This window comes from Prauserella rugosa, from assembly GCF_000719975.1.
Classification (GTDB): domain Bacteria; phylum Actinomycetota; class Actinomycetes; order Mycobacteriales; family Pseudonocardiaceae; genus Prauserella; species Prauserella rugosa.
This window is the reverse complement of sequence record NZ_JOIJ01000001.1, coordinates 340,630-455,972: the sequence shown is the minus strand read 5'-3', so window position 1 is coordinate 455,972 and position 115,343 is coordinate 340,630. Positions and strand designations below refer to the sequence as shown.

Annotated in this window: 101 protein-coding genes, 2 tRNA genes and 1 pseudogene (2 of these 104 only partly in view); 62 read left to right on the top strand and 42 right to left on the bottom strand. The window is 69.6% G+C overall.

Translation table 11 applies throughout. The features are described from left to right. The 7 genes from IF64_RS0102200 to IF64_RS0102170 all read right to left on the bottom strand — a co-directional run. Positions 1 to 273, bottom strand: the 5' portion of a protein-coding gene (locus IF64_RS0102200; RefSeq protein ID WP_145600534.1) for a hypothetical protein. Its footprint begins 702 nt before the window's first position; only the first 273 of its 975 coding nucleotides appear in the window; the start codon lies at positions 271 to 273; its stop codon lies beyond the left edge, outside the window. Between the two features lie 363 nt (positions 274 to 636). Further along, the gene (locus tag IF64_RS0102195) at positions 637 to 1,338 is read right to left on the bottom strand and encodes a hypothetical protein (protein WP_030530276.1); all 702 of its coding nucleotides are present in this window, start codon (positions 1,336 to 1,338) and stop codon (positions 637 to 639) included. Further along, positions 1,335 to 2,231, bottom strand: coding sequence for an ABC transporter ATP-binding protein (locus IF64_RS0102190; RefSeq protein WP_030530275.1), 897 nt, complete (start codon positions 2,229 to 2,231; stop codon positions 1,335 to 1,337). Before IF64_RS0102190 ends, IF64_RS0102195 begins: the two co-directional genes overlap by 4 nt. Continuing rightward, a complete protein-coding gene (locus tag IF64_RS0102185; RefSeq protein WP_030530274.1) occupies positions 2,228 to 2,587 on the bottom strand; it encodes a GntR family transcriptional regulator in 360 nt (119 codons plus the stop codon). Before IF64_RS0102185 ends, IF64_RS0102190 begins: the two co-directional genes overlap by 4 nt. Positions 2,588 to 2,742: 155 nt before the next feature. After that, positions 2,743 to 3,435: an SDR family oxidoreductase gene (locus tag IF64_RS0102180; RefSeq protein ID WP_030530273.1), complete on the bottom strand. Its 693-nt coding sequence runs from the start codon at positions 3,433 to 3,435 to the stop codon at positions 2,743 to 2,745. 79 nt (positions 3,436 to 3,514) lie between these two features. Continuing rightward, a complete protein-coding gene (locus IF64_RS0102175; protein WP_030530272.1) occupies positions 3,515 to 5,560 on the bottom strand; it encodes a PhoX family protein in 2,046 nt (681 codons plus the stop codon). Between the two features lie 156 nt (positions 5,561 to 5,716). Then, complete coding sequence (locus tag IF64_RS0102170; protein ID WP_036875531.1) at positions 5,717 to 6,928, bottom strand: MFS transporter; 1,212 nt, start codon at positions 6,926 to 6,928, stop codon at positions 5,717 to 5,719. 113 nt (positions 6,929 to 7,041) lie between these two features. Between IF64_RS0102170 and IF64_RS0102165 the strand changes: the two genes are divergently transcribed. After that, positions 7,042 to 7,683 (top strand): HAD family hydrolase, encoded by a 642-nt coding sequence (locus tag IF64_RS0102165; protein ID WP_030530270.1) that lies wholly within the window; start codon positions 7,042 to 7,044, stop codon positions 7,681 to 7,683. Between the two features lie 129 nt (positions 7,684 to 7,812). Here IF64_RS0102165 and IF64_RS0102160 read toward each other — a convergent pair whose 3' ends face one another. Together IF64_RS0102160 and IF64_RS0102155 are read right to left on the bottom strand one after the other, a co-directional pair. Then, entirely contained in the window at positions 7,813 to 8,901 is a 1,089-nt protein-coding gene (locus IF64_RS0102160) for an inositol-3-phosphate synthase (RefSeq protein ID WP_030530269.1), read from the bottom strand. Between the two features lie 14 nt (positions 8,902 to 8,915). Then, positions 8,916 to 9,515: a PadR family transcriptional regulator gene (locus IF64_RS0102155; RefSeq protein WP_030530268.1), complete on the bottom strand. Its 600-nt coding sequence runs from the start codon at positions 9,513 to 9,515 to the stop codon at positions 8,916 to 8,918. 251 nt (positions 9,516 to 9,766) lie between these two features. Here IF64_RS0102155 and IF64_RS0102150 point away from each other — a divergent pair, with 251 nt between their 5' ends. From IF64_RS0102150 to IF64_RS26405, 3 genes are all read left to right on the top strand, one after another. Continuing rightward, positions 9,767 to 10,186 carry a DUF5318 family protein gene (locus tag IF64_RS0102150; protein ID WP_030530267.1) on the top strand — a complete coding sequence of 140 codons (420 nt, stop codon included), beginning with the start codon at positions 9,767 to 9,769 and terminating at the stop codon, positions 10,184 to 10,186. A gap of 537 nt (positions 10,187 to 10,723) precedes the next feature. Further along, entirely contained in the window at positions 10,724 to 13,405 is a 2,682-nt protein-coding gene (locus IF64_RS25120; RefSeq protein ID WP_246134810.1) for a transglycosylase domain-containing protein, read from the top strand. Positions 13,406 to 13,526: 121 nt separating this feature from the next. Then, positions 13,527 to 15,227, top strand: a complete 1,701-nt coding sequence (locus IF64_RS26405) for a glycosyltransferase family 87 protein (RefSeq protein ID WP_084705586.1) — start codon at positions 13,527 to 13,529, stop codon at positions 15,225 to 15,227. A 284-nt stretch (positions 15,228 to 15,511) separates the two neighbouring features. Here the strand turns inward: IF64_RS26405 and IF64_RS27845 are convergent. Both IF64_RS27845 and IF64_RS0102120 read right to left on the bottom strand, forming a co-directional pair. Further along, positions 15,512 to 16,567 (bottom strand): annotated as a pseudogene (locus IF64_RS27845) (glycosyltransferase 87 family protein); the annotation flags it as partial. Further along, positions 16,530 to 17,282: a deoxyribonuclease IV gene (locus IF64_RS0102120; protein ID WP_030530261.1), complete on the bottom strand. Its 753-nt coding sequence runs from the start codon at positions 17,280 to 17,282 to the stop codon at positions 16,530 to 16,532. The gene IF64_RS0102120 and the pseudogene IF64_RS27845, both read right to left, overlap by 38 nt. A 207-nt stretch (positions 17,283 to 17,489) precedes the next feature. Here IF64_RS0102120 and IF64_RS0102115 point away from each other — a divergent pair, with 207 nt between their 5' ends. The 15 genes from IF64_RS0102115 to IF64_RS25110 all read left to right on the top strand — a co-directional run bounded on the left by IF64_RS0102115 (position 17,490) and on the right by IF64_RS25110 (position 33,551). Then, positions 17,490 to 18,359 carry a hypothetical protein gene (locus IF64_RS0102115; protein WP_145600536.1) on the top strand — a complete coding sequence of 290 codons (870 nt, stop codon included), beginning with the start codon at positions 17,490 to 17,492 and terminating at the stop codon, positions 18,357 to 18,359. A 69-nt stretch (positions 18,360 to 18,428) separates the two neighbouring features. Then, the gene (locus tag IF64_RS0102110) at positions 18,429 to 19,457 is read left to right on the top strand and encodes a hypothetical protein (RefSeq protein ID WP_051757385.1); all 1,029 of its coding nucleotides are present in this window, start codon (positions 18,429 to 18,431) and stop codon (positions 19,455 to 19,457) included. A 219-nt stretch (positions 19,458 to 19,676) separates the two neighbouring features. After that, positions 19,677 to 20,609 (top strand): hypothetical protein, encoded by a 933-nt coding sequence (locus IF64_RS0102105; RefSeq protein WP_030530258.1) that lies wholly within the window; start codon positions 19,677 to 19,679, stop codon positions 20,607 to 20,609. Between the two features lie 192 nt (positions 20,610 to 20,801). After that, positions 20,802 to 21,134: a 30S ribosomal protein S6 gene (rpsF, locus tag IF64_RS0102100; protein ID WP_030530257.1), complete on the top strand. Its 333-nt coding sequence runs from the start codon at positions 20,802 to 20,804 to the stop codon at positions 21,132 to 21,134. A 10-nt stretch (positions 21,135 to 21,144) separates the two neighbouring features. After that, a complete protein-coding gene (locus IF64_RS0102095) occupies positions 21,145 to 21,648 on the top strand; it encodes a single-stranded DNA-binding protein (protein WP_030530256.1) in 504 nt (167 codons plus the stop codon). Positions 21,649 to 21,713: 65 nt separating this feature from the next. Further along, the gene (gene rpsR / locus IF64_RS0102090; RefSeq protein WP_030530255.1) at positions 21,714 to 21,962 is read left to right on the top strand and encodes a 30S ribosomal protein S18; all 249 of its coding nucleotides are present in this window, start codon (positions 21,714 to 21,716) and stop codon (positions 21,960 to 21,962) included. A gap of 14 nt (positions 21,963 to 21,976) precedes the next feature. Beyond that, complete coding sequence (rplI, locus tag IF64_RS0102085) at positions 21,977 to 22,432, top strand: 50S ribosomal protein L9 (RefSeq protein WP_030530254.1); 456 nt, start codon at positions 21,977 to 21,979, stop codon at positions 22,430 to 22,432. A gap of 311 nt (positions 22,433 to 22,743) precedes the next feature. Then, positions 22,744 to 23,187, top strand: coding sequence for a PE domain-containing protein (locus tag IF64_RS0102080; protein ID WP_051757384.1), 444 nt, complete (start codon positions 22,744 to 22,746; stop codon positions 23,185 to 23,187). A 1-nt stretch (position 23,188) separates the two neighbouring features. Next, positions 23,189 to 24,694 (top strand): PPE domain-containing protein, encoded by a 1,506-nt coding sequence (locus tag IF64_RS28045; protein WP_051757383.1) that lies wholly within the window; start codon positions 23,189 to 23,191, stop codon positions 24,692 to 24,694. A gap of 162 nt (positions 24,695 to 24,856) precedes the next feature. Continuing rightward, positions 24,857 to 25,648, top strand: a complete 792-nt coding sequence (locus IF64_RS0102070; RefSeq protein ID WP_030530251.1) for an ESX secretion-associated protein EspG — start codon at positions 24,857 to 24,859, stop codon at positions 25,646 to 25,648. Between the two features lie 610 nt (positions 25,649 to 26,258). Further along, the gene (gene dnaB / locus IF64_RS0102065) at positions 26,259 to 28,844 is read left to right on the top strand and encodes a replicative DNA helicase (protein ID WP_030530250.1); all 2,586 of its coding nucleotides are present in this window, start codon (positions 26,259 to 26,261) and stop codon (positions 28,842 to 28,844) included. A 795-nt stretch (positions 28,845 to 29,639) separates the two neighbouring features. Continuing rightward, entirely contained in the window at positions 29,640 to 30,050 is a 411-nt protein-coding gene (locus tag IF64_RS26975; RefSeq protein WP_145600538.1) for a hypothetical protein, read from the top strand. Between the two features lie 54 nt (positions 30,051 to 30,104). Further along, complete coding sequence (locus tag IF64_RS26970) at positions 30,105 to 31,343, top strand: WXG100 family type VII secretion target (RefSeq protein ID WP_145600540.1); 1,239 nt, start codon at positions 30,105 to 30,107, stop codon at positions 31,341 to 31,343. Next, entirely contained in the window at positions 31,340 to 32,263 is a 924-nt protein-coding gene (locus IF64_RS25865) for a hypothetical protein (protein ID WP_030530249.1), read from the top strand. The genes IF64_RS26970 and IF64_RS25865 overlap by 4 nt, the downstream gene beginning before the upstream one ends. Before the next feature lie 10 nt (positions 32,264 to 32,273). Then, complete coding sequence (locus tag IF64_RS25110; RefSeq protein ID WP_145600542.1) at positions 32,274 to 33,551, top strand: hypothetical protein; 1,278 nt, start codon at positions 32,274 to 32,276, stop codon at positions 33,549 to 33,551. A 30-nt stretch (positions 33,552 to 33,581) separates the two neighbouring features. Here IF64_RS25110 and IF64_RS0102045 read toward each other — a convergent pair whose 3' ends face one another. Continuing rightward, positions 33,582 to 34,175: a helix-turn-helix domain-containing protein gene (locus IF64_RS0102045; protein ID WP_030530247.1), complete on the bottom strand. Its 594-nt coding sequence runs from the start codon at positions 34,173 to 34,175 to the stop codon at positions 33,582 to 33,584. Positions 34,176 to 34,285: 110 nt separating this feature from the next. On the opposite strand from IF64_RS0102045, the gene IF64_RS0102040 reads away from it, so the two are divergent. Together IF64_RS0102040 and IF64_RS0102035 are read left to right on the top strand one after the other, a co-directional pair. Beyond that, complete coding sequence (locus IF64_RS0102040; RefSeq protein ID WP_036875529.1) at positions 34,286 to 34,912, top strand: class I SAM-dependent methyltransferase; 627 nt, start codon at positions 34,286 to 34,288, stop codon at positions 34,910 to 34,912. 103 nt (positions 34,913 to 35,015) lie between these two features. Continuing rightward, positions 35,016 to 35,783, top strand: coding sequence for a dioxygenase family protein (locus IF64_RS0102035; protein WP_030530245.1), 768 nt, complete (start codon positions 35,016 to 35,018; stop codon positions 35,781 to 35,783). A gap of 134 nt (positions 35,784 to 35,917) precedes the next feature. Here the strand turns inward: IF64_RS0102035 and IF64_RS0102030 are convergent, their stop codons facing one another. Together IF64_RS0102030 and IF64_RS0102025 are read right to left on the bottom strand one after the other, a co-directional pair. After that, positions 35,918 to 39,010, bottom strand: a complete 3,093-nt coding sequence (locus tag IF64_RS0102030) for a beta strand repeat-containing protein (protein ID WP_211252501.1) — start codon at positions 39,008 to 39,010, stop codon at positions 35,918 to 35,920. Positions 39,011 to 39,213: 203 nt separating this feature from the next. Then, positions 39,214 to 40,419, bottom strand: a complete 1,206-nt coding sequence (locus IF64_RS0102025) for a hypothetical protein (protein ID WP_030530243.1) — start codon at positions 40,417 to 40,419, stop codon at positions 39,214 to 39,216. A 323-nt stretch (positions 40,420 to 40,742) separates the two neighbouring features. On the opposite strand from IF64_RS0102025, the gene IF64_RS0102020 reads away from it, so the two are divergent. The 4 genes from IF64_RS0102020 to IF64_RS0102005 all read left to right on the top strand — a co-directional run bounded on the left by IF64_RS0102020 (position 40,743) and on the right by IF64_RS0102005 (position 44,601). Next, positions 40,743 to 42,056, top strand: coding sequence for an AI-2E family transporter (locus IF64_RS0102020; RefSeq protein ID WP_051757418.1), 1,314 nt, complete (start codon positions 40,743 to 40,745; stop codon positions 42,054 to 42,056). Further along, positions 42,053 to 43,207 carry a MacS family sensor histidine kinase gene (gene macS, locus IF64_RS0102015; protein WP_030530241.1) on the top strand — a complete coding sequence of 385 codons (1,155 nt, stop codon included), beginning with the start codon at positions 42,053 to 42,055 and terminating at the stop codon, positions 43,205 to 43,207. Before IF64_RS0102020 ends, macS begins: the two co-directional genes overlap by 4 nt. Next, positions 43,204 to 43,857: a response regulator gene (locus IF64_RS0102010; protein WP_030530240.1), complete on the top strand. Its 654-nt coding sequence runs from the start codon at positions 43,204 to 43,206 to the stop codon at positions 43,855 to 43,857. The genes macS and IF64_RS0102010 overlap by 4 nt, the downstream gene beginning before the upstream one ends. A gap of 69 nt (positions 43,858 to 43,926) precedes the next feature. Next, positions 43,927 to 44,601, top strand: coding sequence for a DUF1707 SHOCT-like domain-containing protein (locus IF64_RS0102005; RefSeq protein ID WP_048807370.1), 675 nt, complete (start codon positions 43,927 to 43,929; stop codon positions 44,599 to 44,601). Between the two features lie 202 nt (positions 44,602 to 44,803). On the opposite strand, the gene ptsP is transcribed toward IF64_RS0102005, so the two are convergent. Together ptsP and IF64_RS0101995 are read right to left on the bottom strand one after the other, a co-directional pair. Continuing rightward, positions 44,804 to 46,432: a phosphoenolpyruvate--protein phosphotransferase gene (ptsP, locus tag IF64_RS0102000; protein WP_030530238.1), complete on the bottom strand. Its 1,629-nt coding sequence runs from the start codon at positions 46,430 to 46,432 to the stop codon at positions 44,804 to 44,806. A gap of 31 nt (positions 46,433 to 46,463) precedes the next feature. After that, complete coding sequence (locus tag IF64_RS0101995; RefSeq protein WP_048807371.1) at positions 46,464 to 47,444, bottom strand: ribokinase; 981 nt, start codon at positions 47,442 to 47,444, stop codon at positions 46,464 to 46,466. Positions 47,445 to 47,850: 406 nt separating this feature from the next. Between IF64_RS0101995 and IF64_RS0101990 the strand changes: the two genes are divergently transcribed. Beyond that, on the top strand, positions 47,851 to 48,597 hold the full coding sequence (locus IF64_RS0101990) for a TetR/AcrR family transcriptional regulator (RefSeq protein ID WP_030530236.1): 747 nt from the start codon (positions 47,851 to 47,853) through the stop codon (positions 48,595 to 48,597). Between the two features lie 15 nt (positions 48,598 to 48,612). On the opposite strand, the gene IF64_RS0101985 is transcribed toward IF64_RS0101990, so the two are convergent. Together IF64_RS0101985 and leuS are read right to left on the bottom strand one after the other, a co-directional pair. Continuing rightward, on the bottom strand, positions 48,613 to 49,608 hold the full coding sequence (locus IF64_RS0101985; RefSeq protein ID WP_084705585.1) for a hypothetical protein: 996 nt from the start codon (positions 49,606 to 49,608) through the stop codon (positions 48,613 to 48,615). Between the two features lie 285 nt (positions 49,609 to 49,893). Beyond that, a complete protein-coding gene (gene leuS, locus IF64_RS0101980) occupies positions 49,894 to 52,746 on the bottom strand; it encodes a leucine--tRNA ligase (protein ID WP_030530234.1) in 2,853 nt (950 codons plus the stop codon). A 327-nt stretch (positions 52,747 to 53,073) separates the two neighbouring features. Between leuS and IF64_RS0101975 the strand changes: the two genes are divergently transcribed. Further along, the gene (locus IF64_RS0101975) at positions 53,074 to 53,487 is read left to right on the top strand and encodes an SdpI family protein (RefSeq protein ID WP_030530233.1); all 414 of its coding nucleotides are present in this window, start codon (positions 53,074 to 53,076) and stop codon (positions 53,485 to 53,487) included. Positions 53,488 to 53,559: 72 nt separating this feature from the next. On the opposite strand, the gene IF64_RS0101970 is transcribed toward IF64_RS0101975, so the two are convergent. The 4 genes from IF64_RS0101970 to IF64_RS0101955 form a co-directional block, all read right to left on the bottom strand. Continuing rightward, a complete protein-coding gene (locus IF64_RS0101970; RefSeq protein ID WP_030530232.1) occupies positions 53,560 to 54,783 on the bottom strand; it encodes an MFS transporter in 1,224 nt (407 codons plus the stop codon). After that, on the bottom strand, positions 54,780 to 55,274 hold the full coding sequence (locus IF64_RS0101965) for a MarR family winged helix-turn-helix transcriptional regulator (protein WP_030530231.1): 495 nt from the start codon (positions 55,272 to 55,274) through the stop codon (positions 54,780 to 54,782). The genes IF64_RS0101970 and IF64_RS0101965 overlap by 4 nt, the downstream gene beginning before the upstream one ends. A gap of 33 nt (positions 55,275 to 55,307) precedes the next feature. Further along, positions 55,308 to 55,784 carry a nitroreductase family deazaflavin-dependent oxidoreductase gene (locus tag IF64_RS0101960; RefSeq protein ID WP_048807375.1) on the bottom strand — a complete coding sequence of 159 codons (477 nt, stop codon included), beginning with the start codon at positions 55,782 to 55,784 and terminating at the stop codon, positions 55,308 to 55,310. Positions 55,785 to 55,863: 79 nt separating this feature from the next. After that, positions 55,864 to 56,331: a DUF6194 family protein gene (locus tag IF64_RS0101955; protein WP_030530229.1), complete on the bottom strand. Its 468-nt coding sequence runs from the start codon at positions 56,329 to 56,331 to the stop codon at positions 55,864 to 55,866. A gap of 26 nt (positions 56,332 to 56,357) precedes the next feature. Between IF64_RS0101955 and IF64_RS0101950 the strand changes: the two genes are divergently transcribed. Further along, complete coding sequence (locus IF64_RS0101950) at positions 56,358 to 57,119, top strand: MerR family transcriptional regulator (protein WP_030530228.1); 762 nt, start codon at positions 56,358 to 56,360, stop codon at positions 57,117 to 57,119. 102 nt (positions 57,120 to 57,221) lie between these two features. Here the strand turns inward: IF64_RS0101950 and IF64_RS0101945 are convergent, their stop codons facing one another. Then, positions 57,222 to 57,803: a YqgE/AlgH family protein gene (locus IF64_RS0101945; protein ID WP_030530227.1), complete on the bottom strand. Its 582-nt coding sequence runs from the start codon at positions 57,801 to 57,803 to the stop codon at positions 57,222 to 57,224. 250 nt (positions 57,804 to 58,053) lie between these two features. On the opposite strand from IF64_RS0101945, the gene IF64_RS0101940 reads away from it, so the two are divergent. Continuing rightward, complete coding sequence (locus IF64_RS0101940) at positions 58,054 to 59,961, top strand: TNT domain-containing protein (RefSeq protein WP_030530226.1); 1,908 nt, start codon at positions 58,054 to 58,056, stop codon at positions 59,959 to 59,961. Positions 59,962 to 59,965: 4 nt separating this feature from the next. Here IF64_RS0101940 and IF64_RS0101935 read toward each other — a convergent pair whose 3' ends face one another. Then, on the bottom strand, positions 59,966 to 61,453 hold the full coding sequence (locus tag IF64_RS0101935; protein ID WP_030530225.1) for a CCA tRNA nucleotidyltransferase: 1,488 nt from the start codon (positions 61,451 to 61,453) through the stop codon (positions 59,966 to 59,968). A 101-nt stretch (positions 61,454 to 61,554) separates the two neighbouring features. On the opposite strand from IF64_RS0101935, the gene IF64_RS0101930 reads away from it, so the two are divergent. The 9 genes from IF64_RS0101930 (at position 61,555) to IF64_RS0101885 (ending at position 73,282) form a co-directional block, all read left to right on the top strand. Continuing rightward, positions 61,555 to 62,046 (top strand): NUDIX hydrolase, encoded by a 492-nt coding sequence (locus IF64_RS0101930; protein WP_030530224.1) that lies wholly within the window; start codon positions 61,555 to 61,557, stop codon positions 62,044 to 62,046. Between the two features lie 34 nt (positions 62,047 to 62,080). Then, positions 62,081 to 64,228, top strand: coding sequence for a DUF6049 family protein (locus IF64_RS0101925; protein ID WP_030530223.1), 2,148 nt, complete (start codon positions 62,081 to 62,083; stop codon positions 64,226 to 64,228). A gap of 937 nt (positions 64,229 to 65,165) precedes the next feature. Beyond that, a complete protein-coding gene (murJ, locus tag IF64_RS0101915; protein ID WP_030530222.1) occupies positions 65,166 to 67,037 on the top strand; it encodes a murein biosynthesis integral membrane protein MurJ in 1,872 nt (623 codons plus the stop codon). An 81-nt stretch (positions 67,038 to 67,118) separates the two neighbouring features. Then, on the top strand, positions 67,119 to 68,654 hold the full coding sequence (locus IF64_RS0101910; RefSeq protein WP_030530221.1) for a protein kinase family protein: 1,536 nt from the start codon (positions 67,119 to 67,121) through the stop codon (positions 68,652 to 68,654). Between the two features lie 103 nt (positions 68,655 to 68,757). After that, positions 68,758 to 69,369 carry an RNA polymerase sigma factor SigM gene (gene sigM, locus IF64_RS0101905; RefSeq protein WP_030530220.1) on the top strand — a complete coding sequence of 204 codons (612 nt, stop codon included), beginning with the start codon at positions 68,758 to 68,760 and terminating at the stop codon, positions 69,367 to 69,369. Beyond that, on the top strand, positions 69,366 to 70,157 hold the full coding sequence (locus tag IF64_RS0101900) for a hypothetical protein (RefSeq protein WP_051757382.1): 792 nt from the start codon (positions 69,366 to 69,368) through the stop codon (positions 70,155 to 70,157). The genes sigM and IF64_RS0101900 overlap by 4 nt, the downstream gene beginning before the upstream one ends. A gap of 251 nt (positions 70,158 to 70,408) precedes the next feature. Then, complete coding sequence (trxB, locus tag IF64_RS0101895; RefSeq protein WP_030530218.1) at positions 70,409 to 71,407, top strand: thioredoxin-disulfide reductase; 999 nt, start codon at positions 70,409 to 70,411, stop codon at positions 71,405 to 71,407. Between the two features lie 49 nt (positions 71,408 to 71,456). After that, a complete protein-coding gene (gene trxA / locus IF64_RS0101890; RefSeq protein ID WP_030530217.1) occupies positions 71,457 to 71,780 on the top strand; it encodes a thioredoxin in 324 nt (107 codons plus the stop codon). A gap of 305 nt (positions 71,781 to 72,085) precedes the next feature. Further along, positions 72,086 to 73,282: an N-acetylmuramoyl-L-alanine amidase gene (locus IF64_RS0101885; RefSeq protein ID WP_030530216.1), complete on the top strand. Its 1,197-nt coding sequence runs from the start codon at positions 72,086 to 72,088 to the stop codon at positions 73,280 to 73,282. Between the two features lie 124 nt (positions 73,283 to 73,406). Here the strand turns inward: IF64_RS0101885 and IF64_RS0101880 are convergent, their stop codons facing one another. Next, positions 73,407 to 74,048: a GNAT family N-acetyltransferase gene (locus IF64_RS0101880; protein ID WP_030530215.1), complete on the bottom strand. Its 642-nt coding sequence runs from the start codon at positions 74,046 to 74,048 to the stop codon at positions 73,407 to 73,409. A 187-nt stretch (positions 74,049 to 74,235) separates the two neighbouring features. On the opposite strand from IF64_RS0101880, the gene IF64_RS0101875 reads away from it, so the two are divergent. Both IF64_RS0101875 and IF64_RS0101870 read left to right on the top strand, forming a co-directional pair. Beyond that, entirely contained in the window at positions 74,236 to 75,570 is a 1,335-nt protein-coding gene (locus IF64_RS0101875) for an aminotransferase-like domain-containing protein (protein WP_030530214.1), read from the top strand. A gap of 35 nt (positions 75,571 to 75,605) precedes the next feature. Continuing rightward, positions 75,606 to 76,568: a D-alanine--D-alanine ligase family protein gene (locus IF64_RS0101870; protein WP_030530213.1), complete on the top strand. Its 963-nt coding sequence runs from the start codon at positions 75,606 to 75,608 to the stop codon at positions 76,566 to 76,568. A 141-nt stretch (positions 76,569 to 76,709) separates the two neighbouring features. Here IF64_RS0101870 and IF64_RS0101865 read toward each other — a convergent pair whose 3' ends face one another. From IF64_RS0101865 to rpmH, 8 genes are all read right to left on the bottom strand, one after another. After that, positions 76,710 to 77,720, bottom strand: coding sequence for a ParB/RepB/Spo0J family partition protein (locus IF64_RS0101865; protein WP_030530212.1), 1,011 nt, complete (start codon positions 77,718 to 77,720; stop codon positions 76,710 to 76,712). Continuing rightward, a complete protein-coding gene (locus IF64_RS0101860; RefSeq protein ID WP_030530211.1) occupies positions 77,717 to 78,622 on the bottom strand; it encodes a ParA family protein in 906 nt (301 codons plus the stop codon). Before IF64_RS0101860 ends, IF64_RS0101865 begins: the two co-directional genes overlap by 4 nt. A 76-nt stretch (positions 78,623 to 78,698) precedes the next feature. Further along, a complete protein-coding gene (gene rsmG / locus IF64_RS0101855) occupies positions 78,699 to 79,406 on the bottom strand; it encodes a 16S rRNA (guanine(527)-N(7))-methyltransferase RsmG (RefSeq protein WP_030530210.1) in 708 nt (235 codons plus the stop codon). 241 nt (positions 79,407 to 79,647) lie between these two features. Continuing rightward, entirely contained in the window at positions 79,648 to 80,250 is a 603-nt protein-coding gene (locus tag IF64_RS0101850; RefSeq protein WP_030530209.1) for a Jag family protein, read from the bottom strand. A 59-nt stretch (positions 80,251 to 80,309) separates the two neighbouring features. Continuing rightward, a complete protein-coding gene (yidC, locus tag IF64_RS0101845) occupies positions 80,310 to 81,398 on the bottom strand; it encodes a membrane protein insertase YidC (protein WP_030530208.1) in 1,089 nt (362 codons plus the stop codon). Positions 81,399 to 81,402: 4 nt separating this feature from the next. Next, positions 81,403 to 81,651, bottom strand: coding sequence for a membrane protein insertion efficiency factor YidD (gene yidD, locus IF64_RS0101840; RefSeq protein WP_211252509.1), 249 nt, complete (start codon positions 81,649 to 81,651; stop codon positions 81,403 to 81,405). Positions 81,652 to 81,755: 104 nt separating this feature from the next. Next, complete coding sequence (gene rnpA, locus IF64_RS0101835) at positions 81,756 to 82,136, bottom strand: ribonuclease P protein component (RefSeq protein WP_030530206.1); 381 nt, start codon at positions 82,134 to 82,136, stop codon at positions 81,756 to 81,758. A 29-nt stretch (positions 82,137 to 82,165) separates the two neighbouring features. Then, positions 82,166 to 82,309 (bottom strand): 50S ribosomal protein L34, encoded by a 144-nt coding sequence (gene rpmH / locus IF64_RS26400; protein WP_048807381.1) that lies wholly within the window; start codon positions 82,307 to 82,309, stop codon positions 82,166 to 82,168. Positions 82,310 to 82,890: 581 nt separating this feature from the next. Here rpmH and dnaA point away from each other — a divergent pair. The 9 genes from dnaA to IF64_RS0101790 all read left to right on the top strand — a co-directional run bounded on the left by dnaA (position 82,891) and on the right by IF64_RS0101790 (position 96,092). Next, positions 82,891 to 85,011 carry a chromosomal replication initiator protein DnaA gene (gene dnaA / locus IF64_RS26395; RefSeq protein WP_030530205.1) on the top strand — a complete coding sequence of 707 codons (2,121 nt, stop codon included), beginning with the start codon at positions 82,891 to 82,893 and terminating at the stop codon, positions 85,009 to 85,011. A gap of 1,045 nt (positions 85,012 to 86,056) precedes the next feature. After that, entirely contained in the window at positions 86,057 to 87,199 is a 1,143-nt protein-coding gene (gene dnaN, locus IF64_RS0101825) for a DNA polymerase III subunit beta (protein ID WP_030530204.1), read from the top strand. Next, positions 87,196 to 88,173, top strand: coding sequence for a phosphogluconate dehydrogenase (NAD(+)-dependent, decarboxylating) (gnd, locus tag IF64_RS0101820; RefSeq protein WP_084705584.1), 978 nt, complete (start codon positions 87,196 to 87,198; stop codon positions 88,171 to 88,173). Before dnaN ends, gnd begins: the two co-directional genes overlap by 4 nt. Before the next feature lie 16 nt (positions 88,174 to 88,189). Then, on the top strand, positions 88,190 to 89,341 hold the full coding sequence (gene recF / locus IF64_RS0101815; protein ID WP_030530202.1) for a DNA replication/repair protein RecF: 1,152 nt from the start codon (positions 88,190 to 88,192) through the stop codon (positions 89,339 to 89,341). A 160-nt stretch (positions 89,342 to 89,501) separates the two neighbouring features. Then, positions 89,502 to 90,143 carry a DciA family protein gene (locus tag IF64_RS0101810; protein WP_425468454.1) on the top strand — a complete coding sequence of 214 codons (642 nt, stop codon included), beginning with the start codon at positions 89,502 to 89,504 and terminating at the stop codon, positions 90,141 to 90,143. 265 nt (positions 90,144 to 90,408) lie between these two features. Continuing rightward, on the top strand, positions 90,409 to 92,379 hold the full coding sequence (gene gyrB / locus IF64_RS0101805; protein WP_030530200.1) for a DNA topoisomerase (ATP-hydrolyzing) subunit B: 1,971 nt from the start codon (positions 90,409 to 90,411) through the stop codon (positions 92,377 to 92,379). Between the two features lie 73 nt (positions 92,380 to 92,452). Next, positions 92,453 to 95,068, top strand: a complete 2,616-nt coding sequence (gyrA, locus tag IF64_RS0101800) for a DNA gyrase subunit A (protein ID WP_030530199.1) — start codon at positions 92,453 to 92,455, stop codon at positions 95,066 to 95,068. A 57-nt stretch (positions 95,069 to 95,125) separates the two neighbouring features. Continuing rightward, positions 95,126 to 95,968 (top strand): DUF3566 domain-containing protein, encoded by an 843-nt coding sequence (locus tag IF64_RS26390; protein ID WP_030530198.1) that lies wholly within the window; start codon positions 95,126 to 95,128, stop codon positions 95,966 to 95,968. A gap of 50 nt (positions 95,969 to 96,018) precedes the next feature. After that, positions 96,019 to 96,092 (top strand) — tRNA-Ile (locus tag IF64_RS0101790). Positions 96,093 to 96,196: 104 nt separating this feature from the next. On the opposite strand, the gene IF64_RS0101785 is transcribed toward IF64_RS0101790, so the two are convergent. The 3 genes from IF64_RS0101785 to IF64_RS0101775 form a co-directional block, all read right to left on the bottom strand. Beyond that, the gene (locus tag IF64_RS0101785; RefSeq protein ID WP_030530197.1) at positions 96,197 to 96,547 is read right to left on the bottom strand and encodes a hypothetical protein; all 351 of its coding nucleotides are present in this window, start codon (positions 96,545 to 96,547) and stop codon (positions 96,197 to 96,199) included. Further along, on the bottom strand, positions 96,544 to 96,882 hold the full coding sequence (locus IF64_RS0101780; protein WP_030530196.1) for a methyltransferase domain-containing protein: 339 nt from the start codon (positions 96,880 to 96,882) through the stop codon (positions 96,544 to 96,546). The genes IF64_RS0101785 and IF64_RS0101780 overlap by 4 nt, the downstream gene beginning before the upstream one ends. A gap of 80 nt (positions 96,883 to 96,962) precedes the next feature. Then, positions 96,963 to 97,808, bottom strand: coding sequence for a helix-turn-helix domain-containing protein (locus IF64_RS0101775; protein ID WP_036875524.1), 846 nt, complete (start codon positions 97,806 to 97,808; stop codon positions 96,963 to 96,965). Positions 97,809 to 97,922: 114 nt separating this feature from the next. Between IF64_RS0101775 and IF64_RS0101770 the strand changes: the two genes are divergently transcribed. From IF64_RS0101770 to IF64_RS0101750, 5 genes are all read left to right on the top strand, one after another. Beyond that, a complete protein-coding gene (locus IF64_RS0101770) occupies positions 97,923 to 98,774 on the top strand; it encodes an alpha/beta fold hydrolase (RefSeq protein WP_030530195.1) in 852 nt (283 codons plus the stop codon). A 31-nt stretch (positions 98,775 to 98,805) separates the two neighbouring features. Beyond that, positions 98,806 to 99,633: an SDR family oxidoreductase gene (locus tag IF64_RS0101765; protein ID WP_030530194.1), complete on the top strand. Its 828-nt coding sequence runs from the start codon at positions 98,806 to 98,808 to the stop codon at positions 99,631 to 99,633. A 26-nt stretch (positions 99,634 to 99,659) separates the two neighbouring features. Next, the gene (locus IF64_RS0101760) at positions 99,660 to 100,196 is read left to right on the top strand and encodes a GNAT family N-acetyltransferase (RefSeq protein WP_051757381.1); all 537 of its coding nucleotides are present in this window, start codon (positions 99,660 to 99,662) and stop codon (positions 100,194 to 100,196) included. 101 nt (positions 100,197 to 100,297) lie between these two features. Then, positions 100,298 to 101,371, top strand: coding sequence for an alpha/beta hydrolase (locus tag IF64_RS0101755; RefSeq protein WP_051757380.1), 1,074 nt, complete (start codon positions 100,298 to 100,300; stop codon positions 101,369 to 101,371). A gap of 29 nt (positions 101,372 to 101,400) precedes the next feature. Beyond that, on the top strand, positions 101,401 to 101,817 hold the full coding sequence (locus IF64_RS0101750) for a hypothetical protein (RefSeq protein ID WP_030530191.1): 417 nt from the start codon (positions 101,401 to 101,403) through the stop codon (positions 101,815 to 101,817). Positions 101,818 to 101,871: 54 nt separating this feature from the next. On the opposite strand, the gene IF64_RS26965 is transcribed toward IF64_RS0101750, so the two are convergent. The 3 genes from IF64_RS26965 to mbp1 all read right to left on the bottom strand — a co-directional run bounded on the left by IF64_RS26965 (position 101,872) and on the right by mbp1 (position 102,905). After that, complete coding sequence (locus IF64_RS26965; RefSeq protein ID WP_157575498.1) at positions 101,872 to 102,015, bottom strand: carboxymuconolactone decarboxylase family protein; 144 nt, start codon at positions 102,013 to 102,015, stop codon at positions 101,872 to 101,874. Positions 102,016 to 102,068: 53 nt separating this feature from the next. Further along, complete coding sequence (locus IF64_RS0101740; RefSeq protein WP_145600546.1) at positions 102,069 to 102,551, bottom strand: RrF2 family transcriptional regulator; 483 nt, start codon at positions 102,549 to 102,551, stop codon at positions 102,069 to 102,071. Between the two features lie 117 nt (positions 102,552 to 102,668). Next, the gene (gene mbp1 / locus IF64_RS0101735; RefSeq protein ID WP_030530189.1) at positions 102,669 to 102,905 is read right to left on the bottom strand and encodes a microaggregate-binding protein 1; all 237 of its coding nucleotides are present in this window, start codon (positions 102,903 to 102,905) and stop codon (positions 102,669 to 102,671) included. Between the two features lie 136 nt (positions 102,906 to 103,041). On the opposite strand from mbp1, the gene IF64_RS0101730 reads away from it, so the two are divergent. The 4 genes from IF64_RS0101730 (at position 103,042) to IF64_RS0101715 (ending at position 105,552) form a co-directional block, all read left to right on the top strand. Continuing rightward, positions 103,042 to 103,224, top strand: a complete 183-nt coding sequence (locus tag IF64_RS0101730) for a DLW-39 family protein (RefSeq protein ID WP_030530188.1) — start codon at positions 103,042 to 103,044, stop codon at positions 103,222 to 103,224. A 31-nt stretch (positions 103,225 to 103,255) separates the two neighbouring features. Next, positions 103,256 to 103,328, top strand: a tRNA-Ala gene (locus IF64_RS0101725). Between the two features lie 205 nt (positions 103,329 to 103,533). After that, entirely contained in the window at positions 103,534 to 104,769 is a 1,236-nt protein-coding gene (locus IF64_RS0101720; RefSeq protein ID WP_246134811.1) for a hypothetical protein, read from the top strand. Positions 104,770 to 104,889: 120 nt separating this feature from the next. Beyond that, entirely contained in the window at positions 104,890 to 105,552 is a 663-nt protein-coding gene (locus IF64_RS0101715; RefSeq protein ID WP_051757379.1) for a poly-gamma-glutamate hydrolase family protein, read from the top strand. Between the two features lie 4 nt (positions 105,553 to 105,556). On the opposite strand, the gene IF64_RS0101710 is transcribed toward IF64_RS0101715, so the two are convergent. After that, entirely contained in the window at positions 105,557 to 105,919 is a 363-nt protein-coding gene (locus tag IF64_RS0101710; RefSeq protein ID WP_030530185.1) for a VOC family protein, read from the bottom strand. 315 nt (positions 105,920 to 106,234) lie between these two features. Between IF64_RS0101710 and IF64_RS0101705 the strand changes: the two genes are divergently transcribed. The 3 genes from IF64_RS0101705 (at position 106,235) to IF64_RS0101695 (ending at position 112,777) form a co-directional block, all read left to right on the top strand. Continuing rightward, complete coding sequence (locus IF64_RS0101705; RefSeq protein ID WP_051757378.1) at positions 106,235 to 107,131, top strand: PHP domain-containing protein; 897 nt, start codon at positions 106,235 to 106,237, stop codon at positions 107,129 to 107,131. 406 nt (positions 107,132 to 107,537) lie between these two features. After that, positions 107,538 to 111,473, top strand: coding sequence for a Pls/PosA family non-ribosomal peptide synthetase (locus tag IF64_RS0101700; RefSeq protein ID WP_051757377.1), 3,936 nt, complete (start codon positions 107,538 to 107,540; stop codon positions 111,471 to 111,473). Next, positions 111,470 to 112,777: a M1 family metallopeptidase gene (locus IF64_RS0101695; RefSeq protein WP_030530182.1), complete on the top strand. Its 1,308-nt coding sequence runs from the start codon at positions 111,470 to 111,472 to the stop codon at positions 112,775 to 112,777. The genes IF64_RS0101700 and IF64_RS0101695 overlap by 4 nt, the downstream gene beginning before the upstream one ends. Positions 112,778 to 112,780: 3 nt before the next feature. On the opposite strand, the gene IF64_RS0101690 is transcribed toward IF64_RS0101695, so the two are convergent. Beyond that, positions 112,781 to 113,674 (bottom strand): SMP-30/gluconolactonase/LRE family protein, encoded by an 894-nt coding sequence (locus IF64_RS0101690; protein ID WP_030530181.1) that lies wholly within the window; start codon positions 113,672 to 113,674, stop codon positions 112,781 to 112,783. 22 nt (positions 113,675 to 113,696) lie between these two features. After that, positions 113,697 to 114,686: an LLM class flavin-dependent oxidoreductase gene (locus IF64_RS0101685; RefSeq protein WP_030530180.1), complete on the bottom strand. Its 990-nt coding sequence runs from the start codon at positions 114,684 to 114,686 to the stop codon at positions 113,697 to 113,699. A 178-nt stretch (positions 114,687 to 114,864) separates the two neighbouring features. Between IF64_RS0101685 and IF64_RS0101680 the strand changes: the two genes are divergently transcribed. Continuing rightward, on the top strand, positions 114,865 to 115,343 hold the 5' portion of the coding sequence (locus IF64_RS0101680) for a TetR/AcrR family transcriptional regulator (protein WP_030530179.1). The gene runs 157 nt beyond the window's last position; only the first 479 of its 636 coding nucleotides appear in the window; the start codon lies at positions 114,865 to 114,867; its stop codon lies off the right edge, out of view.

Here is a 115,343-nt window from a genome sequence, read left to right as displayed (position 1 = left end):
CTCGCCGGACGTCTCGACGTCCATCTCCCGCACCGGCGCGGTGTCCGCACCGCGCGCGGCGGTGTCGTACACGCGCAAGCGCGACCCGCCTGCCAGGTACACGACGTGCTCACGTCCGTCGATCATCGTGATGTGGACGTCGCCGCCCTTGACGTCCGGAACCGTCTTCGACGACCACGTCACCTCGCCGGTGGCAACGTCGCGCGCGTACATCTTCAGCGCGCCGTCCGAACCGCTCAGGTACACGACCCGGCCCGACCGTTCGGCGATCACCGGCTCCGAGACGACCTCGCCACGTTTCGCGGCGACCTCCCAACGACTGCCGGCGTCGAACCCCTCCGGTACCGAATTCGAGGAAGCGCTGTTCGAGGAAGCGGTGGCCGGGGATTCCGGCCGGCCGGAATCCTGCTCCGCCTCGCCACAGCTGGCGACCAATGCCGCGGTCAGCGCCAGGACGCCGGCCGATCTCGCTCGCGCGCGCACCACCCGGACCCCTTCCGTTCACGGACTCGGACGTCGCGGCGTGGCCATGCGTTCCCACACACGCCAAATCGCGCCGGGTCCGCGAACTGCGAGACCCGGCGCGATCCACCCCCGATCCGGTGCCGCCCCCGTGCCCGGCACCGAATTCCCCGGCTACGCGGTGGCCCTGCGCGTGGTGAAGTACGTCGAACCGGCGAACACGGCCGCCAGCACGACGGGATAGACGAACAACAGCACGGGGGTCGGCGTGTCCGCGAAGAACGAACCCACCTCGGGCCACCAGTTCCGCCACCCGACGAGCGCAGCCGCGCCGATCAGCAGGGCCGCGAGGCTGAGCGAGAGGATCCACACGCCGAGCTGGCCCCAACGCTGGTAGACCACACCTGCCCACAGGCCCGCGAACGACAGCAGCAGGAACGGACCGGCGTACACGAGCACCTGCATGACCGGGTTCGACACCTCCAGGAACGGAAGGTCGAACATCGCCACGCCGACCCCCCAGCCGTTCGTGGCGGTCTCGATCAGGCGCAGTACCGACAACGCCACGCCGTACAGCAACGCCTGGCCGACCACGACCAGCCCGGCCGCGGCGAGGAAATCCCTTCTGGTGATGCTCATGCCCAGCGCATACGGGAACATCTGCGTCATCGTCTGGACGTGCAGGATCATCGTGGCGATGTAGATCGACATCAGCGCACCGGTCGGCGAGCTGCCCTGCTCCGGCTCGGGAAACGGCGCGGCCAGGAACAACACGATGTTCGCCGCCAGTACGAACAGCAGGATGAACAGTGGGAACCCGATCACCATCTTCGCGTTCACGAGCTGGATCCGGGCCACATGGATGATGCGGTTCACGACAGTTCCCCCTTACCGTTCGCCGCACCGGCAAGCACGGAGTCGGACAGTTGTGCGGTGCGCACGACGAGCTGCTGCAACGACACCGGTTCCACCTGCAGGCTCGTGGTATCGCGGCCCTCCGGGATCCCGGAGACCAGCAACCTGGCGTACCCGCCGACGTCCTCGCGGTGCAGCACCGTGTGGCCCGCGGCGAACCGCTCGACGGCCTTGGTCGGCCCGCTGACCGTCACGGCCTGGCTGCGCAGGTTGTCGGCCGAGTCGTTCATGACGATGCGGCCACGGTCGATCACGACGACGTGCTCGATCATGTCGGCGACCTCGTCGATCAGGTGTGTGGACAGCACGACCGTGCGCGGATGCTCGGCGTAGTCGGCCAGCAGGTGGTCGTAGAACAGCTGGCGGGCGACCGCGTCGAGCCCGAGGTACGGCTCGTCGAACAACGTCACCGGTGCCCGCGAGGCGAGACCGACGATCACGCCCACGGCCGACAACTGACCACGGGACAGTTTCTTCGTGCGCGTCTTCAGCGGCAGCCGGAATTCGTCGACCAGCTGCTCGGCGAATTCGGCGTCCCAGTTGGGAAAGATCATCTCCGCCGATTTCAGCGCGTGCCGGGCGAGGAAGATGTCCGGGTATTTCTGCGCCTCCTTGATGAAGCACACCTGACGCAGCACACCGGCGTTCTCAAAGGGGTTCTCGCCAACCACCCGGATCTGGCCGGAGGTGGGCAGGTCCTGGCCGGTGAGCATCCGCATCACGGTGCTCTTGCCCGCGCCGTTGCGGCCGAGCAGTCCGTGGATCCGGTTCTCGTGCAGGTCGAACGACACGTCATCGACGGCGGTCGTGTCCCCGTAGCGCTTCGTCACCCCCCGAAGGCTCACCACGCTCATTCCTCGTCCCTCCAGTTGTCGATCATCTTCTTGACGTCGTCGGCATCCATTTCGAGTCGCTTCGCCTCGGCGAGCAACGGAGCGATGTAGGACTCCCCGAACGCGTCCCGTCGGCGCTGCACGAGCTTGTCCCTCGCCCCGGCGGTGACGAACATTCCGACCCCCCGTTTCTTGTAGAGAAGTCCGTCGGCGACGAGCTTGTTGATGCCGTTCGCCGCGGTCGCCTGGTTGATCCGGTGGAACGCGGCGAGTTCGTTCGTCGACGGTGCCCTGGTCTCCCCGGGCAGCGATCCGTCGATGATCGAGTCCTCGATCTGTTCCGCGATCTGCTGGAACAGCGGCCGGGTGTCGTCCATCAGCCGCTCACCCCACGAACCACATTGGTTCCTTAGTCATGTGGGTAACCATGTCACCAGGCGACTCATGGTGTCAACTCGGAACACGAAAAAGCCCCCGAGGCGGCCGCGGAACGGTCACCTCGGGGGCGTGCGTGACGGGGGAAGAGCGCGACCTAGCGGTGGGGACGGGGCCGCACGGTGATGTCGGTCAGGTGGGCGTCGGGCCCAGCCAGCACGGCAGCCGCCACCGCGCCCGCCACCGACTCGGGACGCAGGTACTTCGCGGGGTCGTACTCGCCACCCTCCCCAGCGACGACGGCCTGCTGCATCTCGGTGTCGGTGCGGCCCGGGTACACGGACGTGACCCGCAGGCCGTTGCCTTCCTCCTCGGCCCGCAGCACGTCGGCGAAGGCACGCACGCCGAACTTGCTCGCCGCGTACGGCCCCCAGCCCTCCCGGGCGGAAAGGCCCTGACCGGAGTTGATCACCACGACGTGGCCGTTCGCGGAGCGCAGTGCGGGCAGCAGCAGCCGCGTGAGCTCCGCGACGGCCACCACGTTCACCTCGAAGTTCGCCCGCCACGACTCGGCGGGGGAGCCGGCGACCTCGCCCAGCCGCGCGACACCCGCGGAGTGGACGAGCACGTCGAGCCGGTCGATTCCCGCCGCGGCCTCGGCGACGGCGGCCTCGTCGGACAGGTCGACGGGCCACGGTTCGGCGTCGGGAAGGCGTGCGGCGAGCGCGGCGAGGGACTCGGCGTCCCTGCCGCCGAGGAGGATCCGGTGCGTGTCGGACAGCGCCTCGGCCACGGCCGCTCCGATGCCGCGGGACGCTCCGGTGACGAGTGCAAGTGGACGGTCAGTCATACCGCCACCGTAAATCCCGTGGGCCCCATAGTTGCGTTGAACGCAACTATGGGGCCCACGGGGGCTTGACCGCAGGGCGTCAGGCGCCGATGCGGCCTCCGCCTGTCTTGTGGACCGCGACGATGGCCGGACGGGGGTGGCCGCCGTCGGGCCACGACGACCCGGGGTCACCGCCCTCGCCCGGGTGCTGCACGGCCACGAGCACGAGGTCGTCCCGCACCACGGGGCCACACGTCTCGGCGCCCACCGGCACGGTCAGGAACTGCTTGACCTCACCACGGTTGGGCCCGTCCACCGGCACCGAGAACAGCCCGTCGTTCGAGCCGAGCTCGTTGCCGTCGGTGGAGATCCACAGGTTGCCGTAGCCGTCGAACGCCACGTTGTCCGGACACGAGATCGGGCTGACCTTGCTCTTGTCGAACCCGCCGAAGTAGGTGTCCGCCGCGGCGGGGTCGCCGCAGACGAGCAGCAGCCGCCACACGAACTTCGTGCCCGTGCCGTCCTCGTCCCACTCGAGCACGTGGCCGTTCTTGTTGCCGTTGCGCGGGTTCGGCTCGTCGGCGCGGGCCTCGCCGCTCGCGCCGCGGTCGGTGTTGTTGGTCAGCGCCGCGTAGATCCGGCCGTTGACCGGGTTCGGCTCGATGTCCTCGGGACGGTCCATCTTGGTCGCGCCCACCTTGTCGGCGGCCAGACGCGTGTAGACGTAGACCTCCTCGGCGGTGAATCCGTCCACGAAGGACTCGTCCCCGCTGGCCAACGGCAGCCACTCGCCCGTGCCGTCGAACTCGCCGTCCGAGGGCAGCGTGCCGGAGCCGTCGATCTCCTCGGCGGGGCTGTTGCCGGTGAACTTCGCGACGTACAGCGTGCCCTCGTCGAGCAGCGCCATGTTGTGCCTGCGGGCGTGTGCGCTGCGGCCCGGCTTGTACTTGCCCTTGGAGACGAACTTGTAGATGTAGTCGAACCGCTCGTCGTCACCGGAGTAGACGACGACCCGGCCGTCGCGGGCGATCTTGACGTTCGCGGCCTCGTGCTTGAACCGGCCGAGCGCCGTGTGCTTGATCGGCTTGGCGTGCGGATCGTTCGGGTCGATCTCGACGACCCAGCCGAACCGGTGCGCCTCGTTCGGCTCCTGGCCCAGGTCCCAGCGCTTGTCGAAGCGTTCCCACTTGCGGGTGCTCGCGCCGCCCTCGAAGCCGTACCGGTCCAGGCCCGCCTTCACCTTGGGGTCGGTCACCTTGTCGGCATTGGCGAAGTACTGGTGGAAGTTCTCCTCGCCCGACAGCACCGTGCCCCACGGTGTGACGCCGCCCGCGCAGTTGTTCTGCGTGCCGCGCACGACGGTGCCGGTCGGGTCTGCGGACGTCTTCAACAGGTCCGAACCCGCCACCGGGCCACGCACCTCGAACTCGGTGTCGAGCGTGATGCGGCGGTTGTACTTGCTCGGCACCACCTTCAACCCGCCCTCGGGCGTGCGGTCGGCCTGGACGACCGTCAGACCGTGTGCCGCCCACGCGATGCGGGCGTGCTCCTCGGTCGGGTTCTCCTCGTCGTAGGTGCCCTCGGGGAACATCTCCGTCTCGGTGGTGTACTCGTGGTTCACCACCAGGAAGTTCCGCTTGCCCGAGCCGTCCTGCGGGATGAGGCCCACGAAGTCGTTGTTGTAGCCGAACTGCTTGGCCTGCGCCTCGGCGGTCTGCTTGGTGACGTCGAACTCGGGAGCGCCGGGCACCACCGGGTCGCCCCAGCGGATGACGACCTGCTGCTCGTAGCCCTCGGGCACCACGACGGCGTCCTCGGTGTTGGGGGCGACCGGCTCGAAGTCCGTGCCCGCGGCCGGACGGCCGGAGCCGCGACGGCCCGCAGGCTGCGCCGCGAGCGCGGGAACCTCGGCCGCGGCCGTGCCCGACAGCGCGGCGAAGCTCGCCGCCGTCGCGGCCATCACGCCACCGGCACGCAACGCACCGCGGCGCGACATGACGCCACGCACCACGTCGCCGAAGTACTCGTTGTCGGACGTGTTCGGGGCGGGGTGGGAACACTGATTGCCGCACCGGTACTCACACGTCACCGGCGAGCGGCCGGAACGATGGGTGGTCAGCAGCGGGAGAAGTCGCTTGGCGGACACACGGCCTCCAGTCACTCAGTCAGGGGAACGACGGTGACTGTACGTCCGGGAATCGAGTCCGAACGGACGGAAAGGTGAACGCCGCACGAACGCGTACCGACGTCAACCGTGAACGATCACCGAACAAATCGCCCGAACGAGCACGAACGCCGTGAATCAGACCTCTTCGCCGACGAGCGCGGCCTCCGCGGGAACCTCGGTGGAGTCCTTGACCTCGTTGCGGATCATCAGCAGGCCGGCCGCGACGACCGACAACACGGCCGCCACGAGGAACGGGGCGCGATCGAAGCCGAACCACTCGGCGATGTGGCCCACGAGCGTCGCGGCGGCAGCACCGCCGAGCCAGCGGCAGAAGTTGTAGCCCGCGCTCGCCACCGGCCGCGGCGCGTCGCTGACCGACATCGCCGTGCCCGTGAACAGGGTGTTGAGCAGTCCGGAGATCAGACCGCTGACGACGATCGCCACCACCAGAACCGGCTTGCTCGGCACGGTCATCACCAGCAGCAACACCGCATAGCCCAACACCGACAGTGCCGTCGCGTGCCGCTCCCCGAGCGCGGCGGCCAACCGCGGCGCCAGCAGCACACCCGCGATCGCCACGCACAGACCCCAGCCGAAGAACACGAGGCCGATCTCGATGGCACCCCACTCCAGCACGAACGGAGACCACGCGAGGACGGCGAAGAACCCGGCTGTGTAGAGCGCCGAACCGATCGACGTGCGCAGCAGACCGCCGTGCCCGAGCGCGCGCAACGGGTCGAGCAGCCGCACCTTCGGGCGGCTCTGCCCGGCGTCGCTCTTCAGGAAAACCGCGCAGAGCACGAGTGCGGCCGCCATCAGCACGGCCGTGCCGGCGAACGGGCCCCGCCAGGACAGGTGGCCGAGCAGCGCGCCCAGCAGCGGTCCGACCGACAGGCCGAGTCCGAGCGCGGCCTCGTACAGCAGGATCGCACCCGCCTGACCACCGGTCGCGGCGCCGACGATGACCGACAGTGCGGTCGCGATGAAGAACGCGTTGCCCAGACCCCAGAGTGCGCGCAGGCCGATGAGCGTCTCGATCGACCCGGCCATCGCACACAGCGCGGTCGCGACGACGATCAGCGTCAGGCCGATGACGACCGTGCGCTTGGCGCCGAATCGGGCACTCGCCGCGCTCGTGACGAGCATCGCGACGACCTGGATCGCCAGGTACGAGGAGAACAGCAGCGTCGTCTGCTGGGGCGTGGCATCCAGCCCCTCCGCGATCGACAACAGGATGGGGTCGACGAGGCCGATCCCCATGAAGGCGATGACGGCGGCGAAGGCCGTGATCCACACCTGCTTCGGTTGCCCTTTGACGGCGGAGAGCAGCGAATGGTGCTCGCTCAACGTCGCATGCCTCCTTCCGATGTCGACAGCTCGCGCACGCGCGCGTAACTTAGCCATGCTAACAAAAACGGTTAGCTACGCGAAGTAACGTCGGTCACGGGTACCGTCTGGGTATGCGAGCTGTCGTGTTCGACATGGACGGAGTACTCGTCGACTCCGAGCAACTGTGGGACGAGGTGCGCCGCGGCGTCGTCACCGAACACGGCGGCACCTGGGCCGAAGGCGCCACCCGCACACTGCAGGGCATGAGCACGCCCGAGTGGTCCGAGTACCTCGTGCGTGAACTCGGTGCCCAGCTCACGCCCGAGGAGGCCGCTGCGCGGGTGATCGACGAGATGCGCAGGCGTTACGAGGGCGGGCCACCCGTGATCGAGGGGGCGGCCGAGACCCTGCGCGCGGTGTCCGGCCGGTGGCCGGCGGCCATCGCCAGCTCGGCACCGCCGGTGCTGATCGATTCGCTGCTGAGCGCGACCGGACTGACCGAACGCATCCCGGTGGTGGTCTCCAGCGAGGAAGTGGCCGCGGGCAAGCCGGCGCCCGACGTCTACCACGAGGCCGCGCGACGTCTCGGCGTTCCGGCGGGCGAATGTGCCGCGGTCGAGGACTCGACCAGCGGACTGCGTGCCGCGCTCGCGGCGGGCATGACCGTGTACGCGGTGCCGAATCCGCACTTTCCACCCGACGACGAGGTGCTCGGCAGGACCCACCACGTCCTCGGGGCGATCGGCGACCTACCCGCCACCCTCGGCCTCTGACACCCGTCCCACGCGACGACTCCCACACGACGACGCGGGCGGGGCGGTGATGTGCTCACCGCCCCGCCCGCGTGGCGTCCGTGCTGCCGAGCGGGTCGACGTGTCGACCCGCGGGCACGGGCATCTGCGTTACTTGTCGCCGATGCCCTCGATGAACTTCTCCACCGCGTCGCGGGCCGTGGAGTCGTCGTACTGCACCGGCGGGGACTTCATGAAGTAGGACGAGGCCGACAGGATCGGACCACCGATGCCGCGGTCCTTGGCGATCTTCGCCGCGCGCAGCGCGTCGATGATGATGCCTGCCGAGTTCGGGGAGTCCCACACCTCGAGCTTGTACTCCAGGTTCAGCGGCACGTCGCCGAACGCGCGGCCCTCGAGGCGCACGTAGGCCCACTTGCGGTCGGACAGCCACGCGACGTGGTCCGAAGGACCGACGTGCACGTTGGACTTGCCCATGTCGCGCTCGACCTGCGACGTGACGGCCTGCGTCTTCGAGATCTTCTTGGACTCGAGACGCTCGGTCTCCTTCATGTTGAGGAAGTCCATGTTGCCGCCGACGTTCAGCTGCATCGTGCGGTCGAGCTGCACGCCGCGGTCCTCGAACAGCTTCGCGAGCACGCGGTGCGTGATCGTGGCGCCGACCTGCGACTTGATGTCGTCACCGACGATCGGCACACCGGCCTTCTCGAACTTCTCGGCCCACTCCGGGTCGGAGGCGATGAACACCGGGATCGCGTTGACGAACGCGACACCCGCGTCGATCGCGGCCTGTGCGTAGAACCGCGTGGCCTCCGTCGAGCCCACCGGCAGGTAGGACACGAGCACGTCGACCTCGGCGGCCTTCAGCGCGGCGGCCACGTCGACGGGAGCGTCGTCGGACTCCTCGATGGTCTCCCGGTAGTACTTGCCGAGACCGTCGAGCGTGTGCCCGCGCTGCACCGGAACGCCCAGCGGCGGCACGTCGCAGATCTTGATGGTGTTGTTCTCGCTCGCGAGAATGGCCTCGGAAAGGTCCTGGCCGACCTTCTTGGCGTCCACGTCGAACGCGGCGACGAAGTCGATGTCGCTGATGTGGTAGTCGCCGAACTGGACGTGCATCAAGCCAGGAACGCGCGCACCCCGGTCGGCGTCGCGGTAGTAGTGCACACCCTGAACCAGCGAGGCCGCACAGTTGCCAACGCCCACGATGGCCACCCTCACGCGGCGGTTCTCGCCCATGCCGGTATCTCCCTTTACTCGTGTTCCGTACTACCTGGGTCACGCCGAGTCGTGGTCGAGTCGGACCCCTGCTGCTCGGCCTGTTCATGCGCGATGAGCTCGTTGAGCCAGCGCACCTCCCGCTCACTGGTCTCGAGACCCAGCTCGTGCAGTTCGCGGGTGTAGCGGTCGATCTTCTCCTCGGCCCTGGCCAACGCTGCCCGAAGACCTTCCCGACGTTCCTCGACCCGCCTGCGCCTGCCCTCCAGAATCCGCATGCGGACGTCCGCGGGCGTGCGCGAGAAGAACGTCAGGTGGACACCGAAACCCTCGTCGTCCCACGTCTGCGGCCCCGCATCGGCGAGCAGCTCGTCGAACCGCTCCTTGCCCTCCGCTGTGAGCTTGTACACGCGTTTCGACTTGCTCGCCCTGCGGTTCCACGGTGTAGCCGGGTCGGCCGAATCGGCCGTCTCCTCGGCGATCCAGCCCGCCCGCTGCATCCGGCGCAAGGTCGGGTACAGCGAGCCGTAGCTGAACGTGCGGAACATACCTAGCGACTCATAGAGCCGTTTCCGCAGGACATAACCGTGCATGGGGGCCTCGTGCAGCAGCCCGAGAATCGCGAACTCCAGCACACGTGCACCCCCTAACCGGGAACGAATCGGCGTCGTCCGGCGTTTCCGCCGGTCGAGTGACACAGTGCAATGTACCGACCAACTATATCGGTTCGATACATCGGAGTGGCGCAGCTAACCGTGACGCCACCCGCACGAGGGGTAAACGTCACCGGACCGTTATCCGCGAACACGGCGTGTCGCATCGCAGAGCGCCGGGATGCGGCTGAACGGGCCGTGGCCTTCCGGCGCGGACCACGTACTCTGTTGAGGTGCAGAACCAGCGGCAAGTCGTCGACTACGCGCTCCGGCGCCGTGCGCTGCTGGCCGAGTTCCGGACGGGACGGGTCAGCACCATGGACGTCTGCGACGCCACCCCGCAGTTGCTCCAGGCTGCCAAGTTCCACGGCACGCCTGACACCTCTCCGTGCCCCGTGTGCGGCAAGCATGCCCTTTCGCAGGTCAGCTGGGTGTACGGCGACGAACTGAAGCACGTGGCCGGTTCGGCGAGGAAGCCGGAGGAACTCGAGCGCATGGCCTCGCGGTTCGCCGAGTTCACCGTCTACGTCGTCGAGGTCTGCCGGGCCTGCGCATGGAACCACCTGGTGCTCTCGTACGTCCTGGGAACGGCCGGCTCACCGGAGACGGCTCCCCGCACAACGCGGACCACACGGAGGACTGCGGGACAGTGACGACGTGAGCACCGCGACCATGTGGCGGGGGGTGCGACACTCCCTGCCACGAACACGAGAGGGTTGGGTCCGCAGAACGGCGTTCCCCGACGCGCCATTCTGGGAGGGTCTTGAGTGAACGACCAGGGAAATCACGGCTGGCCGGAGCAGGAACCCGGTCCCGCACAGAGGCCGCAATGGCCCTCCGGCGGTGACGCTCCGCAGTGGCCCGGTGACAGCGGCGACGAACCGCCGAGACGGCCTCCGCGCCAGCCCGGCGGTGAGCGGCGTCAGCCACCTCCGCCGCCACGCGGCCAGCACGGCCAGCAGCCCCGCCGCCCCGACCAGCCGCCCCGTCAGCAGGGTGGGCCGCCCCAGCAACCGGGCGGGCAGCAGCCCGGCCGGCCGCCGCGGCGTCCCCAGCAGCCCGAGCGCGGCCAGAATCCGCCACCCGCTTCGCCTCCGCGGCGTTCGCCGGAGGGCGAGGCGCCCCGTCGCGGAGCGCAGGGCCGTCCCGAACGTCCCGGACAGCCCCCTCGTGACCCACAGGGGCGGCCGATGCCGCCCGCCGGCGCTCCGCAGGACCCCACGCAGGCCAGGCGGCAGCCGCCGCCCCGTCGCCCCGAGGACCCGCGCCGCGCCGGTGGTCCGGACGACGCGCGCAGGCAGCCACCCCGCAGGCCCGAGGACCGCAGGCCGGAAGGCAGGCCGGGGGACCGCACGCAGCAACGGCCCGGCGCGGGCGGTGCCGCCGCGGCGGGCGGCGTCGCGGGTGCGGCAGGCGGATACGCCGCGGGCCGCATGGACGAGCCGCGGGAACCCGAGCTGATCACGCACCAGTCGATGACGGGCACGGGCCGTGGCTACGACCCGTACGACGACCGGTATGACTCCGACCCCTACGGCTACGACCCGGACGGCTTCACCGCAGGCGGCGCCGCGGCCGACGGCGCCACGGTCGCCGCGGCCCACGCCGAGGGCGGATACGACGACGCCGACCCCGACGAGGGTGCGGGCAAGCGCGGCAAGAAGGACAAGGCACTGCTGACGCCCGCCCAGCGCAAGAAGCGCCGCTGGCGCCGCGTGCGCCGCACGCTGTACGCCTGTGTCGGCGTGTTCGTGGTGCTCCCGGCCCTGGCCTTCGTCGTGACGTACTTCTTCGTCGACGTGCCGACCCCGGAGGAAGTGGCAGCCCAGCAGGGCAAGATCGTCAGCTACTACTACGCGGGCGGCGAGAAGATGGCCGAGGACGCGCCACCCGAGGGGCGCCGCGTGATCCTCAAGCCCGACGACATCCCGCCGGTCATGCGCTACGCGGCCTACGCGGCCGAGGACGCCACGTTCGAGAGCAACTCCGGCTTCGACATCACCGGCATCGTCCGCGCCGCCTGGAACCAGGTGAAGGGCGGCGCCGGCGGTGGTTCGACCATCAGCCAGCAGTACATCAAGGTCGCCACCGAGAACGACGACTACTCGCTGACCAGGAAATGGACCGAGATCGTCAAGTCGTTCAAGATGAACAACGAGCAGTCCAAGGACGAGATCATCACCGCGTACCTGAACACGATCTACTTCGGGCGCGGTGCCTACGGTGTCGAGACGGCGGCCCAGTCGTACTTCGGCAAGAGCGCCAAGGACCTCAACGCCTCCCAGGCCGCGCTGCTGGCCGGCATGATCCAGCAGCCGGGCCGCAGCGAGGACGAGCAGGTGCGTAACCAGCGGTGGGCATACGTGGCCGACCAGATGGTCGCCAACGGCTGGCTGAACAAGTCCGAGCGCGAGAGCATGCAGCCGCCCAAGCTGATCAAGGAGGGTGCGTCCCGGCCGGAGGCACTCGACGGGCCGGACGCGTTCATCAAGAACCGCGTGATGGCCGAACTCGCCGCGAAGGGCTACTCCGAGGAGAAGATCCAGACCGGCGGGTACAAGATCTACACCACGATCGACAAGCGGGCGCAGAACGCGGCGAAGAAGTCGGTCAACGACGTGATGCAGGGCGAGCCCGGCGAACTGCGCAAGTCGCTCGTGGCCGTCGATCCCAAGAGTGGTTCGGTCCGCGCCTACTACGGTGGTCCGAACGAGGCGGGGGTCGACGAGATGGACTGGGGCAACGTGCAGCGCAACCCCGGTTCGTCGTTCAAACCGTTCGACTTCGTGGCCCTGCTCCAGCAGGGCAAGGGCGGTCTGTACTCCACGTACGACGGCACCTCGCCCCGTCAGTTCGGCCGCGTGACCATCGCCAACGCCGAAGGCACCGAATGCGGTGAGGAGTGCACGGTCGAGCAGGCCATGGCGCGCTCGATCAACACCGTGTTCTACGACATGGTCACCAACACCACCGGGCCGAAGGCCGTGATGGAAGCGGCCATGGCCGCGGGCATCCCGGAGAAGCACGGCGACAAGCCCACGATGGGCAGCCTCGACGGCAACATCTCCATCGGCGGTGGTCAGACCCAGGTCACGCCGACGGACATGGCTGGCGCCTACGCCACGTTCGCCGCCGACGGCATCCAGCGCGACACCCACTTCGTGGCGAAGCTCGAGACATCCGACGGCGAGGTGCTGTTCGACGAGACGACGCCGGCCGCGAAGAAGGGCGAACCCGCGTTCGACCCCGACGAGGAGACCAACCGCACCATCGCGCGCAACGTCACCGAGTCGCTGAAGGGCGTGCTGCCGGAGGCCGACCTGTCCTGCCCGTCGTCGCACGAGTGCGCGGGCAAGACCGGTACGCACCAGTACGACCAGGGTGATCCGGAGTCGAGCGAGAACTCGCAGGCCTGGATGGTCGGCTACTCGCCGCAGATCTCGGCGGCCGCGTGGGTCGGCACCGGCGGTGGTGAGCCGATCCGGGACGCCACCGGCAGCCCGATCTACGGCAGCGGCCTCCCCGCGGAGATCTGGCAGGAGTTCATGGCGAACTACCTGGAGCCGCTCGAGCCCGAACCGTTCAGCGAGCTCGAGGAGGTGCTGGGCCCGCAGCCGCCGGTCGTGGACGACGCCCCGGAGGAGACCACCGAGGAGACCACGACCGAGGAAACGACCACCGAGGAGTCGACCACCGAGGAGTCGTCGCGGCCGGAGACCACCCAGCCGTCGTCCCCGCCGCCGGGTCCGCCCTCGCGGCCGTCGGAGCCGTCCGAACCGACCGACACCGAGGAAGAGGACGACGACGGAGGCGGTCCCATCTGGGGCAGGCCGCCCGAGGAACCTCAGGGCAACGGCAACTCCGAGGGCTGAACCTCAGGTAACGACAACGCCCGTGCGGCGGCCCCGATGAGGGGACTGCCACACGGGCGTTGTCGTGTCCGCACCCGCTCATCACAGGAGTGTCACGGCCACCGCTTGTAACATCCCGTTCGTGTCCGGCGATACCTCTTCTTCTCGCTCGCGCCCTTCTCGCTCGCGTGGCACCACCGAGGAGACCGCGTCGCTGGACCCGTCGCGCCGAGCGATCCCCAGCTGGGACGAACCGCTCGTGGCGAAGGCGACCGCCCCGGTCGGTGGCCCGCTCGGACGGCACGCGGCCGTCGGCAGGCACTGGTTCTGGTCGCCGCTGCGCGTCTGCCTGCTACTGGGCGTGATCGCGCTCGCGTTGTCGTGGTTCGGCAAGGCCGCCTGCATCCAGCAGTACGAGGACGGCAACGGCCGGCTCCACCTGGACTGGCAGTCCGGCCGCCAGTACGTGGCGATGTGCTATTCGGACATCGTCCCGCTGTACTCGGCGGAACGTCTCGACCAACCGGACACGTTCCCCTACGCCACGCACTGGACCGAGGAGACCGACGGCGGCGAGCACGAGCGCCGGTACATGGAGTACCCGGTACTGACCGGCCTGTTCCAGTGGGTCAACGCCAAGCTGACACACGGCTGGATGAACGTCGCCGACTCCGGCCTGCTGCCAGGGGCGCTTCCGGTTGCCGTGTACTTCAACATCACCGCGCTGCTGCTGGCCGCGGCCTGGCTGACGGCGATCTGGGCGACCGCGCGCATCTCCGCGCGCAGGCCGTGGGACGCCGCGCTCGTGGCGATCTCGCCGCTGGTGATCGTGCACGCGTTCACCAACTTCGACACCGTCGCCGTGGCACTGGCGATGTGCGGACTGCTGGCCTGGTCCAGACGCAGACCCGCGCTGGCAGGTGTACTCATCGGACTCGGTGCCGCGGCCAAGCTGTATCCGCTGTTCCTGCTCGGACCCCTGCTCGTGCTGTGCCTCAGGGTGGGCAGGGTCGCCGAGTGGGGACGCACGACGATGACCGCGCTCGTCACGTGGTTCGCCGTGAACCTGCCGTTCCTGCTGATGTTCACCGAGGGCTGGCGCGAGTTCTTCCGGCTCAACACCGAACGCGGGATGGATCCCGACTCGATCTACAACGTCGTCTCGTACTTCACCGGATGGGCCGGTTTCGACGGCGCGCTGCGGTCGGGGGAGACACCCAGCGTGCTCAACACGGTCAGCGGCGCGCTGTTCCTGCTGTGCTGTGCCGCCGTGGCGTACGTGGCCTTGACGGCGCCGAGACGGCCGCGCGTGGCGCAGTTGTGCTTCCTCGTCGTGGCCGCGTTCCTGCTGACCAACAAGGTGTGGAGCCCGCAGTACTCGCTGTGGCTCGTGCCGTTGGCCGTGCTCGCGATCCCGCGGTGGCGACTGTTGCTGACGTGGATGCTGATCGACGCGCTCGTCTGGGCGCCGCGCATGTTCTCCTACCTCGGCGTCGAGAACAAGGGACTGCCCGACGGCTGGTTCCTCGGCACGGTCGTCGTCCGCGACATCGCCGTGGCGCTGCTGTGCGTGCTGATCCTGCGGGAGATCTACCGGCCGTCGGCCGATCCGGTGCGATCCGGCCCTTCGGCGTCGGACGATCCGCTCGGCGGCGTGCTGTCGGGGCAGCGCGACGCCGTCGTGCTGCCCGGACTGTCGACGTTGCTCCCCGCGAGGCTCGCGCCATCGAAACTGGTGCGGTCACGGTCACGGCCCTCGCCCGAACCGACCGGCTCGCCCGAACCGACCGGCTCCGGCGGGTCGTCGGGGCGCGGGTCGTCGAGGCGCGGGTCGTCGGAGTAGCGGGGTTCGCCGGGGACCTGCCTGCTCGCGAGGAAGGCCACGAACAGGCCCGCGAGCAGCGCAGCCTGCCCCCACACGCCGATCACGACGGCCTGCGGGGCGAATCCGTCCGCGATGCCGCGGCCCGCGTCGCCGTACCAGCGGAAGACGCCGACGCCCAGTGCGACGTCGGCGAGCAGGTACGCCGCGATCCAGCCCCACCGGATCCGCAGCAGGACGAACATCGGCAGCAGCCACAGCGTGTACTGCGGCGAGTGGACCTTGTGCAACAGCAGGAACGCGCACAACACGGCGGCGCACACGGGCAGCAGCGGATAGCGGCCCTCGCGCACGGCGCGATCCCACCCGACCCCGCACGCCACGACCACCGCGGCCAGCACGGCCACCGGCGAGGTGACGTCGGTGAACTGCTGGAACGTCAGGTCGCTGTCGAACAGGTGCCGCACGCCCCAGTACCAGATCGAGTTGGTCGTGGCGTCGGCCTTGCGCTGGCCCTGGAAGTCGATCGAGGCCCACCAGCCGTCGAACCCGGCGATCAGGAACGGCAGGTTCGCCGCGGCCACGACAGCTCCCGACAGCAGCGGAACGCGCAGCCCCGCTCGCAGGGCCGCCGTGCCGGACTGCCCGCGCCGCCGGTGCTCGACGACGACGTACAGCATGAGCGGCACGACGAACAGCGCCGGATACAGCTTCAGCGCCGTACCGACCCCGAGCAGCACCGCGGCCCACCCGGACCGCCGGCCGAGCGAACCCCGCCCGCGGTACAGCACGGCGAATGCGGCCACCGACGCGGCGACCACCGGCAGATCCCAGTTGTGGAAGGCGTAGAGCACCACCGGCGGGCCCAGTGCCCACAGCAGCGCACGCCACCGCGCGAGCCCGCCGAGCAGCCATGCCGTCAGCAGGCCGAACGGCGCCATCAGCAGCGCCGACTGCACCAGGAACTCGGCGTCGTTGTCGGCGAACGCCGCGCCCGCCCAAATGAGCACGCCGGTCAGTACCGGGTACTCCACGGCACCGCCGACGAGCTGACCCTCCGGCGTGATGTCGCCGTGGACGTAGGGGAAGACGTGCTGGTCGACGTCCCTGCCGAGCCACAGGAACTGGATGTCGGAGTAGCACGCCAGCTCGTAGTTGCGTTCGGCGTACCCGGGAGTGCTGCGGCCGTGCTCGTCGAAGTCCGGACCGGTGCAGCGGTGCTTGTTCAGCAGCCCCAGCACCAACGTGAAGCCGCACAACAGGATCGCGAGCGCGGCGACGGCCCGGGTCGACGTCGAAGGGCCGATCCGGTGTGCGCCCCCCTCAGCCCCTGAGGTGTTCGATGTCGTCGCGCTGGCCATCGGGCGGAGTCTCCACGATCACGGGTGCGTTTGCCGCGACCGCCACGGCCCGCAACACGTCGGGATCAATCGTGCCGTCACCCCCGACGACGTTCGCGTGCCGGTCCCGCTGCGACCCGGCCGGGTCCCGCGAGTTGTTCAGGTGCACCAGATCGATGCGTCCGGTGATCGCCAGTACGTCGTCGACGACCGTCTCGAGGTCCCAGCCGGCCGCGTAGGCGTGACAGGTGTCCAGGCAGAAGCCGGCTCCGAGCTCGCCGACCGCGTCCCACAGGCGCGCGAGCATGTCGAGGTCGCGGGTCATCGCGTTGTCCCCGCCGGCGGTGTTCTCGACGAGGATCGGCACGTCGAAGGAGCTGCGTTCGAACAGCTTGCGCCAGTTCGCCACGCCCTCGGCCGGATCCTCTCCCTTGCGCACGTGCCCGCCGTGCACCACGAGACCCCGCGCGCCGACCGCCGCGGCCGCCTCCGCGTGCTGGGTCACGCCCTTGCGCGACGGGATGCGGATGCGGTTGTTCAACGACGCCACGTTCAGCACGTACGGCGAGTGGATGAACACCGCGACGTCCGAGGACAGCAGGTCGTCGGTCTTCGGATGCGGCTGCGGTTTCTTCCAGCCCTGCGGGTCGGAGAGGAAGAACTGGACCGCCTCGGCACCGACCTCACCGGCCGCCGCGAGCGGATCGTCGTCACCGACATGCGCACCGATCAGCATTTGCCGAGGGTATCGACCATCGAAGACGATCATCGAGTACCTTCACCCCTGCAACGGAGATCACTCGCAGTCCTACGCAGCGTGACGCACGGGCGGCGGGGGTCACCGGCGCCGAGAGCGGCACACATCGAACAACCACACATTGAACAACCACACATCGAACAACCACACAGCGAACAACGAAGCGTCGAACGAGGGGTGGGGCTCGTGAGGATCGGCCGGTACGTCGTGCGCACCGGGGTGGCGACCGCCGCGGCAGGTGCCGTCGCGATGGGGTCCGTGGGATTCGGGGGCATTGCGCACGCGCAGGAGGCCGAACCGTCCGCGGAATCCGAGCCGAAGGTCATCGAGGGTGAGTGCGCGTCCCTGCTCAAGGGCAAGGAGGGCGAGCCACTCACCGTCGACGCCCTCGCCGCCGTGAACGCCGAAGGCGTGGCCGGCATCGGTACCGGCGAGGAGAGTTCCGAACGCGGTGCGCTCCTGTCGTTGCCGCTGAAGGAGACGCTCGACGGACTCGGCATCAGCCGGGCCAAGGTCGTGGTGAACCCGTTGGGTCAGATCTGCGACACCGCACAGAGCACGGTCAACGCGGTCGCCTCGGTCCCCCGCGAGCTCACCAAACCGACTCCCGAAGAGCCGGAAGAGCCCGAGCAGCCCGCACCCGAGGACCCCGAGCCGGAACCGGAACCCGCTCCCGAACCGGAGCAGCCGGACGAGCCGGAGACCCCTGGCAACGGTGACTCCGCTCCCGGCGCGCCCGACCACCTCGACGACCTCGACCTCGCCGCCGAGCCCGTGCCCGGGCCCGGTGCGGTCGCCGCACCGCTCGACCCGGTGTCGCTGCCGCCCGCCGCGGGCATCACGGTGCCGAAGGCGCCGGTCGGCCCCGGCATGGGTGTGCCGGAGAAGGGCAGCAAGCCCGGCGAGCAGGAGAACGCCGCACGCAAGTCCGGCACCGCTCAGGCCCTTCCGCAGGCCTCCGAACACGACCGCACCCCGCTGGTGCTGTCCGTGGCCGCATTGCTCGTCGTCATCGCCGCGCTGAGCCGCTCGTGGATCGCGAGGAAGAACGCCTGATCGCAGGCATGCGTGACGTCTTCCCCTGTGGTTCGTTGTATCTGATGAACCGATCGGGGAGGTTCCGCGATGCGCATCGCCGATGACGACCGCAGGCGCTCGATGCGGCGCAGGGCGGCCAGGCCGGCTGCCGTGACCACCGCTGGGGTGCTGCTCGCGGTGACCGCGGGCGTCGTGGCACCCGGACAGGCCGCCGCCGAGAGCGACACGAAACAGGTGCGCTGCGGCGGCACCGTGACCGCCGAACCGGGCGACCGCATCCAGGGCGTGACCGCGCTCGGCGTCCCGATCGACCTCGGCGTCGTCACCGACACGCTCGGCACGTTGCTCAGCGGCGTCTGCAAGGTGACGGTCAACGTCGTGGACACCGCCGTACGTCCGCTGCCCGGCGCGGGCGAACCGCTCGCCGACGGCGTGAACGGCACGGTCGACGACGTCACCGGCGGAGCGAAGAAACTGACCGACACGCTCGGCGGCAAACAGGCCCTGCCCAGGCCGGACGACGACCCCGCCCCGTCCGATCCCGATGACGACTCCGGATCCGACTCGGGTGGCGACGCCGGATCGGGCGGCGACGAGCCGGACGGTGACGACTCGGCCGGTTCGGGAGAGTCCGACGGCGATACGGGCCATCGCACGCCGAACAGTCCGGTGGTGGACCAGCCGGGGTCGGGCGATTCCGGTGGCGGCATGTCATTCGCGGCGCCCGCGGGCATGTCCGCACCTCCGGGACTGCGTTACGCCGGCGTCCCTGCCGCGAGCGGCGCCGTGTTCGAGGCAGCTCCCGGACTGCGCTACGGCGGGCAGATCCCCGGCTACAACCCGGACTTCGGCGTGCTCGGCGAGAACGCACCCAGCCCGAACGCGGCCGGTCCGGACATCCGCGCCCTCGAGCAGCAGGACCACGGGCAGGAGGCCGGTCAGGCGGGCCGCAGCGACGGCCTGCGCACGGCAGGGGATGCCGCGGCACTGCAGTCCGCGGCGCCGGATTCGCCCATGAACGGACCGTCACTGCCGTTGCTGCTGGCCGTGATCGCGCTGGCGGGCGTCAGCGCCGGGCTGGTGCGCACCTGGGTGCTCCAGCGGCCCAGCACCTGATCCCGTCCGACCCCGATCGGACGCGCCCGTCACCGCTTCGCGGGACGCAGGCGCCTCGCCGGCCCGCGCATCGCACACGGCGCGTGGCCGGTTCGTCCTTCGGCCGAGTGGTTACCGCCCCGTATCCCCGGGGCGGCACGGTCGTTTACCGTGATGACGCCCTGCCGTGCCGGTGAGGTCCAGGCCGGGCAAGCCGTTCGGAAAGGGATACCGTTCGAAGTGCGTACCAAGACCGCCCTGACCCGCGTGCTGGGGATGGCCGCAGCCACCGCCGTCGCCACGGGACTCACCGCGCTGGCCGCACCAGCCGCGGGCGCCCAGACTCAGGCGCCCGTCGACTCGTGCACGACCACGGTGGCCGCTCCGATCGGCGCGAAGGTGATGCTCGACGGTGAGGCGGTAGCCGGTCACGTGAAGACCGGGGCCAGGGAGGCCGACCGATTCCTCCAGTTCACCTTCCCGAACAACCTCGCCGAGGAGATCAGCAAGCACACGCTCGAGGTCGGTTCCGTTCCCGACAAAGCCACCGGTGTCGTCGGCGGCCAGCGGATCGCCACGGTCGTCACCGACATCCTTGACGGCAACCCCGCACTCGGCTGGCCGAGCAAGCGCCAGGAGGTGCTCGACTCGATCAGCAACAAGATCGCGGGCAACTGCGGCATGCCGATCGAGGCGACCAACTACTCGGCGCCGACCAGCTCCCGCCCTCAGCAGCACCAGCCGCAGCAAGGCGGCAGCGGGCCCGGCACGACGCAGCCCGCGCCCGGCGGTGCGACCGGCGGACAGCAGGCCGTGCCCACCACGCCCGGTGCCCCGCAGGGCAGCGGTGACGCCTACGCCGCCCCGCGCGACTACGGCGACATCCCGGCGGCCTCCGCGCCGACCGAGGGCAGCGCCGTGCCGCCGGACATGCGCTACTCGCCGCAGGACGGTGTCCCCGGAGCTCCCGACTCGCCGGAGTACGGCGTGTTGAGCGACGGCGGCAAGACCGGAGGCGGCGGCGACGTGCGCAACGCGGGCAACGCCGACGCGCTCGCGGCCGACACCACCGCGCCCGGACAGGTGCAGCTGCCGATGCTGCTCGCCGTCGTCGCGCTGGCCGGCGTCACCGCGGCCCTGGTGCGGACCTGGGTCCTCCGCAAGACCACCTAGCTCCCCAAGAAGCCCCCGAGGGCCCCATGGTTGCGTTCAACGCGACCATGGGGCCCTCGGGAGCATCCCGCCGCGCGCCTCGCACCACCCGGGACCGGACGCACCGGAGGTGGTGGCTAGACTGGCCAGTCGACATTGCCCTCCTGCCACGGATCGCCCGTGGCCGCCTGAGCCCATAGGAGGTGAGTGGTTGTGTCACGCCATTACGAGGTAATGGTCATCCTCGACCCGTCGCTCGACGAGCGCACGGTCGCACCCACCCTGGAGAACTTTCTCAAGGTCATCCGCAACGCGGGTGGCAGCGTGGAGAAGGTCGACATCTGGGGTCGTCGCAGGCTGGCCTACGAGATCAACAAGAACGCCGAGGGCATCTACGCCGTCCTCGAGCTGATCTCCGAGCCGGACGACGTCCAGGAGCTCGACCGGCAGCTGTCGCTGCAGGAGACCGTGCTCCGCACCAAGGTGGTCCGCCGCCAGGAGGCGCGCGGAACCAAGCGCGCCGCGAAGATCGCCGCGAAGGCCTGAGGCGGAAGCCATGGCCGGAGACACCATCATCACGGTGGTCGGCAACCTGACCGCGGACCCGGAGCTTCGGTTCACGCCGTCCGGCGCGGCCGTTGCGAACTTTACCGTCGCCTCCACCCCTCGCCAGTTCGACCGGCAGAGCGGTGAGTGGAAGGACGGCGAGGCGCTGTTCCTGCGCTGCAACATCTGGCGCCAGGCGGCCGAGAACGTCGCGGAGACGCTCACGCGCGGCGCCCGGGTCATCGTGCAGGGCCGGCTCAAGCAGCGGTCGTTCGAGACCAAGGAAGGCGAGAAGCGGACCGTCGTCGAGCTCGAGGTCGACGAGATCGGCCCGTCTCTGCGGTACGCGACGGCCAAGGTCAACAAGGTCAGCCGCGGCGGCGGTGGCGGCGGCGGATTCGGTGGTGGCGGCGCAGCTGCGCCCGCCGGTGCCGGTGCGCCCGCCGACGACCCGTGGGGCAGCGCGCCTCCCGCAGGCGGCGGTGGCGGCTTCTCCGACGAGCCGCCGTTCTGAGCCGCGGATCGCGAACCGCCCTCCAGACAACAGCAACCACGCACTAAGTTCCCCAGGAGTACACAGTGGCCAAGCCACCCGTTCGTAAGCCGAAGAAGAAGGTCTGCGTCTTCTGCAAGGCCATCAAGCAGGGCCACCCGGAGGCCATCGACTACAAGGACACCAACCTGCTGCGGAAGTACATCTCCGACCGCGGCAAGATCCGTGCCCGTCGGGTCACCGGCAACTGCAGCCAGCACCAGCGCGACGTCGCCATCGCGGTCAAGAACTCCCGCGAGATGGCGCTGCTGCCCTACACCTCGACCGCTCGCTGAGAAGGGAGTCAGACATGGCGAAGATCATCCTGACGACCGACGTCGAACACCTGGGCGGTCCCGGCGACATCGTCGAGGTCAAGGACGGCTACGCGCGCAACTACCTGCTGCCGCGCGGCTACGCGATCCCGTCCTCGAAGGGCGCGGAGAAGAACGTCCGCACCATCCGGCGTGCCCAGGAGGCCCGCCGGATCCGCGACCTCGACCACGCCAAGGAGCTGAAGACCCAGCTCGAGGGCCTCGGCCACGTCGCCGTCGCGGCGAAGGCCTCCGAGGGCTCGAAGAAGCTGTTCGGTTCCGTCACGGCCGCCGACATCGTCGGTGCGATCAAGGCCGCGGGCGGCCCGCTGCTCGACAAGCGGGTCATCCACATCGACGGGCACATCAAGACCGTCGGCAAGCACGCGGTCACGGCCCGTCTGCACCCGAGCGTGAAGGCGGACGTGCGGCTGGACGTGCAGCCCAAGTAAGCACGGCCGGTTCGACCCGAAGCGGCGGGTCCTCCCACTCGGGAGGGCCCGCCGCTTTCGTCTTCCCGGACACCACCCACGCCTCCGAACGGCTCCCGCCCACGCGGGTGAAATTGCGCGCGTACTCGCCGAAACCCGCACGTCACCGGCTCGGGTCCCACTCGTGACCAACATTTTCGCGGGCGCGGGAAACCTTTGTGCGGCCGGAATCGTCCTAGTTGTCGGCACGAGTACCGCCCTTGGTGGGCGATCTCTGCCGGAGGCGAGCGGAGCGGACTCCGCACTGGGGGCCGAGGGAAAGGATCCGGTGGATGACGAACTTCCTGGGCGGCGGCCTGATGCCGATGCCGCCGATCAAGGTCGCGGCGCGGGCGGCCAAGGACGGGGCGGCTGCAGCGGCCGGCGCAGGCCGGGGTAGCTCCGGTGGCGCGGGCGGTGGCGGCGGCTACGAGTTCACGCCGGAGGAGGTCGACGCCGTCCTGCAGCAGTGGGAGGACCTCTACGCCGAGCTGACGCTCGACCTCGTGGAAGCCGAACGGATCGCAGGCGTGCTGCCGCCCGGTAACGAGCCTGCGAGCGCCACGTTCGTCAAGGCGGCCAACCCCGCGGGCCACGCCCTGCGGGCCCAGACCGAGGCGATGGCCCAACACGTCAAGCAGTACGTCGAGGCACTGCGGCAGGCCAAGGAAGCCATCCAGGCCAGCGAGGACCAGGCGCTGCAGAACGTCGGCAACGCCGGAAGCGGGGTGAGCTGACATGGTGATGCCGTTCCTCGTTCCCATCGTCGCCGAAGGTGTCGCCAGCGGCGTCGCCCGGCACCAGGCCAACCACCAGGGCACGCCCGAGAGCCAGCTCGGCGGTATCAGCGCACCGCAGATCTACGAGGCGATCATGAGTGGGGCGGGCACCGAATCCCTGGTGAACGGCCAGCAGGCCAGCACGGTGCTGCGTCAGCGGTACAACCAGCGCATCGAGCAGATCGCCGCGCTCGACGCGAAGATGAACAACGCCTGGACCGGCGAGGGCTCGGCGAGCGCGCGCATGGGCGCCAACCCGCTGAAGGTCTGGATGGACGACGCCAGCACCAACCTCGGCAAGAGCGACGCGGTGCTGCAGGGCCAGACCAGTGCGTTCGAAAAGGTCAAGTCCGCGGTGCAGCCGTTGCCTGCCGAGGCGCCGCAGAGCGACTTCTGGAACGACATCCAGTTCTGGGGAACCGACCTCGACAAGAAGATCGCCGAGTACAACGCCAAGGCCCAGGCCAACGTCAACGCCTTCAACGCCTACAGCGACGCGAGCGCCATGCACGCCAGCGCGATGCCGCAGTTCAGCACGATGCAGGGCGGGTTCGGCGACGTCTCGGTCAGCGGCAACGCCGTCGACAGCAGTGGGCGCGTGTCCGATCCGCGCGAGTTGGACGGCGGCTACTCCGACGGGGGTCACGGCACCGGCCCTGGCGGAACCACTCCCGGCGGCGGCGGCAACTATCCGGGTGGCGGGGGATACCCGGGCGGTGGCGGCTATCCCGGTGGGGGAAACCCCGGCGGCACCGGTCCCGGCGATTCCGGCGGCGGCTCTGGCGGTGGTTCCGGTTCCCGGCCGGATGTCATCGCCGACCCTCCGCGGGTCGACGTCCCCCGCGGCCCGGGCGACGGCCCGAACGGTGACGGCGGGAACGGATCGCCGTCGTACCCGAACTACCCGTCGCTGCCGCTGCCGAACCCGAACGACCCGAACTACCCGTGGCCGAACGGGCCAGGCCCCAACGACGACACGAGTTCGTCCGGGCTCACCGACCCGAGCACGCCGAAGGGCACCTACCCCGGCGGCCCCCACTACAGCGGCCCTGGCTACGCGCCGAACGGCGGGCTGGGCACCGGCCCGGGCTCGGGCTCCGGCGCCGGCGGGTTCGGACCCGGTGGCGGCGTCGCGTTCGGCCCCGGCGCAGGGGCCGGTGGGCTCGGCGGAGCCGCAGGTGCCATGGGCGCAGGCGGCGCGGCGGGAGCCGGTGGCGCGACCGGTGCCGGCGGTTCGGGCTCCGGTGCCGCAGGTGGCGCGGGCGCTGCGGGTGCGGCCGGTGCCGCACGTGGTGGCGCCATGGGTGGCCGTGGTGCGGGCATGATGCCGATGGGCGGCGCCATGGGCCGCGGGCAGCCCGGCGAGGAGGACGAGGAACACCAGCGCAAGTTCATGATCGACGAGGACGGGCACGAACTCTTCGGCACCGACCAGAAGACCGCCCCTCCGGTCATCGGCGAGTAACGCCAGCCATCCGGCCGGGTCACGAATCCCGCGACATCGACGACGATCGGGCCGTCGCCGCGTACCTTCACCGGCGGCGGCCCGATCTCTCGCGGTCCCGGCAGGCGCAACACCCACCCCAGCACTCCGCCCCGTCGGCGGCTCCCGAGAAGGCAGAACCCCGTGCTCGAGAACCAGGTGACCCTCCGAACGAGAACTCTCGTCCGCCTCCTGCACCACGCGGGCAGCGAGCCGCATCCCACGCTCGAGAAGGGCGCCACCTGGTACAGCCGCGAGGCGCTGCAACGGATCGACGCCGACGTTCACGCCGAGCTGGCCGGAGCGGGGCTGGCCGGCGACGGCGGGGTGCATCCGGACCTGTTGGCGACCGTCGAGGCGATCGCCCATCCGGAACTGGAGTACTACGGATGGATCACCGCTATCGTCGAGGGCGCCCCCGTGAACCTCACGGTGTTCGCGGGAAGCGGTCGTGGTGAGGGCTTCACGCTGGTGCACAACACCGACGCCGGTGCCGTCGCGGTGGCCAGCGTGCCCGCGGCGCAGCTGCTGGAGTCCTTCCTCGCGCAGCTGCCGCCGTGGACGACCGCGAGTGGGCGCACGATCGCGGTTCCGAAGAGCGCCATCGAGGGCAGGGGCAACGACACGTCGAATGAGGACCACTTCTCGGTGATGCGTTCCGAGACCCCGAGCGCGTCGGAACGGGACGTGGCCGAGTTCAAGCGGCTCATCGGGCTCGAACGACACGGGGGTGGGCAGCTGTACGTCGCGACGCGGCACCGGTCCGGGCATCGGCGACGTGCCGAACGTCCGGTGAGTTACGTCGACACCGACGAAGGCCGGTGGCTCGTGGAGGAGACGGCCGGCACCGGCGAGCCGATGTTGTCCGCGGCGCCCGCGACGTCCGCACTGCTGGGCTCCCGGCTCCGGGAGGCTCAGTCCACCCTCGGGGCCTGACGATCGGTGATCCACGCGCGTACGTCGATCATCCGAATGCCGCAGCGCTGGGCGACACCGGCTACGGCGCGCACACCCCGAAGATCCACAACGTGATCCGGTGATCGCTCCGCGTGGGCGGGGTCGCGACACGCCGACGGAGCAGTTTCGCGCGACACGCCGGGGATGTGACGAACAAAGTTGTCCACAGGCTACCCACAGGCCTTGACCTGGGAATTTAGCTCGCGCGGGTGACCATGTCCCCAGTTTGTACACAGGATGATCGCCCCCTGTGACTGGTTCAGCCCACTCATCCACAGGCGATACACATTCGGGTCGGCACCGGTCCCCAGGCCCGATTGCAATGCGCTGTCCGAGCGATCTAGCGTCGCCCGCGAACGAGCTCCACGAACGACGCCACGCGTGGGGCGGAACACGACGAAACGCCGCCGTCGATGACGACCCGCCGGGCCGGAGTCGCGGTATACTTCGAACTCACGTTCGACCCTGTTCGAGCCGCGCAACCCGGATCGCCGGGCGTGCCGCTGCCGAGGCGGGTGGGCGGACGCACAAGCACGCATAGGGACACGCAGGAACGGACCGGAACCGACAAAGGGAGGTGCCCACACCGGTGGCGATCACCGACGACCGCGGCTCGGACCTGGCCGGCGGCGAGAACGGCACGTTCGAACGCCAGCCGCCGCAGGACACCAAGGCCGAGCAGTCCGTGCTCGGAGGCATGCTGCTGTCGAAGGACGCGATCGCCGACGTCGTGGAGGTCCTGCGTCCCGGCGACTTCTACCTCCCCAAACACCAGGCCGTGTACGACTGCGTGCTCGACCTCTACGGCCGCGGCGAGCCCGCCGACCCGATCACGGTGTCGGCCGAGTTGGAGCGCCGCGGCGAACTGGCGCGGGTGGGCGGCGCGCCGTATCTGCACACGCTCATCGCGACGGTGCCGACCGCGGCGAACGCCGGGTTCTACGCGCAGATCGTCGCCGAGAAGGCGGTGCTGCGCAGGCTCGTCGAAGCGGGTACGCGCATCGTGCAGTACGGCTACGGCGCCGACAACACCGACGGCGGCGACATCAACGAGGTCGTCGACCGCGCGCAGGCCGCCATCTACGAGGTGACCGAGCGCCGCACCAGCGAGGACTACGTCCCGCTGGAGGAACTCCTCCAGCCGACGATGGACGAGATCGACGCGATCGCCTCCCGCGGCGGCGACGCGCAGGGCATCCCCACCGGCTTCGCCGATCTGGACGAGGTGACCAACGGTCTGCACCCCGGTCAGATGATCATCGTCGCCGCCCGCCCGGGCGTCGGTAAGGCGCTCGCACTCGACACCCCGCTGCCGACGCCCGACGGCTGGACGACCATGGGGCAGGTGCAGCCGGGCGACCGGCTGATCGGCTCCGACGGCACGCCCACCACCGTGGTCGCCGCGACCGACGTCATGCACGGACGACCCTGCTACGAGGTCGAGTTCTCCGACGGTTCGACGATCGTCGCCGACGCCGAGCACCAATGGCTGACCGACACCCGCGCGAGCCGCCGGGTCCGCGGCCCCGCCGAGGTCCGGACCACCGCCGAACTCGCCGACACCGTCCGCTGCGACACCGCCGACGGGCGCGTGAACCACTCCGTGCGGCTGGCCCAGCCGTTGGAGCTGCCCGAACGCGACCTGCCGCTGCACCCGTACGCGCTCGGCGCCTGGCTCGGCGACGGCCACTCCGACGGCGCACGCTTCACCACCGCCGACCCGGAGATCATCACCTACCTCGAGGCCGAGGCGGACCTGTACTGCCCCCGGCGCGGCACCTACGCCTACTCCCTCCGCTTCCCGACTCCGGATCCGGTCGAGTACCGGTCGTGCACGGTGTGCGGTGAGCCGTTCGTCCCGCGCAGCAGCGAGGTCCGGACCTGCGGCCGCTCGTGCGGTGGCAAGGCACGGTTCGTGTCGGCTCCGGTTCCCGCACCGACCTGCCCCGACTGCGGCCGTCCCTCGTCGGGTCTCCAGCAGTGTCAGGAGTGCCGGAACCACCACGGAACCGTCCAGGCAGTGCTGCGGTCGCTCGGGGTGCTCGGCAACAAGCACGTGCCGGCCGAGTACCTGCGTGGTTCGGTGTACCAGCGGCGCGCGCTGCTGGCGGGACTGCTCGACACCGACGGCACCGTCAGCGGGTCGGGCGGGGTGCAGTTCTCTGTCACCGACCGCCGGCTGGCCACCGACGTCTACGAGCTGATCGTCAGCCTCGGCTACCGGTGCTCGTGGACGACGAAGCGGGTGCGGGGCCGCACGGAGGCGTCGTCGACCGCGTACACGCTGAACTTCACCACGCACGACCGCGTCTTCTGGTTGCAGCGCAAGCACCTGCTGCACAAGGAACGCATGACCGGCCGTCGTCCGCGGCCCACGCCGCGCTACGTCGTGGACGTGCGGCCGATCGACAGCGTTCCGGTGCGGTGTGTCGAGGTCAGCGCCGACGACCACCTGTACCTCGCGGGCCGGTCGATGATCCCGACGCACAACTCGACCCTGGGTCTCGATTTCGCCCGGTCGTGCTCGATCAAGCACGGCATGACCAGCGCGATCTTCTCGCTCGAGATGAGCCGCACCGAGATCGTCATGCGCATGCTGTCGGCCGAGGCGCGGATCCGGTTGGCCGACATGCGCGGTGGGCGGATGTCGGACGACGACTGGACCCGGTTGGCGCGCCGGATGAGCGAGATCAGCGAGGCGCCGCTGTTCGTCGACGACTCACCGAACCTGACGATGATGGAGATCCGCGCGAAGGCGCGGCGGCTCAAGCAGCGCAACGACCTGAAGCTCATCGTCGTCGACTACATGCAGCTGATGACGTCCGGTAAGCGGGTCGAATCGCGTCAGCAGGAAGTGTCGGAGTTCTCCCGGCAGCTGAAGCTGCTGGCGAAGGAACTCGAGGTGCCCGTGGTGGCGATCAGTCAGCTGAACCGTGGTCCGGAACAGCGGACGGACAAGCGCCCCATGCTGGCCGACCTTCGTGAGTCCGGTTCGCTGGAGCAGGACGCCGACATCGTCATGCTGATCCACCGGCCCGACGCGTTCGAACAGGACGACCCGCGCGCAGGCGAGGCGGACTTGATCCTGGGCAAGCACCGTGCCGGTCCGACGAGCACGATCGCCGTCGCTCACCAGTTGCACTACAGCCGGTTCGCCGACCTCGCGCGCGAGTAGCGGCGGCTGGGTCAGGCGACGGCACGAATATGGCATGGCCGTCCGACCTCAGCTGCCGAAGCGGCTTGCTGAGCCACGGCTCGAATGGTGCACTGGGAAACTGTGACGAGGGGCGGAACACGGTCGATTGCAGCACTCCATGAGTACGATCGCGCACGACTAATCCTCATCGAGGACTTGGGCGACTCACCCGAGTACGTTTATTTGCTTATCGACCCAGACGCCAATCGGCCCGAGCTGTCGACCACAGGCAAGACAAACGAGGTCGCTCTGTGGGCGTACACGACCGTCCTGCTTCTGACCGAGTCCTGCGGCGACGGACAACCGTACACGACGGTCACACCGGCACAGCTCCGCAATTTCGCGAACGAACTCGATACAACCGCACTCCTCGCTATCGACATTCGTCACCCGGCAGGCGTTCGGTATCCCGGAACTCCCTGGACCGAGATCGAGCCTATAACTCCGATGGCTCCGGAAAACCCGGATGAACCTGTCGTATGGATCCCAACCCGCCCCGCTCGTTAGGGCGACCGACAGGTCGTAGCCGAACTGCACGGAACGAAACCCGGGGAGAATCTGCTACTCGTTTTCGGTACGCCGGAAGAAGCATGGGAAGCGTGCGGGCCGTACCAGTCGCTGACCGCTGTAAGGCTGGACCGACTGCAGACGGTCGCATCCGAGTGCGGCGCCAACGCGATAGTTGCCAATGGATGGCTCGACGAGAGCGCCCGACACCGGACGCCGGTCCAAGACTGGACACGCAAGAAACGGTAGAAGGAAAGCGGGGGAACCATGGGAGACATCCGCGTCGATGAAGACCAGCTTTCATCGATCGTCCGCCACCTCAGAGCCGGATCTTCATCGTTGGATGACGTCGCTGAAAAGCTTCCGGAAGCCGTCAATGCAGGGTTTTCGTCCGACGTGGCGAACGCAGCCCTGGCACGAGTAGGTCAGATCGCAATCGCTCTCGCGCAGCAGGGACAGGCCATGGCATCAAACGTCAACACAGCCGAAGGTCAGTATCAGGCAGCGGAAGACGAGCATCGACACAAGGTGGAAACCACCGACGAGGTCGACAAGCGGCGGCGCGCTGAAGCTCCGCCACAGCTTGAAGAAGCTCCACCGGACGAGCAGGACTACAAGAACCGCCCGAAGCCCACCACGGAAACCGCGCCGGCACCTACGCCGCCGCCGAAACCGTAGTCCTGAGCCGCATAGAGGGGGAGGCAGGGAACACCGGCTCACATCAACACCACCGTGAACGGCAGTGTCGGCATGCTGGAAGAGGCCGCACAGGCACTTCGGAACGCCAAGCGAACCGCAGACAGTGCTGATGAATCACACCACTCCGCGCGAAATATCGCGTATTCAAGTTGGGAGGGAAGCGCAGCGCAAGCGTTCTTAGGGGAGCTGGGCCCTCACCTTCAACACACGCAACAACTTGGCGCCACCTGTGGCAAGTATGCCGAAGCGTTCTCCGACCTCGCCGGGAGCATCGAGGCCGTCAACAAGAAGATGGAGAATGCGCGCAGGACAGCTGCCGATGGCGGCCTGAAGGTCGAAGGACCGGTAATTATCCGCCCGGAAGAACCCGCGATGAAGAAGCCGCGGGCGACCGATTACTCGGGCGCGGGAGCGAAAGAAAATTACAAGTCGGACAGCGCCGCTTGGAATCAGCAGATCGCCGGGTTCAATGAAAAAGCGGCAGTCTTCAATACATGCCTTGAAATTTACACCGAAGCGCGCAAGAAAGAGGAACAAGCACATAGCGATTTCTGGGAATCTCTGAACGCTGGCGAGGGGTTCGACGTAAAGGGAACCTGGGACATGGGTCGCACGACAGCATCCCATGCCCTCAACGTGGTTGCGAGCACCGAGAGTACTAGGTCTGACCTTCTGAAGAAGATCTCTTCCCTGGAAGGATCATCGAGGACCTACCAAGCCATTGCTTCCGGCGCGCTAAGCCTGAACGGACTGTCTGCACAGCAAAGAACCCAGGTCATGAAGGACCTTTCACGCGCAAAAGGAAGCGAAACCACGTACCGCACCCAGATCCAACAGCTCGACAGAATGCACCAGCACGTGCCGGACTGGTTGAAATCAGCCGCGACGAAGAGTCCTGGAAGCCTCACGCCGGATAGCCCAATGGGTCGGCGGGCAGCGAAGCTTCTGGGCAAGATTTCGTGGGCCGGCGGTGGGCTCACCGTGTACAACGAAGTATCGGATGCCGCAACCGGCGAACAGACCTGGGGAAAGGCTGTCGCCAGCACCGCCGGACAACTCGGTGGCGGGTGGATCGGCGGTGTAACCGGCGCTGCCGCGTGCTCATCTCTCTTCCCGCCGTTCGGGCCTATCGTGTGTGGCGCCGCGGGAATGGGAGCCGGCTCGTTCGCAGGTGGCGAGGTGGTCGATGCGATCATTCCCGACGAATCCGATCTTCCGGAGAAAGTTGATCGGCTTACACCAGCGGGAAGGTGGGGGACAAGCGGGCAATGAACGACGACCGTACGGGTCCCGGCCTGCCGCCACGGCCCAACCCGGAGACCGGCGAGCCGTTTCCACCGCACGGTCTCGGCTGGGCCGGCAGGGACCGCACGCCGGAGGAGGACCGGAGCCGGGAACTTCGGTTGTCGCACAAGCCCTCGCCCCCGGAAGGCCGAGGGCCCGTGCTGGCCTGGCACAAGTCCAACAAGCGCGGCAAGGCCGCTCTGTTCGCAGCCAGCATGGCGATCCTGATCGTCGGTACGACATTCATGCGTCTTGCCGGCGGCCACAGCGATCCCTTCGACTGGATGCTTTTCTGGCAACCCTGGTTGCTCTACATCGCCGGGGCCCTTGTCATCACCAGGCCGGCCACGTACCTGGTATTGTCCGCGGGCGCCGATTGGGTACAACTGCACCAGATCACGTTCGGGATCACCCGGCGCCACAGGGTCGTCGACCTGTACTCCCTCGAGAAGATCGAGGCGGATGTCGTGGCAGGCGGCGCCGGACTGGCACTCACCCTCGAGAACTCCGACAGCCTAATCCGCCTGGTCACCGACCAATGGCAGGCCGACCGACGGGTCTGGGACCTCGTCTACAACGGGATTCTCCACTCGGTGGCAGCCGGAGCCGAGGTCAACGCGAATGCCCGCGGAATGCTGGAACTGTCCCGCGTTCCGGAACTGCGCTACCCGGACGGACCGCGCAGGATCCACGTGAGCGAGCTCAGCGACGTGCACGTTTGGGAGATCCTCGAGGACCCGAACATCCGCCATCTCTGCGACGTCATCGACTTCCACGGCAGCGCGGCCGAGTTCCGCAAGCTCTTCCCCGAACTGTCCGAGGACATGTTCACCGGACGGGTCAACCCGGCCTGGTTCACCAAGCCCGACAACCACGACACGACCGGTGACCTCCGTGAATCTTCCTGACCATTCCGCCGTGCCGGCGCCCCACCGGCGGCGTACACCCGTCGTCATCACGATCGCCGTACTCACGACCCTCGTGGTCGCTGCCGGCGTCGTGCTTTGGGAGACGTCGGATTCCGATTCCGAGGACGCCTCCTGGACGCGGTATGACCCGGCATCGTCCGGCTTCGGCGGCCGCGACTCGAGTGCCCTGATGACATCGGTCGCCACGCATGACGACACGACCGTCGCCGTCGGCTCGGAGGAATGGCACCGCGGGGAACTCAGGCCCTCGACGGCCGCAGTTTGGTACTCCCACGGCGGCGCCGAATGGGAACGTGTACCCCGCAAGGACGCCGTGTTCGGCGATCCCGACAACGGCGCCGCGGCCCTGTCGGTGGCAGCGAACGACCAGGGCTTCGTCGCCGCCGGCGTTGATCGATCCCTCGGCGACACAGATGCCGTCGGAGCCGTGTGGACGTCGTCCGACGGCGTCGACTGGCAACGCGTGCCACACGACGACGTGTTCGGCGGACAAGGTCAAGGGCACACGCAGATCCGCTCGGTCACCACCCACGGCTCGGGTTTCGTCGCCGTCGGCGATGCCGCCGAGGGCGCTGCGGTCTGGACCTCCGACAACGGCCGCACCTGGACGCGCGCGAGGCACGAGAACTCCCCGTTCGAACGACCAGGCACCACCAGCATGAGATCCGTGACCAGTGGACCGTCGGGTCTTGTCGCTGTCGGCACGGAGGAACTACCCGGATTCGGCGTCGTTGCCGCGGTGTGGCGATCGGACGATGGATTCTGGTGGCAGCGCGTACCGCACGACGACGCGTTCGGTAACGCATTCGGCGAGGGCTATGACGCGACGACCATGGCCGGCGTCGCGGCCGGTCCCGACGGCTACGTTTCAGTGGGCGACACCGGATACAGCACCACCACCGCGGCGGTCTGGACATCACCGGACGGCCGCACGTGGTCACGAGTACCGCACCGCCCACAGACGTTCGGCGTCGACGACGGCTACGCCACCGCGACTGCGACCGACGTGACCTGGACCGGCGAGGAATTCGCCGCCACCGGCGCCCGCAGCGACGACGAAGCACCGGTCCGCGCCACCCTGTGGACCTCACGCGACGGGCAGGAATGGCAACGCGACACAGGAATCCGCGCGTTCGACCGCGAGGACGGCACGGTCAGCGAACTGTGGTCGATCACCCGCACCGACGACGATCGTCTGATCGCCGTGGGCCGCGCGAGGCCCCACGACACGGCCCGCGACGCAGCCGCCGTCTGGGGCCGTGGCTGACCGGCCCTCACGGCAGGATCACCGCCGCAGTCAGGGGATCAGGGGGCGGTAGCGGGCTCGGTCGTGGAACCGCTGTCCCTGCGGGCCGAGGATGCTGAGGAACTCGGCCGGACGGTCGTCGGCGTTGCCGAACCAGTGGGGCAGATGGGTGTCGAACTCGACGATCTCGCCCGCGGCCAGCACCAGGTCCTCCTCGCCGAGGATCACGCGTAACCGTCCGTCCAGCACGTACAGCCAGTGGTAGCCCTCGTGCGAGCGCGGATTCGGTTCGCGTTCGCCCGGCGGTCCGGGACGCAGCACGTGTTTGAAGGCCTGCAGTCCGCCGGGCCGGTCGGTCAGCGGCAGGACGGTCAATCCGTCGTGACGCTTCGGCCGCGGATGCACCCGCGGATCGCGGACCTCGGGCGCGCCGACGAGCTCGTCCAACGGCACGCGGTAGGCCTGCGCCAACGGCAACAACAGTTCGAGTCCTGGTTTGCGTTGTCCCGACTCGAGCCGGGACAACGTGCTCACCGAGATCCCCGTCGACTCCGACAACGCGGCCAACGTCCAACCCGCCCGCGTCCGCATGGCCCGCAGCCGGGGACCGAGCCCCGACACCACCGATCCGACGTCACCACCCATACCCGCATCCTGGCAGTTCCGCCCCCGATCACACCGGCTTGACCCCGACGGCTTTGCGGTTCCGGCAACGACGTTTGTCGAACGGGTGCGCTTCGGCGCACGGTGGAGGTATGACTCAGCAGCACGACGAACGAGAGCACGGCGGGCACACCGCCGAGGCGTGGGACGAGCGCTACCGCAGCCAGGACCAACTCTTCAGCGGAAATCCCAATGGCGTGCTCGTCACAGAGGCGGCCGATCTCCCGCCGGGACAGGCACTCGACATCGGATGTGGGGAAGGCGGCGACGCGATCTGGCTCGCCCGGCACGGCTGGCGGGTCACGGCGATCGACATCTCGCGCGTCGCGCTCGAACGCGCGGCCGCCGCCGGGCGCGACGTCGCCGACCGCGTGAGCTGGGTCCACGGCGACCCCGTCACCATGCCGCCTCCCGCGCGCGCCTTCGACCTCGTGTCGGTGCACTACTTCCCGCTGCGGGTCGAACCGGACCACGCCGCACTCCGCGGACTGCTGTCCGCGGTCGCGCCGGGCGGAACACTGCTGTACGTCAGCCACGACCCGACCGAGGTCGACCCGGAACACGACCCGTACGCGTACTACCAACCCGGCCAGGTGGCCCAGATGCTCGGCGAGGACTGGCACGTCGAACGCGACGAGAAGCGCGGCCGCACCACACCACCGCCGGAGGGAACGCATCATCACCAGGACGTCGTCCTGCGCGCCCGCCGCCTCACGTGAGCCCGGCATCCTCCCCGGCCCGTAGGCCGCTGACCGGGGAGGATGCGCGATCCTGCAGCGCCGCGTAGACTTGTCGTTGAAAGTTCAACGACAGGAGTTCGCGATGTCCGACCGGATGCCCGTGCTGTACCTGAGCCACGGCGCGCCACCGCTGGCCGACGACGAAACCTGGACCAGGCAGCTCGCCACCTGGTCGGCCGAACTGCCGAAACCGACCTCGATCCTCGTCGTCTCCGCGCACTGGGAGGAGGCACCCGCGACGATCGGCGCCACCACGACGGTGCCACTCGTCTACGACTTCTGGGGCTTTCCCGACCGGTACTACGACGTCACGTATGCCGCGCCCGGCGCCCCGCAGCTCGCGGCCGAGGTGCGCCGACTGCTCGGCGGCGACGTCCACGACGAACCCACCCGCGGCCTCGACCACGGCGCCTACGTGCCGCTCGTCGAGATGTACCCCGACGCCGACATCCCCGTCCTGCAGGTGTCCCTGCCCTCGCTCGACCCGCAGGCGCTGTACGAGTTCGGCACCCGTCTGGCACCCCTGCGCGAAACGGGCGTGCTGATCGTCGGCAGCGGCTTCTTCACCCACAACCTGGTCGCCATGCGCCAGGTCGACGGTTCGGCCGGTCATCCGCCCGCGTGGTCGGCCGAGTTCGACCACTGGGGTTCGGCGGCCCTCGCAGCCGGCGACGTCGACAGCCTGCTCGACTTCCAGCTCAAGGCACCCGCCGCGCAGCTGGCGCATCCGCGCACCGAGCACTTCGCGCCCCTGTTCGTCTCCCTCGGCGCGGGGGAGGGCCAGCGTCCCGAGACCGTCATCGACGGCTACTGGTACGGCCTGGCCAAACGTTCCGTCCAGCTCGGCTGAGTTCCTGCCCAACACACCCCGCCCAACACACCCTGCCCCGACCCCCGGACACGAACGGGCCCCGGAAGCGGCAAACCGCCTCCGGGGCCCGTTCTCGTTGTTCTACCGGCGGTTCACCCGCCGAGTGCCGATCCTCAGACCAGCGTGCCCAGGCCGTGGCCGTTGAGCGTCAGGTCGTCCAGCGTGCCCTGCATCGCACCCTGCACCGAGTCGGCGTCCACCGACGGCACACCGTCGAACGACGGCATACCCTCCGGCAGCGCGGCCTGACGGTTCATGCCACCCAGGCTGACGCCGTTCAGCGACACACCGTCCAGCACGCCCTGGAACGCACCCGCGGTCGGGTCGGCAGGCAGCTCCGGCATACCCGCACCCTGCACCTGCGGCAGCATGTTCAGCGGGAACGGGGTCGGCATGGCCGAAGCCGAACGCTGCATCGGCGAAGCCGCCGACAGCTCCTGCACGCGGTCGATCGCGGCCTCGACGTACGGCGTCTTCGGCAGCTCCGTCACCGGCATCTCCGAACCGTCGATCGGCAGGTTGATCTGCGGCTCCTGCTCGGCCACCGACACGTCGGTGGTGTTCTGCGTCATCGACGTCGCCTCGGCGATCAGCTCGAGCGGCAGGTCGTAGACCTGCGCGACCGCGCCCACCGGCAGCTGGCCGTCCACACCGGACAGAGCGTTGGTGTTGCCCTCGGTCGTGGTGTCCCCGCCGACCTCACCGGTCGTCGTGTTGTCGGCGATCGCGTTGGCCACGCCGCCCACGGACGGGGCGAAGCCGAACACCTGCGGCACCGCGGCCGCCGGCACGTCGACGATCGTGCCGGAGATGGCACCCTCCACGCCGGAGGTCTCGATGTCGCCGCCCGACGACGCGTCGGTCACGTTGGCGCCCGCACCGTTGGCGACACCCACGAGGCTCGCGGCGTCCCCGAAGACCTGGGCGACCGGCAGCGCCTGGGCGCTGACCACGTTGCCCGCGATCGAGCCGCCGTCGCCGATGGTCTCGGCGTCGCCGCCGGCCTCGGTCACGACGTCGTTCACGCTCTGGCCGTTGCCCGTGCCGACCCAGTTCGCGCCGACGCCGAACACGCCCGCGGCCGCACCCACCGGCGCCTGGACGATGTTGCCCGCGACCGAGCCCTGCTCACCGCTCGCCGTGGCGTCGCCACCGGCGATCGAGTCGGTCAGGTTGGCGCTCGTGCCCGCACCGTTGCCGATCCAGCTGCCGCCGACACCGTGCACCTGCGTCGGCAGGGACACCGGCACCACGCCGACGTTGCCCGCGCCGGTGCCCTTGTCACCGTTGGCGTTCACGTCGCCACCGGCCTCGGAGACCGTGTCGGTCGTGCCCTCGCCGATGCCGTTGCCGATCCAGCTGCCGCCCACGCCGAACACCTGCGCGGGCAGCGAGACCGGGGCCTGCACCAGGTTGGCGTTCACGAAGCCGTAGTCGTCCTCGGTGTTGCCGCCACCGCCGGCGAGAACCTCCTTGCTCTCCTCGCCCTCGCCGACGCCCTGGCCGATCCAGCTGCCACCGACGCCGAACACCTCGGCCGGCGCGGCCAGCGGCACCTGAACGAGGTTGCCGGAACCGGCGGCCTGGTCGGCCAGCGTGCCGTTGTAGCCGCCCGCCTGGACGAGCTTGTCGGAGTCGGCCTCACCGGAGGCGTTGCCGATCCACGTGCCGCCGACGCCGAAGACCTCGGCGGTCGACGCGATCGCCGGGGCGACCGTGTTGGACGAGACGACCGACTCGTCACCCGGGGTCAGGGTGTCGCCACCCGCGACGGCCTCGGTGCTGTTGACGTGGTCCTCGGCGTGCGCGTTGCCGATCCACGTGCCGCCGACACCGAACACCTCGACGGGGAGGGCGACCGGGGCGTCGACGATGTTGCCCGCGCCCGCGGCCTCGTTGCCGTTGGTGTTGGAGGCACCGCCCGCCGTCATGGTGGCGTCGGAGGTGGTGCCGCCGGCCTGCCGGTCCGGCGTCTCACCGGTGACGGCGTTGCCGATCCACGCGGCGGCCGTGCCGGTGACCGAAGCCATCGACGCGATCTGCGGCTGCGCGATCGTGCCCGCGAGGAAGCCGTTCTGCCCGGTCGTCTGGATGTAGCTGTCGATGTCGTGCATGCCCGGCGAGGTGTCGCCAGCGTTCGCGGCCACCTCGGACGAGCCCGTGGCGTCGGCGTCGCCGCCCCACGTCACGGCGTCGTTGGCGACCCGCACCGGCAGCGCGACCGGGGCGCCCACCACGTTGCCCGTGGCCGCACCCTTCTCGCCGTCGGTGGCGATGAAGCCGCCGGAGTCGGCGGAGCTGCTGGCGTCGAAGTCGGTCTCGGAGTGGCCGACGAACCACGCGATGGCGTTGCCCGACAGCTGCACCGGCGTGGCGAACTGCGGGGCGATGACGTTGCCCGCACCGGCACCGTTCGTGCCGTCGGTCTCGACGTCACCCGTCGTTGTGGCCTCCTGCGAGGCGCTGCCCGTGGACTTCGCGGAACCGAACAGGCTGCCCGCGTTACCGGAGATCTGCACCGGAAGGGCCCAGTCGAGCGCGACGACGTTGCCCGCGAGGCCGCCGCCCGCACCGTCGGTGCTGACGTCGGAGTTGTGCTCGTAGGACTGCTCGTGGTCGGAGGACACCTCGGCGTCGCCCAGCAGGCCGATCGCGTTGCCCGTGATCTGGATGGGCAGGGCGAGGTTGCCGTCGACCTTGTTGCCCATCAGCGGGTCGTCACTCGGCTCGAGCGACGGCGGCGTGACGTCCTCGGTCGAGGCCTGCTTCTCGGCCTGCTTGTCGGCGATCGCCTGCGGGCCGGTCTTCTGCACCGCCTGCTGTGCGGTCTCCTTCACCTCGGAGACGGCACCGGTGACCTTCTCGGCCTGCTCCTGGACCGGCTCGGTGACCGGCGCGGCCGCGTCGGCGGCGGGGGCGGTCTTCTCGGCCACCTTCTCCGTGACGGGCGCGGCGGCCTTGTTCACGGCGTCGGTGACGGGCTTGGTGCTGATCTCGGTGTCGGCACCGGGCAGGTTCGCCTGCCCGAACGGGGTGCCGACGGCGTTGTCGTCGATCTGAACGGGAACGCTGACGCTCAGGTCGAGGGGTCCGGCCGGGGTGTCCGGGTCGACCTTCTCGTCTGCGGAAGCGATGCCGGTACCCAGCATCAGCATGCCACCGGTGACCAGCGCGGTCTGCAATCCGCGCTTCGCCCAGGTCTGCATCGTGGGGTGTTCTCCTTTTCCTTGGTTCCCTACTGAGGGGTCTTTCGCGTGCGCTCCGCCGGACGCGCGGGGACATGAGGCGGATGGCGAGCACGCCGGAACACGGCGAGTCGCGGGAAATGCGGGGAAGGAAAAGCCGACGCGGAGACGAACGCGGATGAAACGACCACCGCTGGGGCGCGCCGGCTACCCCGCGGAGGTGATCAGTCGGGCGTCACGCCGGGCTGCGAACCCGGGGACATCGACGACAGCGAGTGGCCGGGACGCACGGCGGCGCCCACGGCGGACGCGGCGAACGGGTCGGCCGCGGCGAGAACGGCACCGGTGGGCGCATCGGCGTGCGCACCGGTGACGTGGCTGGACTGCGTCGGCATCGGCGCCGGCGCAGGCGTGTTCTTCTCCGGGCCGACCGGGTGGGTCGGCTCGTCGGAGATCTGGTCGGCGTCGGCACCCGTGGTGCCGAGGTCGCCGTGGCCGGCGCGCTCGGCGCCGGACATCCTGAGGTCACCGTCGTCCGAAGTGGACACGGTGGCGTGGTCGCGGTGCGCGCCCGGGGCGCGGGCGTCCGCGTCGTGTTCGCCGTGCCGCTGGCCGGCGTGGTCGTCGTCCTCGGCGCCAGCGGGAGCCTCGCCAGGAGCGGGAAGGGCGTCGAGGTCCGGCGTCGCGTGCCACGGCATGTCGAATCCGGGGGAGTCGACATGCTCACCCAGGCCGGGCAACACCTGCAGCACCTTGTTCAGGTCCTGGAGCGCCTCGCGCGTCGGGTCGGCGACGTGCTTCTTCCACGCCTGCTTCGCACCCCGGTGCGCGTCCTTGAGCTTCGAGACCGCGGCGCCGGATGCCTTCTCCCCGGTGGAGCCGTACTCGGTGGCAGCGGCGTCCGCGTCCGAGGCGCCGTCACCGGCCGCCTCGTCGCCCGAGTGGGCATGGTCAGCGTCGCAGTCCTCGGACTCGGCGCTCCCGTCCTCGGCGAGCGCGTCCTCGGGCGCGGTGACGTCCTGACCGTCCACATCGGCCGCGTCAGTCCCGTCGGTCCCGTCGGCGCAGTCGCCGTCGGTGTCCTGACCGTGGTGGAAGGCGCGCTCGGCCGCCTTCTTGATTCCTGCCCACTTCGACGGGTCGTCGTCCGAGGACGCCTGCTTGGAGGGTGCGCCGGCGGACTCATCACCGGCAGCCGTTCCGCCCTGCGGCTTCGCGTGCTCGGCCGAATCGTCCGAACCACCGAAGGAGACGTCCCCGAAAGCGTTGTCGATCGGGTGGTCGATCGGGTTGTCGGCCGCCGACGCGGACTCCGCCGAGGCGCCCCACGCGATGGCGGTCGCCGCCACGGCACCGCCGGAGACCACGAGGGCACGCGAGAGCCACCGGCGGACGCGTCCGGCGTCCGGCATCGGGGTCATCGCGGCCACACGTGCTCCTAGCGAAAACGTGAAAAGAAATCCGAAAATGTTTCCGGTGAACGTTCACCTCGCGTCCGGAAGCGGACACGGGCGTTCGTATTTCCCTGTGCGCCATGAAGACTGGCAAACCCCGCGCCCAAAAATCACGCTCGACGCGACTTGATGGCACGAAGGTGTGAAAACAACGGTGCGTACTGACGGGTTACTCGGCGTAGCACCCACATACCGTGCGGACGGCTCCACACCCACGCCGCCGCTGATCTCGATACGGTTACCCCGTGAAGGACACCACGCGTGAAACACCCGCGAACACGTCCCGTAGCGGCGGCAGCATGCTGGACGCCGACGTCGCCCACGCCGTACCGAAGGGGTTCCGCGTCTCGGCGGCCCTGGCCTGGCGTTTCCTCGTCATCGTCGGCGCGCTCTACGTCATCGGCGAGATCGTCGGCTACCTCTCGGTGATCATGGTTCCGGTGTCGGTGGCGCTGCTGTTGGCCGCGCTGCTGATCCCGGCGGTGCACCGGCTGACGAACCTCGGCGTGCCCAGAGTGCTGTCCGCGGTCGTCGTGCTGATCGGCGGGATCGGTGTGGTCGGCGGCCTGTTGACGTTCGTGATCATCCAGTTCACCGACGGACTTCCCGCCCTGCAGCAACAGTTGACCCAGAGCCTCGAACAGATCGAGGACTGGCTCGTCAACGGTCCACTGCACCTGCGCGAGACGCAGATCGAGGACGCGATCAACAGCGGCATCCAGTTCATTCAGGACAACCAGGCCGCACTCACCTCCAGTGCACTCACCACCGCCACGGCGATCGGCACGTTCCTCACCGGATTCCTGCTGATGCTGTTCGTGCTGCTGTTCTTCCTCACCAGTGGCGAGCAGATCTGGCGGTTCACGACGCTGTTCGTGCCCGCGCACGTCCGCCCGCGCGTGGACCTGGCCGGCAGGCGCAGCTTCGGCTCCCTGATCAGCTACGTGCGTGCCACCGCAGCCGTCGCGGTCGTCGACGCCGTACTGATCGGCATCGGCCTCGCGATCGTCGGGGTGCCGTTGGTGATCCCGCTGGCCACGCTGATCTTCCTCGGCGCGTTCGTGCCGATCATCGGTGCCGTCGTCACCGGCGCCGTGGCCGTACTCGTGGCGCTCGTGACGAACGGGTTCATCGCCGCGCTCGTCGTGCTGGCCATCGTCGTCGGCGTGATGCAGGTCGAGGGCAACGTCCTGCAGCCGATGCTGCTGGGCCGGTCGGTCAAGCTGCACCCCCTCGCCGTCGTCATCGCGATCACCATCGGCCTCGCCGTGGCCGGCATCCCCGGCGCACTGCTGTCGGTGCCGCTGCTGGCTGTCCTCAACTCGGGCATCAAGTCGCTGCTGCACGACGATCCGGACGAGCTGGAAGGAACCACGTCCGCAGACTCCGCGTCCGACTCCGACGGCGGATCCGGCAAGCCGTCGACCGCCGAGGTGGTGACCGGGGTGGAGGCGTTCCCCGAACACTTCGAACCGGACAATGAGGACAACCCGACGGTCACCACCACCGACGGTGGTGACGACGACAGCAACGACAACAGCGACAACGACGACAGCGACAGCAACGACAGCAACGACGACACAGGCAGCGAGGGCACACCCGACAAGAAATGAGCACCACGTCCGAACCGCACCTGCGCGACCCGGCGACCCCGCTGTGGCTGGGCACGGTCGTGCTGCGGTGGATCACCCTGGCGTTCGCGCTGGGGGCGATCATCGTCCACCTCGGCGAGTACCGGAACATCCAGCTGACGTGGGCCGGGTTCGCGGCCATGGTGGTCTGGACCGTCGTCACCACGTTGACGTTCTCGCGCGAACGCTATCGGTGCACGGTGCTCGTGGTGGCCGACGTCGTCATCACGTGCGGAATCATGATGCTCTCGCCACTGGCCCTCTCGGAGGAGCAGTTCGCGGCGACGGCGCCGCTGGTGACGACCGTGTGGGCGTCGGTGGCCCCGCTGACCGCCGGGGCGCGCTTCGGTGCCGTCGGCGGCGGCCTCGCCGGACTGATCGTCGGGGTGGCGACCGGAACGGCACGCGGCGAGTTCGACCTCGACGTCGCCCGCGACGGCGTGCTGCTGTTCGCCAGCGGCCTGGTCATCGGCATCGCGGCGATGACGGCCCGCAAGTCACAGGCTGCGCTCGCGCGCGCGATGCGCACCGAGGCGGCCACCGCGGAGCGCGAACGCCTCGCGCGGTCGATCCACGACAGCGTCCTGCAGGTGCTGGCCAGGGTGCGCAGGCGCGGCGGTGAACTCGGAGGCGAGGCCGCCGAGCTCGCACAGCTGGCCGGGGAGCAGGAGATCGCGCTGCGGGCGCTCGTGACGTCCGAACCGACCGGCCCCAGCGGCAGCGACGCCGACCTGCGTGCCGCACTCGGTGTGCTGGCGACCTCGCGGGTCCAGGTGTCCGGACCGGCCTGCGAGGTGCGGCTGCCCTCGAACACCGTCACCGAACTGGTCGCCGCGGTGAAGGAAGCCCTGTCCAACGTGGACAAGCACGCGGGGGAGGGCGCGAAGGCCTGGGTCTTGCTCGAAGAGCTCACGAACGAGATCGTGCTCACGGTCCGCGACGACGGTCCTGGCATCCCGGAGGGCAGGCTCGAAGCCGCGGCCGCCGAGGGGCACATCGGCGTCGCACAGTCGATCCGGGGCAGGCTCGCCCAGCTCGGCGGCACGGCCAAGCTCGACACCGCGCCCGGTGCGGGCACCGAATGGGAGATGCACATTCCACGACCGGCCAACCGGAGGAGGACCGCCCGATGACGGTGTCGGTGATGATCGTCGACGACCACCCGATGTGGCGGGACGGAGTAGCACGCGACCTGAGCGAACACGGCTTCGACGTCCGCGCCACCGCGGCCGACGTCGACTCGGCCGTGCGCATCGCGGGCACGGTCACGCCCGACGTGGTGCTGATGGACCTCAACCTCGGCGAACAGTCGGGGGTGGAGGCGATCCGCGCCATCACCGGCGACCTGGCGGACACGCGGGTGCTCGTGCTGTCTGCCAGCGGCGAACACACCGACGTGCTCGAGGCGGTGAAGGCCGGCGCATCCGGATACCTGGTCAAATCGGCCTCGGTGGCCGAGCTGGTCGACGCCGTGCGGCGCACCGCCGACGGCGACCCGGTCTTCACGGCCGGGCTGGCGGGCATGGTGCTGGGCGAGTACCGGCGGATGGCCGAAACCCCCGGCAGCGGCGAACCGCCTCCCCAGTTGACCGAGCGCGAACAGGACGTTCTGCGGTTCGTCGCGAAGGGACTGACCGCGCGGCAGATCGCCGACCGGCTCGTGATCTCGCACCGCACCGTGGAGAACCACGTCCAGTCGACCCTGCGCAAGCTTCAACTGCACAACCGGGTCGAGCTCGCCAGGTACGCCATCGAGCACGGACTGGACCGCGAACGCGAGTAGCGGGTTCCGGGGTCGTTCTCAGGGGTTTCCCGGATCCTCGGGCGGTCGCGGAGCTCTACGCTTCTTCTCGTGACCGAGAGCGCGAACGACCCAGCAGCCGCAGGCGGCGCCACACCCGGCGACCTCGAACGGGAGCGGCAGCGGAACCTGCGGGTCTCCGACGCCGAACGGGAGCACGTCGTCGAACTGCTCCAGCGCGCCATCGGCCACGGCATGCTCGACCTCGACGAGTTCACCGAGCGCACGGACACGGCGCTGGCCGCGCGCACCCGGGGTGAGCTCAACGCCGTGCTGGTCGACCTGCCGGGACTGCACCACGAGCACGCCGTGCCCGCTCAGGGCGCCTCTTCGTTCGCGAGGCCGAGCAGGCCACGGACCGACCCGTCGCAGCGGGCGGAGATCAAGGGCGTCGGCAGCACGCTCGTGCGACGTGGCCGGTGGCAGGTTCCGCCTGCGCTGCTCGTGCGCAACAAGTACGGCGAGACGAAGCTCGACTTCTCGGAGGCGGAGTTCACGACCGACGTCGTGACCGTCGAGCTCGACACCAAATGGGGTTCGGTCAACATCATCGTGCCCGACCGGGCGGCGGTGGATCTGAGCGAACTCGACGAGCTGAAGTGGTCCACGCTCAACGACAAGACGAACTCGTCGCACACCTCCGGCCGGCCACTGATCGTCGTGACCGGACGCGTGGTCGGCGGCACGGTCACACTGCGCCACCCGCGCCGCAGCTGGTTCGGCTGACCGTGGCCGCATCTCGACCGGTCGGCCGATATCAGCCACCGCACGACCGTCGGTAACCTGGATCACACTTCGGAGTCCGCTTCACGCCGGCTCCGGTTCCCAAGCCTGGTCGGCGCCTGCCTCGGTTGGGGCGCCGGCCAGGCTGCTTTTCGTGCCCGGCGCGTGACCCGGCACGTGCCCCGGTGGCTTATTTCGCGGTGGCTTATTTCGCGGCGGCGCGTGCGGCCACCGCGGTGGGGGCGGCGAGGGCGGCCTCGGCCGCACGTTCACATTCGGCGAGGGTCACCGAGGCCAGTGCCGCGCCGACGGCACGCACCGACCCGGCGTTCATCGATACGCTGGTCACGCCGAGGCCGGCAAGCACTCTGGCCAGCATCGGGTCAGACGCCGCCTCACCGCAGACCCCGGCGGGCTTGCCGATCGCCTTCGCTGCCTCGCCGACCATGCCGATCAGCCGCAGGAGCGCGGGCTGCCACGGGTCGTTGAGCGTCGCCACGGCACCGAGCTGCCGGTCGGCCGCGAACGTGTACTGGGCGAGGTCGTTGGTGCCGACCGAGACGAAGTCGACGGCGTCCAGCACCTCGCGGGCACCCAGCGCGGCGGCCGGCACCTCGATCATCACGCCCGCACGCGCGATACCCGCGGCCCGCACCCGGTCGGCGAACCACGCCGCTTCCTCTGCGGTCGCCACCATCGGTGCCATGACCGACACGTCGGCCCCGGAGTCGGCGGTGGCACCCGCGATGGCCTCGAGCTGGCGGTCGAGCACACCCACCCGGTCGAAGGCGACCCGGACGCCGCGCACGCCGAGCGCCGGGTTCGGTTCGGCCTCGGGGGACAGGAAGCCGAGCGGCTTGTCGGCTCCCGCATCGAGACTGCGCACGATGACAGGTTTGCCGCGGAAGGGTTCGAGCACGGCGGCGTAGGCCGCGCGCTGGGCGTCGACGGACGGTTCGTCGTCGGCGTCGAGGTAGCAGAACTCGGTGCGGAACAGGCCGACGCCCTCAGCGCCCGCGTCCGCCGCAGCACGCGCGTCGACCGGCGACCCGACGTTGGCGAGCACCTTGACCACGTGGCCGTCACCGGTCTCGCCGCGGCCGTTCCACTCGGCGGCGCCGGCCACGTCCGCGGTGACGACGGGTGCAGACGGGTCGACCGATTCGACGGTGCCGACGTCACCGTCGACGGCCAGCGCCGTGGCCTCGAAGGACAGTGCCCCGCGCACGGCGACGACGGCGGGGATCCCGATCGACCTGGCGAGGATCGCCGTGTGACTGGTCGGCCCGCCCTCCTCGGTGACGAGCGCCAGCACCTTGGCGGGATCGAGGCCCGCGGTGTCGGCCGGCGCGAGGTCCCTGGCGACCAGGACGCTGGGCGTGCTCAGCTCCGGAACTCCGGGCGGGGCGACGCCGAGTACCTCGGCGATGATCCGGTCGCGCACGTCGTGCACGTCGCGCACGCGCTCGGCCATGTAGCCGCCCGCGTTGGCCAGTGCCTGGGCGAAGTGCCCCGCCGCCTCGTACACCGCCCTCGCCGCGGGGATGCGCTGCGCCGTGACGAGCTGTTCGGCCTGGCTGACCAGCGACGGGTCGGCGGCCATCGCGGCGGTGGTGGTGAGGATGGCCGCGGCGTCACCGCTCGCGGCGTCGGCCATCGCCTCGAGCCGGGCGGCGACCTTCTTGGCCGCGGGAGCGATCAGTTCGGCCTCGGCGTACGGGTCCTCGGGCCCCGGCGTGCTCGCCGGCTCCGCGATGGAGTCGGTGACCCGCACGACCGGACCGCTCGCGCGACCGGGGCTGACGCCCACGCCGGACAACTGTGCCTCGGCCATGTGCTCGATCCTCCCAAGACGGTGTGGAAGCTCAGCTTAGTTCGTGGAGCTGCGGATATGAGGGCTGGGCGCCGTGGCGCGTGACCGATATCGCCGCGACCTCGACTGCGCGCCGGGCGGCATCGGCGGGGGTGGCACCTGCCGCCAGCCACGTCGCGAGCGCACCTGTGAACGCGTCGCCCGCTCCGGTCGTGTCGACGGCCTTGACCTGTGGGGACGGGACGTCGACCCGGCCGTCCCTCGTCACGACGGTCGCCCCGTCGGCTCCGCGGGTCACGACCGCGGTGTCCGGTCCGAGGTCGAGCAGGGCGGAGACGTCCCCGAGATCGTCTGCACGGTCACCGCTGCCGTCGTCGTCTCGGTTGTCGCTTCGGTTGTCGCTTCGGTTGTCGCGCGCCTGCTCCAGCAGCCACGCCGCCTCGTGCTCGTTGACCACGAGCACGTCGAGGGCCTGCAACGTCTCCGCGGGCAGGGTCGTCGTCGGCGAGAGGTTGAGCACCGTCAGCACGCCGGCACGCGCGGCTGCGGCGATCGCGTCGTCGACCACCGTCAACGGCACCTCGAGCGAGGCGACGAGGACCCTCGCGCCCTCGCGCGCGGCGGTGTCCACGGCGGAGTCGGCGGAAACGGCAGCGACGGCGTCGGTGGCGTCGGCGGAGGTGAGCGCGTAGTTGGCGCCGGGCGAGACGAGGATCGAGTTCTCCCCGTCGGGCGTGACGGTGATGTAGGCGGCGCCGGTCGGCCGGTCGACGACGCGGACGTGGTCGGTGCGCACGCCCGCGGTGCGGAGCGAGTCGAGCAGGAGCGTGCCGTGTGCGTCGTCGCCGACGGCACCGACGAGCGCGACGTCACCGCCGAGCTGCGCGGCCGCGACCGCCGTGTTGGCCCCCTTCCCGCCGGGCAGAATGCGGGTGTCACCCCCGAGCACCGTCTCCCCGCCCGCAGGGCGGCGGTCGGTGGTCACGACCAGGTCGGCGTTGGCGGATCCGACGACGAGGACTGCTGCTGTCACGGCCTCCACCCTGCCACGCCGGACGCGTGGATGAGGCCGTCCGCCGCGAGAGTCACGCCTGCCCGTCCTGTCCGGACGGACCGCCGACGGCCGATCGGCATTTGCAGATGCAGATATGCAGTGCCGGATGTGAATTTTTTTGCAACGTTCGGCGCGATCGATGCGACAATCAGGCGAGTGCCGTGACGGCCGTACCCACGTTCGAGTGAGTTCGGGGTGGCGCCGTCATGACCGGAGCCCACTGGGGCTCTCCCAGACATACCGCGCTTGCGCGGTGTGTTGTCCGACAGGTCGAGACCGGCCGCGTCGGGCATCGGGTCGCCGGCATCGGTCACGTAGCCCCCCGAGTGATCGGTGCCGGCGGCGCCCCGAGGCGTCGAGGGCGCAGCACACATAGACTTTTCGGATGGACAGCCCGCTGAGCCGGACACGCGAGGGCAGGCCGCGCAGGCAGCGCGCCGCCACCGACAGGGACATCCGGCACGCGGCACGGGCACTGCTGGTCGACGACGGCCCCGAGGCCGTCACCCTGCGCGCGATCGCCCGCGAACTCGGCATCACCGCGCCCGCGCTGTACCGGTACTACGGCTCGCGCGACGACCTGCTGGAACACCTCAGGGCCGACGTGGTCGCCGACCTCGGTGACGTCCTCGAACAGCGCATCGCGGGCACGGAGGCCGACGGACCGGCGCGGCTGTTCGCCATCTGCCGGGGATTTCGGCAGTGGGCGCTGACCCACACCAACGAGTTCACGCTCGTGTTCGCCTCCGGCGCCACGGCCGCGACGAGCAGCACCGCGAAGCTGCAGCAACTGAGCGAACCGTTCGGCAGGCTGTTCCTGCTGGCCGCGGGAGACGTCCTCCTGTCGGACGACGTCGCACTGCCCTCCGACGACGGGATGCCCGCCGAGCTGCGCGACGATCTCGCCGGTTACCGCGACGTGTTGTTGGCGGTGCTCGCCGAGGCGGGCACCGACGTCCCCGCCGATCGGCTCACCGTCGGCACGACGTACCTGATGATGCAGTTCTGGGCCCGCCTCTACGGCCACGTGACGCTCGAGGTCTTCGGCAACTACCCCATCCCGATCGCCCACCCGGACACCCTCTTCGAGGCCCTGCTGTCCGACCTGGCACGGGAGATCGGCCTCGCCTGACGCGGGGACACGTCGTCAAGCAGCAGGGTTGCCCTGGCCGTGGACGCCTGCGTTGTCCGGGACGACCCGGACGTCCGCACGGCCGCGTTCCGACGCCGCCTGGTAGGCCACCTCCAGCTCGCGCTCCACACCCACCGGGTTCGACGACATCTGCGACGGCAACGTCTGGACCACCGGGACACCGGCCTGCCCGTAGCGGGAGTTCCGCCTGACGGTCCGCCCGTAGGCATCGCGGGAGTAGTGGAAGTCGACGGAGTCGATCTCCCACGCCAGGCCGACGTCGTCCCACCACGCGTCAGGGGTGGCGATGTAGTGGCCGTCCGAGGTGTAGAGCTTGGGATTCCAATGGGTAGGGGGCCGCGAACAGCTTTCGGCCAACTGTTTCGCGTTCAGCTCCGCCACGGACCGCAGCGGGGTGATCTTCTTGAGGACCTGGCGCGGAATTGCAGATCCACGCGAGTTGCCCAGATCCAGTTCGGCACTGAGCGCGGCCGGGGTGCAGCCACCTCGCTGAACGGCTTCGAACAGAAGATTCGCCACGGGCGTCTCGGCACGGATCCGACGTGCCGCGTCGAGCGACGCACGCATCACCGGGGCCACCGGAATCTCGCCGATGCTGCGTCCCGTCGGCATGCGCACCGTGCGTTCGACCAGGACATACCCCGTGCTCCGCACGCGACGCGCGTGCGGAACGAGGATGTGGACCCGGTCGTCGGGAGGCATATCGCCCAGGCGAAGGCCCTGACGGCGGCATGCTTCGAGCCCGGTGATCAGCGTGTGCGGACCTCCGTACAACAGCGCGGCGACCAATCTTTGATCGGCCGTCGGTGGGGAGTTCTGCAGCACGATGACGCCCGGGAGCACCCAACGCCACGGCCCACCGGGTAGGCAGCGCCGGTAGACGGTGCTCTTGTTCACCGTCTGGGCTTGCAGGGTCGCGGCGCGCACGACGCCGAGCCGGCTGTGCGCACGAAGTGTTTCGGGGTCGTCTGCCCATCTGCCACGTCTCACGACCTCGATCGTGCTGCGCGGTGCTGAGCCCGGGAAATCCCAAAAACGCAATCTGTGGATAACCGGGTCGATGTGGACAACTCCGGCCGAGCCCCGTACCGCTGCAAATCCCGGCGAGCTGTCCCAAGGGCCCCATGGTCGCGTTCAACGCAACTATAGGGCCCTTGGGTGCAACCGATCGACCAACGGAGCCCTCGCGGCGAGCACCTCTCGGACGACCGCCGCGATGGGAAGATTGGTTGCGTTCAACGCGACTATGGGGCCCTCGGGGCTCCAAAGCGGTGGCTAGACGACCACGTTGACGAGTTTGCCCGGGACGACGATGACCTTCTTCGGTTCGCCGCCGTTCAGCGCCGCGGCGATCTTCTCGTCGGCGAGGGCGGCCGCCTGCACGTCGTCCTTACCGGCGTCCGCGGCGATCGTCATCCTCGACCGCACCTTGCCGTTGACCTGGAGCGGGTACTCGACCGTGTCGTCGACCAGGTACTTCTCGTCCGGCACCGGGAACGGGCCGTGCACCAGCGTGTCCGGGTGACCCAGCCGGTTCCACAGTTCCTCGGCGATGTGCGGGCACAGCGGAGCCAGCATCAGCACCATCGGCTCGGCCAGCGCGCGCGGGGTCGCCTCGGCCGAACCGTAGGTCTTCGTCACGTGGTTGTTCAGCTCGATGAGCTTCGCCCCCGCCGTGTTGAAACGCAGCTCGGCGTAGTCGTCGCGCACGTTCGCGATGGTCTTGTTCAGCAGCTTCAGGTCCGCTTCGGACAGTTCCACGTCGGCGACGCGCAGATCGCCGGTGGTCTCGTCCACGACCAGGCGCCACAGCCGCTGCAGGAACCGGTGGGCACCGACGACGTCCTTCGTGGCCCACGGCTTCGAGTCCGCCAGCGGACCCATCGACATCTCGTAGAACCGGAAGGTGTCGGCGCCGAAGGCGTCGGCCATCTCGTCGGGAGCGACCGAGTTCTTCAGGCTCTTGCCCATCTTCCCGTATTCCTGGGTGACCTCTTCGCCGTTGTAGTAGAACTTGCCGTCGGCCTCGGTCACCTCCTCGGCCGGCACATAGACGCCGCGGGAGTCGGTGTAGGCGTAGGCCTGGATGTAGCCCTGGTTGAACAGCTTCCGATACGGCTCGGCCGACGAGACGAAGCCCAGGTCGTAGAGCACCTTGTGCCAGAACCGCGAGTACAGCAGGTGCAGCACCGCGTGCTCGACACCGCCGACGTAGAGGTCCAGACCGCCCGGGTCGTTCACGCCGTGCTCGGCGGCGCGCGGGCCCATCCAGTACTTCTCGTTCTCCGGGTCGACGAACTTCTCGTCGTTGGTCGGGTCGATGTAGCGCAGCTGGTACCAGCACGAACCTGCCCACTGCGGCATCACGTTGGTGTCGCGGCGGTACTTCTTCGGCCCGTCACCCAGGTCGAGCGTGACCTCGACCCAGTCGGTGGCCTTCGCCAACGGCGGCTCCGGCTCCGAGTCGGCGTCGTCCGGGTCGAACGTCTTGGGGGAGTACTCGTCGACGTCGGGCAGCACGACGGGCAGTTGGTCCTCCGGCAGCGGGATCGGCGTGCCGTTCTCGTCGTAGACGATGGGGAACGGCTCGCCCCAGTACCGCTGGCGGGCGAACAGCCAGTCGCGCAGCTTGTACTGCACGGTGCCCTCGCCGTGGCCCTTCTCCTCGAGCCAGCCGATGATCGCCTTCTTGGCGTCGTCGACGCCCAAGCCGTTCAGGCTGATGTCCTCGTTGGTCGAGTTGATCGCCTGTCCGTCACCGGTGAACGCCTCGTCGTCGGGGAAGCCGTCGGGCGCCTCGATCGTGCGCACGATCGGCAGGCCGAACTTCGTGGCGAACTCGTGGTCGCGCTCGTCGTGCGCGGGCACGGCCATGACCGCACCCGTGCCGTAGCCCATGAGCACGTAGTCGGCGATGAACACCGGGATCTGCTCACCGTTGGCGGGATTGAGCGCGTAGGAACCGGTGAACACACCGGTCTTCTCCCGCGTCTCCTGACGGTCGAGATCGGACTTGCGAGAGGTGCGGTCGCGGTAGGCGGCGACGGCCTCCGCGGGCGTCGCGGCGCCACCGGTCCACAGCTCGTCGACGCTCTCCGGCCACGCGTCGGCGGTCAGCGCATCCACCAGCGGGTGCTCCGGCGCCAGCACCATGTACGTCGCGCCGAACAGGGTGTCCGGCCGCGTCGTGAACACCTCGATGCTCTGCTCGCCCGCGGCGAACCGCACGTTGGCACCACGCGAGCGGCCGATCCAGTTGCGCTGCATCGACTTGACCTTCTCCGGCCAGTCCAGCAGCTCCAGGTCGTCGACGAGGCGATCGGCGTAGGCGGTGATCCGCATCATCCACTGGCGCAGCGGCTTGCGGAACACGGGGAAGTTGCCCCGCTCGGTCAGGCCCTCGGCCGTGACCTCCTCGTTCGCGACGACCGTGCCCAGCCCCGGCGCCCAGTTCACGGGCGCCTCGGAGATGTAGACGAGGCGGTGCTCGTCGATGATCTCCCGCTGTTCGGTGGCCGACAGCTCGCTCCAGGCGCGGCCGTCGGGCGTGGCGCGCTCACCGGAGGCGTACTGCTTCTCCAGCTCGGCGATCGGACGCGCCTTGTCCTGCTCGGTGTCGTAGTACGAGTTGAAGATCTGCAGGAAGATCCACTGGGTCCACCGGTAGAACTCGATGTCGGTGGTCGCGAGCCGCCTGCGCTCGTCGTGCCCGAAGCCGAGGCGGCGGATCTGGCTCATGTACCGCTCGATGTTGGCCTCGGTGGTCGTGCGCGGGTGGGTGCCCGTCTGCACGGCGTACTGCTCGGCGGGCAGACCGAACGCGTCGAACCCCATCGTGTGCAGCACGTTGCGCCCGATCATGCGGTTGAACCGCGCGAAGACGTCGGTGCCGATGAAACCGAGCGGATGCCCGACATGCAGGCCCGTGCCCGACGGGTACGGGAACATGTCCTGCACGAACAGCTTGTCCGACGGCAACGGCGCGGACTCGTCGGCGAGCGGTCCCACCGGGTTCGGCGCGTGGTACGTGCCGTGGTCGGCCCAGTAGTCCTGCCAGCGCCGCTCGATCTGCCCGGCCAGCGCCGCGTTGTACCGCTGCGCCGGGGTCGTGTCGCTGCCCTCTGTCATCGCCGGAACCTTTCCGCACTCGTGTGGCCGCCTGCAGGCTCGTTCTCGTCGTCGGGACTCGAGGCCCCGAAAAGCAATCGACCCCCCAGCCATGGAGGCATGAGGGGTTGGCCGCGCCGGTCTGCGTCAGATCAGCGCGGCCCGCTAAGGAGCAGGCTCGCCGAATTCACCCTTCTATGGTACCTGCCGGCTTCACCCGGTTTTCGGTGGCGGGCACCGCCGAGGCGCTGCGCGGGCCCGACACGGGCCTCGCACGGACATGACGCCGGGCACAGCCGGTTCGGGTGTCGACAAGGCGACCGCACTGCGCGGCGTATTCTCGAGGTCGTGATCGTCGTTGCGTTGATTCCCGCACTGCTCGGCATCCTGGTCGGCTGGGGCGGTTACCTCGGCCTGAGGGAGAAGCTGCCCCGCGACCGCGGCGCGGGCGTACGCACGCGGGCGACACTGCGCAGCGACGAGGCCTTCCGCGTGGCCAACCGGGTCGCGGGACTGCCGACCGTCGTCGCGGGCGCCGTGGGTGTGGCCGCCGGCGTCGCCGGCTTCGTGATGCCGAACGTCTGGGGCACGGTGATCGCGGCCGTGATCGGCCTCATCGGCATGTTCGCCCTGGTCGCGGGTGGAGGCGCACTCGGCAACCGCGCCGCGCTGGCTGTGCCGGCCCCAGAGCCCGAGCCCGCCGGATGCGGTGGCTGCGCGTGCGGCGGAGGCGGCTGCGGCGCCCTCGCCGGCAACGCCTGACCTACTGGTTTTTTGCACCCGTGGGCCCCATAGTCGCGTTCAACGCAACTATGGGGCCCTCGGGGGTTTTGCTCACGGGCGTTCGTAGGTACGCAGGGAGCGGTTGGCCGCCGCGAGTGTGAGCAGGCCCGCCACGCACAGCACCCCACCGGACACGGCCGCGACCGGGGCCGACGTCATCCCGGCGACGCTGCCCGCACGGAAGTTCCCGACGTCCGGCCCCGCAGCCCCCAGGATGAACTCGATGCCACTCACCCGGCCCCGGTGCGAGTCCGGCGTCGCCAGCTGAGTCGTCGCCCCGCGCGAGACCACCGCCACGACGTCCCCGGCTCCCGCGACCGCCAGGCACCCGAGCGCCACCCACAGCGTGTCGACCAGGCCGAAGCCGGCCAGCGCCACACCCCACGCGAGCGATCCGGCCACCTGCACCGCGCCGAGCCTGCGCATCCGCGTGAAGGTGCCCGAAGCCAGCCCCGCGGCCAGTCCGCCCACGGCGATGGCCGACAGGAACCAGCCGATCATCCGCGGGTCGCCGTCGAACCGCTCCGCGGCGATCGCCGGGAACAGCGCCACCGGCATGGCCAGCACCGTCGCCAGCACGTCGGTCAGGAACGAGCCACCCAGCACCGGGTTCGTCGCGACGAACCGCACTCCCGAGACGATCGACCGCAGCCCCGGACGCTCGCCACCGTCCGGGCGCATCGCGGGGAGTCGCCCCACACCGTAGGCCGCCACCAGCAGACACGCCGCGTCCAGCGCATACGCACCGCCGGCGCCTGCCGCCGCGGTGATCAGCCCACCCAACGCGGGGCCGACCAGCAGCGCGACCTGGAAACTCAGACTCGACAACGCCAGCCCCGCACTCAGCTGTTCACCGGGCAGCAGCTTCGCGGCGAAGGTGCGGCGCGCAGGCGCCCCGAGGCCCGTCAGCGCTCCCTGCACGGTGACCAGCGCCAGGATCAGCGCGAACGACCGCACGCCAGCCACGGCCTGCACGGCCAGCAGCGCTGCGGCGCAGGTCTGGCCGAGCGTCGTCAGCACGACCAGTCTGCGCCGATCCACCGCGTCGGCCAGTGACCCGCCGACCATGCCGCACACGCACATGCCGATCGCCTGCGCCAGGCCGACCGCGCCCACCGCGAACGAACTGCCCGTCAGCTCCCACGCCTGTGCCAACACGGCGACGACCGCGACCTGCTGGCCGAACGTCGAGGCCGAGGTGCTGATCCACAGCCTGCGGAAATTCGCGCTGGCCCGAAGCGGACGGACGTCGACGAGCGCGCCGAGCAGGCTCACGGCGCATCCGGCAGCCGATCCGCGATGCGGTCGCGGAACGGGCGGCGTTCGAGCGCGGCAGCCATGTCCGCCACGACCCGGGTGAGGGAGTACGGCAGTTCGGCGTCCAGCTCGGCGATCGCCTCCTCCGTGGCGCGCCACTCGGCCTCGAGAAACGGCAGCAGCTCGCGCCCGGCTTCGGTGAGCTCGACGACCCGGGTGCGCGCGTCCGGTCCCGGCCGCGTGGTGACGAGCCCGTCGCCCCGCAGCGAGGCGACCGTCTGACTCATCGCCGAATGCGTGACCTCCGTGGCTTCGGCGAGCCTGCGGATGGTCATCGGCCCGCGCCTGCCGAGGCGGATCAGCGGCATGGTGTGCCGCGGCCGGACGTCGACACCGCGTTCGGCGTAGAGCCGGGCGATCTCGGCGTCCATGGCGTCCTGCAGCCGTCGCAGGGGTCGCCAGAAGCCGACGTCGGTCGGATCGTCGCTGTCCGGGATGCCTTCGGTCATCCGACGACTGTAACAGGGATTATATAAGAGCTGTTACGACTCTCCGTCGACCGTTCGCAGCAGCAGGAACTCCTCCAACGCGAAGACCTTCGCCGCGATCCTGGACCCCCGCGGAAGCAGGTGCGCCACCTCGGCGAAGGGCACGACGACCGGGTCGGTGACCTCGTGACCACGGCCGTCGAAATCCACCCTCGCCCTGCCCGCGGCGAGGATGTTGCGCGCCCAGTCGACCCGGGCGGTGTAGGGGAGTGCGATGAGAAAGCCGCCGGTGATCGCCACCGGCGTGACCGGCGTGGAGTACTCCCGGCCACTCCTGCGGCCGCGGTGATGCACCACGCCGTTGGACTGTCCCGCCCGGCCCGCGGTCGGCAGCACCGCCGGCGTCATGTAGTTCTTGCTGAACCGCCGCACCCGGTCCTGCAGAACCGGCGACTTGCGACGCATCCCGACCACGAAGGCCCCGAACGCGGCGGCGAGAACGGCGAGCATCGCGAGCAACAGACGGCGCATTTTCCCAGCGTAGAACGATGACCTGCCTGCTGCAGGCGGCTGAGCTCGCTGCGCTCTGGCCGTGCTCATCCGGCCGTGCTCACGTGGCCGCCCGCCTGCTCGCGGCGGCCATGGCGCGGTGATGTGCGTCCCGCAGCAGGCCGGCCACGAGCTCTTCCGTGCGCTTGCCCGGGTTGACGACCGACACCAACCCGGCATGCGCATAGACGGGATGCGGCAGCACCGTGTCGACGGCGGCGAGGTCGACACCGTCGAAGTCCACAGTCCTTGGCTGCCGGCCCAGCAGTTCGGCGAACCGCTCGCGCGGGACGCGGACGTTGACCCGCCACCGGCCGTCGACGTCGAGCCGGGACGCGCAGTCGTCCGGGTAGTCCTTCGTGACGATCGTGGCGTAGGGCTGTGTGCGCTGCGGAACCTGCCCGTCGGGGGCGTAGTGGAAGAAGTGGTCGCCCCACGCGATCCGCGGGTATGCGCCACCCGGTTCCGGGGAGAGCACGAGCGACCCCGGCAGCAAACGGACGAGTTCGAGAATGTCGTCGATAGTCATGGCTCAAGTCTGTTATTGAAGTGCTTATGGAGGGTTCGACCGGAGGTGACCGCCCGCTGACCACCGCGGCACTCGCGGCTGCCTCGGGTTACAGCCCCCAGCAGGTCCGCGATCTCGAGAACCTCGGCGTACTCCCGCCCGCCGAACGGGGCAGCAACAACTACCGGCGGTTCGGCGGACGGCACCTCGTAGCCCTGCGCGCCTACCGCGGACTCGCGACAGCCGTCGGACCCGTCACCGCCCGGCGAACCCTGCGCGAGGTGCGCACCCTGCCGCTCGACGAGGCCGCCGCCGTCGTCAGCGCGCTCCACGTCGAGCTGACTCGACTGCGCACCGAGGCGCTGGAGGCCGTCGCCGCACTCCGCGCGATCAGCACCGAGTCCGAGCCCAGCACCGCGTCCGACGCGAAGGAAACGTCCGCCGACGCGATGTCCATCGGTGAGCTGGCGGAGGCACTCGGCGTCCGCACGTCGACGTTGCGGTTCTGGGAACGCGAGGGGCTCGTCCTGCCGGAGCGGGTGACGTCGTACGGCGCCCGGCGGTATCGCCAGCACGTCATCCGCGAGGCACGCATCACCGCCGCGTTGCGGGCGGCGGGCTACGGCATCCCCGCGGTCCGCGCCACGGTCGAGACCGTCCGCGCGCTCGGCGACGTCGACGGCCCCCTCGAGGCGCTGCAGGGCAGGCTCACCGACCTCGCCAGCCGCACGGTCGCCCTCGTCGCGGCGGGCGCCGACATCGCGGCACTGCTCGGTGCGGTGGAACCGGGGGAGGTCGAACCGGGGTGACGACATCGGCGACCGCGCCACTGCCGGATGCAACACGCGTCCCTGGGGGCGCAACACGGGCCCCGGAATCGGCAACACGCGGTCCTGGAAGCGCAACACGGGTCAGTTCAGTTGGAGGTCTCCCGGGTGGGTGGCCAGCAGCGCGGTCGGCAGGCCCTGCCTGCGGAGCACGTGCGCCCACAGGTCGCGGTTCGGCGTGGCCAGCACGTCGCCGGGCAGGGCAGGCACGATCAGCCAGTCACCGCGGTTGATCTCGGCGGCGAGCTGCCCCGCGTCCCATCCGGCGTACCCGGCGAACACCCGCATGCCGCGCACCTTGCTGACCAGGCTGTCCGGATCCGCGTCGAGGTCGACAAGGGCCACCGGACCGCGGACGGCAATCACGCCCTGCAGCTGCTCGGCGTCCTCACCCGTGCGGAGGGCGGCGAGACACAACGCGGTCTTCTTCTCGACCGGACCGCCGACGAACACCGACTCCGGCTCGACGACGTGCGAACCCCAGCCCGGCAACACCTCGTTGACCGGCACCTCGCTCGGCTTGTTCAACACGACACCGAGCGTTCCCTCGTCCCTGTGGTCGATGACGAACACGACCGTCCGCCGGAAGTTCTGGTCGAACATCGTGGGAGCAGCGACCAGCAGGGTTCCAGGTTCAACCTCGGAGTCCGCTTGCACGTGAGCCATGATCCCACCCACGTGGGTGGCGGTGGGTCGCGGAGGGTTCACTTTGCGGCGTCGCCAACGTCGCTATGGACCCGAAGCGCAAGTTGCGGTAAGTGGGCGGATCATGCCTCGGTGTCACGGCTCACCCGCTAGGGTGAGGCCTCGCCGAATCGCCGGTCCACCTGGCCGAACCGGCACGTGTCGATACAGTGAAGCCCGCGCGAAGCCGCGGGAGGGGAACCCGCGTTGATCGAGCCGAGGGGGCGACCACGTGCGTTATCGAGTCGAAGTCGCAGACCGTCCTGACGGGTTGTACGCGCTGTGGGACGGCGGGATGTTCCGGGCACAACGGTCGACGGCCGACTCGAGTGTGCTGCTGACCCCGCTGCCCGGCGAGGAACCCCCCGAGGACTTCGACACCGAGGCCCACGGCACGCGCGGCAAGGTCGTCCCGGCCGCCGACGCGCCCGCGACGTTCGCCCTGCACACCTACTGCCTGCACGACGAAGAGCCGTACCTCGTCGAACCGTCCTCCGAGGACGGCGAGCTGGTCCTGCGCTGGACCGGCGGCGACGAGCGGCGCGCCCGCGACCTCGGCCTCACCGACTTCACCACGCGCGTCCAGGACCCGGACACCATCACCGCGCTGTGGCAGGAACGGCACGACTTCGCCGCCGCCGACACCCCGCGGTCCGAGCCGGGCACGGGTGACGTCCAGACGCTGCTGAAGGCCATCGGCCGCACGATGCTCGGCTTCCTGCCCACCGGCTGGCGGCGGGTGGCCGCCCAGTTCCGGCAGGTCGGCGACTACTCCGAGCTCGAGGTGAAGGCCGACGCGGGCGAGGACACCGCCGTGTCGCTGTCGGCTCCGCCCCAGCTCGGCCAGCTGCTGTCGCAGTTGCGCTCGGCGATGTACACGCCCGAGAACGGCACCTGGTTCCAGGGCACCTACTCGCTGGACACCGAGCGCAACTTCGACTTCGACTTCGACACCTCGTCCGAGCCCGCGTGGCAGCTGCCGCCCGCGGGCAGGCGCACCGCGCGCACCTACGACGCCGAGCTCGAGTACTTCCCCCGCAAGGATCCGCCGGCGTGGCTGGCCGCGAAGGCGGGCACGCCGCTGGACGTCGAGTTCCGGCACGCCCGCGTGGTCGACGGCACCGGCGAGGGCGGCCAGCCCGTCGTGAACCGCCCGCCGCTGCCGCAGGAGGAGATCCCGCGGGTACTCGGCTACCTGTTCCGGGCTCCGGTGGTGCTGGCCAGGCAGGGTGGGCTGCGCGACCTGTTCGCCCCGCAGGGCGCGCCGCCCGACGTGCCCGATGCGTTCCACACCGACGGCACGTGGATCTGGCCCGCGGCCGTACCGCACTACCTGCGCAAGTACGGGGTGCCCCCGGAGCCCGAGCTGCTCGACGCGATCAGGGCCAACCAGTACGCCGTGCCGTACGCGAGCCGGTCGGTGCGGGCGACCGCGGAGGCCGAGCTGCTCGGCAAGCCGCGTCCACCGCGCGCGCCGGAGGACGTCGCCGAGCCGAGCACGGTGACGAAGGTGCAGCGCGGTGCGGAACCCAGGCGGCTGCGTGCCTCGGAGGTGCTGACCGCGCTGCGGTTGCGACTCGCCGAGTACGGCGTTCCCGAGTCGGCGTTCCGCATCGGCGAAACGGCCGACGACGTGTGGTGCCTGCACCGGGCGGCCGACGGCTGGGAGGTCGCCAGGTACGCCGAAGGAGCGCCCGTCGAGCCGCGGTACTTCGGCCGGGTGCACGAGGCGGCCGAGGCGCTGCTCGGCGCGTTGCTGCTGGTGCCGGGACGGATGGGCGGCGGAACGTCGGCCGTGCAGGAACACCCGACGGACTGGCCGATCCAGCCGTTGCGGGGCGAACCGCCGCTGCCGTTCTACCGCAACAAGCGCATGGTCACCCTGCCCGTCGGCACCCGGCTGCGCAGGTTCGGCAACGAACAGGGCAACCTGCTGCACCCGGACCGGACGCCGTTCCCGGAGACGTCGCTGACGTTCGAGCGGGAGTCGGACCTGCGCACGTTCGTCGTCACGCGCCCGCTGCACGTGCTGACCGGCGTGACCGCGCCGTGGGGCCCGCTACCGGGTGGCGCGGTGGCCTACCTGCTTCCCCGGCCCATCGGCGCCCACGTCGAATCCGGCGCCCTCGAACGCGCCTGAGCGGTCACTCCGCCGGGTCGATGCCCTGTTCGGCGGCCCAGCGGCGGAGTTCGGCGACGGCCTCGTCGTGTTCGAGCGGACCGCGGTCCAGGCGCAGCTCCTTGAGGTGCTTCCACGCCTTGCCGACGATCGGCCCCGGTTCCACGCCGAGGATGCGGATGATCTCGTTGCCGTCGAGGTCGGGGCGGACCCGCTTGAGGTCCTCCTCCTCGGCGATCCGGGCGATCCGCGCCTCGAGGTCGTCGTAGGTGCGCTGCAGCGCCGTCGCCTTCCGCCGGTTGCGCGTGGTGCAGTCGGCGCGCACCAGCTTGTGCAGCCGGGTCAGCAGCGGTCCGGCGTCGTTGACGTAGCGCCGCACCGCCGAGTCGGTCCACTCGCCCTTGCCGTATCCGTGGAACCGCAGGTGCAGGTACACCAACTGCGAGACGTCCTGCACCACCTCTTTCGAGTAGCGCAGGGCACGCAAACGCTTGCGGGCCATCTTGGCGCCCACGACCTCGTGGTGGTGGAAACTCACGCCCCCGCCCGGTTCGAACTTGCGCGTCGCGGGCTTGCCGATGTCGTGCAACAACGCGGCCAGACGCAGCACCAGGTCCGGCTCCGACGTGGGCTCGTGCGTGGTCTCCAGGTCGATCGCCTGGTCGAGCACGGTCAGCGAGTGCTGGTAGACGTCCTTGTGCTGGTGGTGCTCGTCCATCGCCAGGCGCATACCCGGCACCTCGGGCAACACGATGTCGGCGAGGCCGGTGTCGACCATCAGCTCCAGCCCACGCCGCGGCACGGCACCGAGCATCAGCTTGGACAGCTCGGCCTGCACGCGTTCGGCGGTGATCCGTTCCAGCTCGCCCGCCATGTCCTTCATGGCCGTCACCACACGCTCCGCGGGCGTGAAGTCCAGCTGCGCGGTGAAGCGTGCGGCCCGCAGCATCCGCAGCGGGTCGTCGGCGAACGACTCCTCCGGAGTGGCCGGAGTGTCCAGCGTCTTCGCCGCCAGCGCCTCCATGCCGCCGTGCGGGTCGACGAACGTCTTCGTCGACAGCTCGATCGCCATCGCGTTGACCGTGAAGTCGCGGCGCACCAGGTCGCCTTCGATCGTGTCGCCGAACGAGACCTCGGGGTTGCGGCTGACCCGGTCGTAGACGTCGGCGCGGAAGGTGGTGATCTCCAGCTGCACGCCGCCCTTGGCCGCGCCCACGGTGCCGAACTCGATACCCGTGTCCCACACGGCCTCGGCCCATCCGGACACCAGCTTCTGGATGCGCTCCGGCCGCGCGTCGGTGGTGAAGTCCAGGTCCGACGACAGGCGGCCCAGCAGCGCGTCGCGCACGCTCCCTCCGACGAGGTACAGCGTGTGGCCGGCCTCGGCGAACCGCTTGGCCAGATCGTCGGCGACCGGGGAGACGCGCAACAGCTCGGCGACGGCGTTGCGCTGCGCCTCCTTCTTCTTCGCGCGGAGCTGGGCTTCGGTGGGATTCACGGCGGTCTGATTCACGCCTGGGCGACCTCCGCGACTGCGCCCCGACGGGCGAATCGGTTCAACACGGACACAGCAAGCCAGCCTACCGGTGCGGGCCGGTGATCTAGCATCGCAGCATGCCTGGATCGGCCGGTCGCTCCGGTGATGCCACACCGCGACGCCGGTCGCGGCGGCGTCGCGGGCGACGGATGACCACCGTCAGCGAGACCTCAGCGGGAGGTCTCGTGGTCGACCGGGCTCATGCCCACGCCGCACTCATCGGCAGGCTGAACCGGCACGGACGTCTCCTGTGGTCCCTGCCGAAGGGCCACATCGAGGACGGTGAGACGGTCGAGGAGACTGCCGTGCGCGAGGTTCGGGAGGAGACCGGCATCATCGCCAGGGTCGTCCGTCCGCTCGGCTCCATCGACTACTGGTTCGTGGCCGAGCGCAGGCGCATCCACAAGACGGTGCATCATTTCCTCCTCGAAGCAGACGGCGGCGAGCTGTCGGACGAGGATGTCGAAGTCACCGAAGTGGCTTGGGTTCCGCTCGACGAACTGGACTCACGGCTCGCCTACACCGACGAGCGCAAGCTCGTGCGCAAGGCACGGGAATTGTTCGAATAGGCACCCGTTCGGATAGGTACGGAGGCGGCGAGTAGTGAGCAGGTTCAGCGCGTTCGCGCTGGCGTTGGCCTTCCTCCTCGCGCAGGGGCTGCTGGCCCAGGCGCCCGCCCACGGGCAGCAGCTCGACGAACCGGACCTGCTGACGCTCGGCATCAACTCGTTCGAGCCCCGCATCCTCACCGCCGGCGAGGGCGAGAACCGGGTGCGGGTGACGGGCACGGTCACCAACACCGGCGACAGAGAGATCTCCGAGGTCGTCGCTCGCCTGCAGACCGGCCAGCCCGTGCAGTCGGCGGCCCAGTTCCAGGAGGCGACGACCGAGCCGCCGCCCGCCGACGCCGGGATGACCGAGTGGATCACGCTCGCCGACTCGTTGTCGCCGGGCCAGTCGGCGCCCGTCGAGTTCGACGTGCCCGCCACGGACCTGCCGCTCGGCTCGCCCGGCGTGTATCCGCTGCTACTGAACGTCAACGGCACGCCCGCCTACGGCGGTCCGGCGCGGCTGGCCTCGATGAACCTCATGCTGCCGGTGATCGACCCGCCGAGCGAGGCGCAACCGGCCAGGACGTCGCTGCTGTGGCCGATCACCGCACAGCGCCCCCGCGTGCTGTCCGACCCGCACGACGACACGCTCGTGCTCTCCGACGACGAACTGGGCACCGCGCTCGCACCCGGTGGCAGGCTCGACGCGCTGGTGGCTTCCGCGCTGGCCAAACAGCAGGACGCGGCGCTGTTCGGCTCGATGTGCTTCGCGGTCGACCCCGAACTGCTGGACACCGTCGAGCAGATGTCCGGCGGCTACCGCGTGCGCACCGACCACGGCGACGTGCCGGGCAGCGGCGCCGAGCACGCGGGCCGCTGGCTCGAGCGGCTGCGGTCGCTGGTGTCGGCCCACTGCGTGGTGCAGATGCCCTACGCCGACGCCGACCTGGGCACGCTGGCCAGGGTCGACAGTGACGCCGGGCTGGTCGGGATGGCGCTGGGCGGGGCTTCGATCCTGCAGAAGACGGGTGTGCAGCCGCGGCAGGGCGTCGTGTGGACGGGCGGTTCGCTGACCCGCGACGCGCTCGACGCCGCCTCCTCGGCTGGCGCGAACACGTTCCTGACCCCGCCCGTGCGTGCCGACGCGAGCCCCGAGGACATCGGCCGCGTCTCCCACATCGGCTCCGCGGGAGGCGGCGCCCGCAGGATCACCTACGACCCGCTCGTCTCCGCCGCGCTCACGGGATCGCCGGCCACGAGCGGCAACCTCACGGCCGTCGACGACACCGAGGTGGCCACCCAGAACGGCATCGCCGCGCTGGCGTTCCGGGGCGGCCTCGGTGAGCAGCCGGCAGGACCGGTCATCGTCTCGCCGCCCCCGCGGATCTCGGCCACCACCGGCGAACTCACCGCGTTCCTCGACTCCTACGCCCAGCTCACCCGCGCGCGGATGCTCACCCCCACCGCGCTCGACGACGTGCTCGCCGCACCCGCGGAGGGCGTCACGCCACCCGAGCCGTCGGGCAGCGGCACCGCCTCCGCCGCGCTGGACGCGGACCTGATCGACTCGCTGTCGGCGACCGAGGCGACCACCGCCGACCTGCAGCGGGCGATGAGCGTCGATCCCGCCAGGCAGGTGCGACCGGCCCAGCTGCTCCAGCCACTGCACAACGCCGTGATCCGCGCGACCTCCGTCACGTGGGAGGACCGCCCCCGCGCCGCGTTGTCGGCCGCCACACTGGCCGACGAACAGCTGCGGGAGCTCACCGGCCACGTCAGCGTCGCCACCCTCGCCCAGCCCGTGCTGCGCGGTTCGGAGTCCGCGCCGCTGCCGGTGAGCGTGCGCAACGACCTTCCGGTCGAGATCCGCGTCCGCCTCCAGCTGGAGAACATCGCCGGACTGCGGCCGGCGCACATCCCGGTGCAGACGTTGTCGGCCAACAGCACGATCAGCCCGCAGGTGCCGGCCGAGACGCTGCGTTCGGGCCGGTTCAAGCTCACCGTGAACCTGACCACTCCCCAGGGCACCGCGCTGGGCCAGCCCGCCGAACTCGAGCTGTCGTCGACGGAACTTTCGACCGTGACGGTCGTCATCACGATCGTCGCCGGCGTGGCGCTCGTGCTGCTGTCGGGCAGGCGCATCGTCCGGCGCGTCAGGCGCAAGGGTGACGGGGACGGCTCCGACGCAGAGGCGACCTGAGTTTTACGTCGCCGCGCATTACCCTGAATCGACCGAGCTTGACGCCGAGTTGATGGGGCACGCGTTGGACAGACAGCCGGGCCGGCCACCCGAACACGGGGGGAGGCCGGGAGGACCGGCAAGGCCAGGGGGGCCGGCAGGACGCGAGGGGGAACGCGTCGCTTCGTGGCCGGACGTCGACGACCCGGGCGAGGATGCGCCCCGGCACGCCGCCGACCAGCACGAACGCCCGGACAGCGCCCTACCAGGTCAGCCGCCACACGCCCCGCGCCCACCGCGCGCCCCACAGCAGGCGGCTCCGGAGTACCCATCGGCTCCGGAGCCGGCCCGCCCCGCCGTTCCCGACGAGCCCCGCAGGAACGGACACCGCCCGCCCGACGCCGCCGACCGGCGCGGGCCTGCACCCGAACCCGAGCCGCGGCCACGCGCGCCGCGGCCGCCGCAGACACCCCCTGAGGGACGTCCGCCGGAGGGACGTCCGCCGCACCCTCCCGGTCCCTCGCCCGGAGGGCAGCCACCTCGGAGGCCGGGACCACCGCCCGAACGTCCGCGCGGGCAGCGACCCGCGCCCGCCCACCGCCCGGCACCACCGGAACGAGGAACACCGGAACGAGCAGCACCGGACCGCTCGGCACAGCGCCGTCAACCGCCGCCACCGCCCGGACCTGCCGGACCGCCGCGCAGGCAACCCCCTCAGGGCGTGCCGCCCGCGGAGGCGCCCGGCCGGCCGACGTCGCACGCGTCTGGGTCTTCACCGGCACCGTCTTCACCGGCACCGTCTTCGCAGGCACCGTCACCCGCGCAGCCCCTGCCGCAGCAGCCACCGCCGCCCGCACCGGGTGACCGCTGGCCACCGCGGGACGAGCCGCTGCCCCCGGATCCGCGACGGAAACCGCCGCGCCGCGGCAGGCCACCGGAGGACACCCGGCGCGGCCCCGTGCGCCCGTGGAGCCGCGACGAACGACAGGCACCCGAGCAGGGCAGGCCGCTGAACCAGGGCAGGCCGACCCCGCCACCGCCGCCGCGCGAACCGGACGCCACCGTCTACATCCCGCGCAGGTCGGCGCGCTGGCCGGGCGTCGACCCGGACGTGCGCGGCCCGTACGACGAGCTCGCGACGCAGATGATGCCGCGGATCCTCGACGGTCCGCGGCACACCGACATCGGCGAACGCCTGCCCGCCGTCGGCGTCGACGAGCCGCAGGAGAAGCCCGCGGCCAAGAAGGTCTCGCTGGCCAAGGCCACGGGACGCATGGCGATCGCGACCATGACCAGCCGCATCACCGGCTTCCTGTGGAAGGTGCTGCTGACGTGGGTCGCGACGCTGGGCGTGCTCTACGACTCCTTCACGGTCGCCAACACGATGCCGCTGATCATCAACGAGCTGCTCCTCGGCGGCGTGTTGACCAGCGTTGTCGTGCCGCTGCTCGTGCGGTCGCAGGACGATCCGGACGGCGGCGAGTCCTACACGCAGCGCCTGATCACGATGGCGATCACGGTCCTCGGTATCGGCACCGTGGCCTCCACCGCAGCCGCGCCGTGGTTGACGTGGGTGCTGATGGACGACAAGGGGGACGCCAACCCGCAGCTGGCCACGTGGTTCGCGTATCTCCTGCTGCCCGGCCTGCTCTGTTACGGCATGTTCGCCGTGCTCTCGGCCGTGCTCAACGCCAAACAGATCTTCGGGCCCGCCCAGTGGGCACCCGTGATCAACAATCTGGTCATCATCGTCACGATCGTCGCGTTCGCCCTGGTGCCCGGGGATCCGACGATCGTTCCGACGAGCATGACCGACCCGCAGGTCCTCGTGCTCGGCCTCGGCGTGCTGTCGGCCATGACCGCGCAGGCGCTGTTCCTCATCCCGCCGCTGATCAAGTCGGGCTTCCGGTTCAAGTGGAACTTCGGCCTCGACGAGCGGCTCAAGGAGTTCGGCGGGCTGGCCGCGTGGATCCTCGGCTACGTCGTGGTCAGCCAGATCGGCATGGTCGTCAACACGCGCGTGCTCACCGCAGGGGAGAAGGGCGGCCTTTCGATCTACTCGAACGCCTGGCTGCTGTTCCAGCTGCCCTACGGCGTGATCGGCGTGTCCCTGCTGACGGCGCTGATGCCGAAGATGAGCAGGGCGGCTGCCGACGGCGACCATCGCAGGCTCGTCGGCGACCTGTCCTACGGCTCGCGGCTGACGACCCTGATGCTGCTGCCGGTGTCCGCCGTCATGGCGGTGGCCGGCACGTCCATCGGCGTGGCCCTCTTCGCACTCGGCAAGGGCTCGGTCGAGGACGCCGAACGCCTGGGGCAAGCGCTTGCGATCAGCGCGTTCGGCCTTCTGCCTTACGCACTCGTGATGCTGCAGATGCGCGTGTTCTATGCCATGAAGGACTCGCGCACGCCCACGCTGATCATGGTCGTGATGACGGCGGTGAAGATCCCGCTGCTGTACCTGGCGCAGGGACTGCTGTCGCCGACCCAGGTCGTGCTCGGCGTGATGATGGTCAACTCGCTGGTGTTCGTCGTCGGCGCCGTGCTCGGCCAGGTGTGGCTGTGGGTCAAGCTCGGCAACCTCCGCAGCAAACGCGTCGTCGGCGTCATCCTCTTCACCGTCGTGGCGAGCGTCCTCGGTGCGGCGGCCGCCGCCGGGACCGGCTACCTCGTGCCCGACTTCCTCGGCACCGTCCCCGGCGCATGGGTGACGCTGGTCCTGCAGGGCATCGTCGGAATGGGGGTTTCGTTCGGCGTGCTGATGGCACTCAAGGTGGATGAACTCGCTCCGGTGACCAGGAGGGTCACCCGGTTGATCCGGCGCGGCTGATGGGCCGCTCGCGGGGCGTGTTCACGTACCCTCTTCTAGAGAGATCACCGGAGCAGGAACCGAAGTAGGGGGTCAGGCCGGATGGGCACGAGAGCGCAGCGTGGTGCGCTGGCGCCCGGCGGAGTCGTCGGCGACGGCCGCTACCGGCTGCTGGCACAGTTCGGTATCGACGAACGCGCGGGTGCCCACCTGTGGCGCGCACGCGACGGTCAGCTCCGCCGCGACGTCGCACTGACGATGCTCGTCGGCGACCCCGCCGACCCCGAGGCCGCGCTCCTCGGCAGGCGCACCCTCGAACGCGCGGCCCACGCCGCGACGTTCGAACACCCCGGTGTGGCCCGCGTGCTCGACGTGCTCAGTCTCGGCAGCGGCATCTCCTCGAGCGAGGGGCTGCTCGGCATCGTCGTCGCCGAGTGGACCAAGGGCACCGACCTCATCGACCTGGTCGCCGAACGCCCCGTCGAACCGGGAGCGGCCGCCCGGATGGTGCGTGCCCTCGCCGAATCGGTCGACCAGGCCCACCAGTCCGGCCTCGTGCTCGGCATCGACCACCCTCAGCGGCTCCGGCTCACCCCCGACGGCAGGCTGCGCCTCGCATTCCCCGGACCGCTTCCCGACGCGACGCTGCGCGACGACGTCAAGGCGCTCGGCTCCGTGCTGTACCTGCTGCTCACCGGCCGGTGGGCGTTGCCGGGCGGGCCGCCCGCATTGCCGCCCGCGCCGAAGTCGCCGACCGGGCGGATCGTGCCGGCCAAGTCGCTCCAGCCACGAGTCCCGCAGGAACTGTCGGCGCTGTCGGTCCGCACGATCGAGGACGGCGACCACGGCGGCATCCGCACGTCCGCGGCGATCCTGCGCGCCCTCGACCAGGCCGCGGAGGCGGCCGAACGCGCCAAGCAGCCACCCGAGCCGTCCGAGTCCGACGGCACCGTGTGGACCACGAAGAAGCCCACCACCGACAAGGCACGCAGGCGCAAGCTCGCACTCGGCGTCACCGTGCTGGTCTGCGCCGCGGTCGGCGTGCTGGCCTGGCTCGGCATGATGGCCATCAGCTTCTTCCAGGACGACTCCGACACCTCGGGACCGCCGGTCAACCTCGCCGATCCGACACCGACCCAGAACGAGGGCCAGTCCGGCGGCAACGGCGGTAACGGCGGCAACCAGCAGGTGCAGACCGGACAGCCCGTGGCCCCGTCCGAGATCACCGTCTACAACCCCGAGGGCGAGGGCGACAGTCCCGAGGACGCCCAGCTCACCACCGACGGCGACCCCGGCACCGTGTGGCGCACCGACATGTACCAGCAGCAGCTGCCCGCGTTGAAGAGCGGCGTCGGCCTGATGGCGACGTTCGACGAGCCCGTCGACCTGGCCAAGGTGCGGATCGTCGGCGACAGCCCCGGCACGGAGATCGAGATCCGCACGGCCAGTGCCCCGGACGTCCCGCTCGAGGCGTCCCAGGTGGTGGCCAAGGGCACGATGGACCAGGTCAACACCGAGTTGAGCCTCGAAGAGCCCGCGCAGAGCCAGTACGTGATCGTGTGGGTCAGCAAGTTGGGCGGGCAGGAACCGGAGTTCGTGTCCGAGATCGGCGAGGTGAAGTTCCTCCCCTCCGCCTGACCCGCCGTGAGTCACGAGTGCCGGACAGGTCGCGGCGACCCGTCCGAAATGCCGGTCCGAGGCGCTCCGGTGCGATGCGCACGTTCTTAGTAATCTCTTCCGGGTGACAGCGCCCACCGCCGAGCCGACCGATGCGGATCTGATCAAGGCGCACGCCGCCGGCGATCCGCACGCGTTCAACGAGCTCGTCCGCAGACACCGAGACCGCATGTGGGCCGTCGCCCTGCGCACCGTCCGGGATCCGGAGGAAGCAGCCGACGCCCTGCAGGACGCGTTCATCTCCGCCTTCCGCGCCGCCTCGAACTTCCGGGCCGAGTCGCAGGTCACGACATGGCTGCACCGCATCGTCGTGAACGCCTGCCTCGACCGGATCCGCCGCAGGCAGGCCAGGCCGACCGTTCCGCTGCCCGAACAGGGCCACCAGGAGCCTGCCGTCCCGCGGGACTCGATGGCCGAGCGGGAGACCAGGCTGGTGATCAAGGAAGCCCTCGACGAGCTGCCGGAGGACCAGCGCGCGCCGATCGTGCTCGTCGACGTCGAGGGGTACTCGGTGTCCGAGACCGCCGAGATGCTCGGCATCGCCGAAGGCACGGTCAAGAGCAGGTGTGCTCGGGGTCGCTCCAAACTCGCGAAACTTCTCGGGCATCTGCGGAACCCGGCCGAGGAAGGCGACGTCCCAACTTACGAAAGCAAACACGGGGAGGGACGACGATGAACGGCGAATTCACGGATCGGGACGGGTCCGCTCTGTCTGTCGACGTGCTCGCCGACCTGCACGCCGGTGTGCTGAGCGAGAGCGAAGCCGCCGAGCTGTGGCCTCGTGTGAACGCCGACCCGGAGGCCCGCGCGGTCATCGAGGCGCTCGAAGCGACCACGTCGGACCTGTCGTCCTTGACCGACGAGCCCGTCGAGCCGATGCCCGCGGACGTCGCGGCCAGGCTCGACGCGGCGATCGCCGGCGAGCAGCGCGCACGCGAACAGCAGGGCACCACCAACGTCGTGGGCCTCGACCGGGCGCGCAGCAGGCGGAAGAAGCAGGCCGGATGGGCCGCGGGCTTCGTCGCCGTGGCCGCGGCGGCGGTGGCCGCCGTGGCGGTCGTGCTCCCGGGGGCGGGTGGCGGCGACAGCACACCCGGCGTCGCCGAGCCCGCACCGTCCGAGCCCGCGCCGTCGCAACCGAACTCCCAGCCCGACAGCGGGACGGGGGACGGGCCGCTGGCACTGAGCAGCGACCGCGGCGAACTCTCGGCGGCCGTCAACGACATCAACCAGGTGCGCGACTTCGGCACCCTGCAGACGAAGGAACGCCTCGACAGCTGCGTCGCCGAGGCCGGGATCGATCCGAGCAAGCAGCCGGTGGGTGTGCGTCCCGTCACCATCGACGGGCAGGAAGCGATCATGGTGCTGTACACGACCGGCGAGCTGGCCCAGTTCCGCATGGTCGCGGTCAGCCCGGACTGCGGACCGCAACCGGTGCTCAACGAGATCGTCGGCCGCAACTGACGCGAGGCAGCACCAGGCGAACGTGACCGACCGAACGAGGCCGTCGGCTCCCACCCGGAGTCGGCGGCCTCGTCGTGTGCCCGCCGTGAAACGCACGTGAGTTCCGGGGCCGCCGAGGTCTGGAGGTCCACATCGCGGGAGCGCACGGGCCCGATCCGCGGTTCGCATGCGGGCGTGGGCCACACCGGGAACACGCACACCTACGATGCTGTTGGACCTGGTGTCAGGCGTTATCGAAGCGGAGGAAACCAGTGGCTGCAGAGGACGTTCGGAACCTGATCATCGTCGGGTCGGGTCCCGCGGGATACACCGCGGCCGTGTATGCGGCGCGCGCACAGCTCGAGCCGCTGGTGTTCGAGGGCTCCCAGTTCGGCGGCGCCCTGATGACGACGACCGAGGTCGAGAACTACCCCGGCTTCCGGTCCGGCATCCAGGGCCCCGAGCTCATGGAGGAGATGCGCGAGCAGGCGAAGACGTTCGGCGCCGACCTGCGCACCGAGGACGTCGAGGAGCTCGAGCTCACCGGCGACATCAAGTACGTCACGGCCAACGGCACGCGCTACGCGGCCCGCGCCGTGATCCTCGCGACCGGCGCCGCGCCGCGCTACCTCGGCGTGCCCGGCGAGCAGAAGCTGCTCGGCCACGGCGTGTCGTCCTGCGCGACGTGCGACGGCTTCTTTTTCCGTGAGCACGACATCGCCGTGGTGGGCGGCGGCGACTCGGCGATGGAGGAGGCGACCTTCCTGACGAAGTTCGCCAGGACCGTCACGATCATCCACCGCCGCGAGGAGTTCCGCGCCTCGAAGATCATGCTCGAGCGCGCCCAGCAGAACGAGAAGATCCGCTGGCAGCTCAACTCGCAGGTCACCGAGGTGCTGGGCGACGGCACCGTGAGTGGCCTGAAGCTCGTCGACACCGTGACGGGCGAGGAGTCGACCCTCGACGTGACCGGATTCTTCGTCGCCATCGGCCACGACCCGCGGAACGAGCTGTTCCGCGACCAGGTCGCGGTCGACGAGTCGGGCTACGTGCTCACCCAGGGCCGCAGCTCCTACACGAACGTCGACGGCGTGTTCGCCGCAGGCGACCTCGTGGACCACACCTATCAGCAGGCCATCACGGCGGCGGGCAGTGGCTGCACCGCGGCCATCGATGCCGAGCGCTGGCTCGCCGAGCACGCGCACGTCAGCGAGGCCGCCGAGTCGGCCGAGATGGTGGGCGGCGGCTACGCCACCGCTGCGGCCAACTGACGACCCGATTTCCCCAGGTACCAGGCCCAACGACACAGAAAGAGGCACCATGACCGACACCGTCAAGGTCACCGACTCCAGCTTCAGCGACGACGTGCTCGCCAACGACAAGCCCGTGCTCGTCGACTTCTGGGCCACCTGGTGCGGCCCCTGCAAGATGATCGCCCCGGTGCTCGAGGAGATCGCCACCGAGCACAAGGACAAGATCCAGATCGCCAAGCTGGACATCGACGAGAACCCGAACACCGCCCGCGACTACCAGGTCATGTCGATCCCGACGCTGATCCTGTTCCAGGGTGGCAAGCCGGTGAAGCAGATCACGGGCGCCAAGCCGAAGGCTGCGCTGCTGTCCGACCTGTCGGACGTGCTCTGATCCTCGCCGATCACACGTCGACGAGCCCGGGACGCGAACACGGCGTCCCGGGCTCGTCCGTTGTGCGCTTGTGCGGCTGGGCGGTTGTGCGGTTATGTGCGCCGGCGCGTCATGACGGATGGACCTGCGCGTCCCACCCGTGAGAACAGCGTGAGACGGGCCTGCGCGCCCGTGAAGTGAGAACAAGGCACAATAGGTAGGCGCAGGGTTACGGACGCCCTGCATTGGTTTGCACAGCAACAAGCACCGGATCGGGTGACGATTTCGTGGTCCCGAGCCGATGCCCAAGGTAGAGCGAGGAGTGCATGCGGGTACTCCGCCGCGGCGACACCGGAGCGGACGTCGCCGAGATCAGGTCTATGCTCGTGAGCCTGGACCTGCTTCCAGGTGCAGGCGGCGCGATGGCGTCCAACGGCTCGAACGGTTCGCACCCCTCGAACGGTTCCCCCGACACCGCGGACACGGTGTTCGACGAGCGGGTCGAGCACGCGGTGCGGGCGTTCCAGCAGCGCCGCGGGCTGATCACCGACGGCGTCGTGGGACCGGCGACGTACCGCGCACTCCGCGGATCCTGCTACCACCTCGGCAGCAGGCCACTGGCCTATCTGATCTCCTCGCCCGTCCACGGTGACGACGTGTTCTCGTTGCAGGAACGCCTCACCGAGCTGGGCTACAACGCCGGCCGCCCCGACGGGCACTTCGGCGCACAGACCGAACGTGGTCTGAAGAACTTCCAACGCGACTACGGGCTGACGGTGGACGGCATCTGCGGCCCGTCGACGGTGCGCGCGCTGCGGCAGCTGTCGCCGCGTGCCCGTGGTGGCCGCCCGGTGTTCCTGCGCGAGCAGGAGCAGGTGCGCCAGGCGGGACCACGGCTGCGTGGCAAGCGCATCGTCATCGACCCCGGTCACGGCGGGGACGACCCCGGCGTGGCGGTGGGCGACGTGGTCGAGCGCGACATCGCCTGGGACCTGGCTCGCCGGCTCGAAGGGCGGATGAAGGCCACCGGCATGGAGGCACTCATCTCGCGCGGCCCCGCGCAGAGCCCGTCCGAGGTCGAGCGTGCGCAGTTCGCCAACGACGCGGGTGCCGACCTGTTCCTGTCGCTGCACTGCGACGGCAACTCCTCGCCGCACGCGCAGGGCGTCGCGAGCTTCCACTTCGGCACCGGCAACGGCACGACGTCCACGGTGGGTGAGCTGCTGGCCGGCTACATCCAGCGCGAGCTGGCTGCACGGACCGGGCTGCGGGACTGCCGTACCCACCCCAAGACGTGGGACATCTTCACGCGCACCCGCTGCCCCGCGGTGCGGGTCGAGATCGGCTACCTGACGAACGAGCAGGACCGGCTGAGGCTGTCCGACCCCGCGTTCCGCGACGTCGTCGCCGAGGGCATCCTCATCGCCGTCAAGCGGTTGTACCTGCTCGGCGAGGGCGACCAGCCGACGGGCACGTTCACGTTCGCCGACGTGCTGGCCCACGAGCTGGCCCGCGCGGAGTAGTCGTCACCATCGGTATCCCTCCATCGACGGACAGTGGTTGTCGATGGGGACAGGTGTGCACAAGCAGCATCGAATCTGTGGACAACCTCAGTAGTTGTGCACAGTTCTGTGGATAACTCGTCGGTCAGGCGCGCGTGCCGGACGACGTGGCCGTGGTCATCGTGACCTCGCCGAGCAGCTTCTCCAGCGCCGCCTCGACGTCTTCCTTCCACGTGATCGACGACCGCAGCTCGAGGCGCAGCCGCGGCCAACGCGGATGCGGCCGGACGGTCTTGAACCCGACACTCCGCAGGAACGCCGCGGGCACGACGCACGAGTGGGCGTCGTCTTCGGACTGGTCCGGATCGGCGTCACCGAACGCCTCGATCGCCTTCACACCCCGGCGGGTGAGGTCCTTCGCCACGGCCTGAACCAGCATGCGGCCCAGACCACCGCCACGGAACTCCGGGACCACGTGGAACGCCGTGAGCAGCACCGCGTCCGGACTGGGCGGGGACGTCGGGAACGCATCGGCGCGGGGGACGGCGCTCGGGGGAGCGTAGAGCGCGAAACCCACCGGAAGCCTGCCGCTGTAGACGATCCGCCCGCACGAACCCCACTCGAGCAGGACCCCGGAAACCCAGGCCTCCTTCTCGACCTCGGTCTCGCCGTACTCCTCTGCCTGCTGCTTGAGGTGCGGAGCCAGCTCCCAGTACACGCAGCGCCTGCACTGCCGCGGAAGCTCCTCCAGGTTGTCCAGCGTGACGCCCACGATCTGACGTGACACCGAACCTCCCAGGCTGCGCGCGGCCGCCCGCCGACGACGGCGAGGCGGTAACACCGGCAAGCATATGCCGATGTGAGAAGTGCGCCAACGGCGGGAGGGGTGGGCGGGCCGGCGTTACACTCGCAGGACTACCTGCCGGTAGTTGCCCAGCCGCCGAAAGCTTTCCTCGAAGCAGACGGAAGTAGTCATGAGCGAAGCCCAGCTCCCAGAGCACAGACCCGGCACCGAACCGGGGAGCCGTACCAACCTCGACCCGCACGTCGAGCGGTACGCCGCCCGCACAGCGGGGATGACGGCGTCGGAGATCAGGGCCCTGTTCGCCGTGGCCAGCAGGCCCGAGGTGGTGTCGCTCGCGGGCGGCATGCCCAACCTCGCGGCGCTTCCGCTGGAGTCGCTGTCGCAGCAGATGTCCGAGCTGATCGCCGAGGACGGGCTGACCGCGCTGCAGTACGGCTCCGCCCACGGCGTCCCCGCCCTGCGTGAGCAGATCTGCGACGTCATGGCGATGGAGGGCATCACTGGCCATCCCGACGACATCGTCGTCACCGTCGGCTCGCAGATGGCCCTCGACATGGTGACGCGCCTGTTCTGCGACCCCGGCGACGTCGTGATCGCCGAGGGCCCGTCGTACGTCGGTGCGCTGGGCTCGTTCGCCGCCTATCAGGCCGAGGTCGTGCACGTCGCGATGGACGACGACGGCCTCGTGCCCGAGAACCTGCGTGCGGCGCTCGCCCAGTGCGAGAAGGCAGGCAAGCGCGTCAAGCTGCTGTACACGATCCCGAACTTCCACAACCCCGCTGGCGTGACGCTCGCCGTCGACCGCCGCGCGGAGATCCTCGAGATCTGCCGCCAGTACGACGTGCTGGTGGTGGAGGACAATCCGTACGGTCTGCTCGGCTTCGACGGCCAGACCTACCCGGCGCTGCGGTCGATGGATCCCGACAACGTCGTCTACCTCGGGTCGTTCTCCAAGACGTTCGCCTCGGGACTGCGGGTCGGCTGGGTGCTCGCGCCGCACGCCGTGCGCGAGAAGCTCGTGCTGGCCTCCGAGTCCGCCACGCTCTGCCCGCCGACGCTGAACCAGCTCGTGGTGTCGAAGTACCTCGCCACGCACGACTGGAAGGGTCAGATCAAGACGTTCCGCGAGAACTACCGCGAACGCCGCGACGCCATGATCGGCGCACTCGAGCAGTACATGCCGGAGGGCTGCAGCTGGACGCATCCCGACGGCGGGTTCTACGTGTGGCTCACCGTCCCCGAAGGGGTTGACGCGAAGGCGATGTTGGCCCGCGCCGTCACCGCTCGCGTCGCCTACGCCTCGGGTACCGGCTTCTACGCCGACGGCTTGGGCAGCAGGCAGATGCGACTGTCCTATTGCTACCCGACGCCCGAACGGATCCGCGAGGGCGTCCGCAGGCTCGCGGGCGTTCTCGAGTCCGAAATGGACTTGATGCGGACGTTCGGTAGCGTCACCACCCGCGCCGTCTCCGGCCCGCAGACGCCGGGACCCGAGACGGCGTAGAGCGACGTTTTCCCTTCAGCCCCAAGGAGTTTCGGGTGGCCGAACGTAAGGCCGAACGTACTGTCGCCGTCCTCGCGGGCGGACTCTCGCACGAACGGGACGTCTCGTTGCGCTCCGGCCGCAGGCTGTCGGTCGCGTTGCGCGACGCCGGCCTGACCGTCCAGGAATGGGACACCGACGCCAGCCTCATCGGCAGGCTCCGCGACGAACGCCCCGACGCCGCCGTCGTCGCCCTGCACGGCGGCGAGGGTGAGAACGGGTCCGTCCAGACGGTGCTGGAGATGTTCGGCATCCCGTTCGTCGGCACGCATTCGCAGGGATGCAGGCGAGCGTGGGACAAGCCGATCGCCAAGGCGCTCGTCGCCGGTGCCGACTTCGCGACGCCGAACTGGGTCGTCCTGCCCCACAGCACCTTCCGTGAGCTCGGCGCGCAAACCGTGCTCGACGCGATGGTCGAACGTCTCGGCCTGCCGCTCATCCTCAAGCCCGACCAGGGTGGTTCCGCGCTGGGCGCCCAGGTCGTCCGGGACGCCGCCGACCTGCCCGCCGCGATGGTCGGCTGCTTCGCCTACGGCGACACCGTCCTGGCCGAGCAGTACATCGAGGGCACCGAGGTGGCCGTGACGGTCATCGAGGGCGCCGAAGGGCCCCAGGCCCTCCCCGCGGTCGAGATCGTGCCGGAGAGCGGCATCTACGACTACACGGCCCGCTACACCGCAGGCCTCACCGACTTCTTCACGCCCGCACGGCTGGAGGCCGACGTCGAGAAGGCGGTCGCGGAACTCGCCGTGGGGGCACACCGGCTGCTCGGGCTGCGGGACATCTCGCGTACCGACGCGATCGTCGGCTCCGATGGGACCGTCCACTTCCTCGAGGTGAACTCCTCGCCCGGCCTGACCGAGACCTCCACGGTCCCGATGGCACTCGAAGCAGCGGGCACCTCACTGGGGACCGTGTTCGGCGACCTCATCGAGCGCGCCGCGGCGCGCCCCGACTGAACCCGCTTCCGATTCCGACGAGAAAGGCGCCCGAGCGAGTCCGCTCGGGCGCCTTCGTCATGGGTACTGCGCAGCGCTACTTTTCAACACGGGCCGTAATCGTCACCGTGACGTAATGGCCTGGTGTGGCCGGACGTACTCTCAGGTGTCCTTTTTGCCCTGATTCGGGTCCATCAGCCCGACGATGCGTTCCAGATCGTCCACCGAGCCGAACTCGACCACGATCCGGCCCTTCCGGCGACCGAGGTCCACCTTCACCTTCGTGTCGAAGCTGTCCGACAGACGACTCGCCAGTTCCTGGAGACCGGGCGCCTCCATCGGCTTGCGCGCCTGCTTCTTCTCCTTCTTCTTCGGGCCGTTCTTGTAGAGCGTCACCGCTTCCTCGGTGGCGCGCACGGACAGGCCCTCCGCGACGATCCGTCCCGCCAACTCCTCCTGAGCGTCGGCGTCCTCGAGGGACAGCAACGCCCGCGCATGGCCCGCCGACAACACGCCGGCCGCGACCCTGCGCTGCACGGGGAGGGGGAGACGGAGCAGGCGAATCGTGTTGGTGATGACCGGACGGCTGCGCCCGATCCGCGAGGCGAGCTCGTCGTGCGTCACGTCGAACTCGTCGAGCAGCTGCTGGTACGCGGCCGCCTCCTCGAGCGGGTTCAGCTGCACCCGGTGGATGTTCTCGAGCAGGGCGTCCCGGAGCATCGCGTCGTCGGTCGTCTGCCGCACGATCGCCGGGATGTACTCGAGGCCCGCACGCTGGGAGGCACGCAGTCGGCGCTCGCCCATGACGAGCTCGAACTTGTCGCCTTCCAGCGTCCGCACGACGATCGGCTGCATGAGGCCGAACTCGCGGATCGAGTGCTCCAGCTCGGCCAAGGCTTCCTCGTCGAAGACCTGCCGAGGCTGCTTGGGGTTCCGCTCGATCGCCTCGACCGGAACCTCGCGATAGACCGCACCGGCGACCTGACCGCTGACCGCAGGGGAGCCGTCGATGGCACCGTTCGCGGCGAACCACCCACTGTCGTCGCTACCCGCCGGCTTGACCTCGGACACCTCGGGGATCGGCACGGAGGGGGCTTCGCCCTCCTCCTCGACGGGTCCCGTCGGGATCAGCGCTGCCAGGCCGCGGCCGAGGCCGCCTCTGCGTTCGGTCATTCCTGCTTCCCCTCCACACCGCGTTCGGCGAGTTCGCGTGCGGCGTCCAGATAGCTCATGGCGCCACGTGAACCGGGATCGAAGGCCAGCACCGTCTGGCCGTATCCCGGAGCTTCGGAGACCTTCACGCTGCGGGGGATGATCGTCTTGAGCACGACCTCCCCGAAGTGATTCTTGACCTCCTGCGTGACCTGGTCGGCCAGCTTGGTGCGGCCGTCGTACATCGTCAGCAGGATGGTCGAGACCGACAGCGTGCGGTTGAGGTGCTTCTGCACCAACTCGATGTTGCTCAGCAGCTGACCGAGCCCCTCGAGCGCGTAGTACTCGCACTGGATCGGGATCAGCACCTCGTGGGCGGCCACGAGTGCGTTCACCGTGAGCAGGCCGAGCGACGGCGGGCAGTCGATGAAGACGTAGTCGACGCCCAGCTGATCGAGCGCCTCGGCCGACAGCGCCTCCTTCAGACGCGACTCCCGGGACTGCATCGACACGAGCTCGATCTCCGCACCGGCGAGGTCGATCGTGGCGGGTACGCACAACAGGTTCTCGCTCTGCGAGCTCACCTGCGCGGCGTCGACGAGCGACACCTCACCGATCAACATCTCGTACACCGACGGCGTGCCGGACCGGTGATCCACGTCGACCGCGGTGCTGGCGTTGCCCTGAGGGTCGAGGTCGATCACCAACGTCTTCACGCCGTGAAGTGCCAGCCCCGCGGCCAGGTTCACCGTGCTCGTCGTCTTACCGACGCCGCCCTTCTGGTTCGCGACGGTCAGCACACGGCGCTTGGTCGGCCGCGGCATAAAGTTCTCGTCGGGGTGCAGCACCTTCGCGGCACGCAGCGCTTCCTCGCCGATAGGGGTCGATCCACCGGTCTCGGTCTGTCCAGCTGGTGTCGTCACCGAGCCTCTCCCTTCTCAGAAGCGCGCCCGTGGCCGCTCTGTTTCACGTGGAACATGCCTTGCTCAGTACTGCTCGTCATGCGCTCCGCTGACCCTTCTGCTTCGACCGCTTCCGCTGCGAACCCGACCGCTGACGCGCCACGCGCTCGACCACGACCACGGTCGTCGGAGTGTCGAGGATGTCCGTGCCACACTGCGCGATGCGTGGTTCGCCGCCGCCCGCCTTGGCCACCGCCGCGCGATCGCGCTCGATCTCGTCCGCCGCGCTGGCACCTTTGAGTGCGACCAGCGTTCCGGACTCGCGGACCAAGGGCAGACACCAGCCGGCGAGACGGGCGAGCGGAGCGACCGCACGGGCCGTCACCACATCCGCGAGTTCCAGCTGTGCCCGCACGGCCTTCTCCTCGGCACGGCCGCGAACCACGGTGACACCGTCGAGATCGAGTTCGTCGACGACTTCCTCGAGCCACTCCACGCGACGCGCCATCGGCTCGAGGAGAACGATATCCAGGTCGGGACGACTGATCGCCAACGGTACTCCAGGAAGGCCCGCTCCGGAGCCCACATCGACCACCGTTGTTTCACGTGGAACCTCTTCGCCCAAGACGGCGGAGTTGAGCACGTGTCGATCCCACAGCCGATCCAGCTCACGCGGTCCGATCAGCCCGCGCCGGACACCCTCCTCACGCAACATCGCCACGAAGCGCTCGGCCCGATCGGCATGGTCGCCGAAGACGACGATCGCTGCGGTCGGGGTGGTCGGCTCAAGTCCGCCAGGACCCACTGACTCATCTCCTCACAGGTTCCACGGGCATCAGGTTTCACGTGAAACGGCCCGCTTCGATTGTCCATGAACTCGTCGCCGTTCCATGGCGACAGTCCGCGAATGTGGAGAACTCCACGCCCCGTTTCACGTGAAACGGCGACATCTGCCGCGACAGGAGAGTGGCGACCGCTCCCGGACACAAAAGAAGCGGCCCACCCGCGTCGGGTGGGCCGCTTCGATTCGTCTCCGTGGCGTGCGCCTATTCGGGGATGACGACCACGCGACGCTTGGGCTCCTCGCCCTCGCTCTCGCTCGTCACACCGTCCACCTCGGCGACGGCGTCGTGGACGACCTTCCGCTCGAACGGGCTCATCGGCTGGAGCTTCTCCTTCTCGCCCGACTTCGCCACCTTCTCCGCGGCGGTGCGCCCGATCCGGCGGAGCTCCTCACGCCGGTCCGCGCGCCACCCGGCGATGTCGAGCATCAGCCTGCTGCGCGAACCCGTTTCCTGCTGAACCGCCAACCGTGTCAGCTCCTGGAGTGCCTCGAGGACGTTGCCCCGCGGGCCGACGAGCTTCTCGAGGTCGTCGCCACCGTCGATACTGACGACCGCGCGGCCCGCCTCGACGTCCAGGTCGATGTCGCCGTCGTAGTCGAGCAGGTCGAGCAGCCGCTCCAGGTAGTCACCCGCGATGTCGCCCTCGCGGACGAGCAGGTCCTCACCGGCTTCCGGCTCCTCGGTCTCGTCGGCCTCCTGAGCCGAGTCGGCCACCCCGGCGGCCGTGTCCTCGTCCCCGGCCCCGGCCGAGCCGGCCGCGGCCTTCTCCTCTTCCGCGCCGATCACCTCTGCGGTCTCGGACATGTCGTCTCTCCTCTCAGCCCCGTGCAAGTCTGTTCGTGGTCGGGTGGGCGCCGGTCGCGTCAGCGGCGCTTGCCACCCTTCGACTTCTTCTTCCCCTGGCTCGCCGGGCGCTGCCGGTTACCGCCGTTCTTCGCCCAGGCGCCGCCCTTCGCACTGCTACCGGTGCTCTTCTGCGACGAGCCGTTCTTGCTCGCGTTCTGCGACGACTGTTCGGAGGAGTTGCCCGCGGACGCCGACTCCGAATCACCGGAGGCCTGCTTCTTCTCGGCCTGCTTCGGCGTGTTCTGCGGCTTCTGTCCCGGCTGCGGCTTGTTCGGGCGCTGACCCGGCTTGGGGGCGAGGTTGTCGCGCTTCTCGCGAGCCTCGGCCTTCTTCTCCTCTTCCTCCCGGTCGATGCGGGTGTACACGAAGCGCTGCTGCCCGAGGGTCCACATGTTGTTGGAGAGCCAGTACAGGAGCAGACCGATCGGGAAGAAGGCACCGAAGATGAGGACACCGACGGGGAAGACGTACAGCGTCAGCTTGTTCATCATGGCCGTCTGCTGGGTGGCCGACGCCGGGTTCTGCCGGGCGACCGAGTGCCGCGCGGTGAAGTGCGTGGCGACCGAGGCGGCGATCATCAGCGGGATCGCGACGGGTGCGACGTCCCAGTGCCAACCCTGGGGCGTGCCACCGAACCCGAGGAGGTTGATCGCGTCACCGAGGTTGACGCCGAAGATCTTGGCGTTGACGTAGGAGTCGACTTCCTGAGCGTCGAAGAAGTAGTTGTTGGGGCGCCCCTCCTGGAAGTTGCGGAGCACCCAGTTCAGACCGATGAAGACCGGGATCTGCAGCAGCATCGGCAGGCAGCTGCCGAGCGGGTTGACGCCGTGCTCGCGCTGGAGCTTCTGCATCTCCTGGGCCTGGCGCTGCCGGTCGTTGGCGTACTTCTTCTGCAGCTTCTTCACCTCGGGGGCGAAGTCCTGCATCTTCTTCATCGACCGCACCTGCTTCACGAACGGCTTGAAGAGGATGCCGCGCACCGTGAACGTCAGGAAGACAATGCCGAGGATCCAGGCGATGGCATTGTCCGGCCCGAAGACGAAGCCGAACACCTTGTGCCAGCACCACAAGATGAACGACACAGGGTAGTAGATAAAGTCGAGCACTGAGCTACTCCTCGGTAGACATACCAGGGCTTTGGCGCCGGAAGCTGAACGTCTCGGGCACGGGGTCGCGGCCCGGCGGGGTCCACGGTCCGCACCGCAGCAACCTGCGAACGGCGAGGTAGGTGCCCCGCGCCGCGCCGTGCTTCGTCAGCGCTTCGGCGGCGTACGTGCTGCAGCTCGGGTAGAACCGGCACATCGGGGGCAGGAAAGGCGAGATCGCCTTCCGGTAGAAGCGGATCGGCAGGAGCAGGATCCACGCGACCGGGGTCGGTCGCGGAGCCGCTTGGGTCGTCTCGTCGTGGCCGCCGGCACTGTCGTGGACACAGTCACCGTGCTCGGTAGCCGCCTGCTCGTTTCTCACACCGCTGATCCATTGCTGTCGCGGGAGGCCTCCGGTGCGGCACCGGTCAGCTTCAACCGCCGCAACGCCGCGTCGAGGTCCGAACCCAGTTCCCTGCTGCTCGCGTTCGCGGCGGGAGGCAGGGCTCGTACGACCAACGCGCAACCGTCGGGCAGGGTTCCGAGTCGAGCCGCGACGAGGTGGCGCAGCCGCCGGGTCACCCGGTGCCGCACCACGGAATTGCCCACGGCCTTGCTCACGACGAACCCCGCCTTCGTCCGCTCGCCGGACTCGGCGAGCGCGTGCAGCACAAGGCGGCGGCGCCCGGCTCGGACGCCGCCGCGCATGACGGCACGGAATTCCTCACTGCGCCGCAGGCGAGCGTCGGCGGGAAGCACGCGCGCTCACCTCCTGGCAGCAGACGAGGTCAGGCAGACAGCTGCTGACGGCCCTTGCGACGACGGGCGGCCACGATGGCGCGACCGGCCCGGGTACGCATCCGCAGCCGGAACCCGTGGGTCCGCGCGCGTCGGCGGTTGTTCGGCTGGAAAGTGCGCTTGCCCTTGCTCACGGCGTCATTCTCCTGGTCTGTGACGTCTGGGTCTCGGGTCCGGCCACCGGCAGTCACGCTCGGCGTGCCAGCGCGATAGTCTCCGTCGAGACCTCGTCAGCTGGGCAGCCCGAACGGGCACGCTGTCAGCGGCAGACCTTAAAAGGGTACGCACCCATCGCCGCGAGCCCGACACCGCCCCCCGGTTCCTCCTGGCCTGGTCACGCACACGGTTCGAATGGCGACACGCCGTCGACCATGGAATCCTTGCTTGAATGAACCGCTTGTGGCACAGACCCAGCCTTGTTAGCGTGCCCCTTCTCGACCCGACGGACGAGGGGCACGTGTCGCGTCGGCGGTGAGTGGGAGACTGGGTGTCCGACATCCGGACCCGCGAGTAGGAGGGCTCGTGGGGCCGCCGTACATTGATGCACAGTTGTGGACAACCTTGTGGATGCCTCCTGCGCAGATTCGGTGGCGGTTCCGCTCGACCTGCGCTGCAGCTTCCGCTCGGACGTCAGGGGAGTACGGGCCGTTCGGGCGTCGGCAGGGTGAGATGACAGGCCGAACCGACGAGGTCGAGGGGAGGGGAGCAGAGCAGGGTGTCTGAGCACCAGCTGAACCTGGGTTCCGTCTGGGAGCAGGTCGTCAAGGAGCTGTCGGACGGCACGCTCTCCCCTCAGCAGCGCGCCTGGATGCGCGTCACCCGACCCATCGGCCTTCTCGACGGCACCGCACTGCTCGCCGCGCCGAGCGACTTCGCGAAGGAAGCGATCGAGCGCGCGCTGCGGGAGCCGATCACCGCCGCACTGTCGCGCAGGCTGGGCCGCGAGGTCTCGCTGGCCGTGAAGGTGGACGCAGCCGACAGCGCCCCCGCGCCGAGCGGTCCGACCACGCCTCCGCAGTACGGCTCGGCCGGCCGGATGGAGGGCACGCTCGCCTCCTCGGCCGACGGGCAGGGCGGATACTCCCCGCCCGCTTCCGGGCCCGGCCAGCACCAGCCGCCCCAGCAGTCCGCGGGCACACAGCCAGCCCCGCAGCACCGGGCCCCGGGCCAGCCAGGGCAGAACCCGCAGAACCCGCAGTACCCGGCACCGCAGCACGCATCGGCACCTGGCCCGGCGCCGTATTCGACGTCACAGCACCCGGCTCCGCACAACCCCGCCTCTGGCAACGCCGGGGGACCGTTGCCGTCGGCAGGACAACACCAGTCGAACGCCCAGCACCATTCGTCCGCCCAGCGCCGTCCCGCGCCGGGCAGGCAGAGTGGTCCGCCGAACTCGCCCGCCGAGGAGACGATGGTCATCCCGGCGATCCGCGACGACATGCCGCCCCCGGCAGGCACGCAGGCCGCGACGCAGCAGGGTTCTCCGTCCTCGGACGGTCAGGCGTCCACGGGAACGCAGGGCACGTCGACGAGCGGGGACGCCTCCACGGCGGCCTCGAAGTCCGGCACGGCGAAGTCCGGCACGGCGAAATCTGGCGCACCGCAGTCCGGCGGATCGAACGGCACCACGGACTCCCGCCGGTCGGCGGGACAGTCCCGACTCGACGCGCTCGACGACTCCGAGGAAGAGGTCGACGAGGAGGGCGAGGCCCTCGCCGCGGTGCACGAGATCTGGCCCACGTTCACCGGCCAGCCCACCGCAGGACAGCCGTACACCGCGCCTGCCCAGCCCCAGACGTCGAAGACGAAGCTGAACGAGAAGTACACGTTCGACACCTTCGTCATCGGCGCGTCGAACCGGTTCGCCCACGCGGCGGCCGTCGCCGTGGCCGAGGCGCCGTCGCGGGCGTACAACCCGTTGTTCATCTGGGGTGAGTCCGGACTCGGCAAGACGCACCTGTTGCACGCCGTCGGGCACTACGCCCAGCGGCTCTTCCCCGGCATGCGCGTGCGGTACGTCTCCACCGAGGAGTTCACGAACGACTTCATCAACTCGCTGCGTGACGACCGCAAGGTCGCGTTCCAGCGGCGGTACCGCGACATCGACATCCTGCTCGTCGACGACATCCAGTTCCTCGAAGGCAAGGAAGGTACTCAGGAGGAGTTCTTCCACACCTTCAACACGCTGCACAACGCGAACAAGCAGATCGTGGTGTCGTCCGACCGGCCGCCGAAGCGACTCGAAACGCTCGAGGATCGCCTGCGGACCCGGTTCGAGTGGGGCCTGATCACCGACATCCAGCCGCCGGAACTGGAGACGCGCATCGCGATCCTCCGGAAGAAGGCCGCGCAGGATCGCCTCGACGTCCCCGGCGACGTCCTGGAGTTCATCGCCGCGCGCATCGAGGCGAACATCCGCGAACTCGAGGGTGCGCTCATCCGGGTCACGGCGTTCGCGTCGCTGAACCAGCAGCCGGTGGACGTCGGGTTGGCGGAGATCGTGCTGCGCGATCTGATCCCCGATTCGCAGGCGCCGGAGATCAGCGCGCCGACGATCATGGGGGTCACGGCGGAGTTCTTCGACGTGACGATGGACGACCTCTGCGGCCCAGGCAAGACGAAGGCGCTCGCGACCGCGAGGCAGATCGCCATGTATCTGTGCCGGGAGCTGACCGACATGTCGCTGCCCCGCATCGGCCAGACGTTCGGCGGCCGCGACCACACCACCGTGATGCACGCGGACAAGAAGATCCGCAAGGAGATGGCCGAACGCAGGCGCATCTACGACCAGGTGCAGGAGCTCACCTCCCGCATCAAGCAGCGCGCTCGCCAGTAGTCCCGAGCGCGCGTCCAGCCGCGCGACCCGCTCTGCACCGCTCCGCGCCGTCTCGTCCTGCGGCCCGCTCCGCACTGCCCGGGTCCGGTCGATCCTGCTCCGAGCCGGCGTGATCCGCCCCGGACGCACTCAACCGCCCCGGCACGCGCCTGAGCGGCAGCGGTGAACCACCCGTCGCCGTACTCCGGAGCCCGCTCGGAGGCCGATTCCCGGCCCCGCGGCGCTCACCGTCCACTGTGCACAGGCAGTGCCGGGCGACCTTCGTCGTATTCCGCGCCACAACGCGAAAAACGCTCATCCACGCTGCCGCGGACCGTTGTCCACCGAATGTCCACAGCATCCACAGGGTTGTCCGCACCTTGTCCGCAGGATGTCCATGAGGGCCCTGACCGGAACGCCGCACTACAACGAGCCGCGCGACCGCGCACCTGTGCACCACTGGCCTGCAACGATGTCCCCAGCGTGTGGAAATCCTTGTGTGCCAAGAAGTCCTTCACCCCCGCGGGCGATCTCGGTCACGAGGCGCGCGTGTACGTCTTGGGCACAACCCTCCCCACAACTGGGGACAACCTTGGGGACAACTGTGGACGGGTTGAGGACGGACGAATCCACTCACAACCGGCCCCGAACCGTCCACCGGTTGCCGCCCCCTGTGCTCCACACGCCGCCGCGCCTGCCGACCTGCGAGAACGAGCCGTGTCCACACAACTCACAACGCTTACTACTACGGCTGGACAAAAGATCTCTCTTAGAAGAACAAAAGAAAAAGAGGGAACGAGGCGAGCTGGGGACGAAGGGGCCTCGAGGCGCCCGGGCCGATATGACGGACCGACCGCGCACGCTCTACCGTGGAGACCCACACATCCGGTCCGCTCGGGTAGCGGCCTGTCTCCATGTCGATGCGTCGTCATGTCGACACGCTGTAAGTTGGCGGACCCGCTACTAGCCAGGTCCGGCGTCCCGCTCCGAAGCAGGGGAGGGAAACCGGGCAGGGCGTTGTCGTCTTTCGAGCTACGGCGGCTCGGCCGTCGAAAGGATGGGCGCCATGAAGATCCGCGTCGAGCGTGATGGGCTCGCTGACGCCGTCGCCTGGGTGGCACGCAGCCTCCCGTCCAGGCCTCCGGTTCCGGTGCTGGGCGGAGTGCTGCTCGACGCGGGCGGCGACAGCGCGGCCGGCGGCTCCGATGCGCTGACCGTCTCCGGGTTCGACTACGAGGTCTCCGCGACCGTGGGCGTTCCGGCGACGATCGCCGACGGTGGACGCACGCTGGTCTCGGGCAGGCTGCTGGCCGACATCACCAAGGCGCTGCCCGCGCAGCCGGTCGAGATCTCCGTCGACGGTGCGCGCGCGTCCATCACCTGCGGCAGTGCGCGGTTCTCCCTGCCGACGATGCCCGTCGAGGACTACCCGCAGCTGCCCGCGCAGCCGGATCTGGCCGGCGAGGTCGCGGGCGAGGCGTTCGCACAGGCCGTGTCGCAGGTGGCGGTCGCCGCGGGCAAGGACGACACCCTCCCGATGCTGACCGGCATGCGCGTGGAGATCTCCGGGGAGAACCTCACGCTCGTGGCCACCGACCGGTTCCGGCTCGCGATGAAGGAGTTCAGCTGGGCGCCGGCCGAGGAGCTCGGCGACGCCTCCGTGCTGGTTCCCGCCCGCACGCTCGCCGACGCCGCGAAGTCGCTGGGCACGAGCGGGTCGACGGTTCAGGTCGGCCTCGCGAGCGGCGACGGCCTGCTCGGTCTGACCGGTTCCGGCAAGTACACGACCACGCGGCTGCTCGACGCGGAGTTCCCGCCGTACCGCCAGCTGCTGCCCAGCGAGCACAGCTGCCGGGCGGTCATCGACGTCGCCACGCTCGCCGAGGCGATCAAGCGGGTGTCCCTGGTCGCCGAGCGGGGTACGCAGGTACGGCTCGAGTTCGCCGACGGGTCGCTACGGCTCTCGGCAGGCGGGGACGACGAAGGCAGTGCCGAGGAGGAACTGCCCGTCGACTTCGAGGGCGAGCCGGTGGTCATCGCCTTCAACCCGGGTTACCTGGCCGACGGGCTGGCCGCGCTCCATGCCGACCGGGCGGAGCTGACGTTCACGACTCCGAACCGGCCTGCGCTGATCAAGCCGGCCGACGAGAACGGTGACGTCGTGCCCGGTTATCTGTACCTGCTCATGCCGGTGCGGCTGCCCGGCTGAGCCGCGGCGCCCACGGCCACTCACGGCGATTCACATCCGAATCCACAACGAGCACATTCGCAACGACTAGGGGAAGCATTTCGATGGTGCAGCTCGGACTCGTCGGCCTCGGCAAGATGGGGTTCAACATGCGCGAGCGGCTCCGTGCCGCCGGGCACGAGGTGGTCGGCTACGACCGCAACGCCGAGGTCAGCGACGTCGGCACGCTGGCCGATCTGGTCGCCTCGCTCGAGGCGCCGCGCATCGTGTGGGTCATGGTTCCCGCGGGCGAGGCGACGAGGGCGACGGTCGCGGAGCTCGGCGAGCTGCTGTCGGAGGGGGACCTCGTCATCGACGGTGGTAACTCCCGGTTCACCGACGACACGCACAACGCCGCGGTGCTCGCCGAGCACGGGGTCGGTTACCTCGACGTCGGCGTGTCCGGCGGTGTGTGGGGCAAGGACAACGGCTACGGCCTGATGGCCGGCGGCTCGGAGGCCGACGTCGAGCGGGCGATGCCGATCTTCGACGCGCTGCGTCCCGAGGGTCCGCGCGACGAGGGCTTCGCCCACGCAGGCGGTGTCGGCGCGGGTCACTACGCGAAGATGGTGCACAACGGCATCGAGTACGGCCTGATGCAGGCCTACGCCGAGGGTTTCGAACTGCTCGAGGCCTCCGATGTGGTGCAGAACGTGCCCGGTGTCATCAAGGCGTGGCAGCGCGGCACCGTCGTGCGTTCGTGGCTGCTCGACCTGCTGATCCGCGCACTCGAGGAGGACCCGCAGCTGTCCGAGCTCGAGGGCTACGTCGAGGATTCGGGCGAGGGCCGCTGGACCCTCGAGGAGGCGATCAACAACTCGGTGCCGGCTCCGGTGATCTCGGCCGCGCTGTTCGCCAGGTTCGCCTCGCGGCAGGAGGACTCGTCGGCGATGCGTGCCGTGGCCGCGTTGCGCAACCAGTTCGGCGGGCACAGCGTCAAGAGCGTCTCCAAGTAGGCGTAGCGGACACGACGTGTACGTCCGTCACCTGCAGGTGACCGATTTCCGTTCGTGGGAGCACGTCGACCTGCCGCTGGAGCCGGGCCCGACCGTACTGGTCGGGCAGAACGGCCGTGGGAAGACGAACCTCCTCGAGGCGATCGGTTACATCGCGACGCTCTCGTCGCACCGGGTCGCGACCGACGCGCCCCTGGTGCGGCACGGGTGTGAGCGCGCCCTGGTGCGGGCAGCGGTGGTCAACGAGGACCGCGAGCTGACCGTCGAGCTGGAGATCGCAGCCGGCAGGGCCAATCGGGCCCGGGTCAACCGTGGTGCGGTGGGCAGGCCGCGCGACATCCTCGGCGTGCTGCGCACCGTGTTGTTCTCGCCCGAGGATCTCGCGCTCGTCCGGGGAGACCCGAGTGAGCGGCGCAAGTTCCTCGACGAACTGTTGGTGCAGCGCGCGCCGCGGTACGCCGGGGTGCGCTCGGACTACGACAAGGTGCTCAAACAGCGCAACGCCCTGCTCAAGTCGGCTGGCAAGAAGCGGGGGGACGATCCGTACGCGGCCTCGACGCTCGACGTGTGGGACGACCACCTGGCCACCGCGGGCGGACAGTTGCTGGCAGCCCGGTTGAATCTGGTGGCCGACCTGGCACCGCACACGGCTCGGGCGTACGCGGACGTGGCGCCCGACTCGCGGCCTGCGCACATTGCCTACCGGTCGAGCCTGGGCGAGGCGTTGCCGGAGGGCTACGGCGTTCCGGACGGTGACCGGGCCGACGCGGAACGGCTCGCCGAGGTGCTGCGCACGGCGCTCGGCGAGTCGCGCACGGCGGAGCTGGAACGTGGGGTAAGCCTGGTCGGACCGCATCGCGACGAGTTGGACCTGGTGCTCGGAGAGGCTCCGGCGAAGGGATACGCGAGTCACGGCGAGTCGTGGTCGTTCGCGTTGGCGTTGCGGCTCGGTTCGTACGAGTTGCTGCGTGGTGATGCAGGGGGTGAGCCGGTGCTGATGCTCGACGACGTGTTCGCCGAGTTGGACAAGCGCAGAAGGGCACGGCTCGCGGAGGTCGCGGTGGGTGCCGAACAGGTGCTCGTGACCGCGGCTGTGGATGAGGACGTGCCCGCTGAGCTGACCGGCGTCCGCTATGCGGTCGCGGAGGGTGAGGTAACACGTGGCTGACCGCGGCGGCAATCCGAAGAATCAGCGACGCGGGGTGACCGCGAACACAGCTAAACGTCGCCAAACTGGGGATAAGTCTGTGGACAGTGTGGATAACACCCTCGACCTGTTATCGCACTGGGTAACCGCAGAGCCTGATCAGAAGGTCAATACTCCCCCGGTGGGGGCGTTTCGCGGTGAATTGCCCGCGCGATCGACGGAGCGTGAACGTACCTCATCGGATGGAGCATCCGCCGCCGCGGGGTCCGGTACTGCCGGTGGGGACAACTCGCAGCCGGGTGAGCAGTCGAACGGCCGGGACCTCGCGCACGCGGCGTTGAAGGCGGCGCAGGAACGGGCCAAGGGGCGCGGGCACGAACCGGGCAGGCGCAAGCCGAGTGACCGGCCGGCGAAGCAGTCGTCGCAGAACCCGCGCAGGCGCCGTTGGTCGGCGGCGGGTGCCGACGAACGCGACCCGCAGAGCCTCGGCCGGATCGCCGCGCGGATGGCGACGCAGATGGGCTGGAGTGACCGGCTCGCGGGAGGGCACGTCTTCGGCCGGTGGGCCACCCTCGTGGGTGAAGACGTCGCCGAACACGCCCAGCCGGTGAGCCTGACCGACGGAGAACTGGTGGTCAGGGCGTCGTCGACGGCGTGGGCCACGCAGCTGCGGTTGCTGCAACGTCAGCTGCTGGCGAAGATTGCCGCCGGAGTGGGCCACGGCGTCGTGAAGCGGATGCGAATCCAGGGGCCTGCCGCGCCGAGCTGGCGAAAAGGCCCACGCCACGTCCCCGGCAGGGGGCCGCGTGACACGTACGGCTGAACCCCGGCGAGTCGCGAGCGTCCGATTTCTTCAACACGACGTGTCACCGCCTGGCCCAGCCCCCGGACTCATTCGTGGTCGAGATCGTCGCTCTCTGGCGAAATCAGACGTGTCCTTGATGCATGTGAGCGAGACTGGGCAAGTAAACTGGTACCGGTGGGTCGGATCGGCGTCCGGAAGAACCGGGGACGCGGTCGACGGAAATGCCCGCGCTCAAGTGTCCCGCGCGCGTGCGCGTGTGACGAGGTGAGGAGAAGTCAGGCCGGTGGCTGAGAACGAGAACGAATACGGTGCGTCCTCCATCACGGTCCTCGAGGGTCTCGAGGCCGTCCGCAAACGCCCCGGCATGTACATCGGGTCCACCGGTGAGCGCGGCCTGCACCACCTGATCCAGGAGGTCGTGGACAACTCGGTCGACGAGGCGATGGCCGGGTACGCCACGAGGGTCGAGGTCACGCTCATGGCCGACGGCGGCGTGCGCGTCGTGGACGACGGCCGCGGTATCCCCATCGAACTGCACCCCAAGGAGCAGCGCCCCACGGTCGAGGTCGTGCTGACGGTGCTGCACGCGGGCGGCAAGTTCGACAGTGACTCGTACGCGGTGTCGGGTGGTCTGCACGGCGTGGGCGTGTCCGTGGTCAACGCGCTGTCGACCCGGCTCGACGTCGACATCCACCGCGACGGCCGCCGCTGGACCCAGCACTACGAGAACTCCAAGCCCGGCGAGCTGGTCGACGCCGGGCCCGCGGAGGGCAGCGGCACGTCGGTCACGTTCTGGGCCGACCCCGAGATCTTCGAGACCACCGAGTACAACGCCGAGACCGTGGCGCGCAGGCTCCAGGAGATGGCGTTCCTCAACAAGGGCCTGACGATCGTGCTCCGCGACGAGCGGGTGGCCGAGGAGAACGGCGAGGGTGAGGACGCCGCGGGCGAGCGCGCCCGCATCAAGGAGCGGACCTACCACTACCCGGGCGGGCTCGAGGACTTCGTCAAGCACATCAACAACACGAAGGACCCGATCCACCCGAGCATCATCAGCTTCGAGTCCCAGGGTGAGGGCCTCGAGGTCGAGGTCGCGATGCAGTGGAACAACGGCTTCACGCCGTCGGTCTACACGTTCGCGAACACGATCAACACGCACGAGGGCGGCACGCACGAAGAGGGGTTCCGTGCCGCGCTGACCCGCGTGGTCAACGCCTACGCCCGCGAAAAGGGCCTGCTCAAGGAGAAGGACGCCAACCTCACCGGGGACGACGTCCGTGAAGGTCTGACCGCGATCATCTCGATCAAGCTCGCCGAGCCGCAGTTCGAGGGCCAGACGAAGACGAAGCTCGGCAACAGCGAGGCCAAGTCCTTCGTCCAGACCAACGCCCACGAGTGGTTGTCCGACTGGTTCCAGCGCAACCCCACCGAGGCCAAGACCATCATCAACAAGGCCATCTCGAGTGCGCAGGCGCGCGATGCGGCCCGCAAGGCCCGTGACCTGGTGCGCCGTAAGGGCGCCATGGACATCGGTGGCCTTCCCGGCAAGCTCAAGGACTGCCGGTCGACCGACCCGGAGCAGTGCGAGCTCTACATCGTGGAGGGTGACTCGGCCGGCGGTTCGGCCAAGGAGGGCCGGGACTCGATGTTCCAGGCGATCCTGCCGATCCGAGGCAAGATCATCAACGTCGAGAAGGCCCGCATCGACCGCGTCCTCAAGAACACCGAGGTCCAGTCGCTGATCACGGCACTTGGCACCGGTATCCACGACGAGTTCGACATCTCGAAGCTGCGGTACCACAAGATCGTGCTGATGGCCGACGCCGACGTCGACGGCCAGCACATCCGGACGCTGCTGCTGACCCTGCTGTTCCGCTTCATGCGCCCGCTGATCGAGCACGGCTACGTCTACCTGGCGCAGCCGCCGCTGTACAAGATCAAGTGGCCGCGCGGGGACGCGCAGTACGCCTACTCCGACCGCGAGCGCGACGGACTCCTCGAAGCAGGCGCCGCGGCGGGCAAGAAGCTGCCCAAGGAGGACGGTATCCAGCGGTACAAGGGTCTCGGCGAGATGAACTCCGACGAGCTCTGGGACACCACGATGGACCCGGAGAACCGCGTGCTGCTGCAGGTCACCCTCGACGACGCCGCGACCGCGGACGAACTGTTCTCCGTGCTCATGGGCGAGGACGTCGACGCGCGCCGATCGTTCATCACTCGCAACGCCAAGGCCGCCGGGATGCTCGACATCTAGGTCCGAAGTGGACGAACCGGTCCCCGGTTCGCGGACCAGCACTTCGGATCAGGCGTGAAAGGAACAACCAGCCGTGACTGAAACCCTGCCCCCCGACGGCCAGCACGGGCGTGTCGAGCCGGTCGATCTCCAGCAGGAGATGCAGAACTCGTACATCAACTACGCGATGAGCGTGATCGTCTCGCGCGCCCTGCCGGACGTGCGGGACGGCCTCAAGCCGGTGCACCGGCGCGTGCTGTACTCGATGTACGACTCGGGCTTCCGCCCCGACCGCGGGTACAACAAGTGCTCGCGTGTCGTCGGTGACGTGATGGGTAACTACCACCCGCACGGTGACTCCGCGATCTACGACGCACTGGTGCGCCTCGCCCAGTCGTGGTCGATGCGGTACCCGCTCATTGACGGGCAGGGCAACTTCGGCTCGCCGGGCAACGATCCGGCTGCCGCGATGCGCTACACCGAAGCGCGCCTCGACCCGCTCGCCATGGAGATGCTGCGGGACATCGAGGAAGAGACCGTCGACTTCTCCGACAACTACGACGGTCGCACGCAGGAACCGGACGTCCTGCCGAGCCGTATCCCCAACCTTCTGGTCAACGGTGGCGGCGGCATCGCGGTCGGCATGGCGACCAACATCCCGCCGCACAACCTGCGCGAGGTCGCCGACGGCGTCGTCTGGGCGCTCGACAACCCCGACGCCGACGACGACGAGACCCTCGCGGCGCTGATGCAGCGCATCAAGGGGCCGGACTTCCCGACGCACGGCCTCGTGCTCGGCACCCAGGGCATCTCCGAGGCGTACCGGACGGGCCGCGGTTCGATCCGCATGCGGGCCGTGGTCGAGGTCGAGGAGGACACGAAGGGCCGCACCACCCTGGTCTGCACCGAGCTGCCGTACCAGGTCAACCCGGACAACCTCGTCGAGAACATCGCCACGCTGGTGCGCGACGGCAAGCTCACCGGCATCGCCGACATCGCGGACGAGACCAACAGCCGCAGCGGCATGCGCATCGTGATCACGCTCAAGCGGGACGCGGTCGCCAAGGTGGTGCTGAACAACCTCTACAAGCACACCCAGCTGCAGTACAACTTCGGCGTCAACATGCTGGCGCTGGTCGACGGCGTGCCGCGCACGCTGCGGCTCGACCAGATGATCCGGCACTACACCAACCACCAGATCGACGTCATCGTCCGGCGCACCCGGTACCGGCTGCGCAAGGCCGAGGAACGTGCCCACATCCTGCGTGGTCTGGTCAAGGCGCTCGACCAGCTGGACGCGGTCATCGCGTTGATCCGCCGGTCGCCGACGGTCGACGAGGCCCGCACCGGCCTGATCGAGCTGCTCGACATCGACGAGATCCAGGCCACCGCGATCCTCGACATGCAGCTGCGCCGCCTGGCCGCGCTGGAACGGCAGAAGATCGTCGACGAGTTGGCCGAGATCGAGGCGAAGATCGCCGACCTCGAGGACATCCTGGCCAAGCCGGAGCGGCAGCGGCAGATCGTCAAGGACGAGCTCACCGAGATCGTCGACAAGTGGGGCGACGAGCGCCGCACGAAGATCATTCCCTACGACGGTGACGTGTCCATCGAGGACCTCATCGCCGAAGAGGACGTCGTCGTCACCATCACCCGCACCGGGTACGCGAAGCGCACCAAGACCGACCTGTACCGCTCGCAGCGGCGCGGCGGCAAGGGCGTCCAGGGCGCGACACTCAAGCAGGACGACATCGTGCAGCACTTCTTCGTGTGCTCGACGCACGACTGGCTGCTGTTCTTCACCAACAAGGGCCGCGTGTACCGCACCAAGGCCTACGACCTGCCAGAGGGCAGCCGTAACGCACGCGGTCAGCACGTGGCGAACCTGTTGGCGTTCCAGCCGGACGAGGAGATCGCGGGCGCGATCCACATCCCGGACTACGAGGCCGCCGACTACCTGGTGCTGGCCACCAGGAACGGTCTGGTCAAGAAGTCCAGGCTCACCGACTTCGACTCCGCGCGCTCCGGTGGCTTGATCGCCATCAACCTGCGCGAGGGCGACGAACTGGTGGGCGCGGTGCTGGCCTCGGCCGACGACGACCTGCTGCTCGTGTCTGCGGAGGGCCAGTCCATCCGCTTCCACGCCAACGACGAGACGTTGCGCCCGATGGGCCGTGCCACGTCCGGCGTGCTGGGCATGCGGTTCAACGAGGGCGACGAGCTGCTCAAGATCAGCGTGGTCAAGCCGGACACGTTCCTGCTGGTCGCGACCGACGGCGGTTACGCCAAGCGGACGGCCATCGAGGACTACCCGGTGCAGGGCCGCGGCGGCAAGGGTGTGCTCACCATTCAGCAGGACCGCAAGCGTGGCAGGCTGGTAGGGGCGCTCGTGGTCGAGGCCGACGACGAGTTGTACGCCATCACCTCCAGCGGTGGCGTCATCCGCACGCCCGCTGACGACGTGCGCAAGGCCGGCCGTCAGACCAAGGGCGTCCGGTTGATGAACCTCGACGAGGGGACCACGTTGCTGACGGTCGCCCGGAACGCCGACAAGCCGTCGGACGTGCCCGAGGGCGATGGTGCGGACGGCGAACCGACCCCCGAGGGTGAGAACGGCGAGGCTTCTGATGGTGGTGTTACACCGGATGAGGCAGTCTCGACGGAGACGGAGTCCGCGAGCGACGATTCTTCGCAGAACGGACAGGAATAAGACGTAGGTACCACTGCGACTCCGACGACGCAGATGTGGACGAGGGACTGACCGGTTGTGACACCACCCGAGAACACCGAACGGCGCGGCGGCTCAGGCGGCGCGGGGGCGGACGAGGACGTCGCGCCCCCGTGGCAGCGGGTCGCCAAGGACGTCGACGCCGTGTCGGACTCCGACGGTGACGACGAGCTCGGCGAACGCTGGTCGGCAGGCCAGCTGCCCGCGGACGAGACGTCGTACCAGCCCACGCAGCAGTACTCGGCTGCGTCGGGTTCGGGGTCGGCGGGCACGGCTGCGTCGACGGGCGACTACGCGGGCAGCAATTACGCGGGCAGCAATTACGCGGGCAGCAGCGCCGACACGCAGGTCGTGAGCGGCACCGCGGCCAGCAGGCTGTTCGGCGGCGGACAGTCCGAGCAGGCGACCGAGCACATGGCGGCGCCGTCGAACGTGGGCGCCGCGCAGGGCTCCGGCTCCGGTGGGGGTGGCAAGCGCTCGACGCCGGTGAGCGCGCTGCGCAGGCCGGGACGTGGACCGCGGCGGGCGAGCCTGCAGATCAAGCGGTTCGACCCGTGGTCGGTGCTGAAGCTGTCGCTCGTGCTGGGCGTGGCGCTGTTCTTCATCTGGCTGGTCGCGGTCGGTGTGCTGTACACCGTGCTCGAAGGCATGGGCGTGTGGGACCAGATCAACGGCACCTACACGTCGCTGGTGCAGGGCGAGGTCAGCGAAGGAGCGGGCGATCCGTTCATCACGGCGCCCAGGGTGTTCGGCATCGCGGCGATCGTGGGTGCGATCAACATCGTGCTGATCTCGGCGCTGACCACGGTGAGTGCGTTCATCTACAACGTGTCGGCCGACCTCGCCGGTGGCCTGGAGGTGACGCTCTCCGAACGGGAGTGACCCCGGGTAATCCGCTTCGCAGCGGTGCGGTAGAGTTTTCACCGCTGCACGGGCCCATAGCTCAGGTGGTTAGAGCGCATCGCTGATAACGATGAGGTCGGAGGTTCAAGTCCTCCTGGGCCCACCGACGAGGAGGTGCCCTTCGCGAACGCGGAGGGCGCCTCCTCTTTTTATCGTGGAGTCTTCGCACACGGCCCCACGCGCACGGGCCCCACGCGCGCGGTCTGCTCACGCCGGTTTGCGGGTCCATGCGTACAGGCACGGGCCGATGGTCATCACGCCGTCGTGGGCGCGCAGGTCCGCCTTCAGCCGTTCGCCGAGCGTGTCCGGCTGCACCTCGTCGCGGGTGACGACGCCGAGTTTCTCCATCAGCGGCAGCGCTCCGCACACGATGTCGGCCCACGTGTAGTCCGGCAGGTCGCCCGCGCCGCGCATCTTCCACCCGACACCGACCTCCGGGTCGGGGAGCCCGGCGGCCCGGAACGTCGCGAACAGCTCGTACCCCATCCGCGCGTTGACCCCGGCCAGTCGCATCGTCTCCTGCAGCCATGTGTGCGCCTGCTGCCACAGTGGGGTCATGGGGTGGGCCCACGTGTCGCGCCCTCCAACGTCCGGGCGTCGCCGACGCGGAACTCGACGTTGGTCCTGCCACGTCTGCGGGCGTCGGCCTGCGCACGTTCGGCGGTCGACCGGTCGCGGTCGATGCCCACGACCGACCCGTTCGGCCCGACCCGTTCGGCGGCGAGGTAGGCGACGTTGCCGGCGCCGCTGCCCAGATCGAGCACGCGCCAACCGGGCTGGAGGCCGACGTGGTCGAACAGCTCGGCCGTCGTGTCGTCCAGCAGGCCGCTCTGGGCGCGGAGCCGCCGGTCCTCGGCCTCGTCCTGGTGAAAGAGGTACTGCGTGGTCGTCATACGCCAGGTGTAGGGCCGAGAGGGGGCCGGCTCAGGTGTTTGCGCCACACGGAAAACAGCCGTCCGCCGTCCGTGTGGTTTCAGCTCCCTGCGACGTACGCGGCCAGGTGCGGATGTCCCGTCGTGAGCTGCTCGATCCGCTCGTCGATGCCGTCGAACCAGGTCGCGAGGTAGGCGGCAGACGGTTCGTCCGCGGGCAGGAACGTCTCCGTCGACAACCCGGCGACGGTGGTGTCGAGCGGGGTGCCGAAGGTCGTGACGGTACTCAGCAGGTTCAGCACCGCACCGTCGTGGGTGCGCAGTCGCACGGGCAACAGCACGCGGTCGTCGGCGGGTGGACCCGTGCCGTCGACTGATCCGTCCGCATAGGACAGTAGTTCGTCGTACAGCGCGTCCAGGCGAGGATCGCCGCTCAGCAGCGCTGCTCGCCGGACCTTCCGCAACAGTGACGAGCGCACCTCGGTCAGGTTCTCGATGTGGGGTGCGAGGCCGCGGGGGTGCAGGCTCAGCCGCATCACGTTCGGCGCGGCGTCGAACAGCTGCGGCTCGACGTGGCCGAGCAGCAGGGCACATCCGCGGTTGGCCGCGACGACGTTCCACGTGTCGTCGACCGCGATCGCCGGGTTCGGTTCGTGTGCTGCGAGCAGGGTCGCGATGGCCCTGCGGACCGGTTCCATCGCCGCGTCGTCGAGCTTCCGGTTGCCGAACGCCGGGGCGAACCCACCTGCCAGCAACAGTTCGTCGCGGGCACGCAGCGGCAGATCGAGATGCTCGGCGAGGCGCAACAGCAGGGCGCGGCTCGCCTTGCCACGTCCGGTCTCCACGAAGCTCAGATGCCGTGTGGACACGCCGAGCTGGGACGACAGCTCGAGCTGGCTGAGCCGCCTTCGCGACCGCCATTCGCGGATCAGTGGGCCCACGGTCATACCGCGACCGTAGACGCCGGAGGTGCGCGAGGCGATTACCAGCGAGGTAATCGACGCACGGCCTGCCGCGCTGCGAACGTCGACACACCACGAACGGAACGAAGGGTGTGAGCGATGTTCGAGGAGTTCGAGGCGAGCCGCCGTTCGGTCGACGGGATCTCCTACGTCGACGTGGGCGAGGGTCCGGTGACGGTGTTCGTGCACGGCGTGTTCACGAACGCACTGCTGTGGCGCAACGTGATGCGCGAGCTGGCCGGCACGCGCCGGTGTATCGCCGTGGACCTGCCCGGCCACGGGCGCACCCCGCCGATCGGGGAGCCGTCGGTACACGGGTGGGTCGACGCGGTCGCCACCGTGCTGCGGGAACTGGATCTGCGTGACGTGCACCTGGTCGGCAACGACACCGGCGGCGCGGTCGTGCAACTGCTGCTCGGGAGGGAGGAGGCCGGCCGCCTGGCCTCGCTGGCACTGACCAATTGCGACACCGAGCTCGCGTTCCCGCCGAGGCTGCTGAAACCACTCGTGTGGGGCGCGCGGGCGAACGTGTTGCGGGCGATCGCTCCGGTTCTGCGGTTCCCCTTCGTCGCGCGGGAAGTCTTCCGGTCGGGCTATCGGCGGCCCGCGGACGTTCCGCGGGAGGTGTTCCGGAGCTACCTCGCACCGACCGTCGACGATCGCGAAGGGCTGCGGTTCACCGGACGCCTGTTGACGTCGGTGCATCCCCGGCAACTGGCCGAGAACCGCGCACGGCTGGCCGAGTGCGAGCTGCCGACCGCACTGATCTGGGGAACCGGCGACCTGTTCTTCGATATCGAACAGGCGCGGTGGCTGCGGGACGTCATCCCCGGTGCGCGCGAGATCGTCGAGATCCCCGGTGGACGCCTGTTCTTCCCCGACGAGTACGCCGCCGAGCTCGTCGAGGCACTCGACCACCACTGGCGTACGAGCGTGGGCAAACCCAGTTGAGTGGGTCGGCCTTCCGTGTGACGCTGCCGCCATGAGCGATGCACATCCCCTCGAAGGCCGCGTCGCTGTGGTCACGGGCGTGAGCAGACGAGCCGGTATTGGGTATGCGATCGCCTGCCGACTGGCATCCCTCGGCGCCGACGTGTTCCTGCACCACTTCGCGGATCATGACCGGGAGCAGGAATGGGGCGCCGACGATCTCGACGCGGTGCTGGCCGGGGTCCGTGAGCAGGCGGTGACGGGAAACGTCACCGACGTCGATGCCGACCTGGCCGAGGCCGATGCGCCGAAGCGGGTTGTCGACGCGGCGGTGGACGCGTTCGGCCACGTCGACATCCTCGTCTGCAACCACGCGTTGACCGGACAGGACGGCCCGCTGGGCGCCTTGACGGCTGCGGAGCTCGACCGGCACTGGGCGGTGGATGCGCGCTCGTCGATCCTGTTGTTGCAGGAGTTCGCGAACCAGCACGACGGCCGGGACGGTGGCGCCGCGGTGTTGATGACCTCGGGCCAAGCGCTCGGCCCGTTGCCGGGAGAGATCGCCTACGGCGCGGCGAAGGCCGCCCTGCACGGAATGACCCTCACGTTCGCTGATCAGTTGGCCGACAGCGGTATTCGCGTCAACACCGTGAATCCCGGCCCGGTCGACACCGGGTACCTGACCGACGAGATGTGGCAGACCGTCGCCCCGATGTTCCCGTTCGGCAGATACGGCCGGCCTGATGACCCTGCACGGCTGATCAGCTGGCTGGTCACCGACGAGGCGCGGTGGATCACCGGACAGGTGATCAACACCGAGGGCGGGTTCGGCCGCTGGCGCCCGCGATCGCATCCGAACGTGGGCGAGGACCCGAGTTGACGGAGTATCCATGCGGCGGAGTCCAAATGACCACTGATCAGACGCGACCTAGGGTGCGGGATGTGGACGGGATCGTGGTGCGCACAGCAGAACTCGCGGATGTCGAGGCACTCGTGGAACTCCGGGGCGAGATGTTCGACGCGATGGGAGTCTCCGGCGGAACCGCCGGAGACAGCGATGCGTGGCGTGGACCGGCGCGTCGATGGTTCGCCGACCGGATCGACAACCCGTCCTACCGTTTCGTCGTCGTGGAACGCGCGGGACGGGTCGTGTCGTGCGCGGTGGGTGCAATCCGGGACGCGGCGCCCTCACCCGCGGTGCCACATGGGCGTGACGTGCTGATCAGCAACGTCTGTACGCGGACCGGCGAGCGTGGCCGGGGATACGGCAGGGTCGCGTTCACCGCGGTGCTCGACTGGGCACATGCCTCCGGCGTCGGCAGGGCCGAGCTGATGGCCACGGACGCGGGCGAGTCGATGTACGTCGAAGCCGGATTCACCCGGAATCCGCATCCGGTGATGCGGGCGCCGCTCGACGCGGACGTGGCAGGGACATTCTCGTGAACTCCACCGAAAACCGGTATCCGGCGCCGCCACGGCCGTTAGCCTGAGGTCCGAACCGCTCGACCGGGACGACCCGGACACGGACGGCTGGGCGAGGCGATATGGGCAGCGACAGCACGGGGGACACGGCGTTCCCACCGGACGGCGCCGCACCGCAGCAGGTGAAGGCGTGGTGGGACGGGCTCTCCGGCCGGCAACGGAAGGCCTTGTCGACCGAACACGGTGACGTCGTCGGCCGCCTCGACGGTGTGCCCGTGGCGGACCGCGATCGCGCCAACCGGGTGCGGTTCGCCGAACAACGTGCCGAACTGCTGGCACTGCGAACCGAACTCGACGAGGGCGACGACGAACGCGCACGCATCGACCGCATCGTCCCCGGTCTGGTCGCGATCCGCCGCAGGCTCGAGGAGGATCCGGGACCAGGCCGCCCCGATGCGTATCTGATCGACTTCTGTTCCGACGACGACGGGCTGGGTGTCGTCGCGATCGGCGATCCGGACACGGCGGACTACGTCGTGACCAACGTGCCCGGTTGCGGTTCGGGGCTGGAGAACATGAGCGCGGAGTTGGACCGCAGCGACGCGGTGTTCGACCGCATCCGGCAACTTTCGCGCCGCACCACGGTTTCCGTGGTGACGTGGGTCGGCTACGACGCGCCCGCGCACGTGTTCGCCGCGGCCGGCGATTCGTACGCCGAGGACGCGGCCGCACTGTTGCGCGACTTCCAGGACGGGCTGCGGGCAACGCACCGCACACGGTCGTACAACACGGTGATCGGGCACAGCTACGGGTCCACTGTGGCCGGTTACGCCGCGCGCGACGGGTTGCTCGACGCCGACGCGCTGGTGTTCGTGGGCAGTCCCGGAGTGGGCGTCGACACGGCGTCGCAGCTGTACCTTCCGGCCGGTGCCGAGGTGTACGCGACGACGGCCCAGCACGACGTCATCCGCGCGACGCCCGATTTCATCCACGGCAGGCAGCCGATCGCCGACGAGTTCGGTGCCGTGGAGTTCGAGTCCGATCCGGGCAGCGACGGTTCGTGGTTCACGGTCGGCCTTTCCACGAAGGCACACGTGGAGTACTGGAACATGGATTCCGCGTCGCTGCGGAACATGGCGCGCATCGCGCTCGGCCGGAAACCGGAAGCGGTTCCGGCCGCCGAGGCCGTGGATTGACGCGCCACGACGAAGGGAACCCGACGACCATGCGGACGTTGACCCACGCGCAGGCCCGTGAGCGCGCGCAGGAGCACATCGAAAGAGCAGTGGCGGCGCTGCCGTCCGATGTGGACGTCACGCTGACGTTGCAGCGTGACGACGCCATGGAGTGCGACGTGCCCGACGACAAGGGGCCGGGCGGTCGTTACGAGGTCGGCAAGACGTACTGGCTCGACGACGTTCCCCCCGATCGCAACGGCGAACTCGTCGACGCGCTGCTCGCACACTGGACCGAAACCGGGTTCACGGTGCTGGCCGATCGGCGTTCGTCGGAGGATCGGTTCGTGTCGGTGGAGAATCGCGACGACGGATTCCGCATGTCGATCACCCAGAGCTACGAGGGTGATCTGTCGCTGGGTGCCTCGTCGCCGTGCGTGTGGCTCGACGGCGGGGTCGACGACTGACGAGCTGCCCACTCCTGGGCGCTGCGGTGTGCCCAGGAGTGGGTTGAGCCCGACCTACGGCTTGTAACTGCCGGGCACGGTGCGGTTGGTGACATTGATGCGGTTCCACGCGTTGATCACCGCGATCGCCATCGTCAGTGCCGCCAGTTCGTTGTCGTCGTAGTGCTTGCGGGCTTCGTCCCACACGTCGTCGGGCACGCCGTGCGGGTTGTCGGCGATGCGGGTCGCGGCCTCGCCGGTGTGTTCGCGCCTCAGTGGGTGTCGTCGAACCAGCGCCGCACCTTGTCGGGGACGCCGGGGTTGGTGGCTTCGACGGTGGTCATGACGTCGGCGAGGGTCTGCGCGGCGAGTTCGCGACGCCAGGCGAGTTCGGCCTTGCGCATGGCCGTGTCGATGGCGCACGGCGTGCGGTAACGCGTGGTGCCGGAGCTGGATCCCCCACGGAGCCGGATCTCGGTGCACCGGAACGCGGGGTCGGGCCCGTCGATGGCGGTGACGACGTCCATGAGCGTGACCTGATCGGGCGCCTTGGCGAGCCGGAAGCCACCGCGCGGTCCCGAGACGGACGTGAGGATGCCCGCACGAGCCAGGGCCTGGAGCTGTTTGTTGAGGTAGGCGGCGGGAAGTTCGTAGAACGCGGCGAGCCGGGCGGCGGGCACCGCGCGCTCGTCGCCGAGCCACGCCAGGTTCAGGCACGTGTGGGTGGCCCATTCGACACCCTCGTTCATCCGCACAACCTGGATATTAGATGTCTCGAATTGGAGCCGGCAAGAGGCGAGGGGGGCGACAAGGCCGCCGCGCACGAAGATCGCGGGTGGTTCCACGTGGAACCACCCGCGATCTTGGAGGTGTCACTCCTGGTGGGAACGCTCGCGGGCCTCGGAGCTGCCTGCCTTGCGTTCGGCTTCCTTGGCCTGGGCTTCCTTCTCGGCGACTTCCTGCTGGGCCTGTGCCTTCTCCTGCTGCGCGCTGCCTTCGCGCTGCATCGAGTCCTGGCCGAGGAGCGAGCCGGCGGCTTCCTTCACGCGACCCTTCACGTCCTCGACGGCACCCTTGAGGCCTTCCTGCTGCTCGTCCCTGTTCGTCATCCGAACCTCCTACGCCTCACGTCGTGCCTGGTCGCCCCTTCGGCTGCCCGAGAGGCCTACCGCGTAAACCGGGCCTGGTCGGGTGCAGTAACATCGGGTCGGCAGGGTCAGTCGTGCCAGAGGGAGGGCCTCGACCGTGAAGAAGCTGTTGGCGTTCGCCGTGGTCGCAGGTGGCGTGTTCTTCGTGATCAAGCGGAACAAGGACGCGAAGGCGGAGGCCGACCTGTGGCGCGAGGCGACGGCGCCGAGCGACAACCAGGTCAACGGGGTGTCCCTCAACGGCAGCGCGCCGGCGGCGACCGGAGCCAACCACAACTGACCGGCGTTCGTGAGCCGAGCTCACGGACCCAGGGGCTGTAGCTCAATTGGTAGAGCGCCGCTTTTGCAAGGCGGAGGTCAGGGGTTCGATTCCCCTCAGCTCCACCCGACAAGGGCGGGGTGTTTCGCGGAAGTCGCGCGGAACACCCCGCCCTTTTGCATGGGTAGCGGCTCGATCCCCGTGGAAGGTGTGGCCGAGTTCCTGACGGTCGGGTGAAACGCCTGGTGTGTCCTTTTCTACGGCGAGTTCCATGGCGAGGCGGGATTCGGCCTTGATTACGTGTCGCCCCGTGGTGGGTACGGTCCGGCCATGACGGAACGCGCGCAGTCCGAATCGGAACCCGACGACGATTCGAACACCGGCGACGATTCGAACACAGGCGAGGAACAGGCGGCCGCCGACGACACCACCGACGTCGGTACCGATCCGGCTGAGGACCCGGAGGCTCAGGAGCGTCTGGGACGGGACGAGCACCCGGGAGGGCAGGTGGTCGTGATCGGCGTGGTTGCCGATCCCGATCTGCCCGTCGACGCAGGATCCCTCATTGCCGACGAGCTCACCCAGTGGCTCGGCGACCGCACCGGTGAGGACTGGCAGGTGCAGGTCGTCTCCGATCCCATCGCCGCCGGCGCGGCCGAGACGAGCGAACTGTTCGAGGCCCTCGAGCAGTACCGCGATCGTGAGCAGTGGCGCTACGCGATCTGCGTGACCGACCTTCCCCTGCTTCTGCAGTCACGTCCGTTGCTGGCCGAATGCAGCCGTGAACGAGGGCTCGCCGTGGTGTCGATGCCGGCGCTCGGGTTCCGCCACCGCAAGCCGCTGCGGCAGATCTCCGAGGTGCTCGTCCGCGAGCTTCTTCAGGAACACCGGGACACCGACCAGGTCACCGAATCGTCGCCCGCCGTGGCCAGGGCGGACATCGACGACGAGGGCAGCGAGGTCCGTTACCCCCTCAGCCGGTTCCTCGGGTGGCCGCGCGTGCTGTGGGGGATGGTGCTGTCGAACCGGCCGTGGCGGGTGATCTTCGGACTGTCGAGTGCGCTCGCGGCGGCACTGGCCACGAGCGCGTTCGGCCTGTCGTCGACCACGATCTGGGAGATCGGTTATCTGCTGCCGCCGGGCAGTCGCATTCTCGGCGGGGTGCTCTCGGTCGCGGTGCTCACCACCTGGCTGATCCTCGGGCACGGCCTGTGGGAACGGTCGAAGAACCGTGAGGGCAGCTTCCGCAAACTCGTTCCGCTGTACAACACGACGACCGTACTGACGGTGCTGACGGGCGTCGTGATGCTGTACGTCGTGCTGTTCGCCGTCAACTTCGGCCTGGCCGAGTTCCTCGTCCCGCCCGAGCTGTTGACCAGCACGCTCGGGTCCAGTTCGGACGTCACGGTGTATCTGACCCTGGCGTGGGGCTTCACGAGCATGGGCATGCTCGCGGGCGCGGTGGGCTCGAGCCTCGAATCGGACGAGGTCGTGCGCCAGGTCGCGTACGGATACCGCGAGCGCGCCCGTCGCAGGGAACGGAACGAGGAACACCAGCAGGACTAGCGAACGGGCGCGCGGCCTGACCTGCGCCGCCGCAGGGAACCGACGTTCGTCGGAGGGGCGGGGGCGGGTATGCCGCATACGATGCGTCCCATCGACCTGTACCGGCCTGGAGGGGCACCCATGAAGATCAGGACCGCGACCGTGGCAGCTGCGACCTTGCTGGCGGTTCCGACGTTCGCTGCAACGGCCGCGGCCGAGGACACCTACTCCAGCTACGCCGAACTCGCCGCCAACGAGACCGAGGGCGTCGACTACCAGCGGTCCACGCGTTCCGGGGACACCGACGTCGCTCACATCGCCATCCACGGCGGCGGCATCGAACGGCCCACCACCGAGCTTGCCGACCACGCGGCCGAACTCGGCGGCCACGCGTTCGCCACGTTCGAGGGGATCAAGCCGTCCGGTAACAGCGTCCTGCACATCACGTCGACCAATTTCGACGAGCCGAGGACCGTCGAGGTCGTCGAGAACTCCGACTACACGATCTCGTGGCACGGCGCCGCCGGCGACGAGGCCAAGACGTACGTCGGTGGTCTGGACACCGAGCTGCGCGACGCGGTGCGCGACGAACTGCGCGAGGAGGGGTTCGACGTGCCCAGCGAGGTGCCCGACCACCTCGCAGGCGAGAACCCGGACAACATCGCCAACCGCAACGACCGCGGCAAGGGTGTCCAGCTCGAACTCACGCGGGGTCAGCGGGATCTGCTGATGCCGAACGGCACTCCCGTCGAGGCGATGGACGACTACCTCGCCGCCGTCGAACGCGCCGTCAGCAACCGTTGAGCCGTCAGGGCCTGCGGGTGGCGAGTACGCAGAACTCGTTGCCCTCCGGATCGCTGAGCACCACCCAGTTCTCGTCGCCCTGCCCGACGTCGACGCGCCGCGCGCCCAGATCGAGGAGTCTGCGCACCTCGGCGTCCTGATCACGGTCGACGGGGTTGACGTCCAGGTGCACGCGGTTCTTGACGGTTTTCGCCTCGGGCACGCGTGCGAACGTCAGCACCGGTGCGGCCCGGTCGGAGGGATCGCCGATGGTGACGAGGCCGACCTCCGCCTCGCGCACCGTGTAACCGAGGACGTCGCACCAGAAGCGCGCCAACCCCGCCGGATCGGCGCAGTCGACGGCGAGTTCGGTGAACCGGCTGACCATGACGCCGATTCTGCGCCGGCGGGACGTGGTGCGTCGCCTCGTTTTCCCGCGGGCGGCCGAACCCGTCCCGGCGAACGGAGCAACGCCACGCCACATTGCGGACACGAGCCGGCAACGGGCCGCTCACCTCACGGCGCGATCACCGATCACTCCGTACCCTGCGTGGTGCGGGCCCTGCGCACCTCCCCCTCGCGCGGGGCCCGCCTTCATGTCCTGGACCGAACCCTCGCCGCGCCGGACGGCGAGCGGTACGGTCGGCGGCCTCGCCGGGCGACGGTGCCGGGCGGCCGGCGGACCTGACGACCGAGGTGGGGCATGAGCGCGGATCTTCCTGTCGACTGTCACGTGCATTCCGAGTGGTCGTGGGACGCGCCGGAGGGCTCGGTTGACGGGGCGTGTGACCGTGCCGTCGCCGTGGGGATTCCCGGCGTCGTGTTCACCGACCACGCCGACCTCACGGCCTGGTTCATGCCGGAGCACCTGCACGCCCGGATGCCGCCGCACTTCACCGAACGGCTCGGCGACGACGGCGTGGTACGTCCGTCCGAACTGGACGTCGAAGGACACGTGGCGGCCGTGGCCGCGGCGCGGGAGCGGTATCCGCAGCTTGTGGTGCGCGCAGGCGTCGAGGTCAGCGAACCGCACTGGCACCCATCGGCGGTCGAACGACTGGTGCGGCGCGGGCGGTTCGATCTCGTAATCGGCTCGGTGCACGCGGTGGAGGTCGACGGCACACCGCAGATGATCGAGAGCCTGTTCGCCAGGTGGGATGCCGACGAGGTGCTGCGCACGTATCTGCGCGAGGTGCTGGCGTTGGTGACCGCGCCGGTGGAGTTCGACGTTCTCGCGCACGTCGACTATCCGGTGCGGTCGTGGCCCGCCAAGGCGGACCCGTTCGAGGTGGGCCGGTTCGAGGACGGATTCCTGCCCGTCCTCGGTGCCCTCGCGGCGTCGGGAAAAGCGCTCGAGATCAACACGAAACGGCCGCTCGACGCGCGGATCCTCGAATGGTGGCGTGAAGTCGACGGACCGAGCGTCACCTTCGGCAGCGACGCGCACGACCCCAGCCGCGTGGGCCAGGCCTTCGCCGACGTCGCCGAGCACGCCCGGTCGCTCGGCTACGCCCCGCGCGATACGGGAGACACGGGGGACACGGGGGACACGGAGGAGTCGGACGGTTCGGTATCGCTCAGGTGGTGGCTGACCGGCTGACCGGTTGACGATCCCGAACAACGGACCCGAGCAACGGACCCGAGCACGAGCAGTCCGAAGAGGACACTTCACGGCAGTGGTCCACGCCGCTCATCGACGACCCGTTTTCGTCGGTCCTCGCCGGTAATGTGGAAATCGGGGGTCCCCCACGAGAACGTCGCGAACGGTCCATTCGCGTCACGGAGGGTGCGAATCCGGCGACGCAGGACGGGAATGTGACGACTGAGGGCGGGAATCCGACGACGCAGGGCGGGAATGTGACGCGTCGAGGGGCGCCTCACCCATGTCCCCGGTTGTGTGACCTGGTCGACATCGTTGCGTGACCTGCGGCGGGTGTCACGTAAGCTGATCGGTTGTTCTCGGCCGTCTCACCCGGAGCTGGCCCGGATAGCGCCTGCGAGGGTTCGTGACGATCGCGATCGACAAGCCTGCCAGACCGACGCCCGACGACGCCCACACCACCCCGGCCGTCTACCGCGCCGGTCCCGCACCGAGCACCCGCACGCTGCTCGACATCCTCTCCGACACGGCCGCCGGCCACCGTGACGCACCCGCCCTCGACGACGGCACGACCGTCCTCACCTACCGGGCGCTGCTGGCCGAGGTCGACGCCGTCCGCGGCAAACTCGCCGCAGAGGGCGTCGGCGTGGGCGACCGCGTCGGCATCCGCATCGCGTCCGGCACCGCCGAGCTGTACATCGCGATCCTCGGCACCCTCGCCGCAGGCGCCGCCTACGTGCCCGTCGACGCCGACGACCCGGACGAACGTGCCGACCTGGTCTTCGGCGAAGCGGACGTGTGCGTCGTACTCGGCGACGGCGGCGCCGTGAACCGCGTCGGCGACTGCGTCGGCACGCCGGGCACCCCGACCCCCGACGACGACGCCTGGATCATCTTCACCTCCGGCTCCACCGGCAAACCCAAGGGCGTCGCCGTCACCCACGGCAACGCCGCCGCGTTCGTCGACGCCGAGGCCCAGCTGTTCCTCACCGATGAACCTCTCGGGCCAGGCGACCGCGTGCTCGCGGGCCTGTCGGTCGCGTTCGACGCCTCCTGCGAGGAGATGTGGCTCGCCTGGCGCCACGCCGCATGCCTCGTGCCCGCGCCCCGTTCCCTCGTCCGCACCGGCGTCGACCTGGGCCCGTGGCTGCTGGAACGGCGAATCACCGCCGTGTCCACCGTGCCCACGCTCGCCGCACTGTGGCCCGCCGAGGCGTTGGAGGACATCCGCCTGCTCATCTTCGGCGGCGAGGCGTGCCCGCCCGAACTCTCCGCCCGCGTCGCCGTCGAAGGCCGCGAGGCGTGGAACACCTACGGGCCCACCGAGGCCACCGTCGTCGCCTGCGCGGCCCAGCTCACCGGCGAGGGCCAGGTCCGCATCGGCCTGCCGCTGCTGGGCTGGGAACTCGCCGTCGTCGACGACGAGGGCAGGCCGGTGCCGATGGGCTCGTCCGGCGAACTCGTCATCGGCGGCGTCGGACTCGCCCGCTACCTCGACCCCGACAAGGACGCCGAGAAGTACGCCCCGCTGCCGTCCCTGGGTTGGCAGCGCGCCTACCGCAGCGGGGACCTCGTGCGCGCCGACCCCGACGGCCTCGTCTTCCTCGGCCGTGCCGACGAACAGGTCAAACTCGGTGGCAGGCGCATCGAACTCGGCGAGGTCGACGCCGCGCTGCAGGCTCTGCCCGGCGTCGCAGGTGCCGCGGCCGCCGTCCGCACCACCGACGCGGGCAACCAGATGCTCGTCGGCTACGTCCTGCCTGCCGAGACCGACACCGGCTCCGACACCAACACCGACGACCGCTCCGGCGCGCGCGAGTTCGACACCGGCGCCGCGGTCGCGCGCCTGCGCGACCAGCTGCCGGCCGCACTGGTGCCGCTGTTGGCGGTCGTCGACGACCTTCCCGTGCGCACCTCCGGCAAGGTCGACCGCGCCGCACTGCCGTGGCCGCTGCCTCCCGGTTCCACCGGCGACGGCGGCGGCGAAGCGCTCTCCGACACCGAACGCTGGCTCGCCGACGGCTGGACGGCCATCCTCGGCGTCCCGGTCGGGGACGCCGACGCCGACTTCTTCCGCCTCGGCGGAGGCAGCCTCAGCGCGGCACAACTCGTCGCGCGCATCCGCACGCGCCACCCCGAGGTGTCGGTCGCCGACGTCTACACCCACCCGAGGCTCGGTGACCTCGCCGGGAAGCTGGACGGCCTCGGCGGCACCCGACGTCGACGCGGCGAGGTGGCCCCCGTGCCCGCCTCGGCGCGAGTCCTCCAATGCCTGCTCACGGTGCCGCTGCTGACGGTCGTCGGTCTGCGCTGGACCACGGTCGCCGCCGCGCTGTCGACGGCACTGTCGGCGCTCGGAGGCGTCGCGTGGGCACCGGCCGTCCCGTGGTGGGCGCTGGGCCTCGCCTGGTTGGCCCTGTTCAGCCCCGCGGGCAGGATCGTGATCTCCGCAGCTGGCGCCCGGCTGCTCCTGCGCGGGCTGCGACCGGGGCGTTATCCGCGTGGCGGCCGCGTGCACCTGCGCCTGTGGGCGGCCGAACGGCTCGCCGACGTCAGCGGCGCCACCGACGTCGCCGGCGCGTCGTGGATGACCCACTACGCACGGCTGCTCGGCGCGAGGGTCGGCGACGACGTCGACCTGCACGCCCCTCCGCCCGTCACCGGTCTGCTCAAACTCGGCAAGGGCGCCGCCGTCGAACCCGAGACCGACCTGTCCGGCCACTGGGTCGAGGGCGACACCGTGCACGTCGGCAAGATCCGCATCGGCGCGGGCGCCCGCGTGGGTGCCCGCAGCACCCTGTTCCCCGGCGCACGGATCGGCAAGGGCGCCGAGGTCGCGGCCGGCGCCACGGTGCGCGGAGCCGTGCCCGCGGGACGTCGCTGGGCCGGCTCGCCCGCCGTCAGCGACCCGAAGGGCGGTCTGCGCTGGCCGGACAAGAAACCGCCGCGTTCCCGGCGCTGGGCAGGCGTCTACGGCGTCACGTCGTTCCTGCTCGGACTGCTGCCCGCGCTGGCCGCACTGCCCGCGGTCGCGATCGTCGGCGCCGCCGTCACCGGGACGACCGGGATCGCCGCGGCCTGGAATGCCGCGCTGGCCGTCACACCCGTTGCCACGCTGGCCTACCTGGCGACCTACGCCGCACTCGTGCTGGTGGGCGTGCGGGCGCTCGGCATCGGGCTGCGCGAGGGATTCCACCCCGTGCACAGCAGGCAGGCCTGGCAGGTGTGGGCCACCGAACGGCTCATGGACGCCGCCCGCTCCGACCTCTTCCCGCTGTACGCGAGCCTGCTCACGCCCGTGTGGTTGCGGCTGCTCGGCGCCAAAGTGGGACGCGGCGTCGAGGCGTCGACCGTGCTGGCCGTGCCGAAGATGACCAAGATCGCCGGCGGGGCCTTCCTGGCCGACGACACCATGGTCGCGGCCTACGAACTCGGCAACGGCTGGCTGCACGTCGCGCCCGCGCGCATCGGCAAGCAGGCGTTCCTGGGCAACTCCGGGATCACCGCGCCCGGCCGTTCCGTGCCGAAACGCGGCCTCGTCGGCGTGCTGTCGTCGACCCCGAAGAAGGCCAAGAAGGGCTCGTCCTGGCTGGGCATGCCGCCGATGCCGCTGCGAAGGGCCGTCGAGACGGGAGACACGAGCCGCACCTTCGACCCGCCCCGCAGGCTGAAGATCGCCCGCGGCGTCGTCGAACTGTGCCGCGTGGTTCCGGTGATGTGCTCGGTGGCGTTGTCGGTGTCGACGGCCGCGGCGCTGCTGGCCGTGTGGTCGGCCGCGGGCCTGTGGGCGGCTGCGGCGTTGTCCGGCGTGGTGCTGCTCGGTGCGGGTGTCGTCGCGGCGGCGCTGGCGACGGCAGCCAAGTGGACGCTCGTCGGCCGGTTCCGCGCCCAGGAGACTCCACTGTGGAGTTCGTTCGTGTGGCGGGCCGAACTGGCGGACACGTTCGTCGAGACGCTGGCCGTGCCGTGGTTCGTCGGCGGGGTCGGCGGAACGCCGCTGCTGCCCGCGTGGCTGCGCACGATGGGGGCGAGCATCGGCAAGGGCACGTGGGTCGAGACGTACTGGCTGCCCGAGTCCGACCTGATCCGCATCGGCGACGGCGCGACCGTCAACCGCGGGTGTGTGGTGCAGACGCACCTGTTCCATGATCGCATCATGAGCATGGACACCGTCGCGTTCGGCGAAGGCGCCACCCTCGGCCCGCACGGCATCGTGCTGCCGGGTGGCGGCATCGGCGACCGGACGACCGTGGGACCCGGCTCCCTGGTCACCCGCGGCGACACCGTGCCCGCCGACTCGCGCTGGCAGGGCAACCCGATCGCGGCGTGGGGTGACGAGTGACCGCCCAGCCCGCGCCCGGCGCCGACGTCTCCGGCGACTCGTACCTGCCGTCCCACGGCAACGGCGGCTACCGCGTTCGCCGCTACGACCTCGACCTCGAGTACCGCCCCATGGCCAACCGGTTGTCGGGCACCGCGCGCATCACCGCGGTCGCGACCCAGGCGTTGTCGGCCTTCACGCTCGATCTCGCCCCGTACAAGATCAACCGTGTGCAGGTGTCCGGCGGCAACGCCCGCTACACGCACCGAGGGAACAAACTGCGGATCAAACCGGCGCGCTCCATCGCCGACGGTGCCGAGTTCACCGTGGAGATCCGCTACGCGGGCAATCCCGAGCCGCTGTCGTCGCGCGAATGGGGCGACGTCGGATGGGACGAGCTGACCGACGGCGCCCTCGTGGCCAGTCAGCCGATCGGCGCCCCGACGTGGTTCCCGTGCAACGACCACCCCTCGGACAAGGCCGCCTACCGCCTCGCCGTCAAGGTGCCCGCGCCTTACACCGTGGTGGCCACGGGAAGGCTCGTCGACAGCCGCCGGTCCGCAGGCGCGACGACGTGGGTGTTCGAACGCGACGAACCGTCCGCCACCTACCTGATGAGTGTCCAGATCGGACAGTACGTCGACGTGGAGCTCGACGACGTCGCACGAATCGCCGTGCCCGCCCGGCTGCGGGACGACGCGCTCGTCGACTTCGGCCGCCAGCCCCGCATCCGCGCCGCGCTCGAGGAGTGGTTCGGGCCGTACCCGTTCGACGAATACGTCGTGGTCGTCACCGACGACGAACTCGACGACCCCATCGAGGCGCAGGGAATGGCCGTGTTCGGAGCAGGCCACGTCGACGGCGCGCGAACCCACGAACGCCTCGTCGTGCACGAGTTCGCACACCAGTGGTTCGGGAACAGCCTCACGGTCGCCGACTGGCGGCACATCTGGCTCAACGAGGGTTTCGCCACGTACGCGGAGTGGTTGTGGTCGGAGGCCTCGGGCGGGGAGTCCGCCGATGCGCTCGCCCGGCACTGGCGCGCCCAGCCCGCGCAGCAGGGCAGTGGGCCGCGCATCGGCGACCCCGGCGTGGCGGACATGTTCGCCGAGCGCGTCTACAAGGGCGGCGCGCTGACCCTGCACGCGTTGCGCGGCGAACTCGGCGACGAGACGTTCTTCGCCCTGCTGCGCGACTGGACGTCCACCCACCGCCACGCGACCGTCACGACCGAGGCGTTCACCTCCCTCGCCGCCCACCACGCGGGCCGATCACTGGAGGAGTTCTTCGCGGCCTGGCTCGAGTCCGACGTCCTGCCGGACTGACGCCTACGGCCGTCCGGAGCGGCCGACGTCGACGCGAGTGCTGAGCAGCGCGCCTTCGCGGGCTTGTTTCCGTGCGTCCTCGTGGAAATCCGGCGCTCCGGACAGGAACAACGTGCGCCCGTCGGCGCCGCCGAGCATGCACGCGAATACGCCATTCCCCGTGCTGAATTCCTCGGCGATCTCGCCGCCTTCGCGCACCCGGATCACGCGCGCGCCCGTGGCGTCGGCGATCCACAGTGCGCCCTCGGCGTCGAGGCAGCAGCCGTCGGACCCGACCACGACCTGCGCGAGCATCGGCTCGAGTTCCACCTCGGTCGGCTGCTTGCCGAACGTCGCCCACTCCCGGCGGCCGGTGAGGCTCCCGTCGCCTGCGATGTCGAACGCCGTGACGCGGTTGCCGAACGTCTCGCACACCAGCAGCGTTCCGTCGTCGGTGATCACGCTGCCGTTGGGGAACCACAGGTCGTCGGCAACCTTCGTGACCGTGCCGTCCGGATCCACGCGCAACAGGTTGGCCGTCTGCAGCGGCGCGCCGCCCATGAGGTCGAACCCGAACTCGCCGATGAACGCCCGTCCCTGGTCGTCGACGACCATGTCGTTCGGGTGGCCGCCGACGTGGCCGGAGAGGTCGGCGTGCTCGACGAGCGTTCCGTCGGCCTCGCGGCGCAGCACCTTGCGGTCGCGCATGGACACGATGAGCAGCCGTCCGTCCGGCAGCCAGTCGATCCCGGACGGCTGCTGCGGCACGTCGGCCTCGACGCGCAGGTCGCTGCCGTCCTCGGCGGCCGAGTACACCGCGTAGGTGTAGAAGTCGGAGAACCAGATCCGGCCGTCGTGCCAACGCGGGCACTCGGTGTAGGACATGTCGGTCACGATGGCGGCGGCATTGCGGCTCATGTGTCCCTCCTTGGTGTGTGGCTCAGGCGCGTGCGGCGTCGAGGAAGCGTTCGAGTTCGGTGCGCACGTCCGGACCGCACGGCTGGTAGACGACCTCGGTGACGCCGCGCGCGGCAAGGTCGTCGAGGCCGCGCCGGACCTCGTCGGTCGTGCCCGACAGCGTGACGTCGCGCAGGGTGGAGTGTCCGCCCGCGCGCCACGCGGCGTCGTCGGCGTCGTTGAGTTCGACGCAGTGTCCGCTGTGGACCGACAGGTGCCGTTCGTCCTCGCCGGCCTTCCCGACCACCGCGAGCCATTCGTCCCCGCCGGGCAGTGCGCGTACGGCCTCGGGGCCGCCGAACTCGTACGCGCCGTGCAGCGACAGTGCCCACCCGGGGCCGCCCGCCGCGCGTGCGTGCGGTGAGTCGACCGGTTCGTGATCGTCGAGGACGGTTCCCCACAGCAGATACGCCGACCAGGGAAAGTCGCCGACGTAGTCGGGGATCTGGAGTGTGGCGAACAGGCCGTCCCCGAGATCCTTGGCGACCGCGCCGCCCTTGGGGCCGAGCGCGCCGACCAGCACCGGAACGTCGACTGGACGAGCGGGCGCGTGCCCGTCGGGATGCAGCATCCGCATGCGGGCGCCCTCCCATTCGACGACCTCGCCACGCAGAAGTCCGCGGTAGGCGCGAAGGTAGGCGTCCATGAATTTCCAGGTGACCGCGCCGTAGCCCATGGCTCTGCGGCCGCTGAACCCCGTGCCGAACGCGACCGCCACGCGGCCCGGTGCCAGCGCGCACAGCGTCGCGGTCGCCGAGGCGTTGACCATCGGATGGCGCAGGCTGGGTACGAGAACGCCGGGGCCGAGTCCGATGCGTTCGGTGCGCTCGGCGGCCAGGGCGAGGGTCATCCACACGTCCGGACTCTGCTGGGATGTGTCGTAGACCCACGCTCGAGAAAAGCCGAGTCTCTCCGCCAGAGCGACGTGGTCAGGCGTGTCCAGGGCGGTGGGGAACGCGCACGACACCTCCATTGGTGTCTCCTTCCGGCTCATGAAACGCAGGTGGTCGACGCTGACTGAGCGCACATTTAGCCTGGTCGGAGAGTACGATAAGCGTCGACGATGACGCAAGCCACAGTCGGCTGTACCTGCACGGACAGCGCTGTGCCGGCACGGACAGCACGGCCTGCTCGGCCGAAGGGAGACGGGGATGGACGGTGATTCGGCGGCCGCGTCCGGCATCGACGTGCCGGACCAGCTGTGGGACTCGGATCGAGCCGAGGTGGCTCGCAGTCTCCTGACCTCAGGGGTCCGGTGCTTCGCCGCGAACGGTTTCCACGCCACGACCACGCGGGACATCACGTCCGCTGTCGGACTCTCCCCGGGTGCGCTGTACGTGCACTTCCGTTCGAAGGAACACGTGCTGTTCGAGATCGTCCACACCGGACACCGCCGCTCACTCGAGGTGCTTGAGGAGGTCGAACCGGCCGTCGATGCGCGTGAACACCTGCGGACGCTGGTCCGCCGGTTCGTCGCCTGGCACGCGCACCACCACGTCGTGGCCCGCGTGTGCCAGTACGAGCTCGCCGCGCTGTCCGACCAGCACTACGAGGAGATCCGCGAGCTGCGCAGGCGCTCCACGGCGACGTTCCAGGACGTGGTGAAGCGGGGCGTGGCGGAGCGGTCGTT

Excerpts from the sequence above, each read along its gene's own strand:
- IF64_RS0101850 (WP_030530209.1), bottom strand. The coding sequence starts at position 80,250 with ATGTCCGAGACCGCAGAGGTGATCGGCGCGGAAGAGGAGAAGGCCGCG.
- IF64_RS0102030 (WP_211252501.1), bottom strand. The coding sequence starts at position 39,010 with ATGCAGACCTGGGCGAAGCGCGGATTGCAGACCGCGCTGGTCACCGGT.
- IF64_RS28045 (WP_051757383.1), top strand. The coding sequence starts at position 23,189 with ATGGTGATGCCGTTCCTCGTTCCCATCGTCGCCGAAGGTGTCGCCAGC.
- IF64_RS0101755 (WP_051757380.1), top strand. The coding sequence starts at position 100,298 with ATGGGCAGCGACAGCACGGGGGACACGGCGTTCCCACCGGACGGCGCC.
- IF64_RS0101715 (WP_051757379.1), top strand. The coding sequence starts at position 104,890 with ATGAAGATCAGGACCGCGACCGTGGCAGCTGCGACCTTGCTGGCGGTT.
- IF64_RS0102165 (WP_030530270.1), top strand. The coding sequence starts at position 7,042 with ATGCGAGCTGTCGTGTTCGACATGGACGGAGTACTCGTCGACTCCGAG.
- IF64_RS0101690 (WP_030530181.1), bottom strand. The coding sequence starts at position 113,674 with ATGAGCCGCAATGCCGCCGCCATCGTGACCGACATGTCCTACACCGAG.
- IF64_RS0101705 (WP_051757378.1), top strand. The coding sequence starts at position 106,235 with ATGAGCGCGGATCTTCCTGTCGACTGTCACGTGCATTCCGAGTGGTCG.
- IF64_RS0101930 (WP_030530224.1), top strand. The coding sequence starts at position 61,555 with ATGCCTGGATCGGCCGGTCGCTCCGGTGATGCCACACCGCGACGCCGG.
- IF64_RS25120 (WP_246134810.1), top strand. The coding sequence starts at position 10,724 with ATGCCGCCCGCCGGCGCTCCGCAGGACCCCACGCAGGCCAGGCGGCAG.
- ptsP (WP_030530238.1), bottom strand. The coding sequence starts at position 46,432 with ATGGCCGAGGCACAGTTGTCCGGCGTGGGCGTCAGCCCCGGTCGCGCG.
- IF64_RS0101770 (WP_030530195.1), top strand. The coding sequence starts at position 97,923 with ATGTTCGAGGAGTTCGAGGCGAGCCGCCGTTCGGTCGACGGGATCTCC.
- IF64_RS0102035 (WP_030530245.1), top strand. The coding sequence starts at position 35,016 with ATGTCCGACCGGATGCCCGTGCTGTACCTGAGCCACGGCGCGCCACCG.
- IF64_RS0101990 (WP_030530236.1), top strand. The coding sequence starts at position 47,851 with ATGGACAGCCCGCTGAGCCGGACACGCGAGGGCAGGCCGCGCAGGCAG.
- trxA (WP_030530217.1), top strand. The coding sequence starts at position 71,457 with ATGACCGACACCGTCAAGGTCACCGACTCCAGCTTCAGCGACGACGTG.
- IF64_RS0102080 (WP_051757384.1), top strand. The coding sequence starts at position 22,744 with ATGACGAACTTCCTGGGCGGCGGCCTGATGCCGATGCCGCCGATCAAG.
- IF64_RS0102095 (WP_030530256.1), top strand. The coding sequence starts at position 21,145 with ATGGCCGGAGACACCATCATCACGGTGGTCGGCAACCTGACCGCGGAC.
- IF64_RS0102040 (WP_036875529.1), top strand. The coding sequence starts at position 34,286 with ATGACTCAGCAGCACGACGAACGAGAGCACGGCGGGCACACCGCCGAG.
- IF64_RS0101760 (WP_051757381.1), top strand. The coding sequence starts at position 99,660 with ATGACCACTGATCAGACGCGACCTAGGGTGCGGGATGTGGACGGGATC.
- IF64_RS0101750 (WP_030530191.1), top strand. The coding sequence starts at position 101,401 with ATGCGGACGTTGACCCACGCGCAGGCCCGTGAGCGCGCGCAGGAGCAC.
- IF64_RS0101720 (WP_246134811.1), top strand. The coding sequence starts at position 103,534 with ATGACGGAACGCGCGCAGTCCGAATCGGAACCCGACGACGATTCGAAC.
- dnaN (WP_030530204.1), top strand. The coding sequence starts at position 86,057 with ATGAAGATCCGCGTCGAGCGTGATGGGCTCGCTGACGCCGTCGCCTGG.
- IF64_RS0101710 (WP_030530185.1), bottom strand. The coding sequence starts at position 105,919 with ATGGTCAGCCGGTTCACCGAACTCGCCGTCGACTGCGCCGATCCGGCG.
- IF64_RS0101875 (WP_030530214.1), top strand. The coding sequence starts at position 74,236 with ATGAGCGAAGCCCAGCTCCCAGAGCACAGACCCGGCACCGAACCGGGG.
- IF64_RS0101765 (WP_030530194.1), top strand. The coding sequence starts at position 98,806 with ATGAGCGATGCACATCCCCTCGAAGGCCGCGTCGCTGTGGTCACGGGC.
- rplI (WP_030530254.1), top strand. The coding sequence starts at position 21,977 with ATGGCGAAGATCATCCTGACGACCGACGTCGAACACCTGGGCGGTCCC.
- mbp1 (WP_030530189.1), bottom strand. The coding sequence starts at position 102,905 with ATGACGAACAGGGACGAGCAGCAGGAAGGCCTCAAGGGTGCCGTCGAG.
- IF64_RS0101950 (WP_030530228.1), top strand. The coding sequence starts at position 56,358 with ATGGAGGGTTCGACCGGAGGTGACCGCCCGCTGACCACCGCGGCACTC.
- IF64_RS26975 (WP_145600538.1), top strand. The coding sequence starts at position 29,640 with ATGGGAGACATCCGCGTCGATGAAGACCAGCTTTCATCGATCGTCCGC.
- IF64_RS0101785 (WP_030530197.1), bottom strand. The coding sequence starts at position 96,547 with ATGACCCCACTGTGGCAGCAGGCGCACACATGGCTGCAGGAGACGATG.
- IF64_RS0101780 (WP_030530196.1), bottom strand. The coding sequence starts at position 96,882 with ATGACGACCACGCAGTACCTCTTTCACCAGGACGAGGCCGAGGACCGG.
- IF64_RS0102180 (WP_030530273.1), bottom strand. The coding sequence starts at position 3,435 with ATGACTGACCGTCCACTTGCACTCGTCACCGGAGCGTCCCGCGGCATC.
- IF64_RS0101960 (WP_048807375.1), bottom strand. The coding sequence starts at position 55,784 with ATGCGCCGTCTGTTGCTCGCGATGCTCGCCGTTCTCGCCGCCGCGTTC.
- IF64_RS0101775 (WP_036875524.1), bottom strand. The coding sequence starts at position 97,808 with ATGACCGTGGGCCCACTGATCCGCGAATGGCGGTCGCGAAGGCGGCTC.
- IF64_RS25865 (WP_030530249.1), top strand. The coding sequence starts at position 31,340 with ATGAACGACGACCGTACGGGTCCCGGCCTGCCGCCACGGCCCAACCCG.
- IF64_RS0101885 (WP_030530216.1), top strand. The coding sequence starts at position 72,086 with ATGCGGGTACTCCGCCGCGGCGACACCGGAGCGGACGTCGCCGAGATC.
- IF64_RS0101900 (WP_051757382.1), top strand. The coding sequence starts at position 69,366 with ATGAACGGCGAATTCACGGATCGGGACGGGTCCGCTCTGTCTGTCGAC.
- macS (WP_030530241.1), top strand. The coding sequence starts at position 42,053 with ATGAGCACCACGTCCGAACCGCACCTGCGCGACCCGGCGACCCCGCTG.
- IF64_RS0102020 (WP_051757418.1), top strand. The coding sequence starts at position 40,743 with ATGCTGGACGCCGACGTCGCCCACGCCGTACCGAAGGGGTTCCGCGTC.
- IF64_RS0102160 (WP_030530269.1), bottom strand. The coding sequence starts at position 8,901 with ATGGGCGAGAACCGCCGCGTGAGGGTGGCCATCGTGGGCGTTGGCAAC.
- IF64_RS0101865 (WP_030530212.1), bottom strand. The coding sequence starts at position 77,720 with ATGACCGAACGCAGAGGCGGCCTCGGCCGCGGCCTGGCAGCGCTGATC.
- IF64_RS0102185 (WP_030530274.1), bottom strand. The coding sequence starts at position 2,587 with ATGGACGACACCCGGCCGCTGTTCCAGCAGATCGCGGAACAGATCGAG.
- IF64_RS0101910 (WP_030530221.1), top strand. The coding sequence starts at position 67,119 with ATGGGCACGAGAGCGCAGCGTGGTGCGCTGGCGCCCGGCGGAGTCGTC.
- IF64_RS0101955 (WP_030530229.1), bottom strand. The coding sequence starts at position 56,331 with ATGACTATCGACGACATTCTCGAACTCGTCCGTTTGCTGCCGGGGTCG.
- IF64_RS0102110 (WP_051757385.1), top strand. The coding sequence starts at position 18,429 with ATGCGCATCGCCGATGACGACCGCAGGCGCTCGATGCGGCGCAGGGCG.
- IF64_RS0102045 (WP_030530247.1), bottom strand. The coding sequence starts at position 34,175 with ATGGGTGGTGACGTCGGATCGGTGGTGTCGGGGCTCGGTCCCCGGCTG.
- IF64_RS0101685 (WP_030530180.1), bottom strand. The coding sequence starts at position 114,686 with ATGGAGGTGTCGTGCGCGTTCCCCACCGCCCTGGACACGCCTGACCAC.
- IF64_RS0102120 (WP_030530261.1), bottom strand. The coding sequence starts at position 17,282 with ATGCTGATCGGTGCGCATGTCGGTGACGACGATCCGCTCGCGGCGGCC.
- IF64_RS0102010 (WP_030530240.1), top strand. The coding sequence starts at position 43,204 with ATGACGGTGTCGGTGATGATCGTCGACGACCACCCGATGTGGCGGGAC.
- leuS (WP_030530234.1), bottom strand. The coding sequence starts at position 52,746 with ATGACAGAGGGCAGCGACACGACCCCGGCGCAGCGGTACAACGCGGCG.
- IF64_RS0101945 (WP_030530227.1), bottom strand. The coding sequence starts at position 57,803 with ATGGCTCACGTGCAAGCGGACTCCGAGGTTGAACCTGGAACCCTGCTG.
- IF64_RS0102190 (WP_030530275.1), bottom strand. The coding sequence starts at position 2,231 with ATGAGCGTGGTGAGCCTTCGGGGGGTGACGAAGCGCTACGGGGACACG.
- IF64_RS0101965 (WP_030530231.1), bottom strand. The coding sequence starts at position 55,274 with ATGACCGAAGGCATCCCGGACAGCGACGATCCGACCGACGTCGGCTTC.